This is a genomic window from Mycolicibacterium vinylchloridicum (assembly GCF_013404075.1).
GTDB lineage: Bacteria > Actinomycetota > Actinomycetes > Mycobacteriales > Mycobacteriaceae > Mycobacterium > Mycobacterium vinylchloridicum.
In genome coordinates, this window is record NZ_JACBJQ010000009.1 from 1 (window position 1) to 113,828 (window position 113,828).

Sequence of the window (113,828 nt, forward strand, 5' to 3'; positions counted from 1 at the left end):
TTCACGCATTGACCAACCAGCTCCTCATCTTGACCACCAGCAAACCGGGAGACAGCGTCAACACACGCGCACTCATACGCGAGGCAGTCAAACCTCCTACGCGCGCATCTTGACATGAGGCAACAGGACGAATCTGGGGATGAAACCCGAACTGTGGATAACCACAAAGGGATTCGGGATCTGGCGGCTCGAGGCGCCTAGGGCTTGAGCAGCCACGCCGGGTAGACGCGAATCGAGCAGAAAGACGAGAGCGGCTGCCGGCGCATGTCGCGCCGGCAGCCGCTGAATTCTTCGATCAGGGAGTGATCGTCGTCTTCTCGTCGATGATGCCGGTGGCGTCCATCAGCGGGCCTTCCTGGCCGTCCAATGCATCGGCGTTCATCTGCAGGACGTAGAGCCCGTCCTGACCGGGGATCACCACCGTCTTCTGCGCGATGATCCGCTTCTTGCCGTCCTTGACGTAGTTGCCACCGAGCTGCACGGCATCGAAGCCGCTCAGCGTGCTCGTGCTCGGATCGCCGAGCGCCTCCCACTGGGGCAGATTCGCCAACTCGCCGGGCGCGAACTCGAGGATCTTCTTCGGGTCGACGTTGCCGGTGAGCTTGGAGACGATCGCGATGATGCTTGGCGGGTCAGCCTTGTCCTCCGGGCTGTCGAAGACGATCGCCCCGTAGGCCCATTCCGGCGTTTGCGCGCCGGCATCCGACCAGCCGGGCGGCATCGCGAGATCGATATTCGGCGAACCGGGGTCGCCGCGGTGCACCGGCGCTTCCTGAATCTGGTTCTCCTTCAGGTAATCCTGAATCGTCTTGCTCTTGCCGGCGGCCTGCGTCGGGCTCGTTGACGTCTCAGTCGATTTCGACGTGGATGTCGTGGTCGACGTGGAGGTCGACGTGGAGGTCTTGTCCTCGGTCTTGCTGTCCGAACCACAGCCGACGAGCGCGAAACTCAACGAAACGGCGGTCAAGCCCGCCGTAGCTACCGCCGTCATCTTGTTCATCGAACGAGTTCTCCTTTTGTTGTGGCGCACCGCTGCCAGTGGCCAACCAAATCCGATTGAGCAGCTTAATGGGATTCACAGCGAATTTGAACGTTTGTGAACTTGCGCCGCACAACAGGAGCACGATTGCTCCTAGGTCGCGTAATTGCAATGGCGCAACGTGGTCGCGGCGGTGGATCGAGCGAAGCCATCAGTGGCGTTGCGCCCGGCGTGCGGGGGCGCAATGGGCACGAGTGCGCGGTTGCTGTGTGCGGCGATGCTGGGAGTCTTGTGCACCGCAGTCTTCGGATCCGCCGGACCGTTGACGGTCGGCGTTCAGCTGACCGTCACCACCGCGTTGGTCATGGGCGGAACCGGGCATCCGTTGGTCGGCGAGTCCGCGGATTTCGTCGGACAGTACGTCCGCGACGCACTCGATCTCTTCATCGCCCCCACCGGTGCACTGCGCGGGGACTCGATCGATCCCGGCGGCTACAACGTGGTTGCCGTGCAGACGCCCGAGCAGTTCTGGCCGGTCGTCGGGCCGGCCGTGTTCGATGCATCGGTGGCACAGGGGGTCGACAACCTCGGCAGCTGCCTGCAGGGTCAGACTTCTTGCAAGGCAGCCTATTTCGGTTCGACTGATTCGTCGACATCCGGCTACGTGGTCTTCGGCTACTCGCAGAGCGCCAGGATCGCGACCATCGTCAAGCGGAACCTGAGCGCGAGTTCGGCCGCCGTCGCACCGCAGGTCTCCTTCATCCTCGTGAGCAATCCGAACCGCCCGAACGGGGGCATTCTGGAACGCTTCGCGGGACTGCACATCCCGATTCTGGGGGTCACCTTCGACGGTGCCATGCCCACGGGCAGTTGCGATTCCGATGGCGCCAATTGCCGATTCCTCACCGCCGACATCACGTGGCAGTACGACGGGTACGCCGACTTCCCGCGCCGCCCGCTGAACCTGCTGGCGGATCTCAATGCGCTGGCCGGAATCGTCTACCTGCACCCGAACTACACCGAATCGGTGGCAGGCGCGATCTACCAGGGTCGCACCGGGGACACCAGCTACTACCTGTTGCCGGCCGAGCGGTTGCCGCTGTTGCTGCCACTCGCGCAGCTCGGCGTGCCGGCGCCGATCCTCGACGTGCTCGACGCGCCGCTGCGGGTGATCGTCGAATGGGGCTACGACCGTGGCGTCAATCCGGGGGACCCGGCCCCGGCGACGCTGGCCGCCTCGAGCGATCCGGTGACGAAGGTCCGTAATCTTCTTGCCGCGATCCCCGTCGGACTCGACGACGGACTGCAGGAGGCGGGCTTCGGACGGCCGCTCGGAACCCGGTCGGCGGGCACCTTCGGCGTCGGTGTGGCGCCGCCCCCCGCGTCGTCCCCGACACCGGCCCCGACAACGTCCTCGAGCTCGCCGGCTGTCCGGCAACTGTCGGCCAGGCCGCAGGGTGCGGCAGGCCTGAAACCTCGCACGCCGCCGCGATCAGGGTTACGCCGCCCGTCGCTCGGGTACGTTGGCGGCCATGGGCAAGTCGATCGTCGCAACATCGTTGGCCACAGCCGCAGCGGCCGTGGCCGGTAGCTTCGCCAGCCGTCAAGGTGTCGAGACCTGGTATCCCACACTGCGCAAGCCGCGCTACGTTCCGCCGAACGTGGTCTTCCCGGTGGCGTGGACCTCGTTGTACGCCGATATCGCCGTCACGTCGTCGGCGGCGATCGAGAAATTCCGCGCCGCGGGCAACGACGACAAAGCCCGCGCCTATGCCGGAGCGCTGGGCGTGAACCTGGTGCTCAACGCCGGCTGGAGTTGGCTTTTCTTCAAGATGCACCGGCTCGGACCGTCGGCAGTCGTGGCGGGAGCGCTGGCGGTCAGCAGCGCTGATCTCGCGCGCCGCGCCGCCGACGCCGACCCGAAGCTGGGCGCGGCACTGACGCCCTACCCGCTGTGGTGCTCGTTCGCGACGCTGATGTCCACCGACATCTGGCGGCTCAACCGCTAGAACGGCAGATCGTGCGGCACGAAGCGGTCGGTGACGTCGCCGACCAATGACTCGTCGTACGGGTTCACCGCGACCGGCGCGCCATCGAGCTTCAACCGGTCCATGTCGACCCAGATGACGTTGGGGCTGGTGGTCAGCTCGAAGAAGTACATCCGGTTTGTCAGGTCGGTCACGGTCCGGTATTCGGTGTTGTAGACGCCGAAATCGCCGTACGGCGCCCCGAACGGAACCGAGACGTTACGCATGATCGCCATCACGCTCGCGACGGCCTGCCGTTGCGAACCGGGTGCGGGCAGCAGCGCTGAATAATAGGCGGCCCGCTGAAAGCGATCGACCGGGTTGACGTTGCCGGGCAGTGGCATTTCCCGGCTGGGGTGTGAGAAGTCTTGCAGTGACAGCAATTTCAACTGCTCATCGTAGGTCGGATCATTGGTCATCAAGGTGAACTGACGGCCGTGGTGGACAACCGGGCGACCCTGGGCGAATTCGATGATCGCCGAGTCGCCGCCGATGTCCTCCAACGCCAGGTGCAGGTTGGCGTCGCGTCCGCGGGCCGAGACCTTGAGCACCTCGATGCCGTCCATCAGGCGAAGCGCCTCGGCGACGGTGTCCGCCTGGTCGAGTAGGTACTGCAACCACAGTCCGGCCTGCACAGCGGGTTTCGTGGCGTCGCGCGGACCGAAGTCGGTCGACTCCAGATACAGGGCATGCCCGGCCAGTCCCGCCTCGTTGAGACCGTCGACGGTTCCAAGACCGTAGATGGTCGTGACCAGGCTCGAGTACGTACTCGTCCACCGGAGGGGATTGGGATCGGAGACGACGCCGGCCGGGTGAGTGCCGTCGCGCTCACGTCCGCGGGCAAAACCGACGATCGACGGCTGGGTCGATTCCGGCCAATCCATCGAGCGACCGGTGAGAACGGCGAGGTCATTGGTGTTCCACAGCACGCGAGTACACATGGCTGACAGGCTAGCCCGCGAGGCGCGCGCACCAGGCAAACATTCAGTGGTATCAAGACCCCGTGCGGCAGCTCATCGTCTGCCTGATGGCGCTCTGGCTGGCCGCGTGTTCGGCGCAGCCCAGTACGGCACCGGCATCGCCGTCGGCGCCGCCGAGCGCGTCGCCCATTGCCGGTCCGGTCAATCCGGCCAACATCAAGCGGGTCCGGTCGGCATTGCCCGCGGGCTACGAGATCGCCGAGGTGTCCGGGCCGCTGAGCGCGGCGGGGTTGTGGGGCTTTGGATCCGGGTGGACGGCCGCCCCTGGCCAATGCGCGGCTCTGGCCGACCCGGCTCCCGACGATCGAGGCGCCCGCGGATACTCCGCATCGGGGTCCGGCGGAATCGTCTACGTCGTCGTCGCGGTGCCCGGCCAGGGTGTGCCCGACCACGGGCTCATCGGCGACTGCGCGAACTGGACGATGGCGTTCGCGCACACCACGGGAGATGTCATCCTCGCCCCGACGTCTGATGCGCCCCACGTCGACGGCGCCGACACCGTTGCGATGACGGTCACCACCCGCACCGTCGTCGAGTCCGGTACCGAGACCGACGGCCAGGCCCTGACCGCGCAGGCATACCTGGACGGCCACGTCGTGTTCGTCACCCTGGTCACCGAGCCCGGATCGCCGCACCCGCCGCTGGATTCGCGTGTCGTCGGTGACCTCCTGGTTGCGACGGTGTCCGCCCTGCGCGGCTGAACACCGGCGGGTTGGGTACATTGACCACGATGGTGAAACCCGGCGCGGCCGTCGCAGTCTTGTGTGCCGGATTGACAGTCGCGTGCGGCCAGGGCGGCTCGGCGGAGCCGAAGGCCGATATCGCGAAGGTGACGACGCTGAAGTCGAGTTTCGGCGCCGACTTCCAGGTGTCCGAGACCGCCAAGACCGGGATCGATCCGCAGCTGCTGGCCGGGCAGAAACTGCCGGACGGACTGACGTTCGATCCGCCCGCCTGCGCGAAATTCGCCGCCGGACAACTCGTGCCGACGGGAACCGAAGGCAATATGGCCGCCGTCTCCGCCCAGGGACAGGGCAACCGGTTCATCGTGATCGCCGTCGAAACCAATTCACCGATCCCGGTGACCGAGCCAGGGCCGGACTGCCAGAAGGTCACCTTCAACGGCTCCGGGATGCGCGGCCTCGTCGAGATCGTCGACACACCGAAGATCGACGGCACCGAGACGATCGGTGTGCACCGAGTCCTGCAGGCGACGGTCGCCAACCAGGTACGCACCGGCGAGACCTACAACTACTCGGCCCATTTCGGGGTCTATCAGGTGATCGTCAGCGCCAACCCGCTGGTCCTGCCCGACAAGGCGGTCGTGCCGGTGAACACCCAACGCGCCCGCGACCTACTGGTCGCCGGTGTCAACGCCGTTCGCAGCTGAGCTCAGCGCACGTCGCGCGGGCGGAACTGGATGCTGATCCGGGGTCCTTTGGGCCGCGCGGTCTTGGGAACCGCGTGCTCCCAGGTGCGTTGGCAGGAACCGCCCATCACCAGAAGGTCGCCGTGATGTTGAGGGAGCCGCAGTGAAGGCCCGCCGCCACGGGGCCGCAGGGCGAACACCCGGGTGGCGCCAAGGCTGACGATCGCGACCATAGGGTCCTCGGTGCTGCTGCGGCCGATCGTGTCGCCATGCCAGGCCACGCTGTCGTCGCCGTCACGGTAGAGGCACAGCCCGGCGGTGGTGAACTGCTCGCCGAGTTCACCGCCGTAAATGTCGTTGAGGCGGCGGCGCAGCTTGGTGACGACCGGGTGCGGCGGGGCTTCGGCGGTCAGATCGTGAAAGCTGACCAGCCGCGGGACGTCGAGGACGCGGTCGTACATCTGTCGTCGTTCTGCGCGCCAGGGGGTTCCGCCGAGCAGGCCGTCGAACAGCACATCGGCATCTTCGACCCACGCCGAGCGCAGCTCGATCCACGCTCCGGCGCCGAGGTCGCGGCGCTCACTGTGCTCGAACAGCGCGCCCTGAACCGACACAGACACAGAGCCGAGAATATCGCACATCTGTTCGAGCCTGGGCGATCTACAGCCGAGCCGCCCCAGGGCCGCGGCCGGCAAGCACATCGTCGGGGTTGGACAGCGCGCAGCTGCGCAGGCTCAGGCAGCCGCAGCCGATGCAGTCGGCGAGGTTGTCGCGCAGCCGCTGCAGATGCCCGATCCGCTCGTCGAGATCCTCCCGCCAGCCCGCCGACAGCTTCGCCCAATCCCTGCTGGTCGGGACTCGGTCGGTCGGCAACGTCGACAGCGCCTCGGCGACCCGGGCCAACGGGATGCCCAGCCGCTGGGACATCCGGATGAACGCCACCCGCCGCAGCGTGTCGCGCGGGTAGCGGCGTTGGTTGCCCGACGTTCGGCGGCTGCTGATCAGCCCCTCACGCTCGTAGAAGTGCAGTGCCGAGATCGCCACGCCGGCCCGCTGAGCGAGCTCGCCGGGCGTCAGTTCCTGCTCGGTCACACCTCAACGATAGTTGGGGTGCCTCCCCTGTTGTTACGGTGCTATTCGTGACTGCCACCGTGCTGGGCTCCAACTCCGAGGTCGGGACACTGCGGGTCGTCATATTGCACCGGCCCGGCGCCGAATTGCAGCGGCTCACACCACGTAACAACGACAAGCTGCTGTTCGACGGACTGCCGTGGGTGTCGCGGGCGCAGGAGGAGCACGACGCGTTCGCCGATCTGCTGCGCTCCCGCGGGGTGGAGGTGCTGCTGATGTCCGACCTGCTGACCGAGGCGCTGGGCAGCGGTGCCGCACGGATGCAGGGCATCGCCGCGGCTGTCGAGGCGCGGCGTCTGGGACTTCCTCTGGCGCAAGAGCTTTCGGCCTACTTGCGCAGCCTGGAGCCGGCGGACCTGGCGCACGTCCTGACGGCAGGCATGACCTTCACCGAACTGCCTGCCGGCACGAAAACCGACACGTCGCTGGTGCGCCGCATGCACCACGGCGGCGACTTCGTCATCGAGCCGTTGCCCAATCTGCTGTTCACCCGTGATTCGTCGTTCTGGATCGGGCCCCGGGTGGCTATCACGTCGCTGGCCCTGCCGGCCCGGATGCGCGAAACTTCTCTGACCGACCTGATCTATGCCCACCACCCCCGCTTTCTCGGGGTACGCCGCGCCTACGAGTCGCATACCGCGCCGGTCGAAGGTGGCGATGTGCTGCTGCTCTCACCCGGTGTGGTGGCCGTCGGGGTGGGGGAGCGCACCACGCCCGCTGGCGCAGAAGCGTTGGCGCGCAGCCTGTTCGACGACGGGCTTGCCCACACTGTGCTGGCCGTGCCGATCGCTCAGGAGCGGGCGCAGATGCACCTCGACACGGTCTGCACGATGGTCGACGTCGACGCCGTGGTGATGTACCCGGCCATCAGCGATTCGCTGTCGGCGTTCACGATCAAGCGGACTCCCGACGGGGTGAAGATCCTCGACGAGGCGCCGTTCGTGAAGGCAGCGGCCGCGGCGATGGACATCGAGCAGTTGCGCGTCATCGATACCGGCCTGGACCCGGTGACCGCCGAGCGTGAGCAGTGGGACGACGGCAACAACACCCTGGCGCTGGCACCCGGTGTCGTCGTCGCCTATGAACGCAATGCCGAAACCAATGCCCGCCTGCAAGATTCGGGTATCGAGGTGTTGCCGATCGCGGCGTCCGAGCTCGGCACGGGGCGTGGCGGTCCGCGGTGCATGTCCTGTCCGGTCGCGCGGGATCCGTTGTGACCGATCTGCTCATCGGCGGGCGGCTGGTCGCGGGTGGCTCCGGCACATTCGACACGATCAACCCGGCCACCGAAGAGCCGATCGGGTCGGCCGCCGACGGCGACTCCGCGGACATGGACACCGCGATCGCCGCGGCCCGTGCGGCATTCGACGACAGCGACTGGTCGCGGGACGTGGCCCTTCGGGTGCACTGCCTTCGCCAGTTGCGCTCGGCACTCAATGACGACATTGAGGCGCTGCGCGAGATCACCGTCGCCGAGGTGGGCGCCCCGGTCACCTTCACCCACGGCTCCCACCTGCAGGGCCCGGTCAATGACCTCGCCTTCCCGGCCGGCATCGCCGAAAACTATGAGTGGCAAACCGATCTCGGGGTGGCGTCGCCGATGGGGATCGCCTCGCGGCGCACCCTCGTGCGCGAGCCCTACGGCGTCGTCGGGGCGATCACCCCGTTCAACTTTCCGCACCAGATCAATCTGGCCAAGCTCGGTCCCGCGTTGGCCGCCGGAAACACCGTGGTCCTCAAACCGGCCCCCGAGACTCCGTGGTGTGCGGCCTACATCGGCCGAATCATCGTCGAGCACACCGACTTTCCACCAGGTGTCGTCAACATCGTGACCTCGAGCGATCCCCGTGTGGGTGCGCGCCTGGCGGAGGACCCCAGGGTGGACGTGGTGTCGTTCACCGGGTCGAGCGCCACCGGCGCGGCGGTGATGGCTTCTGCCGCGCAGACCATCACCAAGGTGTGCCTCGAACTTGGCGGCAAGTCGGCATCCGTGGTCCTCGACGACGCCGACCTGGCGCGGGCCTGCGGCGCCGCGGCGCTGGCCGTCTCGCGCCACGCCGGGCAGGGGTGCGCTTTCACCACCCGGTTGCTGGTGCCCCGCGACCGCTACCACGACGCCGTCGAGGCCGCCGCGGCGGCGATGGCCGAAGTCCCGGTGGGCGACCCGACCGATCCCGCCACTGTGTGTGGCCCGCTGATCTCGGCGCGCCAGCGGATGAGGGTGCAGGGCTACCTGGATCTGGCCGTGGCCGAAGGCGGTTCATTCGTGTGCGGCGGGGGCAGGCCCACCGGGCTGAGCCGGGGATACTTCATCGCGCCGACCGTGATCTGCGGACTGGACAACTCCGCGCGGGTTGCCCGCGAGGAGATCTTCGGGCCGGTGCTGGTGGTGCTGGCCCACGATGGTGACGACGATGCCGTCCGCATCGCCAACGACTCACCGTACGGACTGTCCGCCGCGGTATGGGGCGACCCAGACCGCGCGGCGCGGGTGGCGGCGCGGTTGCGGACCGGGACCGTCAGCGTCAATGGGGGAGTGTGGTACTCGGCCGACGTCCCCTTCGGCGGGTACAAACAGTCGGGCAACGGCCGCGAAATGGGGGTGGCCGGATTCGAGGAATACCTCGAGACCAAGGTCATCGCCAGCGCGGTGCACATATAGTTCCGTCAACGTGACCGACCTGCCCTTCGACCCCGACGCGCTGCGCGCCCGCTATGCCCGAGAGCGCGAGGTCCGGCTGCGCCCGGAAGGGATCGGCCAGTACGTCGAGGTGGCGGGCGAATTCGCGGGATTGGCGCATGACCCGTGGTCGGGAGAACCGGCGGAGCGGGAACCGCTGACCGACGAGGTAGACGTCGCGATCATCGGCGCCGGCTTCGGTGGGCTGCTGACCGGGGCGCGGCTGCGCGAACTCGGCGTCGACCGGATCCGGCTGATCGACAAGGCCGCCGACGTCGGCGGCACCTGGTACTGGAACCGGTACCCCGGCATCGCCTGCGACGTCGAGTCCTACGTCTACATGCCGCTGCTGGAAGAGACCGGCTACCTGCCGACCGAGAAGTACGCCAAGGGCCCGGAGATCTTCGTCCACTGCCAGCGCATCGCCGAACACTATGACCTTTATCGAGACGCCTGCCTGAACACCGAGGTTCGTCAGATCCGCTGGGACGGAAAGCTCTCACGCTGGATCGTGGAAACCGACCGGGGCGACGCGATCCGCGCCCGGTTCGTGTCGATGGCCAACGGCTATCTGCAGAAGCCGAAGCTGCCCGGCATCCCCGGCATCGGATCGTTTGGCGGGCACACATTCCACACCAGCCGGTGGGACTACGAATACACCGGCAAGGATCTGGAGCTGTTGGCCGACAAGCGAATCGGCATCATCGGCACCGGCGCGACCGCAGTACAGTGCGTACCGCACCTGGCCCGCGCGGCGGGGCACCTCTTGGTGTTCCAGCGCACGCCCTCGTCGGTCGACGTCCGCAACAACCGGCCGACCGATCCGCAGTGGGCCGCCGCCCTGACACCGGGCTGGCAGCGCCGCCGCATCGAGAACTTCCAGCAGCTCACGGCTGGCGGCGAGGCCGACGAGGACCTAGTGGCCGACGCCTGGACGTCGATAACCAAGACGCTGTTGGTGATGCGTGACGGCGAGCTTGCCGATTTCGCGAAGATGGAGGAGGTTCGGGCCAGGGTCGACGCCGTCGTCACCGATCCCGACACCGCCGAGGCGCTCAAACCGTGGTACGGCTACTTCTGCAAGCGGCCGTGCTTTCACGATGACTACCTGGCGACATTCAACCGCCCCAACGTGACGCTGGTCGACACCAAAGGCCATGGTGTGCAGCACATCACCGAACGCGGCCTGGTCGTCGACGGGATCGAGCACGAGATCGACTGCCTGATCTTCGCGACGGGTTTCGAGGTCGGCACCGAGTACGCGCGGCGGACCGGCTTCGAGATCCTCGGCCGCGACGGACAGACGCTCACCGGCAAGTGGCGCGACGGGGTACGCACATTGCACGGTCTGCTGGTCTCGGGATTTCCGAACCTGTTCGTGGAAAGCATTGCGCAATCCGGGTTCACGGTGAATTTTCCCTACCTGCTCGACGTCCAGGCTTCCCATGTCGCGTGGATCATCGCCCAGGCGCTCGCGCGTGATGTCGTCCGTGTCGAACCGACCATCGCCGCGGAGGACGACTGGGTCGACACCGTGGTCGGCAGATCGGCGGGCACGGCCGACCGGGCCCGGTCGTGTACGCCCGGGTATTACAACCGGGAGGGCCAGGCCAACGCCACGACGCGGCAGGGCAGCTTCTTCTACGGCACGCCAACCGAATACGCCGATATTCTGGCCGCCTGGCGAGACGACGGCACGTTCGATGGTCTCGACATCGCCGGCGCCGGATGAGACGGCGCTATGTGGCCGGCCGGCTGCGGGCGGCTATACGGCGGCGTCCCTCGCCGCGGGTGGCGATCATCGGCGCGGGGTTCGGCGGTCTGGCCGCGGCGGTGGCGTTGCGGCGCAGGGGCATCGACGACCTGCTGATCATCGAGCGGTGTGACGGTGTCGGCGGAACATGGCGGCTGAACACCTATCCCGGTGCGGCGTGCGATATCCAGAGCCATCTCTATTCGTTCTCGTTCGCGCCGAAGCGGAACTGGAGCCGAACCTACGCGCGGCAGCCCGAGATCCTGGCCTACCTGGAGTCGGTGGCCGACGACTTCGACCTGAGGCGTCACCTGCTGAGTGGCACGGCCGTACGCAGCGCACGCTGGAACGCCGAGGCCTCGCAGTGGGACCTCGACCTCGAAACACTCAGCACGGGAGGTAGTTTTACTTACTCCGCCGATGTGGTGGTCAGCGCGGTGGGCTTGTTCGGGGAGCCGAAGCTGCCCGATATCGACGGCGTCACCGACTTCGGCGGTTCGATCATGCACACCTCTCGGTGGGATGCGAACGTCGACCTCGCCGGCCGTCGGGTGGCGGTCATCGGCACGGGTGCCAGCGCCGTCCAAGTCGTTCCGGAGATCGCCAAGATCGCCACCGAGGTGACCGTCTTTCAGCGCACGCCACCCTGGATGGTGCCCAAGGATGATCGCGCGTTCACCGATGACCAGCTCGGTCGGTTCCGCCGCAACCCGTGGGCTGCACGCCGGGAGCGCTGGCGGTTGTGGAAGGAACAGCACGACAATACCGCGCTGCGCGCCGACGATCCGCTGGTTGCCGGTCGGCAAGGAATCGCCGAAGAATTCCTGCGCCGCACTGTCGCCGACGACGGGCTTCGCGCGGCGCTGACGCCCGACTACCCATTCCGCTGTAAGCGGGTGCTGCTCGGCGGCGACTATTACGCCGCGCTGCAGCAGGACAACGTGTCGTTGGTGACCGAGCCCATCGACAAGATCACCGAGGCGGGAGTGTGCACCGCGCAATCGGCGATCGACGTGGATGCCATCGTGCTGGCCACCGGATTCCAGACCAACCACTACCTGTCGGGTATCGAGGTGATCGGTACCGACGGCCAGTCCCTACATGAGCGGTGGGGTGAGGACCCGAGCGCCTACCTCGGCGTCGCGGTCAGTGGCTTCCCTAATTTCCTCATGTTGTACGGGCCCAACACCAACCAGGGTGGCAACTCGATCGTCTACATCCTGGAGGCCGGGGCCCGCATGGTCGCCGACGCCGTCGGCCGGCTCGGGCGCAGGGGCGGCACCCTGGAGGTGCGGCCCGAGGCCGAGCGACGGTTCAATGATGAGATCTCGGCCGAACTCGAGCAGACGGTATGGACGCAGTGCGGCAGCTATTTTCGGTCACCCGGAGGACGCATCGTCACGCAGTGGCCGTACAACGAACTCGAATACGCGCGACGCACCTGGCGCCTGCGGACCGGCGACTGGATCCACCGCACGGATCCTCAGAGGCCCAGCGGCCAGGTTCCGATGATCTTGCCGGCCTCCAGCCGAGCCAGGTCCTGATCCGTCAAACCCAATGATCCGCTGAGGATTTCGGTGTTGTCCTGCCCCAACAGCGGGGCGGGGCTGTTCACGAAGTGACCCGTGACCGGCGGCCGCGGGTAGGGCAGCGGACCACACAGCGGGTGGGTGACCGTCTGGAAGAAACCGCGAGCCTGCAGCGCGGCGTTGTCGATCACATCAGGGGGCTGTACGACCGGCGCGGCCGGGATGCCCGCGGCGAGCAGCGCGGTGACGGCCTCGTCGCGGGGCCGGTGTTTGCACCAGTCGGCCAGATGGGTGTCGATCTGGTCGGCGGATTCTGCGCCGTAGGTGATGTCGCGCGCCCATGCCGGTTGCCCGAGAACGCATTTGAGGGCAGTCCAGTCGGCGTCGTGACGGATGCTGACCGCGATCCATTGCTCCTCACCCGCGCAGGCGTAGACGTTCTGCACGGCGAACTCGTGCCCGCGATTGCCCCGGCGGGTCAGCAGTACCCCGGCGACGTCGCGCTCGATCACCTGTAGCGCGCTGGCGTTGAGCACCACGTCGATCATCGGCAGTTCGACAAGCTGTCCCGCTCCGGTGCGGCTGCGGTGTTCGAGCGCCGCAAGGGTCAGAAATGCGGCATGCACACCGGCCAGCGGATCACACGCGCCACGTGGCGCGGTGGGCAGACCATCGGGATATCCGGTGAGCCAGGCCAGTCCGGCCAGCTGCTCCATGGTCATCGCGAACCCGACCCGGTCGCGCCACGGTCCGTCGAGCCCGAACCCCGGCATGCGGACCTCGATGATCCGCTCGTTGAAGCCGCGCAGCTCCTCATAACTCAGCCCGAAGTTCTCCATCACCCGGGGGGTGAAGTTCTCCACCACCACGTCGGCCTCGGCGACCAGACGGCCGAGCAGCGTTCGGCCTTCGTCGGATGCGAGATCGAGGGTGATCGAGCGCTTGCCGGAGTTCACGCCGTGGAACACCCAGCTGTACTCCCACCACCGTTCGACGTCCTCGCGGAAGCCGCCGGCGAATCGCATCCCGTCGGGACGCTGCACCGATTCGATCTTGACCACATCGGCGCCGAGCATGCCCAGCAGATGGGTCGCTGTCGGTCCGGCCCAGAACGCGGTCAGGTCGACGATCCGGACACCTTCGAGAGGCAGGCCCGTACTTCGCGTGCGCGACTCGCTTGGCGGCCAGGGGTTCTCGGTGTCGCCGAGCCCGGGTGGCAGGGCCGGCGGCAGCGGGGGTGTGCTGGTCATCCGCCACGGTGCCCGGGGCGCGCGAAAACCGGAGGGATGGTCGAGGAAGGATTCCCGCTCGATGAAATGGTCCATTCCGGTGAGGGTTTCGCCGTTGCCGATGGCGGTCATCGGAATCCGGAACAGCGCGGCCAATTCCACGATCTCGTCGACCGTGTGGGTTTCGAAGAATTCCGCGGTGCGGGCCCGGATGAGATCTCGCTGTTCCCAACGCCCCACCTGGAAACGCAACTCGGGCACATCGGCAAGGTCGGGGCATTCGACCATGGCGCAGAAGTCCTGCCACTGCTGCCCGGTGGCCATCGAGATGCCGACGTAGCCGTCCTTGGCGCGTTCGACCGACGGCACTTCGGTGGAGCGTCCGAGCACCTCCAGCAGCATCAATTCCTTGCGGAGCCAGGAGAAAACCTGCATCGAGGTGGTCATGGCCTCCAGGACCGACATGTCGAACGGGCCACCGCCGCGATGGGCGGCGAGCGCGAAGAAGGCGGCGTAGCTGCCTGCGATGAACTCGCCGAGGTCGCCGCCGACGGCGATCGGCGGACGTTCGGGCTCGCCTCGCGAGCCGGTCGATCCGCACCAGCCCTGCAGGGTGAACTCGGTGGCGGGCAACTCGATCCAGGGTCCGGTCCAGCCGAAGTCGGACACGGTGACCACCGTTGTGCGGCGGGTGATTTCGTCGCGGTCCAGACCCATCTCGGTGGCTTGTCGCGGTGTCGCGCCGAGGACCACGACATCGGCGGAGTCCAGCAACTCGGGTGACACGGTCGGGCTTGTGATGCTGCGTTTGCCGCCGGCCAGGAACGCGAAGAACGGGCTGTCGCCTGCAGACGGGGGAACGCCGGCGGGTCGGTAGCGGCGCAGCCGGTGCCCGGCGGGCGGTTCGACCATCACCACGTCGGCACCGGCGTCGCGCAACAGCTTTCCGCAGTATGCGGTGGCGATCCGGTCGCCGATCTCGAGCACCCGGATACCCGACAGCGGAGAAGCCATGTGAGTCAGGCGATCCCGAAGTCGATCACACCACGGACCAGCTCACCGGCCAGCAGGTCGTCGAATGCGGTGTTGATGTCGTCGAGACGGTAGCGGCGGGTGATCATCTCATCGAGGCGCAGCTGCCCTGCGGTGTACATGCTTGCCAGCAACGGGATTTCGGCCCGTGGGTTGCATGAGCCGAACACCGTCCCGCACAGGTTCTTGTTCATCAGCACCAGATCTTGGACGTCGAGGTGCACAATCAGTCCACCGGCGGGCGCCATCCCGGTCAGCACGCAGGTGCCGCCCTTGCGGGTCAGCGCCAATGCGTCGCGCACGTCGTCCCCGGTGATGTCGGAGGGTGCGACGACCACGCAGTCGGCCATCACCCCGCACGTCAGGTCCCGGACCAGGTCGACGGCTTCGCCTGCCGACGCGGCCGTGTGCGTCGCGCCGAAATCGCGCGCCGACTTCCGTTTGCTTTCACGGGGATCCACGGCAACGATCGTCGTCGCGCCGTTTATCCGCGCCCCTTGGATGGCGGCCGTCCCGATCCCGCCTGCGCCGACCACGACCACGGTGTCGCCGCCGCGCACATTGCCGCGGTGGGCCGACGAGCCGTAGCCGGTCGGGATTGCGCATGCCAGCAGCGCGGCGGGCACCAGCGGGATGTCGGGGTCGATCTTCACCAGCGAATCAGCGGCGACCACAGTGTGTTCGGCGAAGGCGCCGATCTTGGAGGTGTGCCCGACGTCGTGGCCGTCGAGGGTGTGGTGGCGGAAGGTCCCGTCGGTCGGCATGCCGGGAATCAGCACCCCGGCACCCTTGTCGCACAAGTACTCCATGCCCGAGGCGCACCAGCGGCAGTGACCGCACACCGCGACGAACGAGGTCACCACGTGATCACCGGCGGCCAGCCCGCTGACGCCGGGGCCGACCTCGACCACCACCCCGGAACCCTCGTGGCCGCCGATCGTCGGCGGACGGGTCTTCGGCGCGCCGGGCGGCGACATGAAACCGTTGCGGATGTGGTCGTCGGAATGGCAGAGGCCGGCTGCGGCCATCTGGATCAGCACCTCACCTGCGCGCGGGGGATCGAGCTCGAACTCTTCGACCGACCAGGCGCCGCCCACCTCGCGGACGATGGCGGCGCGGCTCCTCATGGCCCAGACCTTACGGGGCAGAGTTATTCCTCAGTTCGCGGAGAGTGAAACGGGGCGCGCGCCCCGGTTATTCGGGCTTACGTTGAGCTCGTGGCAATCAAACTTGGACTTCAGATTCCGAACTTCTCCTACGGCACCGGCGTCGAGGAACTCTTTCCCACCGTGATCGCCCAGGCTCAAGAAGCTGAGGCGGCCGGCTTCGACTCGGTCTTCGTGATGGACCATTTCTACCAACTGCCCGGCCTCGGTGCGCCCGAGGAACCGATGCTGGAGGCCTACACCGCCCTGGGTGCGCTGGCCACCGCGACGCAGCGTGTGCAGCTGGGCACGCTGGTCACCGGCAACAGCTACCGCAACCCGACGTTGCTGGCCAAGGCGATCACCACCCTCGACGTGATCAGCCAGGGGCGGGCCATTCTCGGGATCGGCACCGGCTGGTTCGAGCTCGAGCACGACTCGCTGGGCTATGAGTTCGGCACGTTCACCGACCGCTTCAACAAGCTCGACGAAGCGCTGGAGATCATCCTGCCGATGCTCAAGGGCGAGCGTGTCAGCGTGGACGGCAAGTACTACCGCACCAATGAGGCATTTGCCAATCCCCGCTTCCGCGACCACATTCCGCTGATGATCGGTGGCAGTGGTGAGAAGAAGACAATTCCGCTGGCCGCCAAGTACTTCGACCATCTGAACATCATCGCCGGCTTCGACGAGCTGCCCCGCAAGGTGGCTGTGGTCAAGGAGGCGTGCGAGAAGGTCGGCCGCGACCCGGCCACGTTGGAAACCAGCGTGCTCGCCATCGCGCTGATCGACGAGAACGTCACCGCGGACATGATCCCGGATGACTTCAAGCAGCAGGCCGTCTTCGGCAGCCCGGAGCAGATCGCTGATCAGATCAAGACGAAGGTGTTCGACGCCGGCGTCGACGGTGTCATCCTGAGTTCGGCCACGATCAACGGATACAAGCCCGGCGGTGTCGCCGCCGTCGGCGAGCTACTCAAGCCGCTGCTGGGGCTCTGACGCCACACTCCGCCGAGCCTGAAATCACCGCCAGCTCGGCAGCCAGATCTCCATGTTCCACGTCGACTGCGAGATCGGGACGCCGGTCAGCACCGGATACAGCCAGGCGAAGTTCGTGATCACGACGGCGACATAGCAGCTCACGACGATCAGCCCCAACGTTCGTCGTTCGGCATTCTGGTTGGGCGCGTGCAGGAGATCGCCGAGGATCAGCGCGATTCCCATGACCAGGAACGGCGCCATCGGCACCGCATAGAAGAAGTACATCTGCCGGTCGATGTCGGCGAACCAGGGCAGGAAGCCGGCGCTGTAGCCGGTGAGCACGACCGCATACCGCCAGTCGCGACGGACGAACGCCCGCCAGAGCGCGTAGACGAGGACGGGCACCGCCAGCCACCACATCGCCGGTGTGCCGACGAGCATCACGGCCTTCACACACGATGCCGCCCCGCAGCCGGGCACGTTCTGGTTGTCGATCGCGTACAGCACGGGCCGCAGCGACATCGGCCACGTCCACGGCTTGGACTCCCACGGATGGTGGTTGCCGTTCGCGTTCGTCAGCGTCGAGTGGAAGTGATAGGCCTTGTACGTGTAGTGCCACAGCGACCGGATCGCGTCCGGTGGCTGATACCACTGCCGTTCGCCGATCGACTGCCCGACCTCGTAGCGGTTGACGGCCGTCTCCGAGGAGAACCACGGCGCATAGGACGCCAGATACACCGCGAACGGGATCAGCAGAAAGACGTAAGCCGTCGGCCCCAGATCCCGCCGGATCGCCCCGAACCACGGCCTCGGTACCCGGTAGGCCCGCCGCGCGGCGATGTCGAACGCCAGCGACATCGCGCCGAAGAACACGATGTAGTACAGCCCCGACCACTTGGTCGCGAACGCCAGGCCCAGCAGCACACCCGCGCCGAAACGCCACCACCGCACACCGAGCCGCGGGCCCCACGGCGTCTCGGCGATGCGCCCCTCGAGCAGGGCGTTGTGCATGCGTTCGCGCATCTGATCGCGGTCGACGATCAACGCCCCGAACGCCGCGACGACGAAGAAGGTCAGGAAGCCGTCGAGCAGTGAGGTCCGCGCCGCGACGAAGCTCACGCCGTCGGCGATCAGCAGCAGCCCGGCGATCGCACCGACCAGCGTCGAGCGGCTGATCCGCCGCACGATCCGCACGACCAGCAAGACCAGAGCGATCCCGAGGATCGCGCTGGTGAACCGCCAGCCCACGCCGTTGTAGCCGAAGATCGCCTCGCCGAACGCGATCAGCTGCTTGCCCATCGGCGGGTGCACGACCAGGCCGAAGCCGGGGTTGTCCTCGACGCCGTAGTTGTGCAGCATCTGCCAGGCCTGCGGCGCGTAGTGCTTCTCGTCGAAGATCGGGGTGCCCGCGTCGGTCGGCGACCCGAGGTTCATCAGCCGGGTCAGCGCGGCCAGGGCGGTGATGATCGCAGTAGCCACCCAGCCCTCGATGCGGTCCAGCGGGCCGAAATCGGCGACCGGCACCAGCGGGCCGGGGCTGATGACGGGCGCGTGGCGCTGATGCGCATCCAGGTCGTCGACGGTCGTGGTCATCGCTAGCGATCGTATTCTGTCCTGCATGACTGCCGGGAGACTGCTGCTCGGCGCCACACCATTGGGCCAGCCGGGCGACGCGTCGAAACGACTGGTCGACGCTCTGTCCACCGCCGATGTGGTCGCCGCCGAGGACACCCGGCGGGTGCGGACCCTGGCCCAGTCGCTCGGTGTGAAGATCCGCGGTCGCGTGGTCAGCCTGTTCGACCAGAACGAGGCCGCCCGGGTGCCCCAACTCGTCGACGACATCAAGGGCGGCGCGACTGTCTTGGTGGTCAGTGACGCCGGGATGCCTCTGATCAACGATCCCGGTTACCGCATGGTCGCAGCCTGCGTCGAAGAAGACCTGCCGGTGAGCTGTCTGCCCGGTCCGTCGGCCGTGACCACCGCGCTGGCCGTGTCCGGGCTGGCGTCGGACCGGTTCTGCTTCGAGGGGTTCGCGCCGCGTAAGCAGTCCGCGCGGCGGACGTGGCTGGCTGCGTTGGCCGCCGAGCAGCGCACCTGTGTGTTCTTCGAGTCACCACGGCGGCTGGCCGACTGCCTGCGCGACGCCGTCGACGAACTCGGCGGACAGCGTCGCGCGGTGGTCTGCCGCGAGCTGACGAAGGTGCACGAGGAGATCCGGCGCGGCACGCTGGCCGAGCTCGCGAAGTGGGCCGACGAGAAGGTGCTCGGCGAGATCACCGTGGTGCTGGCCGGCGCGCTGCCGACGACCGACTTGCCGACCCTGCTCGCCGAGGTCGACGCCCTGGTGGACGACGGGCTGCGCGTGAAGGACGCGTGCGCGCAGGTGATCGAGGCCCACCCGGGCGCACCGTCGCGGCGCGAGCTCTACGAGGCGGTGCTGCGCTCGCGCGAATCCTGACCGGCCTGAATCACCGGCGCGGCTTTGTGCAGGCATTCCTGCCACTCGGCTTTCGCGTCCGAATCGGCGGTGATGCCGCCGCCCACGCCGAGGACGGCCGTACCGTGCGCGTCGAACTCGACGGTGCGGATGGCGACGTTGAGTTCGGTGCCCGCGATCGGTGACGCCATGCCGACGGTGCCGCAGTACACCCCGCGCCGCCGCGGCTCCCACTGTGAAAGTAGTTCACGGGCACGGCCTTTCGGTGTTCCCGTGACAGACGCGGGAGGGAACGCGGCGGCCAACAATGCGGCGTTCGGGATCTCCGGCCGGACGGTCGCCGCGACCGTCGACACCAGATGCCACACTCCGGGTGCTGCTTGGACTCTGAGTAGTTCGGGCACCGTGACGGAGCCCGTTTCGGCGACCCGGCCCAGGTCGTTGCGCACCAGGTCGACGATCATGATGTTCTCGGCAACGTCCTTGGCCGACGCCAGCAGCTCCGCGGGCGCACAGTGCAGCGGCAGCGTGCCTTTGATCGGGCTGGATGTCACCTCGTCGCCGACCCGGCGGACGAACAACTCCGGTGACAGCGAGGCCACCGCACCCCAGTCCCCGGCCAGGTAGGCGGCCCGGGCCGGTGTGGTCCGGGTGACCGCATCGGCAAAGAACTCCAGCGGCGAACCGTGCAGGGTGCCGGTGAATTGCGTGCACACGCAAGCCTGGTAGACCTCGCCTGCTCCGATCGCCGCCAGGGCGGCCAGCACGCCTTCCTGGTGGCGTGCGAAATCTGGTTCTGCCCAGTCGATTTCATAGGTGTTGTGCGGAACCGGAGAGGACAGCGCCTCAGCCACCCACCCTTTGATCGTTGCGCCGGAGAGGCTTTCGTGCCACCAGCAGCCATCAACGTCGCGCCGCAGCACACTGTCGGTCCAGCCGCCGGCTGCCTCGGGAATCCGCGGCGGCGCGCCGTCGGACGCGGCGTCGGGATACGACAGATAACCGATCCACCCGCCGCCGACCGCCTCGCTGGGACCATCGGGCGCTACGGCGAACACCTCGGCGGGATCGATCGCCCGCGCCGACACGGTGGGGGCGATCACCGCGGAAGCACCGAACCATTCGCCGACGAGCGCGGCCGGCGGCGCCAGCCCGCGCCGCGCTGCGGCGCCGGCGAGCGAGCGCAGGACCTCGGCGGCGGTGCCGAGGTCTCCGAGCCGGTCGATGCGCATCGCCATAGCCTGACGGCTGCGGCCTACAGACGCAAAGGCGTCAGCGGCTGATCTCCCTGCGGACGGTCACCGCGGCGAGCTTCTCCGGGTTGCGCATCGCGTAGAAGTTGGTGATCGTCCCGTCGGTGATCTCGACCAGCATCACGGACTCGGCCCGATCCCCGCGATAGACGACGATCGCGGGGGCGCCGTTGTAGTTCGCGCCTTCGATGCGGTATTCGGGCGTGGCCTGGCGGAACAGTCCGATGATGAGCCTGGCGACCTTGGCCGGTCCCAGCACCGGGCGGCGGGCGGCGCTGACCTTGCCGTCGCTGTCGGAGGTGAACACGACGTCGGGTGCCAGCAGGCTCATCAGCCCCTCGAGGTCGCCGGTCGCGGCTGCCATCAGGAACTGCGCGGTGATCTGCTCGGACCGCTGCGGGTCGAGGGGCTCGAAGCGGCGCCGCCGCGAGTGCACGTGCTCGCGGGCCCGATGCGCCATCTGGCGCACCGCGACCGTGGATTTGCCTATCGCGTCGGCGATTTCGTCGTGGCTGAAGCCGAACACCTCGCGCAGCACGAACACCGCGCGCTCGTCGGGCGTCAGCGTCTCCAGCACCACCAGCATCGCCATCGACACCGATTCGGCAAGTACCACATCGGTTGCGGCATCGCGCTCGTCGAGCAGCAGCGGTTCGGGCAGCCACGGGCCGACGTAGTCCTCCCTGCGGCGGGCCTGCGTGCGCAGAGTGTTCAGTGCCTGGCGGGTCACCAGCTGAGCCAGATACGCCTTCGTGTCACGGACGGCATCCAAATCCACTGTCGCCCAACGTATGTAGCTTTCCTGTAAGACATCGTCGGCTTCGGTTGCCGAACCGAGGATCTCGTAAGCGATCGTGAACAGCAGCGGACGCAGCAGGGTGAACCGGTCGGCGTGTTCGTCGGTGGCGGTCACGGGGTGACCACCGACTCGGGTGCCGGGCGCTTGCCGCCGCCCTTGATCCAGAAATAGGACCCGGGCCTGCGGGCCTCGCGCCGCAGGAAGCTGATCGTGCCCTTGCAGACCGCCTCCTTGATCATCGCGGCGGTGCGCCCGCCGATGTACAGCGGCAGCGGGACGTCGTTGGTGCGGGCGATCTGGATGGTCCCACCTGCCCGGCCCAGGCTGATGCACTGCCCGGTGAATGCCTGGCTGATCACTGCGGGCCGGTCGCCGGCGATGCGGGCCAGCACGGTGTTGGCGGCCTGTGCGCCCAGCGGGATCGCGGCCTGGCAACTCATTCGCAACGGCTGGTCAGACGGTGCCGCGGCATCCCCGGCGGCCACGATGCGGTCGTCGTCGACGCTGGTCAGCGTCTCGTCGGTGAGAAGCCGGCCGATCGTGTCGGTGCGCAGCCCGGACCGGGCCGCCAGGTCGGGCACCCCGAATCCGGCGGTCCAGATCGTCACGTAGCTCGCCAGCCGGCGTCCGTCGCCCAGCGTCACCGCATCGGCGGCCACCGCGGTCACCATGGCCTGCGGCCCGTCGACGATCTCGACCCCGAGCTTGCGCAGCCGCCTGGCAACCGACCGGCGGCCCTGCGTGCTCAGGTAGGGGCCGAGGACCGCACCGCACACCAGCGTGACCGTGCGGCCCTGCTCGGCCAACTCGGCCGCGGTCTCGATCCCGGTCGGGCCTGCGCCGACCACGCAGACCGGAGCGCCGTAGTGCAGGTCGCCCAGTGCGGCGGTCAAGCGCCGGGCCTCTTCGAGATCGGCGATGGGATAAGCGAATTCATCCGCACCGGGGACGGCCGACCGGGCTGAGCCGCTTCCCACCGCGTAGATCAGGTAGTCATACGGCAGCGGCTGCCCACTGAACAGCTCCACCTGCCGCGCCTCGGTGTCGATACGGGTGGCCGCGTCGACCACCAGCGCGATGCCGTCGCCGAGGATGTCGGCGTAGGGATGCGTGGCGTCGTCGGAGCCGGTGACCAATTGGTGCAACCGGATCCGCTCGACGAAGTCGGGGCGCGGATTGACCAGGGTGATCTCCACATCGGGACGCAGCCGCAGGTGGTTGGCCGCGATCACGCCGGCGTAGCCGCCACCGATCACCACAACTCGGGCTCGTTGCTCGGTCATCACATCTCTCCTTTGAGGTCGCTTGAGCCTGTCGACCTCGAGACACCGTTGGTGCTGTGAATGTGACGCTACGTGATGCAGCTCACGGATTCACTCGGCCGGCTGGTACCTCGGGAACACCCCGACGGGGGCCGGCAGCGCGGTGCCGGGCGCGATGCGCACCGCAACCGCGCCGAAATCGCGCTCCGAGCCGGGCTGGCCCAACAGGTCGAGCAGCGTGGCCGCCGACGTCGGCATCACCGGCTGCACCAGCAGCGCCGCGATCCGGACGACCTCCAGCGTCACGTACAGAACCGTGCGGAACCGCTCCTGGTCGGCCGCCGACTCGGACTTGCGCAGCACCCACGGCTCCTGGGCGGAGAAGTAGCGGTTGGCGGCGCCGAGCATCGCCCAGATCGCCTCCAGCGCCAGATGCATGGCGGGTACGTCGAAGTGGGCGCGCACCCGCGGCAGCAGATCGTCGGCGAGCGCCAGCAGCTCGCGGTCGGCATCGCTGAACTCACCGGGCTCGGGCACCAGCGCGTCGAGGTTCTTGTTGACCATCGACAGCGAGCGCTGCGCCAGGTTGCCGAACTCGTTGGCGAGATCGGCGTTGATCCGGCCGATGATGGCGTCCTCGCTGTAGCTGCCGTCCTGGCCGAACGGGACCTCGCGCAGCAGGAAGTAGCGCACCTGGTCCAGGCCGAAGGCGTCGACGAGGGCGAACGGATCCACGACGTTGCCCACCGACTTGCTCATCTTCTCGCCGCTGTTGAGCAGGAAGCCGTGCACGAAAACCCTTCTCGGGAGCTCGATTCCGGCCGACATCAGGAACGCCGGCCAGTACACGGTGTGGAACCGGATGATGTCCTTGCCGATCATGTGCAGATCGGCCGGCCAGTACTTGCGGAACGACTCGGAGTCGGTGTCGGGGAAGCCCGCGCCGGTCAGGTAGTTGGTCAGCGCGTCCACCCACACGTACATGACGTGGTCGGGATGGTCGGGAACCGGCACACCCCAGTCGAAGGTGGTCCGCGAGATCGACAGATCGCGAAGGCCGCCCGAGACGAAGCTGACGACCTCGTTGCGGCGGACATCGGGCGCGATGAACTCCGGGTGCGCCTCGTAGTGGGCCAACAGCCGCTCGGCGTAAGCCGACAGCCGGAAGAAGTAGGTCTGTTCCTCGGTCCACGTCACCGGCGTACCGGTCTCCAGCGAGTACTTGTTGCCGTCGGGGCGCGTCTCGAGTTCGTCGGAGGTGAAGAAGCGTTCGTCGCGCACCGAATACCAACCGGCGTAGGAGTCGAGATAGATGTCGCCTGCGGCGTCCATCCGCTTCCAGATCTCGATCGATGCGTCGACGTGGTCGGCGTCGGTGGTGCGGATGAAGCGGTCGAAGGACGCGCCGAGCTTTTCCTGCATCGCCTGGAACGCATCGGAATTTCGCCGGGCCAGCTCGGCGGTCGGGATGCCCTCCGCGGCGGCCGTCTGCGCCATCTTCAGCCCGTGTTCATCGGTTCCGGTCAGATAGCGCACGTCGAAACCGTCGAGCCGTTTGAAGCGGGCGATCGCGTCGGTGGCGATGTATTCATAGGCGTGGCCGATGTGCGGCGCACCGTTGGGATACGCGATCGCTGTGGTGATGTAGTACGGCGGCTTACTCATTTGATTGTTCACCCTAAGGTGTTGGCGTGGGTTCTCAGGAAAAGAGGCGTGAGCCACCGCCGCTCCCAGAGCCGTTGACGCCGTTGATCGATGCGCACACCCACCTGGACGCGTGCGGCGCACGCGACGCTGACGACGTCCGCGCGATCCTGGACCGCGCGCAGGCCGCGGGCGTGGTGGCGGCGGTGACGATCGCCGACGACCTCGACGCCGCCCGCTGGGCCGCGCAGGCCGCCACCTGGGACCCGCGGGTCTACGCCGCGGTCGCATTGCACCCGACCCGCGCGGACGCGCTGGACGACGACGCCCGCGGCGAACTCGAAGCGCTGGCCTCCCACGGCCGGGTGGTCGCCGTCGGGGAGACCGGCATGGACCTCTACTGGCCGGGCAGGCTCGACGGGTGTGCCGGCCCTTCGGCTCAGCGGGAAGCGTTCGCCTGGCATATCGACCTGGCCAAGCGGACCGGCAAGCCGCTGATGATCCACAACCGCGACGCCGACGCCGAGGTACTCGACGTGCTGCGCGCCGAGGGCGCGCCGGAGACGGTCATCTTCCACTGTTTCTCCTCGGGTCCCGAGATGGCCCGCACGTGCGTCGAGGCCGGTTGGGTGCTCAGCCTGTCCGGCACGGTCAGCTTCCGCAACGCCCGTGACCTGCGGGAGGCGGCGACGCTGATCCCGCCGGAGCAGCTCCTGGTCGAGACCGATGCCCCGTTTCTGACCCCGCATCCCTACCGCGGGGCACCCAACGAGCCGTATTGCCTGCCCTACACCGTGCGGGCGCTGGCCGATGTCGTCGACCGGCCGGCGGAGTTGCTGGCAGAGCAGTCATCGGCGACCGCGCGGCGGGTCTACGGTCTCTAAGGGTCTGTTGAGAGCCGCGAGCCCGGGTTGCTCCGGTCCGGTCTGGTTCGTTACCGTCTTGTGATCAAAGGGGGCCACCGTTGGCCCCTTGTTGCATTTAGTACCTAGGCGGGACCGAACACTTGAATGCGTTGACCAAGCTCCACCAGTCGCCGTCACCGATCCTTCGCCTCGTCATCGCCGCAGTTCTGTTGACGCTGGCCGGTGCCGGGGCGTTCGCGGTGATCTCCGAGAAGACCGTGACACTGAACATCGACGGCACCCAGATGAGGGTCAGCACGATGAAGTCGCGGGTGATCGACGTCGTCGAGGAGAACGGCTACTCCGTCGGCGATCGTGACGACCTCTTCCCGGGCGCCAATCAGTCGGTCAACGATGCCGAGACGATCGTGTTGCGCCGCAGCCGGCCGCTGCAGATCTCGCTGGACGGGCAGGATTCCAAGCAGGTGTGGACCACCGCGTCGACCGTGGATGAGGCTCTGGCGCAGCTGCGGATGACCGACACCGCCCCGGCCGCGGCCTCGCGCGGCAGCCGCCTGCCCCTGGAGGGCATGGCCCTTCCGGTGGTCAGCGCCAAGACGGTGCAGATCAACGACGGCGGCGTGGTGAGCACGGTGCACCTGGCCGCTCCGAACGTTGCCGGTCTGCTCGCCGCCGCCGGCGCGCCGCTGGAGCAGGCCGACTCGGTCGTGCCCGCGGCGTCCTCCCCGGTGATCGCCGGGATGCAGATCCAGGTGACCCGGACCCGGGTCCAGAAGATCACCCAGCAGATGCCGCTGGCCCCGGTCGCCCAGCGGATCGAGGACCCGACCATGAACATGAGCCGGCAGGTGGTTCAAGATCCCGGAACGCCCGGACTGCAAGACGTGACTTTTGCTGTCGCGACAGTCAACGGTGTGGAAACGGGACGGCTACCCATTGCCAATACTGTGCTTGTCCCGGCGCGTGATTCGGTACTTCGGGTCGGTACCAAGCCGGGAACCGAGGTGCCTCCGGTGGAGAACGGGCCGATCTGGGATGCCATTTCCAGGTGCGAAGCCGGGGGAAACTGGGCGATCAATACCGGCAACGGTTACTACGGCGGTGTGCAATTTGATCAAAACACCTGGGAAAGAAACGGCGGACTGCGCTATGCTAGCCGTGCCGATCTGGCAACAAGAGAAGAACAAATCGCAATTGCTGAAGTAACGCGTTCGCGACAAGGCTGGGGAGCGTGGCCCGTGTGTGGTAGGGGTGCATCGTGACAATTCGTCTTCTCGGGCGCACTGAGATAAGAAATCTGGCCAAAGAACTCGACTTCAAGCCGCGTAAATCTTTGGGTCAGAATTTTGTACACGACGCAAATACTGTGCGTCGCATTGTCTCGGCGTCCGGCATTAACAAGCATGACCACGTCCTCGAGGTCGGGCCCGGCCTGGGCTCGCTGACGCTGGCGTTGCTGGATCGTGGTGCGACCGTGAGTGCCATCGAAATCGATCCGGTTCTGGCCCAGCGCCTGCCGAAGACGGTTGCTGAGCACTCGCACAGCGAAATTCATCGGCTGACCGTGCTCAACCGGGACATCCTCGGTATCGAGCGGTCAGACCTTCCCGAGCAGCCCACCGCCGTGGTCGCCAACCTGCCGTACAACATCGCGGTTCCCGCGCTGTTGCATCTGCTCGCCGAGTTCCCGTCGATCCGGACCGTCATGGTGATGGTCCAGGCCGAGGTGGCCGAGCGGCTCGCGGCTGAGCCCGGCGGCAAGGACTATGGCGTGCCGAGTGTGAAGGTGCGCTTCTTCGGCAAGGTCCGCCGTTACGGCATGGTGTCGCCGACGGTGTTCTGGCCCATCCCGCGGGTGTACTCGGGTCTGGTCCGCATCGACCGGTACGAGACGTCACCGTGGCCGGAGGACGACGGCTTCCGCCAGAAGGTGTTCGACCTGATCGACATCGCCTTCGCGCAGCGCCGCAAGACCGCCCGCAACGCGTTCCTGGAATGGGCCGGCACGGGCAACGAGTCCGCCGAGCGCCTGCTGGCCGCCAGCATCGATCCCGCCCGTCGCGGGGAGACGCTGACGGTGGCCGATTTCGTCCGGCTGCTGCAGCGCTCCGCCGACTTCCCCAGCGCGACCGACAACGCGGAAGGTCCGTCGCGGCCCGCTCAGGTGTTCTGAGCGCTTCGGCGCACGGTTTCGCGGAGCTGGTGCACCATCTCGGTGCATGACGGGTATCTCCGGTCCGGGTCTTTTGCGATGGCCCGTGCCAGGATCGTGTCGAATGACCTTGTCAGCCAAGAGATGTGCCGTGACATCTCCGGTGGCGGTAAATGCAGGTGTGCATCGATCAGCGTCACCGGATCGTCGGCGCTGAACGGCGGTGCACCAGTGAGTAATTCCAGTGCGGTGCAGGCGAGGGCGTATTCGTCGGTCGCGGCCTGCGGCAGGCGTCCCTGCAGGAGTTCGGGAGCCGCATAGGGCAGCGACGCCATCACCTGGGCGGGGCGATGCCAGACGTCCTCGGCGAGTACGTGCGCGACACCGAAGTCGATCAGCACCGCCCCGTGCTTCGAAAAGTCTTGATGGACAAGAATGTTCGCGGGCTTGACGTCGCTGTGTACGACGCCGTCGTGATGGGCGTGATCGAGTGCGGCGGCGATCTGACCGAGCGCATCGAGCTTGTCGTCCAGAGACGCAAGCCGGGTCGCATTGCCGCCGTCGACGTATTGCATCGTCATCCAGTGCTCGCCGTGGTCGTAGACGGTCACGATGTGGCGGTGCCGCAGCCGATCTGCGATGCGGTACTCCCGGGCCAGGCGGGCGGTGCCCGCGTGATCGCGGTGCTGCTCGTCGAGCACCTTCAGCGCGACGACCGGATGTCGCTGACCCGCACCGCGGGCGAGGTAGACCACCGCCTGGCCGCCACGGCCCAGCACGCTGTCGACCGCATAGCCCGCGAACGTCTGCCCGGGATGAACCACGCTTTGACCCTAGATTCGCTGACCCGCGACCGAGCGGGGAATCGCGCGAGGCGCGATAGTCTCGTCCGGTGCCCCCGTCCAACGGCTCCATCGCGTCCGAATGGGTGCCGACCGGGTCGGTGACCGTACGCGTGCCGGGAAAGGTGAACCTCTATCTGGAGGTCGGCGACCGCCGCGACGACGGCTACCACGAACTCGTCACCGTCTTCCACGCCGTGTCACTGGTGGACGAGGTGACGGTGCGCAACGCCGACGTCCTGTCCCTGCGGGTCGTGGGCGAGGGCGCCGACGATCTGCCCGTCGACGAGCGCAATATCGCCTGGCAGGCGGCCGAGCTGATGGCCGAGCACGTCGGGCGGGCGCCCGATGTGGAGATCACGATCGAGAAGTCCATCCCGGTGGCCGGTGGCATGGCCGGTGGCAGCGCCAACGCTGCGGCGGTCCTCGTCGCCATGAACAACCTCTGGGAACTGGGCGTGCCGCGCCGCGATCTGCACGCGCTGGCCGCGCAGCTGGGCAGCGACGTCCCCTTTGCGTTGCATGGCGGTACCGCGCTGGGTACCGGCCGGGGCGAGGAGCTGGCGACGGTCTTGGCCCGCAGCACGTTTCACTGGGTGCTGGCCTTCGGGCAGGGCGGCTTGTCGACGGCCGCCGTCTACGGCGAGATCGACCGGCTGCGCGAGAGCGGGGATCCGCCTCGGCTCAGCGATCCCGAGCCGCTTCTGGGTGCTCTAGCAAGCGGTAACCCCCGCGAGCTGGCGGCGTTGCTCGGCAACGATCTTCAGGCGGCCGCGTTGAGTCTCAACCCCGGGCTCCGTCGCACTCTGCGGGCCGGAGCCGAGGCGGGCGCGCTGGCAGGCATTGTGTCCGGATCGGGTCCGACCTGCGCGTTTCTGTGCGAATCGGCGGCCGCGGCGGTGGATGTCGGCACCGAATTGGCCGGGGCGGACGTGTGCCGCACGGTACGAGTGGCCAGCGGACCCGTGCACGGCGCGCGCATTGTTTCCAGCTGAGTCATCAGGTCTTCATGTGTGACGCGCTTCTCATTACCCTCGAAAACTTGGCAGTAACTTAAGGGAAGTTTAAGATGATCCGCGGTGATGACTAGCGGCCTGGCACTGCATATGTGCGAGTCGCCCACCCTGATAAGGGGCGGGCGGCAGTCCGGTGGAACCGGGGTTTGTTCCGCACCATCACCATTTCGAGACCGAACCGCTCCCCAGTCGTACCAGCGTGCCTTCTATGCACCGCGTTGCGGCAGGTGGAGCATGAATTCAACGTCGCTGATCACCCAGCTCCCGTTGCCGAGGAGGTCGTCGTGAGCCGCTTCACCGACAAGATGTTCCACAGTGCCTTGACCAGCAGTAAGGGCATGGTCACTGGGGAGCCGACTGAGCCGGTCCGGCACACGTGGTGGGAGGTGCACGAACGTGCACGTCGTATCGCGGGTGGCCTGGAGGCCGCGGGGATCGGCCTCGGCGACGCCGTCGGCGTCCTGGCCGGTGCGCCGGTGGAGATCGCGCCGACCGCGCAGGGACTGTGGATGCGCGGTGCCAGCCTGACGATGCTGCACCAGCCCACGCCCCGCACCGACCTGGAGCAGTGGGCCAAGGACACCGCCACCGTCATCGACATGATCGAGGCCAAGGCCGTCGTCGTCTCCGACCCGTTCCTGGTCGCCGTGCCGGTGCTCGAGGAGCGCGGCGTCAAGGTACTGACCGTCGAAGCGCTGCTGGCGGCAGACCCGATCGACCCGGTCGAGACCTCCGAGGACGATGTCGCGCTGATGCAGCTGACGTCCGGGTCGACCGGGTCTCCCAAGGCCGTGGTCATCACCCACCGCAACATCCACTCCAACGCCGAGGCGATGTTCATCGGCGCCAAGTACGACATCGAGAACGACGTCATGGTCAGCTGGCTGCCCTGTTTCCATGACATGGGCATGGTCGGCTTCCTGACGATCCCGATGTACTTCGGGGCCGAGCTGGTCAAGGTCACCCCGATGGACTTCCTGCGCGACACGCTGCTGTGGGCCAAGCTCATCGACAAGTACAAGGGCACCATGACCGCGGCGCCGAACTTCGCCTACGCGCTGTTCGCCAAGCGCCTGCGCCGCCAGGCCAAGCCCGGCGAGTTCGACCTGTCCACCCTGCGGTTCGCCCTCTCCGGGGCCGAGCCGGTGGAGCCCGCCGACGTCGAAGACCTGCTGGACGCCGGTAAGCCGTTCGGGTTGCGGGAATCGGCGATCCTGCCCGCCTACGGCATGGCCGAGACGACGCTGGCGGTGTCCTTCTCCGAATGCGACGCCGGCCTGGTGGTCGACGAGGTCGACGCCGACCTGCTGGCCGCGCTGCGCCGCGCGGTGCCCGCATCCAAGGGCAACACCCGTCGCCTGGCCACGCTGGGACCGCTGCTGACCGACCTTCAGGCGCGCATCGTCGACGAGGACGGCAACGTGCTGCCGGCTCGCGGGGTGGGCATCATCGAGCTGCGCGGTGAGTCGCTGACCCCGGGCTACATCACCATGGGTGGCTTCGTGCCCGCCCAGGACGAAAACGGTTGGTACGACACCGGTGATCTCGGCTACCTGCTGGAGAACGGCCACGTCGTGGTGTGTGGTCGCGTGAAGGACGTCATCATCATGGCCGGGCGCAACATCTACCCGACCGACATCGAGCGGGCGGCCAGCCGTGTCGAAGGGGTTCGCCCCGGATGCGCGGTTGCGGTACGGCTCGACGCCGGCCACTCCCGCGAGACCTTCGCGGTGGCTGTCGAATCCAACGCCTGGCAGGACCCGGCCGCAGTACGTCGCATCGAGCACGAGGTCGCCCACGAGGTGGTCGCCGAGGTCGATGTGCGCCCGCGCAATGTCGTGGTCCTCGGGCCCGGCACGATTCCGAAGACCCCGTCGGGCAAGCTGCGCCGCGCGAACTCGGTGGCGCTGGTCACCTAGTCCGGCGGGCTGGAGCGAAGCGACTCGGGGAATCGAGCTAGCCGAGTCTCAGGCCCGGCAGCTGATCTCCATGGCATCGGAGTTTCGGACTGGGAAGCTCACGCCCACATAGCCGTTCGCCGGATCGCGGATGTACTCCACGTACGGCTGCGCGTCGGCCAGGCCGGTGTTGTCGGCGATGACGAGCGCTCCCGGGCTCAGTTTCGGCCCCAGCAGCTCGAGCACCGGGACGTACAGATCCTTCCAGCCGTCGAGCAGCACAAAGTTCACCGGCTCCTCGATGCCGGCCAGCGTCTCGGTGGCGTCGCCCTCCAGGACGGTGATCAGATCGTCGAGGCCGACCTCGGCGAAGCTGGCTTTGGCGGAGACGACCTTGGCTGCACTGAGCTCGGTCGTGACAACACGCCCGACGCCGTTGTCGCGTACCGCACTGGCCAGATGAATTGCCGAGAGCCCCAACGACATTCCGAATTCCACAACCAGGGCGGGCCGGGTCGCGCGCACCAGCGTGTAGAGCAGTAGCCCGGACTCCGGGGTCACCGGCAGATAGAAGTCGCTGAAGGCGTCAGCCCGTTCCTGTGCGGTCTTCGCCGCCCGAATCTGGTCGCCGCGTTCGTGAAGCCGGGCCATCTGCTCGGTTGCCTCGGCGTACATGCGGTCGATGACCGCGGCGACTTTCGGGTCGCGCAGCGTGTTCATGGCGCCGAGGGTACCCGCGCAAGCTGGCGAGAAGCTGGTGTCGCCGTCGAGGAGGCGTCCAGCGACTGGGGGACGAGCAGGACCGGAATGTCGGTGTGCGCCACGACCGCCGCAGCGACGCTGCCGTGAAGGTGACCGAGCAAGCCGTTGCGACGATGCGGTCCGAGGACGATGATGCCGGCCCGGTGTTCGGATGCGGCTTCGACGATTCCCTGCCAGGTCGGTGATGCCTCGATCGCCAGACTGCACGATCGGAATCCCGCCGCGTCGGCAAGCGCCGCGCCGTGGGCAGCCGTCCGCTCGGCGGCCAGCCGCACCTGGCTGGCCCGGTCGGCGTCGAACGGCTCGCCGTCATGTGGTGTGAAGCCGACGTCGACGGGCTGCCAGACACAGACCACGACGGCGTCACGCGGCGAAAGTTGTTCAGCGGCTTGGGCTATCGCATGGTCGGCCAGCTCCGAACCGTCGTAGGCGAACAGCACGGGACCGGTCGGCGCAGCCGGGTGGTGATGCGGCGCCGGCGCCGTCCGGCTCGCTATCCGCACTGGGGTCGGCGACGGCACGGCTGAGCGCAGCCGCGCCAGCAGTGGTGGTGAATACCACGCGGGGGAGTCGCCGTCGAGGAACTCGTCGAGGTCCGGCTTCTGCGGACGTGCACCGCTGAGTGCGTAGACCGCGACCCCGAACACCGCACCACCGATCGCCAGCGCGAACCCGATCCACAGCGCGACACCGGTGCCTTCCAGCAGATCGCCGGAGTATCGGGTGGCCAGGTGGGCGAAGATCGGCGCCACCATGAAGGCGGCGACCGCACGCAGCAGCTCGATGATCGCGAACACCCGCTGCAGGCTGTTGGACTGCAGGGAGAATCCGGCGACAAACAAAGCCGGCGCGACCGTCGCGCCGAGCGCCAAACCCGTCAACGCCGAACCAAGAAGTGCCAGTGGAACATTCGCGGGAAGCGACGCCCGGAAGACGGCGATCCCGGCCGCCAGTAGAAACATCCCGACGAGGGGCAGGAAGTGCATCGCGCGCCGGGAGATGACGATGCCGAACACCACCGCCATCACCAGGGCGCCACCCAGTTCGGGCAGGTACAGAAGGCCGACCTGGACGGGGCTGAAATGCTGCATGAAGACCGACGCGGTCAGTGCGGTGGCCGCCACCGAAGCGGCTGCGGCGAACAGGGCCACACCGACACCCGCGACCGGGATCGCGCTCGTCATCATCGTGCGGATCGTCAGCAGCGGCCGGCGTGCGCGGAATTGGTACACGATCAGCACCACGATCAGGGCCAGCCCGCCGAACATCGGCCCCGTCACCGCGAGGTCGGAGAACTCGTGAGTGGTCAGCAGCGCGGCGCCCACGAACGCGGCCGTACATCCCACGGTGGCCAGGGCAATCGCCGTGAGGTCGAGCGGCGCGCTCGGATCGGCGGGCGGTGCATCGTCGAATGTCAAGGCCGCCAGCACAAGAGCCGATAGCGCGATCACCGCGACGATCCAGAACAAGGGCCGCCAGGCGTGTGCCTCGGCCTGCACGCCGCCGACGAACGGTCCGAGGGCGACAGCCCCGAAGACGCACATGTTCATGATCACCGCGGTAGTGCGCAGCTTGTCGCGGGGAAACCCGATCGTGAGTGGCGGCGCGGCGGCGATCAGAAGCATGCTCGTGGCCAGGCCCTGCAGGACGTGGCCGGTGATGAATGCCGTTGCATTCGGCGCGGCCGCCGCAACGACCGAGCCGACGACGAGCACGACCGCATAGACGAGCAGCATGCGCCGCTGCGGAAGATGCTGTGCGAATTGCACGGCCAGCACCGTGCCCACCGCGTAGGCGGCGTTGCCCAGCCCCGAGCTCAGCGCCATCGTCTGGGTCGTCATGTGCAGTTGTTCGGAGATGATGGGGACGAGCGGGTCCAGGGCGGCCGAAAGGGCGAGGTAGGGGATCAGTGCGAGGGTGACCATCGCAGCCACCGCCGGATACCGCCCCGCCAGCGGGCCCTGGCGCATCAGCGTCGTCCCCCGGTCTGCGCGGGGTGTGCTGTCGGGGGCAATGGCACGGGCGCGGCGAGACAGAACATGGATTCAAACAACTTTACATAGGTAACCAATATTCCGCTGACCGGCGTGGTGCTGGTCACGCCGTCGAGTGCGCAGCCAGCTGAGTATGGTGTACTGTACTCAGATATGAACCTGCCGCCCCGTCTGGCCGAACATCCCACCGTGCGGGCTGTGCGTGGCCGCCGGCGTCCCGAACCGGCCGGCGTGATCGATGCCGACTGGCTGCGCGAGCTGTGCCTGGCCGCGGGTGCCGATGACGTGGCCTTCGCCAGCGTCGACAACCCCGACCTGGCCGGTGAGCGCGAGCACGTCGAGGCCGCACTGCCCGGCACGCGGAGCTACATCAGCCTGGTGGTCCGGATGAACCGCGACAACGTGCGCTCGGTCGCGCGCAGCGTGGCCAACCAGGAATTCCATCGCACCGGTGAGCTGATCAACGAGGCCGCCCACCGGATCACCCGTGCGTTGCAGGACGCCGGCCACCGCGTACTCAACCCGTCGGCCACGTTTCCGATGGAGATGGATCGCTACCCGGGCCGGATCTGGGTGGTCGCGCACAAGCCCGTCGCGGTGGCGTCCGGGCTTGGCGTGATGGGTATCCACCGCAATGTCATTCATCCCAAGTTCGGCAACTTCATCCTGCTTGCCACCATTCTCGTCGACGCGCCGGTGAGCAGTTACGGTGTGCCGCTGGACTATTCACCATGTCTGGAATGCAAGCTCTGTGTTGCGGCCTGCCCGGTGGGCGCGATCAAGAAGGACGGCGAATTCGACTTCCTCGCCTGCTCGGTGCACAACTATCGCGAGTTCATGGGCGGGTTCACCGACTGGGCGCAGACGATCGCCGACAGTGAGGACGCCGCCGACTTTCGGTCGCGGGTGACCGATTCGGAGAACGCATCGATGTGGCAGAGCCTGTCGTTCAAGGCGAACTACAAGGCCGCGTACTGCCTGGCGGTCTGTCCGGCGGGCGAGGATGTCATCGAGCCCTACCTCGAAGATCGCAAGGGATTCATGGACCTCGTCCTGCGGCCGTTGCAGGAGAAGTCCGAAACCCTTTACGTGCTGCCGAATTCGGCGGCCAAGTCGCACGCCGAGAAGCGCTTCCCGCACAAGCCGGTCAAAGTCGTCGATAGCGGGGTCCGGGGGCGCGCGTAGGCTGGGCCGATGGCACGCGCGCTCGGCTGGGTCGGTGTGTTCGGTGCTGCACTGGCGATGGTCCTGGTGCTCGGCCTCGATGTCACGCTCGGCGGCCGGGCGCACCGTCGAGGCGGTGAGCTCCGCGGGGCCACGATCTCCGAATATGTTTACACCCCGGGCAGTTGGGCTTTCGTCGTCGCGGTGCTGATGCTGGCCGGTACGTCGGCAGCCCTGTTGTACGGCCTGATCCGGGCCGGACGAGTGCGCTCGCTGTCGGCCGGTTCGGTGTTGATGACATTGTGGATCGTGGGCCTCGTCGCCGTCGTGGCGTTTCCCAAGCACAACTGGGTCACCGGGCCGAGTCTTTCCGGCACCGTGCACCGGTACGCCACTCTGGTCGCTTTCGTTGCGCTACCGATCGCGGTGTTGCTGATCGCCAATGGCCGCGACGCCGCCGCGCGGGCGGCACGATGGCTTGCCCTCATTGGAATCGGTTGGCTGACAGTGTTGTTCGGGGCCATTGCGGTCGGCATCGTGACCGGTCAACGATGGTGGATGTTGATTCCGCTCGGATTGGTGGAACGGGGGATCGCGGGTTTCGAGGTGGCCGCCCTGATCGCGCTGGGGGTGTGGCTGGCACGCAGCGAAGGTGCTGTGCTCGCCATCCCGTCGAGAGCGTCGTAGACCTGCCACCACCGCGCCTCGTGCTGCGATGCGGAGATCCGGCCCTCGTCCAGGTCGAGGTCGGCGTGATCCAGGGTGCGCGCCATCACCGGCAGCATCGCGTAGCGGCGGTCGGCATCGTCATTGCGGTAGCCGGCCATCGTGACGGCGCACAGTGTGCGCACCCGCATCCGCGTCTCGCCGGCCAGCGCGAACGTCAACGTGCCCACGGCGATGTAGATCATCGAGCCGGCGATCAGCGCTGTCTCGGGCATGCCGGACAGCTCGCCGCCGATCTGTAGGCCCAGCCACAACGCCGCGCCCCACAGCGGCCAGCCCCGCCACAGTCGCAGCATCCGCCGTTCGCCGACGGTCATACCCGGCGGGAACACCACCAGCCGGTAGCGGGCAACCCCATAACGCGCCGGGTAGGCGGCGAAAGAACCCCAAACACGGGAAATACTCACGCATTCAGGTCTACGTCAGTGCTTCCGCACGGGCTGCGATCTCTACGGAATCCTGACACCGCGGGGGCGAATCCTTACGACGTCTTCACCAGGCGTGTACCTGATTCTGGGCGGTCTCCAGGCCGACCTCGATCAGCAGTTCGGTCGCGTCGGCCGCCTGCTCGCAGATCGCGGGCACCTCCGGGCGTTCGGCGGCGCTGAAAGTCTCCAGCACATACGCCGCCGGATCCTTACGTCCCGGTGGGCGCCCGACCCCGATCCGAACCCGCTGAAAGTTCTTGGTACCCAGCGAACTGGCCACCGAACGCAGTCCGTTGTGGCCACCCTCGCCGCCACCGAGCTTCAGCCGGATGCGGCCGAAGTCGATGTCGAGCTCGTCATGGATGACGATCAGGTCGGTCGGCATCACCGAGTAGAACTTCGCCAACGGACCGACCTGTCGCCCGGACTCGTTCATGTAGGTGCGCGGTTTGGCCAGCACGACGGGGCGATGGCCGAGCCGTCCGGTCACGATCTCCGCGCCGGAACGCTTGTGCACCTTGAACTGTCCGCCCATGCGGGCGGCCAGCACGTCGGCCACCATGAAACCGAGGTTGTGCCGGGTCTTGGCGTATTGCGGACCCGGGTTGCCGAGGCCGACAACCAGCAGGGGTTCGGCCACTGCGGCTTACTCGGCCTCGGCCGACTCGCCCTCGCCCGCGGCGCTCTGGGCCGCTTCGGCCGCGTCGGCGGCCTGCTCCGCGATCGACTCGCCGCCGCCCTCGGACTCCAGGTCCTCGGCAGACGGGGCGGTGACGATGTTGACGATCAGCATGTCGGGATCGCTGACCAGCGTGACGCCCTTGGGCAGCTCGACCTGGCCGGCGGTGATCTGGGTGCCTTCCTCGGCGCCTTCGATCGACACGGTCAGGTGCTCCGGGATCGACATGGCTTCGGCCTCGATCTCGATGACGTTGGCGTCCTGGGTGACCAGGGTGCCGGAGGCGGCATCGCCCTCGAGGGTGATGTGAACCTCGACGGTCACCTTCTCGCCGCGACGGACGACCAGCAGGTCGGCGTGCTGGATGTTGCGGCGGATCGGATGCACGGAGAGGGCCTTGGTCAGGGCCAGCTGCTCTTTGCCGTTGATGTCGAGGACCAGCACCGCGTTGGCGCCGGAGTGACGCAGGACGGCGGCGTAGTCGCGAGCGTTGAGTTCGAGGTGCTGCGGCTCGGCGCCGTGACCGTAGAGGACGACGGGAACCTTGCCGTCGCGGCGGGCCTGGCGCGATGCGCCCTTGCCGGTCTTCTCCCGCACGCTCGCGACGAGATTGTTGGTGCTGCCCTTTGTGGCCATGATTCGGTGCTCCTGAGTTATGAGTGGTCTTCCGCACGGGGAAGGCAGGCACCGATCGATAAGGTTGCCTCGTCGATAACGGTGGCTGGACCACCCTCGCCGTGACGCGGCCACCAGGGTAGCCGACGAGTGTCTCAGAGTGGAAATTCGATGGCGGTGAGCTGCTCCGATAGCCTCCACAGCGCTTTCGCGGTGCTCTGGTTGCTGGCCAGCGGACTGCGCGGTGACTGCCCGGTCGGACCGCGCATGGCGAATTTGGGGCCGATGAAGCTGTTGCCCGGCAGGTCCTGGCTGGCCGCATACAGCGTCTGGCGGGCGCCGAAATCGGCGCTGGTGGCGAAGATCGCGTTGCCGGCGTCCCAGATCTTGGTGCCCATCCGGTTGCCGGTCTGGCCCTGCAGGTTGGTGGCCGAGTAGCCGGGGTGCGCGGCGTGCGACCTGATCGTCGAGCCGGCGGCGTCGAGCCGCTTCTGCAATTCACTGGTGAACAGCAGGTTGGCCAGCTTGGACTGCCCGTAGGCCAGCCACGCCGAGTACGGCCGGGCCTTCCAGTTGAGGTCCTTGAGGCTGATCTTGCCCAGCAGGTGCATGAACGAGGACACCGTGACCACCCGGTCGGTCACCTTGGGCAGCAGCAGGTTGGTCAGCGCGAAGTGGCCGAGGTGGTTGGTGCCGATCTGGCTCTCGAAACCGTCCTTGGTGACGGCGTAGGGGACGGCCATGATGCCGGCGTTGTTGATCAGCACGTCGACGCTGCCCACACCGGAGGCGAACTCTGTGATCGAGGCCAGGTCCTGCAGATCGAGGCTGCGCACCTCGACGTCTCCGGTCATGGTCGCGGCGGCTTCGGCGCCCTTGGTCTCGTTGCGGCACGCCAGGATGACGTGCCCGCCGACGCGGGCGAGCTCGCGCGCGGTGACCAGACCCAATCCGCTGTTGGCTCCGGTCACGATCACGGTACGTCCGGCGAACGACGGCAACTCCGCAGCGGTCCAACTCATGGCGACCACTCTAGGGGGCTGACGATGCGGCGCAGCGAAGCGAGCCGCTGAGGAGGCCGCCAAATCGGGTCTGAGTTCTACTTCAGCTTGACCGAGAAGCTCTTGATGATCGCCTCGACATCACCGGCTTCGGTGACGGTCTGGTCAGCCGCCGTCGTCACCGAGAACAGCACCAGATAGCGCTGGAAGTCCGGGGTCACCGGGATCACCACGCGGCGGTAGGTGTGCAGCCGTTTGCTGTCGGTGTCGTAGCTGCCCTCGATCATTGAAGACGGGAATCCGTCGAAGTCGGCGGTGGAGGCGTTGAGTTTGGTGAAGTTCTTCGACTTTTCGGCGTCGACGTTGGCGTGCCCGAGCGCCTCGCCGACGTCGAAGTTGCCGGACAGCTTCAACACCACCACCGTCGCCATCGAGTCGGTGCCCGCTTTCGCGATGACTTCGGTGCCGGGGGAGAAGTTCGTCTTGGCGGGCCGGATCCAGCCCGGCGGCGCCACGAGCGTCACGGTGATCCCGGTGAGCTTGTCGAGTGGAACCTGCTCGCCGACGACCTGGTGGCCGTAGAGGAATTCGACGATCGGCTGCGGAGCGTCGGTAGAAGAGGGCGCCGCCGTCGCGGATGACGAGGTCGTGGCCGGCGTTGACCACACCGATGAGTAGTCCGGCGGCTTCGATCCGCACGCCGCCGCGGTCATGGCCAGCGTGAGGAGAAGGGCTGCGCTAGGCGCTTTCACAGAATTTCGTGTACCGATTCGATCGGCCGGGCCAGGCGGGTGCCTTTCGGTGTCACCACGAACGGCCGCTCGATGAGGATCGGATTGGCCGCCATGGCGTCGAGCAGTTCGTCGTCGCCGGCGTCGGCAAGGTTGAGCTCGGAGTAAAGCGATTCCCGCTTGCGGACGGCCGTGCGAACATCGATACCGGCGTCGGCGATGAGTTTGGCGATCTCGGCGCGTGACGGCGGCGTCTTCAGGTACTCGACGACCTTCGGCTCAATACCGTTGTCGCGCAACAAGTCCAGAGTCTTGCGGGAGGTGCTGCAGCGGGGGTTGTGATAGATCGTGCTGGACAACTACGCGTCCCCGTCGAAAAGGCCTGTCACCGAACCGTTTTCGAAGACGGCGCGGATCGTGCTGGCCAGCAGCGGGGCGATGGACAGCACCGTCAGTTGCGGGAACCGCTTGGACTCGTCGATCGGCAGCGTGTTGGTGACGATCACCTCGCGCGCGCCGCTGTCGGCGAGGCGCTCGCGCGCCGGATCGGACAGCACGCCGTGGGTGGCGGCGATGATGACGTCCTTGGCGCCGTCGTCGTGCAGCAGCTTGACCGCGCCGGCGATGGTGCCGCCGGTGTCGATCATGTCGTCGGTCAGCACGCAGGTCTTGCCCGCGACGTCACCGACGACCCGGTTGGACTTCACCTGGTTGGGGACCTTCGGGTCGCGGGTCTTGTGGATGAACGCCAGTGGCGTGCCGCCCAGTGCATCGGCCCACTTCTCGGCGACGCGCACCCGGCCGGAGTCTGGCGAGACCACCACGACGTTCTCGCAGTTGTAGTTGTCCCTGATGTAGCCGGTCAGCAGGGGCTGAGCTCGCATGTGGTCGACCGGCCCGTCGAAGAAGCCCTGGATCTGATCGGTGTGCAGGTCGACGGTGACGATGCGGTCGGCGCCCGCGGTCTTGTAGAGGTCGGCGACCAGGCGCGCCGAGATGGGCTCGCGGCCGCGGTGCTTCTTGTCCTGTCGGGCATAGGGATAGAAGGGCAGGATCGCGGTGATCCGCTTGGCGCTGCCGCGCTTGAGCGCATCGATCATGATCAGCTGTTCCATCAGCCACTTGTTCAGCGGCGCGGGATGGGACTGCAGGACGAAAGCGTCGCAGCCACGCACCGATTCATCGAAGCGGACGAAGATCTCGCCGTTGGCGAAGTCTCGTGCGGTCTGCGCGGTGACCTGGACGTCGAGCTCTTTGGCGACCTGATCGGCCAGCTCCGGGTGCGCGCGACCCGAGAAGAGCATCAGATTTTTGCGGTTGTCGGTCCAGTCCGTGCCCACTGTGTGCTGCCCTTGCCGGTCGGAGGTCGATACGGGGCAATCGTACGGTGCTACGTCCCCGGGTTACCAAAAAGGCAACATCTGGCGACGTCCATCACTGCGCGGCGCCGTCCGATTCGCCGCGCTTGGCCTTGGCGGCGGCCTGCGCCGCGGCACTGCCGGGCCGCTTGCGCTGCACCCAGTCCTCGATATTGCGTTGCGGTCCGGCCGACACGGCGAGCGCACCGGGCGGCACATCGTCGCGCAACACCGTGCCGGCGCCCGTGTAGGCGCCGTCGCCGACGGTGACCGGGGCGACGAACATGGTGTCGGAGCCGGTGCGCACGTGCGAGCCGATGGTGGTGCGGCTCTTGTTCTCGCCGTCGTAGTTGACGAACACACTGGACGCACCGATGTTGCTGTGCTCGCCGATATCGGCGTCGCCCACGTACGTCAGGTGCGGAACCTTGGTGCCGGCCCCGATCACGGCGTTCTTGGTCTCGACGAACGTCCCCAGCTTGCCGGCCACCCCCAGTTCGGTGCCGGGCCGCAGGAACGTGAACGGCCCGACCGTCGCCCGATCGCCGATCACCGATTGGCTGCCGTGGGTGCGGATCACCGAGGCTTCGTCGCCGACGCTGACATCGGTGAGCGTGGTGTCCGGCCCGATCTCGCAGCGGGCGCCGATCGCGGTGGCGCCCAGCAGCTGGGTGCCGGGCCGGATGACGGTGTCGCGGCCGACGGTGACGTCGACGTCGATCCAGGTGCTCGTCGGGTCGATGACGGTGACGCCCGCGCGCTGGTGGGCGGCGACCACCCGACGGTTGAGTTCGCGGGCGAGGTCGGACAGCTGCACCCGGTCGTTGACCCCGGCGACCAGCGCCGCGTCGTCGACGTGCTTGGCGTGCACCACCCGATGGGCCTCGCGCAGGATCGAGATGACGTCGGTCAGGTAGAGCTCGTGCTGGGCGTTGTCGGAGGACAGCCGGCTCAGGGCCGAGCGCAGCTCGGCGATGTCGAAGGCGTAGACGCCGGCGTTGACCTCGCGGATGGCGCGCTGCTGCGGGGTGGCGTCGGTCTCCTCGACGATCGCGATGACCTCGCCGTCCTGGGTGCGCAGCACCCGGCCGTAGCCGGTCGAGTTGGGCAGCGTCGTGGTCACGATGGTCGCCGCCGCGTGCTGGCCGCGATGGATGGCGATCAGCTCGGCCAGCGTCTCGGCGTCCAGCAGGGGTACGTCACCCGACGTCACGACGACGGTGCCGGCGAAATCGTCGGGCAGCCCGGACAGGCCGCACAGCACCGCGTGACCGGTCCCCAGCTGCTCGTCCTGGATCGCGACCTCGATGGTGCGGCCCAGTTTCTCGGCCAGTCCGGCCACCACCGGCGCAATGCGCTCGCGATCCTTGCCGAGGACCGCGACCAGATGCTGGGGAGCGACCTTGGCCACCGCGTGCAGAGCGTGGGAGAGCATGCTGCGCCCGCCGAGGGTGTGCAGCACCTTGGGGGTGTCCGAACGCATGCGGGTCCCGGCACCTGCGGCGAGAACCAATACAGCCGCGTCGGTATGAGTGGTCACCTGGACCTCCATCAATATGCTCCGTCGCCAGGACTCGAACCTGAACTATCTGAACCAAAATCAGAGGTGCTGCCGATTACACCACGACGGACTGGCCGAAATGTCCGCCTGAGACTCTAGTGCAAACGGCTACGCTCAACCCCGTGGCAGCACCGGAGAAGGAGCCGAAGGCACCGCGCGCGCGGATGACCGGCACCGAGCGCCGCCGCCAGCTGATCGACGTGGCCCGCACGCTGTTCGCCGAACGCGGTTACGAAGGCACCTCGATCGAGGAGATCGCCCAGCGCGCCAACGTCTCCAAACCCGTCGTCTACGAGCATTTCGGCGGCAAAGAAGGCCTCTACGCCGTGGTCGTCGACCGCGAGATGTCGGCCCTGCTCGACGGCATCACGTCGTCGCTGACCAACAACCGATCCCGGGTGCGGGTCGAGCGCGTGGCATTGGCCCTGCTGACCTACGTCGAGGAACGTACCGACGGCTTCCGCATCCTGATCCGCGACTCACCCGCTGCGATCAGCACCGGCACCTACTCGAGCCTGCTCAACGACGCGGTCGGCCAGGTGTCCTCCATCCTGGCCGGTGACTTCGCCCGCCGCGGACTCGACCCCGGGCTGGCGCCGCTGTATGCCCAGGCCCTGGTCGGTTCGGTGTCGATGACCGCGCAATGGTGGCTGGACACCCGAGAGCCCAAGAAGGAGATGGTCGCCGCCCATCTGGTGAACCTGATGTGGAACGGGCTGACCCATCTGGAGGCCGATCCGCAGTTGGAGGGCGAATAGCAGCGCACACCTGCGATAATGCTGTGAAACGTCGCACAAGACTGTCGGGGGCTGACAGTGAGGAGACGACGCGGTGGTCGGCGGTGGCGAGATTTTCGACCAGATCAGTGCTCGGCTGACGGCCGCCGAGCACCTCGAGGACGTGCAGCAGGTGGTCAAGGTTGCCGCGCGCGAGCTCGCCGGTGCGCATGGCGCGACCTTCGTGCTGCTGGACCACGATATGTGTTACTACGCGGACGAGGATTCGATGAGCCCGCTGTGGAAGGGGCAGCGTTTCCCGGTGTCGGACTGCATCAGCGGTTGGGCGATGATCCACCGGACGGCGGTGTCGATCGCCGACACCCGGCGCGATGAACGCATCCCGCAGGAGGCCTATCGGCCGACCTTCGTGCGCAGCCTGGTCATGGTGCCCATGCTCGGGCCCGATCCGCTGGGGGCGATCGGGGTGTATTGGGCGCGGCCGGGCCAGCCGGACGCAGGCGTCGTTGCGGCGCTTGCGCGTCTGGCGGGCCTCGCGGTGGCGGCGCTGCACCGGTTCCCTGAAGGCATTCCGGACCCCGGCTTCACGGTCGCCGCCCTCGGGGCCGCCGGCGGCGACTGAACCGGCCGCGACCTGCGTCACAGCGGACGGACGAATCGCGGCCCGCCGCAACGCCTTCGGTGGTCTTGCCTAGGATGGGGGGATCATGACCGCACCGGGGCACCCGCATGTCCAGACCCCGCTGGCGGGGCTGGTCGATTTGGCGCTCACGGCGCCGGCTTTCGTCGAACTCGCCCAGCGCGCCGTGGAGCGTCCCGAAGAACTCACCCTGGTCGGGCCGTCCAGCGCGCAGTTGTACACCGCCTGCGCGCTGGCCCGCGGCGGCCCGCTGCTGGTGGTGACCGCCACCGGCCGGGAGTCCGACGACCTGACCGCCGAACTACGCGGCGTCTTCGGCGACGCGGCCGTGATGTTTCCGTCCTGGGAAACGTTGCCGCACGAACGGCTCTCACCCGGTGTGGACACCGTGGGCGCGCGACTGATGGTGCTGTACCGGCTCGCTCACCCCGACGACGCCCGGCTGGGGCCGCCGTTGCGGGTGGTGGTGACGACCGCGCGTTCGCTGCTGCAGCCGATGGCGCCGGACCTGGCCGATATCGAGCCGGTGACGCTGCAGGTCGGCGCGGAGTTCGACTTCGAGGCGCTGGTCGCGCGGCTGGTCGAGCTGGCCTATACCCGCGTCGACATGGTCGGCAAGCGCGGTGAGTTCGCCGTCCGCGGCGGCATCCTCGATGTCTTTCCGCCGACCGCAGAGCATCCGGTCCGGGTGGAGTTCTGGGGGGACGAGGTCAGCGAAATCCGGATGTTCGCAGTCGCCGACCAGCGCTCGATCCCGGAGATCGATGTCGAGACCGTGGTCGCGGTGCCGTGCCGTGAACTGCTGCTCACCGACGAGGTGCGGGCCCGCGCCGCCAAGCTCATCGAGACGCGCCCGCCAGACGACGACCACATCACCGGCAGCGTCGGGGAAATGTTGGTCAAGATCGCCGAAGGTATCCCGGTCGACGGGATGGAGGCGCTGCAGCCGGTGCTGCGGCCCGATGACCTCGCACTGCTGATCGATCACCTGCCCGCCGGCACGCCGCTGTTGGTGTGCGACCCGGAGAAGGTGCGCACCCGCGCGGCCGACCTGATCAAGACCGGGCGAGAGTTCCTCGAGGCATCGTGGTCGGTCGCCGCGATCGGCGGTGACGCCCCGATCGACGTCGAGCAACTCGGCGGGTCCGGGTTCCGCGAGCTCGATGACGTCCGCGATGCGGCCCGGGCGAGCAACCGGCCGTGGTGGACGTTGAGCCAGCTCGCCGCGGAGAATGCCGTCGAACTCGACGTGCGCAGCGCGCCGTCGGCGCGCGGGCAGCAGAGCACGGTCGACGAGATCTTCGCGATGCTGCGTGCCCACGTACTCACCGGTGGACACGCCGCGGTTGTCGCGCCGGGCACCGGCACCGCGCACCGGGTCGTCGAGCAGCTCGGCGAACGGGACACCCCCGCGGCCATGCTCGAACCCGGCCAGGCCCCCAAACCAGGCGTGGTCGGGGTGCTCAGGGGCCCACTGCACGACGGCATCATCGTGCCGGGCGCCAACCTCGTGGTCATCACCGAAACGGACCTGACGGGTAACCGGGCCGCCGCGCCCGAAGGCAAGCGGCTGGCCGCCAAGCGCCGCAACACCGTCGACCCGCTGGCACTGACCGCCGGCGATCTGGTGGTGCATGACCAGCACGGGATCGGGCGGTTCGTCGAGATGGTCGAACGCACCATCGGCGGCGCGCGCCGCGAATACCTGGTCTTGGAGTATGCCTCCAGTAAGCGCGGGCAGGGCGCCGACAAGCTCTTCGTGCCGATGGACTCCCTGGACCAGCTGTCGCGCTACGTCGGCGGCCAGGAACCCAGCCTGAGCCGGCTCGGCGGCAGCGACTGGACCAACACAAAGACCAAGGCGCGCAAGGCGGTTCGCGAGATCGCCAGCGAACTGGTGTCGCTTTATGCCAAGCGGCAGGCCGCACCGGGGCACGCCTTCGGCCCGGACACCCCGTGGCAGGCGGAGATGGAAGATGCGTTCGGGTTCACCGAAACCGTCGACCAGCTGACCGCCATCCAAGAGGTCAAGGCCGATATGGAGAAGCCGATGCCGATGGACCGGGTGATCTGCGGTGACGTCGGCTACGGCAAGACCGAAATCGCGGTGCGGGCCGCGTTCAAGGCCGTCCAGGATGGCAAGCAGGTGGCGGTGCTGGTGCCCACCACGCTGCTGGCCGATCAGCACCTGCAGACCTTCACCGCACGGATGGCCGGCTTCCCGGTGACCGTGAAAGGCCTGTCGCGGTTCACCGATCCCGCCGAGTCGCGCGCCGTGCTCGAGGGGATGGCCGACGGCAGCGTCGACATCGTGATCGGCACCCACCGGCTGCTGCAGACCGCCGTCCGCTGGAAAGATCTCGGGCTGGTGGTCGTCGACGAGGAACAGCGCTTCGGTGTCGAGCACAAGGAACACATCAAGAGCCTGCGCACCCACGTCGACGTGCTGACCATGAGCGCCACGCCGATCCCGCGAACCCTGGAGATGAGTCTGGCCGGTATCCGGGAAATGTCGACCATCCTCACCCCGCCCGAGGAGCGCTATCCGGTGCTGACCTACGTCGGCGGGCACGACGACAAGCAGGTCGCCGCCGCACTGCGCCGCGAGTTGTTGCGTGACGGGCAGGTGTTCTACATCCACAACCGGGTCAGCAGCATCGACGCCGCCGCCGCCCGGATCCGGCAGTTGGTGCCCGAGGCGCGGGTGGTGGTCGCGCACGGCCAGATGCCCGAAGAGTTGTTGGAGCGCACCGTCGAAGGCTTCTGGAACCGCGAGTACGACATCCTGGTCTGCACCACGATCGTCGAGACCGGACTGGACATCTCGAACGCCAACACCCTCATCGTCGAACGCGCCGACACCTTCGGCCTGTCCCAGCTGCACCAGTTGCGCGGGCGGGTGGGCCGTAGCCGCGAGCGCGGCTACGCCTATTTCCTGTATCCGAAGGAGATGCCGCTCACCGAGACCGCCTACGACCGGTTGGCCACCATAGCGCAGAACAACGAACTCGGCGCTGGTATGGCAGTGGCGTTGAAGGACTTGGAGATTCGCGGTGCCGGCAACGTGCTCGGTGTCGAGCAGTCCGGTCACGTTGCCGGGGTCGGATTCGACCTGTATGTCCGGCTGGTGGGTGAGGCGGTCGAGGCGTACCGGGCGGCTGCCGACGGCAAGATGGTGACGACGGTCGAGGAACCCAAGGATGTCCGCATCGATCTTCCGGTCGATGCCCACCTGCCGCCGGAGTACATCGCCAGCGACCGGCTGCGTCTGGAGGCCTACCGGCGGCTGGCCGCCGCTTCCGACGATGCGGGTATCGCCTCGGTGGTGGAGGAACTGACCGACCGCTACGGGCCGCTGCCCGAACCGGCTCAGCGCCTCCTGGCGGTGGCGCGGCTGCGCCTGCTGTGTCGCCGCTACGGGGTGACCGAGGTTTCCGCTACCGGAAGTGGTTCTGCCACAACGATTCGCGTGGCACCGCTCACGTTGCCCGATTCTGCGCAGCTGCGTCTGAAGCGGGTGTATCCCGGCGGTAGCTATCGGGCGACGACATCGACGGTGACGGTGCCGATCCCACGGACGGGCGGCGGGGTCGGCGCCCCGCGGATCCGGGACCTGGAACTGGTGCAGATGGTCGCCGATCTGCTTCTCGCACTTGACGGACAACCGCACGGCGAGCTTGATATAACGACCTTCACAGCCCCCGGCGCGCAGACGGGAGAGCGGTGACAGTCATCCTGGTCGACCCGCGCCGTCCCTCGCTGGTGCCCGTCGAGGCGGTTGAACTGTTGACCGGCGACGTGCAGTACACCGAGGAGATGCCGGTCAAGGTGCCGTGGTCGTTGCCGTCGGCGCGGCCGGTGTCCACCGGTGAGGATGCTGCGGTGCTGTTGTCCTCTGATCGGCAACACCCCGCGGTGCAGGCCCGGCTGATCGCAGGTGAGCGGCTGCTCGCCGCGCCCGAACCCCAGCCCGGTGAGCGGCTGGTCGACGCGGTGGCGATCATGGACAGACTGCGCACCGCCGGCCCGTGGGAGAGCGAACAGACCCACGACTCGCTGCGTCGTTACCTGCTGGAGGAAACCTACGAGCTCTTCGACGCGGTGCGCGGCGGCGATCTTCACGAGCTGCGCGACGAGCTCGGAGATGTGTTGTTGCAGGTGCTGTTTCACGCGCGGATCGCCGAGGAGGCATCGCACCGATCATTCAGTATCGATGACGTGGCCGACGCGCTGGTGCGCAAGCTCGGCAACCGGGTGCCCGCGGTGCTGGCCGGTGAGTCGATCTCGCTGGAAGACCAGCTGGCGCAGTGGGAAGAGCGCAAGGCTCTCGAGACCAGTAAGCGGGTGTCCTGCGTCGACGAGGTGCCGACCGGTCAGCCGGCACTGGCGTTGGCGCAGAAGGTGATTGCCCGGGTCCTGAACGCCGGCCTGCCGGTGGAGTTCATCCCCGCCTCGATGGTGACCGTCACCGTGGCGGCCGACAAAGACGCCGAAAACGAGCTGCGTACGTCAACTCTGGAGTTCATGGATACCGTGCGCGCCGTCGAAGGTGCGATCGCGGCGAACCGCCGCGATGCCGATCTGCCCAGCCAGCTCGATGTCGCCGCACCGCTGGGTGCGGTCAGCGCCGACGAGTGGCGCAGGCATTGGCCGGCCCAAATCGATGAGCCGGCCGCCGAACCCCTGGAATTGCCGCTGGTGCCCGAGGTGGTGTCGTCCGACGACGATCTGCTCGATGACGTCGACACCGTGCAGATAGATTCCGACGACGAGGAATTCGACGTTCCGGAGCTTGCTGTCGAGGGCGTCGACCTCATCGGGCCGCAGCCCGATCAGCCGAGCAGCGTCGAGCCCCAGTAGTCGCCGTCGCGCAGTCCCGGCGGGATCGCGAAGATCGCGCTGCCGTTGTGGGTGATGTATTCGTTGAGCGCATCGCGGCGGGCGAGTTCCATCTGCATCGGGATGAACTGGGTCACCGGGTTGCGCACGAACGCGATGAAGAACAAGCCGGCGTCCAGGTGCCCGAACCCGTCGGAACCGTCGGTGAAGTTGTAGCCGCGGCGCAGGATCCGGATCCCGTTGAGGTGCTGGTGGGACGCCAGCCGCACGTGGGCGTCGACGTCGATCAGCGGGGTTTCCTTGTTGTCGACGAGGTCGAGGTTGAGCTCCTCGAACTCCTGCTTCAACCCGTTCGGTGCGCCGCTGCCCTTCTGCCGGCCGATCACCCGCTCCTGCTCGAGAAGCGTTGTGCGGTCCCAGGATTCGATGCGCATCCGGATCCGGCGGCTGATCATGTAGCTGCCGCCGGTCATCCAGTCCGGGCCGTCGCCCTTGGCCACCCACACCTGCTGGGCGAGGGTGTCGGTGTCCTCGGCCTTGATGTTATTGGTTCCGTCCTTGAACCCGAACAGGTTTCGCGGTGTGGCCTGCTCGCGCGTGGTCGACGACGTGCGGCCGAAGCCCAGCTGGGAGTAGCGCACCGCCACCGTGCCGAAGCCGACCCGGGCCAGGTTGCGAATGGCGTGCACCGCCACCTGGGGGTCGTTGGCGCAGGCCTGTACGACGATGTCGCCGCCGCACTTCGCCGGGTCCATCGTCTCGTTCGGGAACTTCGGCAAGTTCTCCAGCAGCGACGGCTTCTGCCCGGCGAGCCCGAAGCGATCCTTGCCGTCCTTGACGAAGAACGACGGACCGAACCCGATCGTCAGCGTCAGCTGCGAGGCCGGCAGTCCCAGTGCCTCACCGGTATCCGATGGCGGCGCATAGGGATTGAGCCCGACAGCCCCGTCATGGACCGTCTCGCGGCCCTCGGTCATCCGCTCGGCCATGCCCGTCCACTCTTTGAGCATGGCGACGAGGTCGGCCTTGGATTCGGTGGTGACGTCGAACGTCGCGAAGTGCATCCGGTCTTGGGCCGGGGTGACGATCCCGGCCTGGTGCTCACCACGGAACGGCACCGGCTTGTCCAGGCCGCCCAGGTGCGAGTCGGCCGCCGACGCCCGCCCGGCCAGCGCCCCGGCGCCGGCTGCGCCGACCACGGCCGCCGTCACACCGGCGGCACCGAAGAGCTTGCGTCGCGACATACCGGGCGACGCCGGCTGGGCCGGCGTCGCCTCGTCGGGATTACTGGGGAGCGATGACACCCTGCACCTGGCTCACGTTCTTGCTCAGCGCGTCGATCGCGCGTGAGAGTTCTTGGCGCTGAGGCTCGGTCACCGTGTCGTACAACACGAACCCGTCGCCCTTGCGGTACTTGGCCAGCAGCGCCTCGACGTCGGCGAAGCCCTTGTCGACCTGCTTGCCCAACTCGGCGTTACGGCTGTCGAGGATCGGGCGGACGGATGCCACCGCGGTCTGGCTGCCCTGGACGTTGGCGTTGAAGTCCCAGAGGTCGGTGTGGCTGAAGATGTCCTCTTCGCCGCTGATCTTGCTGGCTGCGATCTCGTCGAGCAGACCCTGTGCGCCACCGGCGATCTGGGTGGAGTCGATGGTCCAGTCCGGTGCCTTGACGCCGTCGTTGAGCTCCTTGACGTCGGCCATCAGCTGGTCGGCCAGCGCGTTGGCGTCGGGCTGCAGGCCGGTCACCCACAGCTGCTTCTCCAACGCGTGGAAGCCGGTCCACTTCTGGCCGGGCTCGACGTCGGCCTCACGGAGGTCGATGCGTGGGTCGAGATCGTTGGGGAACGACTCGGCCACCGGCTCGATGCGCTCGTAGTAGGTGCGCGCGATCGGATACTGCGCCTTGGCCGCCGCCACGTCACCCTTCTTGACGGCGTCGACGAACAGCTGGGTGGCCGGGATCAGGGCGTCGGTCTGGCTGTTCACATAGCGCTTGTAGCTCTCGGCGGCTTCCTTGAACTCGCCCTTCTCGTCGACCGCTACGGCGTTGCCGGTCACGGTGAAGTCGCTGCGGATGCCGTCGCCGATCATGCCCGGCTTGCACGCGGTCTGGTACTTGCCCGGCTCGCCGAGCTGCACGATCAGCTTGCGCTGCAGTCCGGGGGAGATGTTCTCGACCTCGCCCATCACCCGCTCACCCTCGCCGTACACGTAGAACTCGGTGACCTTGGTGCCGTTGTTGGTGATCACGAAGGTGCTCGGCCCGGTCGCAGCCTGGGTGCCCGAGAGCTTGCACTCGGTGTCGGAGGCGTCGACGGTGATCTCCGAGGCCGCCTTGGTGCTCGAGTCGGCGGACTTGGTCTCTTTGGCCGTGCAGGCGGCCATGGATACACCGGCCAGGAGAGCCGCGGCAGCGGCAGTACCGGTCTTGATGCCATGGGTGAGCGTCACTGAGTGGACCTTTCGGAGAGGGTGGTGTGCGCCGAATCTGGCGCACCACTGTCGTTGCGGTTGGAAATCTCACCGCCGGTGGAAACTTCGGTGGCCGGCGTCGGCGCGGTCCGGGTGGGCCGCAGGAACAGGGCCAGCACGATGACCAGGTAGGTCAGCCAGCAGATCAGCTGCAGCACCGTTGGCGTCGGGGTGACGTTGAAGACGCCCTGGATGATCTCGCCGTACCAGGCCGACCAGTTGAACCCCGCGCTGATGTCGAAGGCCTTGGAACCAAGGCCCGGCAGCCAGCCGACGGTCTGCATCGCCCCGATGCCATAGGACAGGACGCCCGCGGCGACGAAGATCAGGAACACGCCGGTGTAGGAGAAGAACTTGGCCAGGTTGATCCGCACGGCGCCGGCGTACATACCCCACGCGATAGCGGCGGCAGCCAGCACGCCGATCAGCAGGCCCAGCAGCGGCCACGCGGTCTCCGCTTCGGCAAAACCGACCATGAACAGCGCGGTCTCCACGCCCTCCCGGCCCACGGCCAGGAACGCCAGCGCGAAGACGGCAGTCGCGCCGGTTTCGAGTGCCTTCGACATCCCGGCGCGCAGTTCGCCGGACATACTGGCCGCGGCTTTGCGCATCCACAGCACCATCGAGGTGACGATCGCGACGGCCAGCAGCGACGCCACCCCGGCGATCGCCTCGGCGGCCAGGCCGGTCACCGTGTAGGTGCCGTACTGGATCGTGAGAAAGACGGCGACCGTCATCAGGACCGCGGCCCCGACACCGAGCCACACCCATTTGAGAGCGTCCCGACGGTCGGATTTCACCAGGAAGGCGATCAGGATCATGACGATGATCCCGGCTTCCAGCCCCTCGCGCAGGCCGATCAATCCGCTACCGAAAAGCTGGGCGCTGACGTTGGGGGCGGCCGCGCTGAAAGTGGTGTGGATCCCCGTCGGAAGTGCCCCTGCGATGTCCGCCACGAGGGTCATTGGCGAGTCCTAACTAACTTCGGATAATCCCTGGTAAGCAAGGCTTACCAAACCAAGGTTCGGCTCACCTTAACAGAGTGGAGGTAACGACGTTATCGGCCCTTGGCATCGTCGGTGGGGACTAATGACACCGATCCCGTGGGACGATGAACACGGTTGAATGGGTTCGAGGAGTGTCGTGTTGTCAACGCGTTGGCTGCGGGCTGTCGGCGTCATTGCGGCGGCGGGCATGCTGCTGGCCGCGAGCTGTTCGTGGCAGCTCGGGACGCCTATTCCCGACGGTGTGCCACCGCCGCCGGGTGACGCGGTGCCCGCTGTCGACACCCACGCCCCGGGCCGGCCGGCCGACCAGTTGCACGACTGGGCGGCGCAGCGGGCCCCCGCGCTCGGCATCCCGATCACCGCACTCGAGGCCTACGCCTACGCCGCGCGCGTGGCGGAGGTGGAGAACCCCAATTGCCATCTGGCCTGGACCACGCTGGCCGGGATCGGCATGGTCGAAAGTCACCACGGCACCTACCGGGACGCCGTCGTCGCGCCCAACGGGGACGTCAGTCCGCCGATCCGCGGGGTGCACCTCGACGGCACCAACGGCAACCTCGAGATCATCGACGTCGACCAGACGGTGGTCGACGCCGAGCCGGTCTATGCCCGGGCGATGGGTCCCATGCAGTTCATCCCGGAAACCTGGCGGCTCTACGGCGTCGACGCCAACAACGACGGCGTGATCAGTCCGGACAACATCGACGATGCCGCGCTCTCGGCGGCGGGCTACCTGTGCTTCCGCGGCAAGGACCTCGCGTCCCCGCGCGGCTGGATGAACGCGCTGCACGCCTACAACCACTCCGACCAGTACGCCCGCACCGTGCGGGACTGGGCGACGGCCTACGCCCAAGGGCACGCGCTCTAACAGCGCTCCGGCTCAGGCGCATTCTGGAGCGCTGCCGCGCTCCGGACCATCTAGGCTATTCGTCGCACACCCCGACGCGAAGGAGACAGCCAAGTGCCCATCATCGAGCAGGTTGCGGCCCGCGAGATTCTCGACTCCCGCGGCAATCCGACCGTCGAGGTGGAGGTGGCCCTGATCGACGGCACCTTCGCTCGTGCCGCGGTCCCGTCGGGTGCGTCGACCGGCGAACACGAGGCGGTCGAGCTGCGCGACGGCGCAGCGCGCTACGGCGGCAAAGGCGTGGAGAAGGCCGTCGAGGCGGTCCTCGACGAGATCGCCCCGGCCGTCATCGGCCTGTCCGCCGACGATCAGCGGCTGATCGACCAGGCGCTACTGGACCTCGACGGCACCCCCGACAAGTCGCGGCTGGGCGCCAACGCCATCCTCGGCGTCTCACTGGCGGTGGCCAAGGCTGCCGCGGATTCCGCCGGGCTGCCGCTGTTCCGCTACCTGGGCGGCCCGAACGCCCACATTCTGCCGGTGCCGATGATGAACATCATCAACGGTGGCGCGCACGCTGACACCGGCGTCGATGTCCAGGAGTTCATGATCGCCCCGATCGGCGCACCCAGCTTCAAGGAGGCGCTGCGCTGGGGTGCGGAGGTCTACCACTCGCTGAAGTCGGTGCTCAAGAAGCAGGGCCTGTCCACCGGGCTGGGTGACGAGGGCGGTTTCGCCCCTGACCTGCCGGGCACCAAGGCCGCCCTGGACCTGATCGGCACCGCCATCGAGGGCGCCGGCCTCACGCTCGGCACCGATGTCGCGCTCGCTCTCGACGTCGCAGCTACCGAGTTCTACACGCAGGGAACGGGTTACGCTTTCGAGAAGGAGACCCGCACGGCCGCCCAGATGGCGGAGTTCTACGCCGGTCTGCTGGACTCCTACGCGCTGGTGTCCATCGAGGACCCGTTGTCCGAGGACGACTGGGACGGCTGGGTCGAGCTGACCACGGCGATCGGCGATCGGGTACAGCTGGTCGGCGACGACCTGTTCGTCACCAACCCGGAACGGCTCGAGGAAGGTATCGAGCGTGGAGCGGCCAACGCACTTCTGGTGAAGGTCAACCAGATCGGCACGCTGACCGAGACGCTCGACGCCGTCGCGCTGGCCCACAACAGTGGTTACCGCACGATGATGAGCCACCGAAGCGGCGAGACCGAGGACACCACCATCGCCGATCTGGCGGTGGCGGTCGGCAGCGGTCAGATCAAGACCGGTGCGCCGGCCCGCAGTGAGCGGGTGGCCAAGTACAACCAGTTGCTGCGCATTGAAGAGGCGCTCGGCGACGCCGCGCGTTACGCGGGCGACCTGGCCTTCCCGCGGTTCGCGGTCGGCGAGTAAGACCCCCGAGGGACCCTGAAAGAGACTGTGGCGGAAAGCAAGCGGCCCGACTCGAAGCGACGCACCCCGGCCTCCCGGCCGGGGGGTTCGGGTCGGGTCCGCTCGCGCTCGGCGCCGGTGGCCAAGCCGCGCCCTGCGGAGGCGCGCGCGGCCGCGGAGCCGGTGAACGTCACCGAGCCGATCCGGCGCGCGATCGCGGCGTCGGTCGAGCACCAGAGTGAGCAGCGGTTGGGTTTCACCGCGCGTCGCGCGGCGATTCTGGCTGCGCTGGTCTGCGTGCTGACGCTGACCATCGCCGGACCGGTGCGCACCTATTTCGCCCAGCGCACCGAGATGAAACAACTCGCCGCGTCGGAAGCGGCGCTGCGCAAGCAGATCGCCGATCTCGAGTCGCAAAAGGCCAAGCTCGACGACCCGGTGTACATCGCCGCGCAGGCCCGCGAACGGCTGGGGTTCGTGATGCCCGGCGACATTCCCTACCAGGTGCAACTCCCGCCAGGGGCCGCCGTCACCACCGATACCGGCCCGCAGGCCGCGCCGGTGCACAACAGCGACCCGTGGTACACGTCGTTGTGGCACACCATCGCCGATACACCTCATGGTCCGCCGCCGGTCCCGGCCGGCGATCCGGCGGACCCGACGTTGCCGTTGCCGCCGCCGCCCGAACCCGTTGCTCCTCCGCCGGCGCCCGGTGGTTGACCCCGCCGATCTCGACGCGGTGGCGCGGCAGTTGGGGCGTGAGCCGCGCGGCGTACTGGAGATCGCATATCGCTGCCCCAATGGTGAACCGGCGGTGGTCAAGACCGCACCCCGGCTGCCCGACGGCACTCCGTTCCCGACCCTGTATTACCTGACGCACCCGGTGCTGACGGCCGCGGCGAGCCGGCTCGAGTCGGACGGGCTGATGCGGGAGATGAGTGAACGGCTGCAACAGGATTCCGAGGTCGCCGAGGCCTACCGTCGGGCCCACGAGTCCTATCTGGCCGAGCGGGACGCCATCGAGTCGCTGGGTACCACGTTCTCCGGCGGAGGCATGCCGGACCGGATCAAGTGCCTGCACGTGCTGATCGCGCACTCGTTGGCAAAAGGCCACGGTGTCAACCCGTTTGGTGACGAGGCGCTGGCGGTGCTGGCCGTCGAACCGGGGATGGCGGGAATTCTGGACAAGGGGGAGTGGACATCAACATAGAGGCCAATCGGGTGGCGGCCATCGACTGCGGCACGAACTCCATCCGGCTGCTGATCGCCGACATGGCCGGTGGGCGCCTGCACGATGTCCACCGCGAGATGCGGATCGTGCGACTCGGTCAAGGTGTCGACGCCACAGGACAATTCGCGCCCGACGCGCTGGCCCGCACCCGCGCCGCCCTGGTTGACTACGCCGCGCTGATGAAGCGCTTCGAGGTCGGCACGGTGCGCATGGTGGCGACGTCGGCGACCCGCGACGCGTCCAACCGCGACGTGTTCTTCTCGATGACCGCCGAGGTGCTGGACCCCGTCGTCCCCGGTGCGATCGCCGAGGTGATCACCGGCGCAGAAGAGGCCGAGCTGTCATTCAATGGCGCGGTCGGTGAACTCGACAGTGCCGCAGCACCTTTTGTGGTGGTTGATCTCGGTGGCGGCTCGACCGAGGTGGTACTGGGTGACGGCACCGGGGTTCAGGCCAGCTACTCGGCCGACATCGGGTGCGTGCGCCTCACCGAGCGCTGCCTGCATTCGGATCCACCGACCGCAGCCGAAGTGGCGGCCGCGCGTGATGTGGTGCGGGAGCGTCTCGGCGAGGCGCTGCGAGTGGTGCCGGTGGACCAGGCCAGGACGTGGGTGGGCGTGGCGGGAACCTTCACCACCCTTGCGGCCCTGGCTCAGCACATGACCACCTACGACGCCAACGCGATCCACCTGTCCCGGGTCGGCTTCGGGGACCTGTTGGGGGTGTGTGACCAGCTCATCGGGATGACCCGCAAGCAGCGCGCCGCCCTGGGTCCGATGCATGAGGGTCGCGTCGACGTCATCGGCGGCGGCTCGATCGTCGTCGAAGAGCTGGCGTATGCACTCGGGCAGCGAGCCGGCATCGACGAGCTGGTGGTCAGCGAGCACGACATCCTCGACGGCATCGCGCTCTCCATCGCCTGAATGTCAGTCCTCCGGGTCGATCAACGGTTCGCCGTCGGCGCCGGTGGGGACTCGGCTACCGGCCAGCGTGACACCGAGCAGCGTCATCACCACGCCGATCGAGAAGTGCAGCCAGTTGTCGGCATTGTTGAGTGGCAGGATGTTTCGCACCCCGGACGGATCGAAGAACAACCCGTAAACCCATAGTCCGAGATAGATCAGACCACCGCCGATGAGGTAGGCGCGCGCTCTGGCGAAGGTCGTCGCGAGCAGGAACCCGGCGACTCCGAAGGCCAGATGCGCCACGTTGTGCAGCACCGACACCTCGAACACGCCGAACAGCTCGGACCGGGTGGTCAGGCCGGGGATGACACCGGCGATGGCCAGGAGGGAGAATGCCGCGGCGACGATTACCGCGGCACCCTGTACTGCCAGCAGGCCGACCCGGGGTCGGTGGAGCCTGCCGGGATGGGCGGCGTCCATGCCGACTGGCATACCCGTCAATACCGGGGGCCAATCTTGGGGAGCCGGCCCAGATATGAAGAGCTAGGGCTTTACCTTGCAGCCGCTGCCGATGTTGTGACAGTGATGGCCGCCGTCGCAGGCGTTGCAGCGACAGGTACAGCCACCGGTGTGCTTGGGCTCTGAAACGTTCATGTCAGGTCATCTCCTTCGCCCGGATGATCCCACGATAGCCATCCGCGGGGCCGAACGTGAGCGGTCGATCAAAACCGGATGAGGCCGCGCAGATTAACCCCTGAGTGCATGTCGGCATAGCCTTGGTTGATCTCGTCAAGGGTGTATTCGCGGGTGACCAATTCGTCGAGCTTCAGTTGCCCGGCGCTGTACAACTCCAGCAGCCGGGGAATGTCGTGTCGGGGGTTTGACGAGCCGAAAAGTGACCCGCGGACCTGCTTTTCGTACAGCGTCAGGTCGAACAGCGACATGTCGACCTGTGTGTCCGTCGGATGCGGGATCGCCGTCATCACCACGCGGCCGCGTTTGCCGACCAGGCTCAGTGCCTGTGCGACGTAGCTGCCCTCGGCAACGTCGGTGCTGACCACGCACACGTCGGCCATCGCGCCGCGTGTGACGTCGGCAATCAGCGCCTGCGCCTCTTCGACGGTGGCGGCGGTGTGGGTGGCGCCGAAGTCCAGGGACCGGGTGCGCTTGTAGGCGACCGGGTCGAGCGCCACGATCATCCGGGCACCGGCGATCCGCGCGCCCTGTACCGCATTGATGCCTATCCCACCGACACCCATGACCACGACGGCGTCACCATCGCGGGTCTCGCCCGTACGGACGGCGCTGCCATAGCCGGTGGTGACACCACAGCCGACGAGTGCGGCGGTGTCCAGGGCGACCGACGGATCGACCTTGACCACCGACGACACCGGGACCACCGTGTACTCGGAAAATGTTCCCAGCACGCACATCTGGCCCAGTCCCTGGCCTTTGGCGTGGAAGCGGAAGGTCCCGTCGAGTTGCGGTCCGGCGATTATCGCGGCACCCAGCACGCACAGGTTGCTCATCCCGCGTGCGCACGGCTCGCACCGCCCGCAGGCCGGAATGAAGCTGAGCACCACCGGGTCGCCCTCGGCGACATCCTTGACGCCAGGCCCGACTTCGAGCACCACGCCGGCACCTTCGTGGCCGCCGACCACCGGAAGCTGCATCGGCATGTCACCGGTGACCAGGTGGTCGTCGGAGTGACACAGCCCGCTGGCGGTGAGCCGGACCAGGACCTCGTCCTGCTTGGGCCCGTCGAGTTCGACCTCCTCGACCTCCCATTTCTGGTGCAGGCCCCACAACACTGCGGCCTTCGTCTTCATGTAGATGATCTCCTTGTGTGTCAGGGCTTTTCGGGTGTCCAGGTGGCGGGCAAGCTGTTGATGCCGTTGATGAAGTTGGCGATCTGGAACTCGGGGTTCGGTGCCGAGATGTCGGGAATGCGGGTGTACACCTCGGTCAGCAGCGATCGCAACATCGTCCGGGCCAGTGCCGCGCCCAGGCAGAAGTGTGGCCCGCCACCGCCGAAAGCGATGTGCGGGTTGGGGTTCCGCAGGATGTCGAACGTGAACGGGTCGGTGAAGACGGCCTCGTCCCGGTTGCCCGAGATGTACCAGAGGACGACCTTGTCGCCGGACCTGATCTCGGAGCCGTTCACGGTGACGTCTTGGGTGGCGGTGCGGCGCATGTGCAGCAGCGGCGATGCCCAGCGCAGCACCTCCTCGACGGCGGTGTCGATCCGGCCTTCGATGTCCTCGACGAGCAGCGCCTTCTGCTCCGGGAACCTGGAGAAGGTGTATATGGCGTGGGCGGAGGCATGCCGGGTGGTGTCGTTGGCGGCGACGGCCAGCAGCACGAAGAAGGCCCGCAGTTCGTCGTCCGTCATCTTCTTGCCGTCGAACTCGGCCTGCACCATCCAGGTGAGCAGATCCTCGCCGGGGTTGGCCCGGCGTTGCGGGATCAACTCGCTGGCCACCGCGTGCAGGTCCATGACCGCACCCATGAACAGCTCCAGTTCACTTTGGTCGCCACGCACTCGCGGGTCGGTCCAGCCCAGCAGCCGCTGCGCGGCGTTGGTCGCCTTGTCGCACGTCTCGCCCGCCGGGAGGCCGAAGAAGCTGCCGAAGATCCGCGCCGGCAACTTCACCGACACCAGTTCGACGAAGTCGCCCTCGCCGAGATGGGCCATCTCGGTGACCAGATCGCGCGCATGCCCGCGGATCCAGCCCTCCAGCCGGCGCATGTTCTTGGGCTTGAACGCGTCCATCGTGATGCCGCGCAGCTGGGCGTGCCGGGGGGCGTCCATGGCGATGAACGACTGGGCAACCTCCCTGGCTTCGGGAGCGAAGTCCTCCATGGTGATGCCCTCAGCGGAGGAGAAGATCTCCGGATGGCGGCTGGCCATCCGGATGTCCTCCTGGGTGGTCAGCGACCAGAACCCCTTGGTGTTGAGTTCCGGAGGGAGCAGGTCGGACTCGGCCGGCCGGCTCCACGGCACCGGGTTCTCCTTGCGCAGGACGGCGAAGGCCCGATCCCTTTCGTCGGGGTGCAGTGCCCAGAAGGACCGGGAGCTCAGGTCGATGTCACCGTGAGTGGTGTCGGGCAAGGCTGTTGTCATGGCTGTCCTCTCCAAGCCGCGCCGGGACAGCACTGAACTGTGGTGCGCGTCACTGCGGCGTTCAGACCCATGGTGTTCGTCGACGACCGCGCGCGGCACCGGCGTGCGTGCCAATCACTGGCCTGTGCGGGCCAGCATCAGGACAACGCGGTCACCCGATGGGTGCGCGGAAAGTGGCCACCAGACCACCGCCGTCGCGCGCCGCGAAGTCGACCCGCCCGCCCATCGCCTCGACGATCTGGTGCACGATCCACAGGCCGAGGCCGGCGGTGCCGCGTTGGCCGCCGGCACTGACGTACTTCGCGGTCAATTCACCGAGGCTCTCGGCGGGAATGCCCGGGCCCCGGTCCAGTACCGCGATGACGAGTTCGTCGCCGTCGCGGGCACAGACGACGTCGACCGGCTCGCCCCGGCCGTGCCGGGATGCGTTCTCCATCAGATTCGTCAGCACGCGGCGCAGCCCCTGCGCGTTGACCAGTACCGCGCCCACATCGCCGTTCACCGTGAGCCGCAGCCGCGGTGGTGCCAGACCCACCGCATCGGCGGTCGCACCGATCAGATCGGCGACGTCGATGCGGCGCACGCGCCCGTCGGAGAACGTGGGGCGACGGCTCAATGCGACGTCGGACAGCGCGTCGAGCATGTCGCGCAAGTGGTGCACATGGCGGTCCGCCAATTGCAGGCTGACCTCCTGGTCGGACTGTGACATCGGGCGTCCCGATGCCAGTGCCGCCGTCAGGGCTTCCAAAGAGGCGATGGGAGTGCGGAATTCGTGGACCAGCACCTGCAGCCCGTCCTGCTGCGATTCATAGGACCGCAGCAACCGGGCCCTCAGATCACGTTCCTCCTCGGCGGCCGCGTGCTCGGCTTCGGCTTCCACCAGCGCGCTTATACGAGAGCGATGTTCGCGTTCGGCCAGCGCCGAGAGTCCTGCGGTGATGATCGCCACGAACACCAGGAACAGAGCCGACCAGCCGGCCTGCAGCGCCGGAGAGATGCTGACCGGCGGCGGCGGGGACAGCAGCAGCGCCACCGGAACGAGTGCCGCTCCGAGCAACACCGCCACCACCAGCGTCTCGGTGAACGACAGCCGGGCCGCCGACGCGACGATGACCAGCACGAGGACCGACACGACCGGGCTGTACACACCCCCGGTCAGGCCGATGATCGCGAGGGTGAAGACCGCATCGAAGACCGTGACCAGCCACCCGTACCGGGTGCGCCGCACCTCAAGCCGCGGGTTGGCCAGCATCACGGCGGCATAGAGCATGGCACCGGTCAGCACCACGGCGGTGACCGGCGCATGGTGGCGGGCCCAACTCGGCCCGACGAGCAGAACGACGCCGATGGACAGCACCACCACTATCCGCACCGCGACGACGATCCGGGCCAGGCCATAGTCGTCCCGGTCGGCCGTACTTGCGCGATCGAGCGGTCTCACCCGGCTGACCATAGATTTGGCACTAGCATCGCGGCAATGAGCGCCACCGCCGGCGGTAGGAAGATCGTCGTCGTGATCGTCGACGACCACGAGCTTTTCTCGCAGGGTCTGGCGTTGCTGCTCACCCGCGAGTGGGGCGAATCGTTCACCGTCGGCGGCCAGACCACGTATGTCGAGGAGGCCGCTGACCTGGTGGCCAGCTGCAATGCCGACGTCGCGATCATCGACCTGTCGATGCCGCCACTGGGCGGGGTGGCCGCGATCCGCCACGTCAAGGCCCGCAACCCCAAAACCCGCATCCTGGCCTTGTCCGGCACCGAGGATCTCGGGCTGGCCGAGGAGGCGCTGCGCGCCGGCGCCGACGGTTTCCTGCCCAAAACCGCCCGGCCCGAGGCCCTGGCCGGCCCGCTGTGGACCATAGCCGAAGGCGTGTGCGTCGTGGACCGCGCGCTGCTCGACGGGTTGCTGAGCAACACCCGCAAGCCGTCGTCAGTACTGCTGGACAGCCTCAACGCGCAGGACCTTCGGCTGTGGACGCTGCTGGCGACCGGGATGGAGACGGCCGACATCGCCGCGCGGATGTTGGTGTCGGAGCGTACGGCCAAACGCATGGTCGCTGCGTTGCTGCACAAACTCGGTGTGACCAACCGGATCGCCGCGGCGGCGATGGCGGGCCGTTTCGGCCTGCTCGACGACCTGGCCGACGCCGACGGGCTCAGTTGACCTTGATCGCCAACGCGGGACACATCGCGGCCGCTCGGAGCGCCCGCTCCCGCTCGGACTCGGGCGGATCGGGATCGAGCACGACGACCTGCTCGGCACCGTCGGGCAGGTCGAAGAGCTCGGGTGCGGCCATCAGGCACTGCCCGTGTCCCTCACACAGGTCGTAGTCGACGGTGATGTGCATGGCGTCAGTATCGGCCGCGATTGCGCCGCGGTGGACGGGCCGCGAGAGCCAGGTGTGGCCTGCGAGGGCCACGGCTCACAACTCGAAGCGATAGCCCATACCCGCTTCGGTCAGCAGATGGCGCGGATGTGACGGGTCGTCCTCGAGCTTGCGGCGCAGCTGCGCCAAGTACACCCGCAGATAGTGGGTCTCCTTGGCGTAGGCCGGGCCCCACACCTCTTTGAGCAATTCCTCGCGGCCGACCAGCTTGCCCCGGTTGCGCACCAGCATCTCGAGCATGCCCCACTCGGTGGGTGTCAGGTGCACTTCGGCGCCGTTCTTGATGACCCTCTTCGAGGCCAGATCGACTGTGAACGCATCGGTTTCGACTACCGGCTCGTCGGTCTCCGAAGCCGCCGCGGCACGGCGCACGGCAGCGCGCAGGCGGGCCAGGAACTCGTCCATCCCGAACGGCTTGGTCACGTAGTCGTCGGCGCCGGCATCGAGTGCGTCGACCTTCTCGGCCGAGTCGGTGCGGGCCGACAGGACGATCACCGGTGCGGTGAGCCAGCCGCGCAGGCCACCGAGCACTTCGATGCCGTCCATATCAGGCAGGCCGAGATCCAGGACGACCACGTCCGGGCGATGCTCGGCGGCCGCCTTCAACGCGCCCGCGCCGGTCGCGGAGGTGATCACCTCGTAGCCGCGCACGCTCAGATTGATCCGCAACGCCCGCAGGATCTGCGGCTCGTCGTCGATCACCAGCACCTTGATCTTGCTCACTTACCGGCCCCCCGGCGGCGCGGCGAGGTCGACGATCACGGTGAGGCCACCGCCGGGGGTGTCGGTGGCCGAGATCGTCCCGCCCATCGCCTCGACAAAGCCGCGGGCCACCGAAAGGCCCAGTCCGACACCGTATTTGTTGTTCCGGTCGCCGAGGCGCTGGAATGGTTCGAACAGCTGCTCCTCGGTGCCGCGTGGCACGCCGGGACCTTCGTCGACCACGTTGATGAGCATCCGATCGCCGACCCTGCCCGCGTTGATCCGCACGATGGATTCCGGCGCGTAGCGAAGCGCATTGTCGACCAGGTTGGCCAGCACCCGCTCCAGCAGGCCGGCATCGGCCAGCGTCACCGCGTCGCCGACGTCCACTTTCACCCGGCCGAGTCCTTTGGCGCCGAACCCGGTCGACCCCCGACCGATGCTCAGCAGCGCGCGTTGGACCACCTCTTCGAGGTACACCCGCTTCAGTTCGGGGCGCACGACCCCGGCGGCGAGCCGCGACGAGTCCAGCAGGTTGTCCACCAGCGCGGTGAGCTGGTCGACGGATTCCTCGACGGTGGCAAGCAGTTCGGCGGTGTCCTCCTCGGAGAAGTCGATGTCCTCAGAACGCAGGCTCGACACCGCTGCCTTGGCCGCGGCCAACGGGGTGCGCAAGTCGTGACTGACCGCCGAGAGCAATGAGCGGCGCAATTCGTCGGCCTTCTCGATGGCTTCGGCCTTGCTGGCGCCCTGCACCTGTTTCTTCTTGGTGCCGGCGTCGTAACGGGCTTCAACTGCGGTGACAGTCATGGTCAGTGAATTCCTTCAGCAAGGGGCCCGAGCGCGAGCATGGGCAGGAAGGTCAGCGCCACCAAGATGAGCGTGACGCCTGCGACCATGCCGACGAACTGGGGACGGTGGGTGGGCAGGGTGCCGATCGACTCGGGAGTGTGGCCCTGCTTGGCCAGTGCGCCCGCGAGTCCGAGAACCAGCACGATGGGCAGGAACCGGCCGAACACCATCGCCAATCCCAGTGCGGTGTTGTACCACTCGGTGTTGACGGTGATGCCCGCGAACGCCGATCCGTTGTTATTGGCCGCGGACGTGAAGGCATACAACACTTCCGACAAGCCATGGGGTCCGCTGTTGAGCATGCCTGCCCGCTGACCCGGCATCGCCATCGCGATCGCCGTTCCGGTGAGCACCAACAGCGGAGTCACCAGGAAATAGCTTGCCGCCAGCTTGATTTCGCGCGGGGTGATCTTCTTGCCCAGGTATTCCGGGGTGCGCCCGACCATAAGCCCGGCGACGAACACCGTGATGACGGCCAAGACCAGCATGCCGTAGAGGCCGGAGCCGACGCCGCCGGGCGCGACTTCGCCGAGCTGCATGTTGAACAGCAGCATCAGACCGCCGAGGCTGGTGTAGGAATCGTGGAAGGAGTCCACCGAACCGGTGGACGTCAGAGTGGTCGAGGCGGCGAAGACCGCCGAGTTGGCCACCCCGAAGCGCTGTTCGACACCTTCCATCGCCGAGCCGACGGCGGTGGGCACCGTGCCGTGAGCCTGCAACTGCATCCACATCGTTGCCGACCAGCTGATGAGGGCGAGGATCGACATGACCGCGGCGATCGCGAATCCTTGCTTCTTGCTGTCGACCATGCGGCCGAAGGTGCGGGGTAGCGAGAAACTGATGACCAGCAGCAGGAAGATCTCGATCCAGTTGGTCCATGTCGTCGGATTCTCGAACGGATGGGCGGAGTTCACGTTGTAGAAGCCGCCACCGTTGGTGCCGAGGTCCTTGATGGCCTCCTGGCTGGCCACCGGTCCGCCGGGCAGGGTCTGCTGGGCGCCGGCCAGTGTGTTGACCACTTGGTCGTAGTTTGAGAAGTTCTGCACCGCTCCACCGATGATCAGGATGATTGCGGCGACGACACTGATCGGCAGCAGGATGCGCAGTGTGCCGCGCACCAGGTCGACCCAGAAGTTGCCCAGTTCACTGGTGTGCCGGCGGGCAAACCCGCGGACCACGGCGATCGCCACGGCCATGCCCACCGCGGCAGACACGAAGTTCTGCACGGCCAGGCCGGCCATCTGCACGAGATGGCTCATGGTGGACTCGCCGGAATAGGCCTGCCAGTTGGTATTCGTGACGAAGCTGACCGCGGTGTTCCACGCCAGCGCAGGGGTCATCGGGGTGGCCGGGTCGTTGAGGTGCAGTGGCAACTTGCCCGACAGCAGCAGGAAGACGAACAGAAAAAGGATGCTGATCGCCGAGAAGGCCAGCACGCTGCGGGCATAAGCGCCCCAGGTCTGCTCCGAGCGCGGATCGGCGCCGATCAGCCGGTAGATGACCCGTTCGACGCGATTGTTCTTCTCGCTGGAGTACACCCGGTACATGTAGTCGCCCAGCGGCACGTGCACGGCCGCCAGCGCGAGGATGAGTAGGACGAGGAACAGCACGGGGCACACGATCTCCGATGTAGTCACTAAAACCTCTCCGGAAACAGCAGTGCGGCGGCGACGAACAGGGCCAGTAGGACGGCCAAGATCAGGCCGACGATGTTCTCGTAGCTCACAGTCGCTCGACCAACTTCTGCACCAGGCCGAGCAGGGCGAAGATCGCCACTGTCAGCACGATGTATATGACGACACCCATGTCTCTCCGTTCACGACAAATCGATGAGGTCCTTGCCGCGATGGCCCGGGCAGCACTGCCGGGCCCTCGGCATCGAGGACCATGACGAAGCTAGATCGCAGACTCGACCACCCAGCACCCGTTGACGGTTTCTTTACGCCGAACTGTGGTGCCTTTACGAAGTTCCCTCGCCTCCCCTCAACGCCGGCGGTCGACTGAAGCGATGCAGCGAATTCTCGTGCTGCCCGCATCACTACGTCAACGACTGTTCGGATACCGGGACACTGGCGCCGGCAGCACGGCCAGATCCACGCCCTTACATGATTTTTGCGGCTGTGTCGGCGTCAAGGTTCGACCGCGCACCGTCAAGAGATCGCAAGGATTGCTGACTTCCGGTCGGATCCGCGAGACGGTGGGATGGGTCGCCATTGGCAGGAGGCCAAGGCGGTGGCGAAGAGGGTTTCGGTGACACTGTCGACCAGATTTCGGTCAATTGTTCGGGGACGTCAACGTCCGCCTGTCGATCACGCGGAGATACGCCGGCTGAACGGCTATCGGGACTCGTGCGCGCCCGCCGAGGTGTCGTTCCCGGCGTCCGTTCTGCACGATGCCGGCGTTGCGCGATGGATGCGCGAACACCGGCTGGCGATCGATGTACGCACCATGCCGGAGTTGTATTCGGCGATCTCGGTCGGCGTCCATCCGGCTCTGATGACCGTTCACGCTGACCAACTGGACACTTCCGACATGCGCCGTCTGGCCGCAGTCGGGGTGGGCCGGGTGGTGCTGAGCAGCGATGAACACATCATGTCGCTAGGCGCCGCTGCCGGTGGGCGGACGCAGAACGTGTTGTTGCGCATGACTGATGCGGCGACAACCGACCGCACGTGGCGGCAGTTTGTTTTCGATTCCAACGACGCCGATTCCGCGGTGGACGCGGTGATCGGGTGCCGATCGCTCAACTTGATCGGCTTGCATTGCGAGGTCGGCACGGCTGTCGATGATTTCGTGAGCTATCCGGCCGCCATTGGCAACATGATTGGGCAAATGGACCACATCCGCCGACGCCATGCTGTCCTGCTGACCCGGCTCGGACTCGGTGGCGGCAAGATCATCAATTCCGCCGATGAGTCGATCATCCGCCGTGACCTCGTCGAAGAGATCGATGAATCGGTCGACGACGCCTGCGCCACAGTGCGATTCCCACGGCCGGTGGTTGTGATTTCTGCCGGTGAGCACGTGATCGAACGGCGTGCGGCATGACCGCTTCGATTCCCGGCAGCGTCTGGTCATTGCGCTGCGCCGGTGCGCGCAGTACCGCAAGGCATTCCGCTGCGCCGCGGTGAGCTACCCCGCTGACATACTGGGTCTGCAGGCGCCGACCGATTGGATCAGACGTCACGGCGTCGCTGTCGATGTGGTTGACGCCGATGGATTCGCTCGTGCACTGACGGCGGGCATTCTGCCACAACGGATCATCATGCACCGGCCTGCGACGGCGGGCACCGCCGAGGCTGGCGCCGGCCGCTTCGTCGTGGACTCCCGACAGCAGGTGGACGGGCTGGCAACGACGGCACGACAGCGTCGCCGTGTGTTGGTCGACATCACCGACCAGGACGCCGATGACCTGGTCGCCGCGGTCATCGCCGGTGCGGGGCTGGACCTGATCGGCGTGCACCGCCGTCTGCACAGTCGGGAGAGCGGCAGCGCTGCGGTGCGAGCAATGGTCACCGCAATGCGCGGTTTTGCCCGGCGATACAACGTCATCCCGGCGCGGCTGAGCCTTGGTGATATCGATGCGGCCGAATGGGGTTGCCGGCGTGATGATCTCGTGGCGATCGCCGCGGCCGTCGACGATGCCGTCGAGGACGGCTGCGTTGCCAGCCGTTTCCCCCGTCCCGCGGTCAACATCGCACCGTCGCGTTCCGCGTTGATCCGGTAGGACTAGACCGCGGCGAAAAGCCCGGTCACTGACCGCGTTCGGCGTAGCCCGCCTCGACCCGGTCCTTGAGCGGACCCCACCACCACTCGTTCTCCCGGTACCAGGCGATGGTGGCGGCCAGACCCTCGGCCAGATCGGTGTGCTTTGGCGCCCAGTCGAGTTCGGCGCACAGGGCGCTCGAGTCGATCGCGTAGCGCAAATCGTGACCGGCGCGATCGACGACATGGTCGAAGTCGTCGGGATCGCGGCCCATCAACTGCAGGATCAGTCGCAGCACCGAGAGGTTGTCGCGCTCACCGTCGGCGCCGATGAGATACGTGGATCCACTTGTCCCGTTTTCTACGATGCGCCACACCGCGCTGTTGTGGTCCTCGACGTGGATCCAGTCGCGCACATTCGCCCCGGCACCGTAGAGCTTGGGCCGGCGCCCGGTCAGGATGTTCGTGATCTGGCGCGGGATGAACTTCTCGATATGTTGATAGGGCCCATAGTTGTTGGAGCAGTTCGAGATTGTCGCGCGCAGCCCGTAAGACCGAACCCACGCCCGCACGAGCAGGTCGGATGACGCCTTGGTCGCCGAGTACGGGCTGGACGGGTTGAACGGAGTGTCCGCGGTGAACCGGACATTGCGGTCCAGTGGCAGGTCGCCGTACACCTCGTCGGTGGAGATGTGATGCAGCCGCACCCCGTGCCGGCGAACGGCTTCCAGCACCGCGAACGTGCCGATCACGTTGCTGCGCACGAACACCGCGGGATCCGCCAGCGCGTTGTCGACATGGGTTTCGGCGGCGAAATGCACGACGGCGTCGGACTCGGCGACGAGCTGGTCGACCAGCGGTTCGTCGGTCACGTCACCCTCGACCAGCCGGATGCGGTCCTCGACCTGGCGCAGTGATTCGCGGCTCCCGGCATACGTCAGTGCGTCCAGCACCGTCACCGAAACGCCGGGCCGTTCGCGCACGGTGCTGTGGACGAAATTGGCGCCGATGAATCCGGCGCCGCCCGTGACCAACAGCCGCATGGGTGCCACCCTAACGGGCAGCGCGCGTGGTCACCCGGCCGCGGTCAGCCCCAGCGGCCCGGCCAGTTCGGTCAGCGTCGGCAGTAATGTGTCCGAACCGCCCAGCACCTGGATCGTCACGTGGTCGGCACCGGCATCGAGGTGCTCGTTCAGCCGTGCCGCGATCGCCTCGGGGGTGCCGTACGCGATCATCGCGTCGATCAGCTTGTCGCTACCCGGCTGCTCGACGTCGGCGTCGCTGAATCCCAGCCGCTTCCAGTTGTTGACGTAGTTGCTCAACCCCAGATAGAAGCCGACGCTGTCGCGGCCGAGCCCGCGCGCTTCATCGACGTCGGTGGTGAGCACGACCTTGTGTTCGGGGGCCAGGTACACCGATGCGCCCACCAGGTCGCGGGCCTGCGCCGTGTGCTCGGGGGTGGTCAGGTACGGATGTGCACCGGCGCTGCGATGCGCGGCGAGCTGCAGCACCTTGGGCCCGAGCGCGGCGACCACCCGGCGGCTGGTCGGCACACACTTGTCGTCGAGCTTGTCGAGGTAGCTCACCAGCGCGTCGTACGGCTTCTGGTACTCCTGTGTGCGCTCGGGATGGCCAACGCCGACACCCAGCAAAAACCTTCCGGGATAGGCATTTTCGATCCGCTCGTAGGAGGCGGCGACCTCTTCGGCCGGCGCGTTCCAGATATTGACGATCCCGGTGGCCACCGTCAGGCGCTCGGTGCGCTCGAGGATCGGCTCGACGAAGGCCAGCTCGGCGGCGGGCGACGCGCCCACCCACACCGCGCCGTAGCCGAGGCGCTCGATCTCTTTCGCCTGCTCCGGTGACACCGGGCCGCCGGTCCACACTCCGTAACGGCCGAGATCCGGTTTGAGCAGCGACGGGTTGGTCACGAGTTACCTCTCGTTACGGTTGTTTGAGTCCCAGGGGGCCGGCCAGCGCGGCCAGCGCATCCACCAGCTTGTCAGACGACGTCAGCACCTGGACGGGTACGTGGTCGGCTCCGGCGTCGAGGTGCTCGGTGAGTCGAGCCGCGATCTGCTCGGGGGTGCCGTAGGCCACGACTGCGTCGACAAGCCGGTCACTGCCGGGCCGCGCCACGTCTTCGTCGGTGAACCCCAACCGTTTCCAGCTGTTGAGGTAGTTCTGCAGGTTGAGGTAGATGTCCAGGGCGCGCCTGCCGACCTCACGCGCCTCATCGGCGTTGGTGGTGAGGATCGCCTTGTGCTCGGGTGCCAGAAACGCCTCGGGGCCGAGCAGTTCGCGCGCCTCTGCGGTGTGCTCGGGGGTGGTGAGGTAGGGGTGTGCGCCGGCGCTGCGCGCCGCCGACAGCTTGAGCACCTGCGGTCCGAGTGCGGCGACCACGCGGCGGTTCTTGGGCACCCCGTACTCGTCGAGCTTGTCGAGGTAACTGCGCAGCGCGTCGATCGGCTTCTGATATTCCTGGTGTGCCTCGGGATGGCCGACGCCGATGCCGAGGATGAACCGGCCGGGATAGGCGTTCTCGATGCGGTGGAACGACTCGGCCACCGGGCCTGCCGCGGCCGTCCAGATGTTGACGATTCCGGTGGCCACCTTCAGCGTGGTGGTGTTGGCCAGAATCGGCTCCACCCAATCCAATTCGGCGGGCGGCGAGCCGCCTACCCAGACCGCTCCGTAGCCCAGCGCCTCGATTTCCTTGGCCTGCTGCGGGGTGACTCCACGTCCGAACGAGCCGAAGCGGCCCAGATCTGGTTTGGCGTCCGTCATCGAACTTCCTTTCACATCAGCCCAGTCCGAGCGGACCGGCGAGATCGGCCAGGGTGGGGATGACCTTGGCCGGTGAGGTCAACAGCTGGATCGGGACGTGGTCGGCGCCGGCCTCGAGGTGCTCGTTGAGCCGTGCCGCGATCGTGTCGGGCGTGCCGTACACGATCAACGAATCCACGAGCCGGTCGCTTCCGGGGCGGGTGATGTCTTCTTCCACGAATCCCAGCCGCTTCCAGTTGTTGAGGTAATTGCTCAGGCCGAGATAAAGCTCGAGGGTCTTGCGGCCGACAGCTCGGGCGTGCTCGACGTCGGTGGTCGGGACGACGGGGACCGCGGGAGCAAGGAACGCGTCCGGGCCGATCAGCCGTCTCGCTTCTGCAGTGTGCTCGGGGGTGACGAGGACAGGATGGGCGCCGGCGCTGCGCTGTGCCGACAGTTTCAGCACCTGCGGACCGAGCGCGGCCAGAACGCGGCGCTCTCGCGGTACGCCCTGTTTGTCCAGCACGTCGAGGTAGGCGTTGAGCGCGGTGATCGGCTTGGCGAATTGCGCATCGGCCTCGGGATGGCCGACACCGACGCCCAACAGAAAGCGGCCAGGGTGCGCGGTCTCGATGCGATGGAACGAGGCGGCGACCGTCTCGGGCCGGGCGGTCCAGATGTTGACGATGCCGGTGGCCAGTTTCAAGGTGCGGGTCTGCTCGAGCGTCCGGTCCACCCAGTCCAGCTCTGCCGGCGGCGATCCGGCGACCCACACGGCGCCGTAGCCGAGCGCTTCGATTGCCGAGGCTTCCTCACCGGTGATGCCCATGCCGAAGGAGGCGAATCTGCCGAGATCGGGCTTGGCACTCATGGCGGCTACAACCCGAGGGCGGCAGTCGGCTATTCCGCAGCGGCAGAGAGTTCACCGGGAGTTGCAGCCGGGGCGGGCGCCACCAGCGGCAAAAGGATGATGAAGCGGGTGTTGCCGGGTTGGGATTCGACCCGGATGTCGCCCTGGTGCTTCTCGACGATGATGCGGCGCGCGAGATCCAGGCCCAAGCCGTCGCCCTCACCGAATGGCTTGGTGGTGAAGAACGCGGTGAAGATCCGGTCGATGATCTCGTCGGGGATGCCTGGGCCGTTGTCGCCGATCTCGACGCGGATCCGGTCGTCGCCCTGGCGTGCGGTTCGGATCGTCAGCGTGCCCTTGCCCTTCATGGCCTGGATGGCGTTGTTGATGATGACGTCCCACACCTCATTCAAACCACCTGGGTAGCAAGCGATTTCAGGAAGCGTCTTGTCCCATTCCTTGACCAGCTTGATCGGCTTGTCGGGGCCGACCTTGTCGCCGAAGAGCGTCTTGAGCGTGCTGTGCAGCAACTCGTGGACGTTGGCGACCTGGTATTCGGCCCGGTCCATCTGGGAGTACTTCTTGGCGCCGGCCAGCAGACCGGAGATGCGCTCGCTGGCGTCGGCGATCTCGTTCATCCGCAGCTCGGTGTCGATGGTGTATTTCAGCCAGCCGATCGCGCTCTGCATGGTCGCAGAGCAGTCGACCGCGTCGATCGATGCCTCGATGCGTTCCAGCCAATCGGTGTCCAGGCCGGCTTCGACGAACGTCGGGGCGTAGTCCCAGGCGCTGGCGATGCCGTGGTCTTCGAGCCAGTCGCCGACCTGGTCTTCGCGATCGGAGGTCTCCAGCGCGGACAACTCCTGCGCTTTGGATTTGGCGACCTGCTCGGCTACTTCGTCCTGGATGCGGACCAGCACCCGCAGTGCTTCGGGGCTGAACTTGCCGTCGGCCAGCATCGAGAGCTTGTAGCGCATCTTGCCGACACCCTCACGCAGATCGGCCACCGCGCGGGCGGTCGCCGCCGCCGGGTTGTTGAGTTGATGGGTGAGCCCGGCGGTGATGGTGCCCAGCGCCAGCAGCTTCTGGCGCTGGCCGAGGATCTGGCTCTGCCGCCGGCCGCCGACCATGTGGCCCTCGAGCAGGTGTACCGCCATCGGGAATTCCGACTTCATGAATTGCGAGAAGGCGTCGGCGTCGAGGACGAAGAACCGCGAGGGCTTGGTGACCCGCACCGAGGCTTGGTACACCTGTTCTTCGTTGGGGATGTAGGCCGACCAGGCACCGCAGTAGACGCCGCGTTGTGACGTGCGCGTGGTCTCGACGTCCACCCCGCCGGAGCGCTTGGACATCACCAGCTCACCGTCGAGCAGCACATAGAAGCAGGTGGCGGGCTCGCCCTCGGTGACGACCGGACCGGGCTCGAATGTCGCGATGTGCCCGTTCTGGCACAGCGTCTCCAGCTGCTGGTCGGACAGCTTCTCGAACAGGAACAGGGTTCGCAGTTCGGTGGGCAGACATTTCTCACCCATGGTCTTCTCCTTGCTGGTTACGCCTCGGCCAGGTAGCGGTGCACCAACATCACCGCCATCGACCCTTCGCCGACAGCGGCCGCCACCCGTTTGGCGGACTCGGCGCGCACGTCTCCTGCAACAAACACACCCGGCACACTTGTTTCCAGGTGGTGCGGCGGCCGGTCCAGGCCCCAGCCGGCGACGTTGGCCAGGTCGGGTCCGGCGAGGACGAAGCCGTGGTCGTCGACGGCGACGACCTCTTTGAGCCAGTCGGTGCGGGGCTCGGCGCCGATGAAACAGCACATCCGGGTCGACGCGACGGTTTCCTGCTGGCCGGTCTGGCGGTTGGCCAGGATCAGGCCGGTCAGGTGGTCGTCGTCGCCGATGGTGTCCACCACCTCGGTGCAGGTGCGCACGGAGATGTTCGGGTTCTTTTCGATCTGCTGGATCAGGTAGTGCGACATCGACGCTTCCAGCGACGGGCCGCGGACCAGCATGGTCACCGAGTTCGCCTCGCGGGACATGAACATCGCGGCCTGGCCGGCCGAATTGGCCCCGCCCACGATGTAGACGTCCTCGCCCTTGCATTCGGAGGCGTCGGACACCGAGGCGCCGTAGTAGACGCCACGTCCGACGTAGTTACAGGCGGGATCCTCGGGGTTGTCCCAGCATCCGGTGACCTGCAGCTGGCGGTAGGACACACCGGTGGCCAGGATGACCGCCCGGGCGGCGATCCTGCCGCCGTCCTCGAAGATGATGGTGCGGGCGGTCCCCGCCTCGCCGGCGTCGAGCTTGACCGCCTTACGGGTGGTGATGACCTCGGCTCCGAACCGTTCGGCCTGCCTGCGTGCCGAGGTCGTCAGCTCGGCCCCGGAGACACCGGTGGGGAAGCCGAGGTAATTCTCGATCCGGGAGCTGCGCCCGGCCTGGCCGCCGGTCGTCGTCTCCTCGATCAGGACGGTCCGCAGCCCCTCGGACGCGCCGTACACCGCTGCCGCCAGGCCGGCCGGCCCGCCGCCGATGACGGCGAGGTCGTACATCTCCAGCGACGGATTGGTGGACAACCCCAGCATCGTGGCGAGTTCGGCGTTGGTCGGGTCGACCAGGATCTCGCCCTTCTCGCTGATGACGACCGGCAGCTGCATGCCGTCCAGGCCGGCGGCGTCGAGCAGCTGTTTGCCCTTGGGCTCGTCGGCGTTGAAGGCGCGGAACGTGTGCTGGTTGCGGGCCAGGAACTGGCGGACCTCCCAGGACCGTTCGCTCCATCGGTGTCCGACGACCTTGGTGTGCGGGATGGCCCGGTCGCCGGTGGCATGCCAGGCCTCCAGCAGGGCGTCGATCACCGGATAGAGCTTTTCCTCCGGCGGATCCCACGGCTTGAGCAGGTAGTGGTCGAGGTCGACGACGTTGATCGCGTCGATCGCGGCGTGGGTGTCGGCGTACGCCGTCAGCAGAACGCGCCGCGCCATCGGGTAGACGTCCATCGCTTCTTCGAGGAACTGGATGCCGCTCATCTGTGGCATCCGGTAGTCGGCGACGAAGACCGCGACGGTCTCGCCGCGCAGCTTGAGTTCGTTGATCGTGTCCAGCGCGTCAGGCCCGGATTCTGCACGGACGATCCGGTATCGCTCGCCGTAGTGGCGGCGGAGATCGCGAGCGACGGCGCGCGAAACGGCCGGGTCGTCGTCAACGGTGAGAATGACGGGTTTGCGGGGCTGGGGGGCGGGTCCAGTCATCACGTTCCAGTATGCGCCGGATGTCCAGTCGTTATTAGGGTGGGCTTGCTCTTCTCGCCGTCCCATTACGTTGAGGTCAGGGCGGCTCCACGGCGTTTTGGAGTACTGCGCGCAAGCGGGTATCGTAGACCGGCGGTGCGGCATCCGCGCCGACTCTTGCGTGCCTCGTCCTGGAATTTCGGAATTTCCTGATTTCGGCTCACGTTTTGAAGTCGGGGCAAATGCTGCCCCAAACCAACAAGCAGGATCGAAGAGGACATTGGCCAAGAAAGACGGTGCCATCGAGGTCGAGGGCCGCGTGGTCGAGCCCCTGCCCAATGCGATGTTTCGCATTGAGCTGGAGAACGGACACAAGGTGCTCGCTCACATCAGCGGCAAGATGCGGCAGCACTACATCCGCATCCTTCCCGAGGACCGGGTGGTGGTGGAGTTGTCTCCCTACGACCTGACCCGGGGTCGCATTGTGTACCGGTACAAGTAAGCCTTACCGACCGCGAACCAGCGCACGAACCGAAAACCGACGACAGAACTAGAAGGATCGAACAGCCGTGAAGGTGAACCCGAGCGTCAAGCCGATCTGCGACAAGTGCAGGGTGATCCGCCGGCATGGGCGGGTCATGGTGATCTGCTCTGATCCGCGCCACAAGCAGCGTCAGGGCTAACCCCCGCGCCCTTCGGCGAGAGCACTACCCACAACTGAATGCAGACCTCCCAGTAACCACTGAGGTGCCGGCATCTTGAGAGATGGAGCGCCTCATCCACGTCCGGCACGGAGGCCGGGCCCCGACGCCGTCGGGAACGGACTGGGATCAGACCTCCGCATAGAGAAAGAAATACTGCCTGATGGCACGTCTCATGGGCGTCGACCTCCCGCGCGATAAGCGCATGGAGATCGCGCTGACCTATATCTACGGCATTGGCCGTACCCGCTCGCAGGAAATCCTCGCCGCGACCGGTATCGACCGGGATCTGCGCAGCAAGGACCTGTCCGATGATCAACTGACCCAGCTGCGCGACTACATCGAGGGCAACGATCTCAAGGTCGAGGGTGACCTGCGCCGCGAGGTGCAGGCCGATATCCGGCGCAAGATCGAAATCGGCTGCTACCAGGGTCTGCGGCACCGCCGTGGCCTGCCGGTGCGTGGCCAGCGGACCAAGACCAATGCGCGTACCCGCAAGGGCCCGAAGCGCACCATCGCCGGCAAGAAGAAGGCCAGGTAACCCCGGATGGCACAAGCAAAGAAGGGCGGCGCTGCACCCAAGAAGGGGCAGAAGACCCGTCGCCGGGAAAAGAAGAACGTCCCGCACGGCGCCGCTCACATCAAGAGCACGTTCAACAACACGATCGTCTCGATCACCGATCCCCAGGGCAACGTCATCGCCTGGGCATCGTCGGGTCACGTCGGCTTCAAGGGCTCGCGTAAGTCGACCCCGTTCGCCGCGCAGCTGGCCGCCGAGAACGCAGCCCGCAAGGCGCAGGAGCACGGCGTCAAGAAGGTCGACGTGTTCGTCAAGGGCCCGGGCTCGGGCCGCGAGACCGCGATCCGTTCGCTGCAGGCTGCCGGCCTCGAGGTCGGCGCCATTTCTGACGTCACGCCGCAGCCGCACAACGGTTGCCGTCCGCCCAAGCGGCGCCGGGTCTAGGGAGAAGAAAGAAAATGGCTCGTTATACCGGACCCGCAACCCGCAAGTCGCGCCGCCTCGGCGTCGACCTGGTCGGCGGCGATCAGTCGTTCGAGAAGCGCCCCTACCCGCCCGGCCAGCACGGCCGCGCGCGGATCAAGGAAAGCGAATACCGCCAGCAGCTGCAGGAGAAGCAGAAGGCCCGCTTCACCTACGGCGTCCTGGAGAAGCAGTTCCGCAAGTACTACGAAGAGGCGAACCGTTCCTCGGGCAAGACCGGCGAGAACCTGCTGCAGATCCTGGAGACCCGCCTGGACAACGTCGTGTACCGCGCCGGCCTGGCGCGTACCCGCCGGATGGCTCGCCAGCTCGTCAGCCACGGCCACTTCACCGTCAACGGTGTCAAGGTGAACATCCCGAGCTACCGGGTGTCGCAGTACGACATCATCGACATCAAAGAGAAGTCGCTGAACACCCTGCCGTTCGAGGTCTCCCGCCAGACCGCCGGTGAGCGCCCGATCCCGGGCTGGCTGCAGGTTGTCGGCGAGCGTCAGCGGATCCTCGTGCACCAGCTGCCCACTCGTGAGCAGATCCAGGTGCCGCTGGCCGAGCAGCTCATCGTCGAGTTCTACTCGAAGTAAGAAGACGTCCGCGGGGCAACCGTTCCGCGGATCACTTAACGGCATCAAATAGCGGGTGCCGAGAAGGAGATACGAAAAACCATGCTGATTTCTCAGCGCCCCACACTCAGCGAAGAGGTCATCGCCGAGAACCGCTCCCAGTTCGTCATCGAGCCGCTGGAGCCGGGATTCGGTTACACCCTTGGCAATTCGCTGCGGCGTACGCTGTTGTCGTCGATCCCCGGCGCGGCCGTGACGAGCATCCGCATCGACGGTGTGCTGCACGAGTTCACCACCGTGCCCGGTGTGAAGGAAGACGTCACCGACATCATCCTGAACCTCAAGGGCCTGGTCGTCTCGTCCGAGGAGGACGAGCCCGTCACCATGTACCTGCGCAAGCAGGGCCCCGGTGAGGTGACCGCCGGTGACATCGTTCCGCCTGCCGGCGTGACGGTGCACAACCCCGACATGCACATCGCGACGCTGAACGACAAGGGCAAGCTCGAGGTCGAGCTCGTCGTCGAGCGTGGCCGTGGTTACGTGCCTGCCGTGCAGAACAAGGCGTCGGGCGCCGAAATCGGCCGTATCCCGGTCGATTCCATCTACTCGCCGGTGCTGAAGGTCACCTACAAGGTGGAGGCCACCCGCGTCGAGCAGCGCACCGACTTCGACAAGCTGATCCTGGACGTCGAGACCAAGAACTCGATCAGCCCGCGTGACGCCCTGGCGTCGGCCGGCAAGACCCTGGTCGAATTGTTCGGTCTGGCGCGGGAACTCAACGTCGAGGCCGAGGGCATCGAGATCGGCCCGTCGCCGGCCGAGGCCGATCACATCGCGGCCTTCGCGTTGCCAATCGACGACCTGGACCTGACGGTGCGCTCGTACAACTGCCTCAAGCGCGAGGGTGTGCACACCGTCGGCGAGCTGGTCGCTCGCACGGAGTCCGATCTGCTGGACATCCGTAACTTCGGCCAGAAGTCGATCGACGAGGTCAAGATCAAGCTGCACCAGCTGGGTCTGTCGCTCAAGGACTCACCCGCCAGCTTCGATCCGTCCGAGGTCGCCGGCTACGACGTGGCCACCGGCACGTGGAACAGCGACGCCGGCTACGACCTGGACGCCGACCAGGACTTCACCGAAACCGAAGAGCTCTAAGTACACCCCCGTCCCGGCCCTACCTGATACGGGGGCCGGCCCCATTGAGGAGAAGTCGCAATGCCCAAACCCACCAAGGGTCCCCGTCTCGGCGGGTCGTCGTCCCACCAGAAGGCGATTCTGGCCAACCTGGCTACGTCACTGTTCGAGCATGGCCGGATCAAGACGACCGAGCCCAAGGCGCGGGCTTTGCGGCCCTACGCCGAGAAGCTCATCACCCACGCCAAGAAGGGCGCGCTGCACAACCGGCGTGAGGTGATGAAGAAGATCCGCGACAAGGACATCGTGCATGTCTTGTTCGCGGAGATCGGCCCGTTCTTCGCTGACCGCGACGGCGGCTACACCCGCATCATCAAGGTCGAGCCGCGCAAGGGCGACAATGCCCCGATGGCGGTCATCGAGCTGGTGCGGGAGAAGACCGTGACGTCTGAGGCCAACCGTGCTCGCAAGAGCTCGGCTGCCAAGGCCGCTGCGCCCGCGCCCGCCGCGGTCGAAGAGGCCCCGGCCGAAGAAGAGACTGTCGAAGCCGTCGAGGCCGAGGATGCCGGTATCGCCGACGCTCAGACCGCCGAGGCTGCCGACGAGGTCGCCGAGGAGCAGGCTGAGGAATCCGCCGAGGATTCGGACGCTGACAAGTCCTGACGCTGTGAGCACGAACGAGCCCGTCACCGATAACGGTGGCGGGTTCGTTCGTCTTCGGCTCGATATCGCTTACGACGGCACCGAATTCACCGGCTGGGCGGCCCATGAAGGATTCCGCACCGTCGCGGGTGTTCTCGACGAGTCGTTGTCCACGGTGTTCCGGACACCGATTCGGGTGTTCGGCGCCGGCCGCACCGACACCGGTGTGCACGCCACCGGCCAGGTGGCCCATCTCGACGTGCCTGCCGACGCGCTGGGCCACGCCTACCCGCGACATGCTCGTCCGAATGAGCCCGAATTCCGGCCGCTGGTGCGCCGATTGGCCCGCTTCCTGCCCGAGGATGTGCGGGTGCGTGGAATCGTCCGGGCGCCGGCCGGATTCGACGCCCGTTTCTCGGCGCTGCGACGCCACTACGCGTATCGGCTGTCACTGGCGCCCTACGGTGCCGAGCCACAGCTCGCCCGCTACGTGACGCCGTGGACCAAGCCGCTGGATATCGCCGCCATGACGCAGGCATCCCGGCATCTACTGGGGTTGAACGACTTTGCCGCATTTTGCCGGCACCGCCCCGGTGCCACGACCATCCGCGACCTTCAGCGTCTGGACTGGGAACGCGAGGGTGACCTGTTGACCGCCTATGTCAGTGCGGACGCGTTCTGTTGGTCGATGGTGCGTTCGCTGGTCGGCGCCCTGCTGGCCGTGGGGGAGGGCCGCCGCGAACCATCTTGGTGCGCAACGCTGTTGAGCGCGCAGTCCCGCTCCAGCGATTTCGCGGCCGCACCGGCGCGCGGCCTGACCCTCACCGGGGTGGACTATCCGCCCGACGACCAACTGGCCGCCCGCATCGATGTCACCCGCGACGTGCGGACGCTGCCGAAGCCTTAGAGCTTGCTCGCCACGAAATCGGCGGCCTGATCGATCATCCCGGCCTTCTGGTAGGCGGCGGCGAGGTGATCGGGCCAGTTGGCCTCCCAGGTATCGGGGTCGGCCGGGTTGCAGATCGGGTCGGCGCCATGGCAGAGCTCGATGGTCCGGTCCCGGTACTCCGGGCTGAAGTTCGTGATCGGGCCCAACCACTGGGTTCCGTTGCCGAACAGGGCGACTGCCGCGATATGGCTGCCGGCGTCCGGGGGCAGGAGGGTCTTGAAGCCCATGATTGTGATGGGAAGCGCCAGAACCATATCCGTGGCTGCGGCGCCCAGCGAGTAGCCGCCGAGGACCAGACGGGTGTTGGGGCAATTGTTGATGTTGTAGATGATGCGCTGGCTGATGTCGTTGGCGCCGATGTCGACCTGGTTGTCAGCGGGGTACTTCACCGCGTAGACGCCGACGTTCTGGCGGACCCTCGATCGCAGTGCGCTGACGAAGGCATTGCCGATGACGCCGGCGCCGGGCGATTCGAGACGGCCACGCGCGAAGATCACCTCGACAGCGGGACATGCTGCGGCGGTGGCCACCGGCGTCGACGCCCACGTTCCGCCGGGCAGTGCCGCCGGGCCGGCCAACATTGTCGCGGCCGCGACGATTGTCGCGACCGCACTCCCGAGTATCCGTCGCATTCCCACGCTAGAGCCTGTCTGCCGTGAATTGAGCGGCTTGATCGACCAAGCCGGAATCGATGTAGGCGTCCTGTAGATGCGAGGACCAGTTGCCGACCAAGGTATTGGGATCGATGCCGTTGCAGATCGGGTCGTCCACATTGCACTGGTCGATGGTTTTGGCGCCGTAGAGCGGGCTGTTCGCCGCGGAGACCGGGCCGAAGATGCTGCGGGTGCCGTTGCCGAAGACGGCCACCGCCGCGACGTGCGGAGCGACCGACGGGGGTAGCGGATTGTTGAAGCCGAACTGGGACTCGGTCGCCCCCACCACGACGTCGACCACTGCCGCGCCCAGTGAGTACCCGCCGGGCACCTGGCGGGTGTTCGGGCAGTTGGTCGCCATGTACTGCATGTGCCGGCTCATATCGTTGGCGCCGGGCACGATGTCCCAGTCGGCGATGTAGTTGACCCCGTACACACCCACGCTCTTCGGCGTCTTGCTGCGGAGTGCCCCGACGAACGCATCGCCGATGCGGCCGATGCCGGGCGGTTCGAAGCGCCCGCGGGCGAAGATGACCTCGACATCGGGGCAGTCCGCGGCCGTCGCCACGGCGGTGGGCAATATCGATGCGGCAGCGCACATTAACGTTGCTGCCCCGCTCAGCACCGCTTTGACGCGCATGCCAGCCACTGTACCGAGGCTGGGAGAGTGCTGGCAGTTAATGAGTTCGCGGGCTACACCACGAGCAGGCCCGCGATGAACCCGGCGGCTTGAGCGGGTCCCGGACCTTTTTCGTAATCGGTGTGGGCGAACGGGTTGCGGCCACGCGAGCAGATCGGGTCGCCGTCGTTGCAGAGATCGATGCCCTTACCGGCGAACGCGCCGCCCGCCGACGTGATCGGAATGCTGAACTTGGTGGACGGATTGCCGAAAACCGCCAACCCGGCGACCCGGTTGGCCAGGCTTCCCGGCAGCGGCGGGGCCGAGCCGACGTCGCCCACCTTGTTGCCCAGCGGCGGGATGCCGACCAGCATGTCGACGATCGCGGCACCCTGCGAGTAGCCGCCGAGCACGAACTTGGTCGCGGGGCAGGCCGCGGCCCTGTTCGCGATGTAATTGGCCGCGTCGGCAGCGCCGTCGGCAGCGCCCAGGAAGTCGTAGGTCGCGGGGTAATTCACCGCATAGGCGCTCACCGAGCGTCCGCCCAGCTGGCCCTGCAGGTTGTCGACGAAGGCTTGCCCGACCCGGCCGATGCCGGCCGGCTCGCTGGTGCCACGGGCGAAGACGACGTCGACGTCGGGGCAGGGGTCGGCGTGCGCGGCCGGGGCGACGGTGGCCGGAGTGAGCAGCGTGAGGGCCGCGGTGACGACGGCTGTCGAGGCAATCCCGAAAATGCGGGCTGGTGTCATGGTCGGCGTGGCCATGGTGATTTCAGACCCCCTTGGTCGCGAACATCCGGCTAATAGTCACACACCACGTCGGGGCGGCCCAAACGCTCCGTCTACAGCAGGCTCGCGACGAACGCGGCGGCCTGGACTGCCGACCCGTCGCTGCCGTAGGCGCGGTGGGCAGGCACGTCGTCTCCGCTGGTGCAGATCGGGTCGCCCGTATTGCACAGGTCGATGGCCCGGCCGCCGTAGACGGGGCTGCTGGTCAGCGGCAGGCCGACCTTGGCGGTGGGGTTACCGAACACCGCGATGGCCGCGATGTGATCGGGCGCATTGGGCGGCAGCGGGTTGTTGAAGCCGATCGCGGGGAAGGGGACCGCGGTGATGATGTCCATGATCGCGGCACCTTGCGAGTAACCGCCGAGCACGAGCCTGGTGTTGGGGCAGTCGTTCATCACGCCCTGAATGAAGGCACTGGCGTCGTTGGCGCCGTCGGCGGCGGCCAGGAAGTCGTAGCTGGCCGGGTAGTTCACCGCGTACACGCCCATCGAGCGGCCGCCGAGCTTGGGGCGCAATGCGTTGACGAACGCCTGCCCGACGCGGCCGATACCCGGCGGCTCGTCGGTGCCTCGGGCGAACACCACCTGGACGGCATTGCAGTCGGCCGCTGCGGTGGGCAGCGCGGCCGGGCTGATCAGTGAGGCCAGCGCCATCAGGACGACGGCCGGGAGGGTCAGCAGGAGGCGCTTTGGTGCCGCGGGAGATGTCACATCTGGATGTTACCGATGGGAGCCGTGTTTCATTCCCGACGTTTGCTCCGCGTGGCGCGTTCTAGGCCCGTGCCGGGGTGTTCGACTCCTCGATCGGCCCGGCGTCGGGCCATGCCGCGGCCGTGACGGCGGCGCTGCGGTCGCCCTGGCGGGCCAGAGCCAGACCGAGCAGGACCACCACGCCGCCGACCGCCTGAGTGGCGGTGACCGCTTCGCCGAGCAGCACCCACGCCGAGAGCACCGCGAAGAGCACTTCGCCGAGGCCGACCAGGGACGCGAAGCTCGGCCGCAGCCGTGCCACACCGCTGATGCCCAGTGTGTAGGCGATCGCGGTGGCGACCACGGCCAGCATCAGCACCGGACCCCACCAGGGCACGGTCAGCCCGGCGACGTCGGCGTTGTCGGCGGTGAAGGTCAGCGGCATCACGCCGGTCAGACCGAGCAGCGCGACGGCGACGGCACCGACCACGAGACCGCCCGCGGCCAGCGTGATCGAGTTCAGGCCGCTGCCGTCGGCGGTGACTTCGTCGGACATCATGAAGTAGCAGGCTGCGCAGATCGCCGCCGCCAAACCCCAGGCGATACCCGTGGCATTGATGTGCGCCTCACCCGAGAAAACGTTGAGTACCAACATGATTCCGGCGACGGCAAGTGCCACGCCGGCCAGCGTCATGGTGCGCGGACGGCGCCGGGTGGTGCCCCAGATCCAGCCGACGACCAGGATGGGGGCGGTGTATTCCAGCAGCAGAGCGACGCCGACCGACAGGTGCGAGACCGCGTTGTAGTAGCAGAGCTGGGCGCCGGCGATCGGGACGAGCCCGTAGGCCACGACGGTGCGGGCGTGCGCACGGGCTTCGCGAATCCAGTCGGGCTTGACGATGGTGGCGAAAATCGCCATGACCAGCGCGCCGCCGGCCAACCGGGCGGTCACGGCGGCAGTCGGCGACCACCCGGCCTCCATCAGCGACTTGGCGAAAGGGCCCGACATGCCGAATGTGAACGCCGATCCGATGGCGAACAGCAGACCGAGCCGAAAATGGTCTTGGTCACGAACCGTCGTCGACATGAGGGCACCCCCTTGAATGCAATGAGTACTCGTATGTAATGAGTAAAATGATCGTTGGTCATGACACTATGTCCCGAGGGAGTCATGAGTCAAATGCTTTTCAGTCATGACACGGAGCTCACTTTGCGGGCCGCGTGTGCACTGGTTAACAGCGATCGCGTCGACGGCGATCAGCTGGCAGATCTGCCTGCCCTGGATGCGTACCTGAACAGCTACGGCTGGACCGGCCGGCGCGACCACGACGACGCCGAGGTGGCGTCGGTGCACACGCTGCGCGGACGGTTGGGCCGAATCTGGGCCGCCGCCGACGACGAGGCCCGCGCCGTCGGGCAGATCAACGCGCTGCTGTCCGACACCCGGGCGTCGCCGTGGCTGACCCGCCACCCGGAGATGCCCGAGTGGCATCTACACCTGGCCTCCATCCATGACCCGCTAGCCCAGCGGATGGGCGCCGAGATGGCGATGTCGCTGGCCGACCTGGTCCGCTCCGGCGAGCTGCGCCGGCTCAAGGTCTGCGCGGCACCGGACTGCGATGCGGTGCTGATCGATCTGTCCCGCAACCGGTCGCGGATGTTCTGCGACACCGGTAACTGCGGCAACCGCCAGCATGTCGCCGCTTATCGCGAGCGTCGGTCCAAAGAGGCGTAGCGTCACCTGTCATGCGCGCACGGGGGCGTGACATCGACATCATGGTCTTCGGGGCCACCGGCTACGTAGGCAAACTCACCGCCGGATATCTCGCCAGATCCGGCTCGGGGTTACAGATCGCGCTTGCCGGACGGTCGCAAACCCGCCTCGAGGCGGTGCGAAATGGTCTCGGCGGCAGGGCGAAGAACTGGCCACTGGTCGTTGCCGACGTGGACCAGCCGAGTTCGCTGGACGCGATGGCATCCCGAAGCCGGTTGGTGCTCAACGCGGTTGGTCCCTACACCAGATACGGCCTGCCGGTCGTCGCGGCCTGCGCGGGGGCGGGTACCGATTACATCGACCTCACCGGCGAGGTTCCGTTCGTGCGGCGCAGCATCGACCAGAGCCACCGGCTGGCGAAAAAGAGCGGCGCGCGCATCGTGCACTCGTGCGGATTCGATTCGATCCCTTCGGATCTCACCGTGTACGCGCTGAGTCGCCGGGCCGCCGCCGACGGTGCCGGTGAGCTCGCGGACACCACGCTGGTGCTGCGGGACTATTCCGGTGGCTATGCCGGCGGTTCGGTAGCCACGATGGTCGACCTGATGCGCCTGACATCGTCGGATCCCGTCGTGCGCCAGATGCTCGACGATCCGTACAGCCTCAGTCCCGACCGTGCTGCCGAGCCGGATCTCGGCCGCCAGGTCGACCTGCCGTTGTTACCAGGTCACGAGGTCGCCCCCGAATTGGCGGGGTTGTGGACCAGTGGCTACGTGATGGCGCTGTACAACACCCGCTGCGTGCGCCGGTCCAATGCGCTGATGAAGTGGGCCTACGGGCGCAGCTTCCGCTACACCGAGACGCTCATCATGGGATCGTTCCCCGGTGCGGCCCTGGCCGGTGCGATGTTCAACGCCGGCATCGCCACGGCATCCCGCTTCGGCGGCAACTACTTACGCATGCTCCCAACGGGTTTGGTGGACCGGATGACACCCGCGGCGGGCACCGGCAATGACATGGGTTCGCGGGGGCACTATCGGGTCGAGACCTATGCCACGACGACGACCGGCCGCCGCTATCGGGCCACGATCGCCCAGCCCGCCGACCCGGGTTATTCGGCGACAGCGCTGCTGGCCGGTGAGAGCGCGCTTGCCCTGTTGCTGGACCGCGACCGCCTGCCGGACCGGCACGGGGTGCTGACGCCGGCCTCGGCGATGGGGGATGTGCTGCTCGACCGGCTGCCGGCGGCCGGCGTGACGTTGGAGACAGTGAGCCTGCCCTAAGGCATGTAGAAACCCCGGATGTGGTGGTGGCGGCCGTATCCCAGCAGGGCGTTGGCCGCCTGCAGCCCCGAGACGACAGCGGCTTCGATGCAGCCCGCGTTGATGCCGCAGTCGGTCCAGTCGCCGGCGAGCACCAGGTTGTCGTAGCCGCTTTCGTCGGGCCGCAGGCGGTATTTGTCCGATCCGGGAACCGACAGCACGTAGCGGTCGGACGGGTCGATGTTGACGCTGACGTGCTGGGTCTTTAGTGCGGCGACGCCTTTTGCGTCCCCGGCGCCGGAGAGCAACCCCCAGTTGAACCCGCCTTCGGACACTGCCCCGGGCAGGTACATCCCGACGTGGCGGTTCAGATAGTCCACGGCGTTGGCCAGTACCCGCTTGCGCTGGCCTGCGACGTATGCGGCGGGGTCTTCGGTGGTCGGCCACGGGGCATCCAAGGCGCCGCAGAAGTAGGCCACGGTATGCGGCTCCTCGGAGGCGGGCCAGTCCTCGGCCCAGAGCGTCTGCCCCATCGACGCCCACGTGTCGAACGGCGAGACGTAGCCACTGGTGGTCACCCCCGGACGATGCCAGCCCAGTGCGGATTCGGTTGGCCGCAACCAGAGTTGGAATGACTGGGTGGCGACCGTCCGGACGTGGGTGGTCATCTCGTTCCACTCCGGCCGGTCGGCGATGAGTTCTCCGGCCACGAGTTCGACCATGCCCAGCGACGCCGCCAGCACCACCTGATCGAAGTCTGCTCCGCGGCGCAGGATGCGGGTCTGCGCGTCGGCGCGTTTGCCGAAATGGGATTCGAGATCGCCCAAATCGGTTGTGGCCTTGAGTTGTTCGTAGCGGGGGCGGGCGGGGAACACCGGCAGTCCGTCGGCCGGGACCAGCGGGTCGTAGGTGTCGAGGCCGTCGGCGAGATCGACCTGACGGCCCATCGTGATCGCCTCGATGCCGTGCCGGTGAGCGTCCAGGTGTAGCGCGTCGAGGCGGTGGAAGAACTCGAACCGAACTCCGCGCCGGCGTAGCGCCTGATAGATCGGCGCGATGATGACATCGCCCATGCCCGCGGTCATCTTCCAGAAGAACGCACCCTTGTATTGGAAGAGCGCTATGCCGGTGAGCAACACCGCCACACCGGCGCCGAAGGTCGGCCTGGAGAAATCGCCCTCCTCGTAGCCGAACACCATGTCGTACATGCCTCGGATCAGCGGGAAGTCGAGAACGTCGGGGTCGGCGCCGTGGCGCAGGATCCAGGCGCTGTACTCCTCGTCGTTGATGGCACGGAAGCCGCTCGGGTCGGTGATCAGCCGGTCGGCGATCAAGCCGCGGGCGGTGGCCGCCAACAACGACATCAACAGCCACAGGCGTTTGTGATCTGGGCGACGCTCGTAGTCCAGCGCTTCGCGCACGGCGTCGAGTGCTTCTTTGAGGAACCCCGCCGCGGAACCTTCCGCGGTACGGGGCTCGATGAGGGCGGCCAGCGTGGCCAGTGCTGCCCGCCGCACCGCCGCGATCCAATCGGCTGACTCAGGCTGAGGGCTGACGGACAGGGTGAGGTCCTTGCCTGTTGCCGCGCTGAGTGATTCGGCGAAATCGAGAAGCAGTCGCAGGGTCCTGGCGGCGAACTCGACCACCGTCAGTTCGCGTCCGGTCGCACCCGGTTCGCCGGGCAGTTCCGGGGTGCGGCTGAACTTGCCGGACCAGATCAGCCAGTCGTCGCCGAATCGGTCGGCCATCCCGAGTTCTTCGGCGGGCGTCAGGGCCTGATCCCAGGTCTTCACCGGGCAGCCGGGATCGGTGTTCTCCCGGTCCAATTCGGCGTAGCACTCCCGCAATAGGGCAAAGGCGTTCTCGTAGGAGCCCAGCCAGATGTGCAGGCCGTGCTCCTCGATGCGGTTGTGCTCGCCGCGACTGGAAGCGCCCTTGCCGCCGAGGCGCCAGCCGCGCTGATAGACGGTGATCGACTCGAAGCGGTCTTGCCACCGGCCCCCAGAGAGCCGCCACGCGGCACTGAGCCCGGCCATGCCCCCACCCAGGATGGCGATCCGGCTGCGTCGTCTCACCCGAGCAACGCCCGGGCGCGGGCCAGTTCGGGCCAGTCCTGGTCGGCGCCGATGCGGCTGAGGGCGGCTTCCAGTGCCGGCCGCGCCCGCTCGCCGGCGAGTTCGAATGCATCAGCAGCACAGCGCAATTCGTAGACCACGGCATCCTGTTCGCGGGCCACCTCGATGGCCGTCTGCAGACCGGCGTACTGCGCGTCGACATCGTCGTAGGTGTGCGCGAGTGCGCGGAGCAGTTCGGTCTTATGAGTGGCGATGCCGGCCTCCTCTACCATCTTCAGCGCGCGGACGGCGCACTCGCGGGCAGCGACGACGTCACCTGCCGCAGTATGAAGCCGAATGAGCTGTCCCTCGAATATGGCCAGATACGCCATCAGTTCCGCGGCCCGCCAGGTATCGACCACTGCGGTCATGTTCTGGATATGTGGCTGCAGAGCGTCAGAGTCGAGATTGTCGGCCAGCGCTCGGCGCGCGGCCAAGGACAGCCGGTTGGTGGCTGCCACCATTGTCCACTCGGCCAGGCCGAGCTCTTCGGCGCGTGTCGCAACCTCCTCGATGAGCTCGGCTGACCGGTCGAAATCACCAGCCTCAACCCGCATGGCAACTTCGCGCAGCTGACCGTAGATCAGGCTGACAGCATTGGCGGGAAACGGGAGTGTCTCGCTCCTGCTACGGATTCGGGCATACGACTGTTCCGCACCGGTCAGGTCACCCTGGACGAATCGAATGAACCCAAGCTCTGTGTAGAGGCCGCAGATTCGATCGGCGGGCGTGTACCACGACTGTTCGATGGGTGGTATGCCCGTGCTCTCGATCCTCGCCAAGGCTTCCTCGAGCGCAGTGCGTGCCGCACCGAACTGGCCGCGGAACATCGCAAAGAAGCCGACTGCCATTTGATACGACGCCTTGCCCCATTCCGATGCGCCTTCGAGTTGCCGAAGTGCTTCCTCGAGTTTTTCGACGCGATCGAGTTGGCCGCGGGCTGTGTAGTGGCCCCACAGGGCCGTCAGGATCCCGTACATCCCCAGAGTTGGCTCGTCACTCACGAGCTGTAGGCAGCGTTCGAACTGCTCCGAGGCCTCGGGGCTGCTGTAGCCACTGGCGGCGGTGGCAAGGAAGCCCCGCTCCAGACGGATGCTCACCTCTCGGCGATCGCGGTCCAGGGACGCCGGCACCTTGTCGATGTTGTCCAACGCCCTGTCGAGATGGTTGCCTGCCTCGATCAGCGCGCCCCGTTCACGCGCCTGCGACGACGCCCGCTGATAGGCATCGGCGGCCTCCTCGAAGCGTTCCGCGTTCTCGAAGTGGTGTGCCACCAAGGGCCATTCGGGGGTTCCGCCCGCGGCCGGGTCGGCGAGGACGTCGGCGATGCGGTGATGGACGCGCCGCCGGACGCTGGGTGGGGACAGCTCGGCGGCCACCTCGCGGAGAAGCTCGTGCTGGAAGCTCCATTGGCGCTTGCCCACCTGGCGAAGCACCCGGGCCCGGGTGAGATCGTCGAGCAGGGAATCGATCTTGCGCCAGCCCATCCCGGTGACCGACGACAACAGGTCTCGGTCGAAGCGGCTCCCGATCAGTGCGGCGGTCTCCACGATGAGCAGCGAACCGGTACTTGATCTCAGCCGGGCGACCAGTGTTTCGTAGAGGGAGTCCGGCACCTGTGTCTGCTCGTCGAGGTCCTCGCTCTCATACTTCAGCTTGGCCACGACCTCTTCGATGAACAGGGGAACACCGTCGCAGCGTTCCTGCACCGCTTTCCGGGCCTCTGCGGCCATGTCGGGGTGCAGCGCCCGAATGAGTGCGTCGGAGTCCTCGGCCGCCAGCGGTTTGAGGTCCAGTTCTTCGATGAAGCCCCGTAACGGGGGAACGCTGCGTCCGGTGACGATCACCATCAGTCGATTGTTATCAACCCGCAGAAGGGAATTGACAATGCTGATGGTGTCTTCGTCGTACCAGTGGATGTCCTCGGCCAGGATCAGTGCCGGGCCGCTGCTGACGCACGCCAGCAGGTAGTCCTTGACTGCGGAGGTGATTTGGTCGAACCGCGCGCCGGCGTTGGCGGTCGCGGGTTGGTATCCCGCTTCTGGGGTGATGCCGAGCACCGGGGCCAGCAGAGGAACGACGGTCGCGGTGTCCATCGAGCGACTCTCGACTTCGGCCTCCAGCAGGCGCAGGCTGTCAACCGCATCGGAGTCGCGCTGGATCTGGCTGTGCCGCTCGATCAGCCGGCGGACCGGCCGGAGCCCGACGTCGGTGTGAAACGGAGAGCCGAACAGCTCGAGAACCGCGGCGCCGGCATCACGGGCCATTGCGACGGCGGCGCTGGCCAGTCGGCTCTTGCCGATACCGCCGTCTCCGCGCAGGAGGACCCCGCGGGTGGCCAGAGTTCCCGCGCTGGCCTGGTCCCACATGTCGCGCAGCGTGTCGAGTTCGCGTTCGCGCCCGACGATCTGTCCGTAGGTCTTGGCGTCGAGATCCCGCTCGGCGATAACCCGATAGTGGACGAGCGGGGCATCCATGCCCTTGACGCGTTGTGGCGGGCACGGCTCCATCTCGAAGCTTTCCCCGACGCGTCGCTCGACGGCCGCAGACACCGAGACGGTGCCGGGCTGTGCCAGGCTGCAGATCCGGGCGGCGAGGTTGGCGCCGAGCCCGTAGACGTCGTCCTGGTCGATGTCGAGGAACACCACACCTCGGTGGATACCGACGCGGACGTCGATGTCGAAACCGAATCGGCGGTGGGCGCGGGTGCTGAGGTCGGCGACCATGCGGACGATGTCGAGCCCGGCCAGCACCGAGCGATACGTGTCGTCTTCGTGTGCCTTCGGATGGCCGAACACCGCGAGCAACCCGTCGCCCTTGATCGATCCGATGTGCCCCTCGTAGCGGGCGATGACATTGCGGACTTCGTCGCGGTAGCGGCCGACGACTGTGCGATACACCTCGGGCTCGATGCGCATCGAGAGTGCGGTCGAGTCCACCAGGTCGGCGAACAGCACGGTGAGACGGCGAATCTCGCCGCTGCCGACCGGCGCGGCGAGCAGCTCCTCGGCATCGGCGTTGGTGCGGTCGACGGACAGCACCTGCCCGGCGAGTTCGTCGGCGGTGGCACGATCGCCTTCGTTGATCGCCCGGACTGCGCGTTCGAGAAGATCGTCGATGGCCGGGTTGGCAGTCACGCGAGCCTACAGACCGATGGTGACTTTCACCGGCAGGGAGTCCTGGCCGGCGCCGTCCGCCCGGCGCAGGCGAAGGGTCCCGGTGTAGTTGGCACCGGTGAATCGGTCATCGGTCAGCGTGATCTGAACCGTCGTCTGTCCGGGACTGAGGATGTTCGGTTGGAAGGTCAATGCCTGCACCGGAATTCGGACATCTGGGCGGCCGACCCGGGTGAACGGCTCGGAAACAGACACTGTACACACGTAGGGCTGCTTCGGTACCTCGATGGGATCGGGCGGTATCGGCTTCGTCGAGACCGGAGTCAACCACCACGATGGGCCGGCAAGTGCGACCTGGACGGCGCCGGCATAGGTCCGCATGTTCAGATCGAGCAGATTGTGGATCAGACGGACCCAGCCGTCGATTCCCCACTTGCCGTCGTCGTCTTCTCTGGCTGCGTCCTGTGCGATCGCGTTGAGTTGGTTGAGGTAGCCGTTGGAGGCACCGGCCGCGCGTTGCAGATCAGGCCGTGGCAGGGTCATCGTGCACCTCCTGGCCGGCCCGGTGATCGAGGAGTCGTCATGGCCTGCAAGTACTTCCACGGCGAGCTGACCAACTCACCGCTGACGCGCGCGGTGTAGTCGGCGACGTCGTTGAGGGTGAGGCTGCCGGACAACCATTTCTGGGCTACGTCGAAGTACCCGTTGGTGAGATCCTGGGCGCACTCGGTCCACGCGTCGACGGCGGCCGGGACGAAGTGGGTCGTCGCGGTTGCTCGAGGGACGACGGTGGACGGCTCTTCGGCAGGCGCTGCCGGTTTCTCGGTCGGGTCGGGCTGACCCGTCTTTGTCGGGTAGTCGAACTCCGCAGGGGTGGCCGGCGGATTGGCAGCCGAGCCGAGCAGGAAGTCTGCCGACGCGGTGCCGTATCCGCCGATGCATACCAGCCGGGCTTGCGCGAAGGCTGAGATGCCCTCGATGTGAACGACTTTCCGGGTGACCACTCGGACACCGCCCTGGCTGGGGTTTTTGGCCGGGTTTGTCACCGTGACATTGATGAACCCGCGATCGACCCGCACCTGTCTGTCGCCGGCCTCGAAGTTCGACATGTCGAGGTCGTAGTTCATCTCCAACTCGGTGGGGCTCGCCATGTACGGGAAGAACTTCAACGGTGTCCGCAGTGTCGTGTCGCCGATCAGACGCACGGTTTCAAGCACCTGGCGCCAGTTGTCGGGCAGGATTCCAGGTGTCTGTTCTTGCATGTCGACGAACAGCTTGCTGTAGTCCTCGTCCCAGTTGAAAGGATTGACAATGGCTTTCAGCTGATTGAGTGAGATGTCGGCCGAATTGAACTTGGTATCGACAATCACCGATTGGTAGCCGTCGACCGTCACCACTGCCGTCTGGCACAGCGGCGCAGTCATCTTCTCTCCGCCGCGGATGGGCGACGCCACAGCTGCCGGTCGCACCACCCTGTCGAAGTCAGATGCTCGCACGAACGCACTCGCGACGTCCTGCAGAAGTCCGTCGTCTCTGGCTGCCCTGGCGTTGCCCTGGCGATCTCCCGCGGATGGGGATTCGTACGGCGCAAGCGCCGCGAGCGATCCGACAAGCGCCTCACCGAAATCTGCGCCGGAATTGTCCAACGCAGGCAACGAATTGGAGGCGACCGCCCGGAGCCGCTCTGCTGCCGAGATGCCGTACCACAGCCGGGCTTTCTGAGCCGGCGTCAGTCGTCCCGTGTTCTCGTCGGCGTCCCAGGTGGCGATTCCGGTCAGCGCGCGATCGAGGTTCGGTTCTGTGCGAACGTCAGCGGGGAAGTACTTGCGCTCGAGTTCCCCGTACCAGTCGGGGTTGGCTGCCGACAACCCCGGCATGAGTTTCTCTGCCGCCGCCAATACGTCTGCGTCGTCTGATTCACGAGCGGCGCGGTCTATCGCGCCGAAAACTTCGAGAATGTCGCGAACCGGATTCGCGCGAACTGGTTCTACTGATGCCATTGGCCGCCCCCAACCATGTTTGCGCAGCTAGCATAACGTGATTGCGCGTCAATACGCGAGAGATTTCTGACGGGGGGTCAGGGTGGACAGCGCGAACAACGGCGAGATGCACGATGTGCCTTGGGCGTCGATCTTCGATCCCGCGGCGAACGTAAGAGCTCTTACGGCCGTTCAGGCAGAAGGCTTTCGGGCCGCCAGCGAACTCGTCGACCGTTTCGTGCACATGGTGGCAACTCGGCCCGACGGCAGTGCGGCCTCAGTCCGGGCCTCGGCGCCGTTATCCAACGAGCAACGAGCAGATCTGTTGGGTGCCACCGATCTAGAACCGCTGATCAGATCGTGGTGGGCGATGGCCGGTCAGTTCCTCATGGGTGGGGCGCCGCAAACTCCGGCTGCCACCGCGGGGATCTCGCCCGCGTTGGACTTCACCGGCACCACGGCCTCGGGCAGAGTGGAGTTCGAAACTGAGGCTGGTGATCCAGCAACGGCGGAGGTGTGGTTGCACAACGCCGCTGATCATGATTTGGGACGGATTCGCCTGCGGTGCAGCGAGTTGATGGCGGCTGACGGATCGGTGATCTCCTCGCAGGCTTGTCGGATCAATCCGAAGGCCGTCCCGGTGCCGGGTCGGTCGAGTCGCGGCGTGGGCATCACCGTCAAAGTCGCGAAGAAGACCAAGGCCGGGTTGTATCGCGGCTCGATCTTGGTCGAGGGCCGCCCGGAACTGTGGTTGCCGGTGGCATTGACCGTCCGCGCGGCCGGCGAATGACCAGCATCGCCGACCGCTCGGATCTGACCGAGGCCGTCGAGTCCAAGCTCCGCGAGGTCGGTAAGGCGGTGCGCCGCGCGATGCTGGACGCGATGCCCGACGGTGAACCTGTGCAGTGGCTGTACGGTCCGATGCGGGAATACCCGTCGCGGGTGGGCAAGGCGCTGCGCCCTGCACTGTGTCTGTCGGCCGGCCGGGCCTTCGGGGCCGACCAGAAGGACCTTATCGGTATCGCCGTCGCAATCGAATTGCTGCACAACGCATTTCTGGTCCACGACGATATCGCCGACGGCAGCGAGATGCGCCGTGGCCGGCCCACCCTGATCGCCCGGCACGGGATGGCTGGTGCACTCAACGCCGGTGATGGCCTGGCCATCGTCGCCAGCCAGGTGCTGCGGCGGGCGACCCGCCGGCTCGACCGCGACATCGCCGACCAGGTGATGGAGGAGTTCGACATCATGGCGATGCGGACTCTGGAGGGTCAGGCCACCGAGCTCGGCTGGCAGCTCGACTGCGTCGAAGACCTGCGGCCCGCGGACTACCTCGACCTCATCATGCACAAGACCTGTTGGTACACCACGATTTATCCGCTGCGGGTCGGCGCCATCGTCGGATCCGGCGGAACTGCGGATCTGTCGCACATGATCCGGTTCGGCTTCCACTTCGGTGCGGCCTTCCAGATCCGGGACGATTTGCTGAATCTGGTCGGCGACGAAAAGGACTACGGCAAGGAGATCCTCGGCGACATCTTCGAGGGCAAGCGCACGCTGACGCTGGTGCATCTGATGGCCAGCGCCCGGGGAGCCGATCGTGATGTGGTCCGAGACTATTTGCGGCGCAGTCGCGCCGAGCGGTCCGAAGAGCTGGTGCGGACCATTCGCTCGCTGATGGACGACTACGGCAGCATCGAGTTCACCAGCGAATACGCCGAGGGAATTCTGCTGGTTGCGGAGGAGTATTTCGAGCAGGCCTTCTGCGATGCCCAGCAGGGTCCGGACTTGGATTTCCTGCGCTCACTGGTGCCCTACGTCTGGGAACGGTCGCGGTAGCCGTCGACGATCAAGAGCTACGGCTGTTGATGAACGGATTCGGCGCGTAGGCAACTGTTCTAGCGTCACGGGGTGGCCGGACGCCCGTCGCTTCGCACCGAGATGAGTGCGCATCGTTTCTTGCTGCGTCGGCTGGAGTACGCGGTTCTGGGGCGTCAGATGCCCAGCCGGCGCGACCCTCTTCGCGCGCAGAAGCTCTCGCTGCTGGCCGGCTGTGGGGTGGCGACCGGGATGCTGATTCTCGACGTGATCCTGGGGTTGTCCCGGCACGACCGGCTCCCCGACGACGCCGCCTTGGTGATGTCGCGGCAATCCGGAACGCTCTTCGTCCGGGTCGACGGCGTGCTGCGTCCGGTGGCGAACCTGACATCGGCTCGATTGATCCTCGGCTCGCCGGCGACCCCACGTCTGGTCGACGACGCCGCGCTCAGGAGTGTGGCCGACGGTCCGACGCTGGGCATCCCGGGGGCACCGCGGAGGCTGGGGGAGGTGACTTCACCGCCGGATCTGCTGTGGGCGGTCTGCGACAGTTCCGACGGACTGACGACGGTTGCGGTCGGTGCCGACGCGGGGCCGGTTGCGCTGGACAGCCATGCGGCCGTCGTCGTCATCGTCGCGCACGGCGACGGGGCCATCTACCTGCTCTATGACGGCAAACGCGCGGTCATCGACCCTGCCGACCCGGCCACCGCACGCGCGCTGCACCTCGACGGCGCTGTTGTCAGGACGGTGTCGGCGACTCTTCTCAACGCGATCCCCGAAGTGCCGGCGATCGGCCCGCCCCCTGTTGCCGGGATGGGACAGCCGTCGGGGATTGCCGGCCTGCCCATCGGCGCCGTGGTAAGGGTCAACAGAACCGATGCTGTCGAGTACTTCGTCGTCCTTGCGGGCGGGCTGCAACGGGTCGGCCGGCTGGCCGCGGACCTCCTCCGCTTCGCCGACCCCGCCGCCACCGAGATCGCCGACGTGGCGCCAGAGCTGATCGCACACAGCCCGCTGCTCGACGCCCTTCCGGTTGCCACCTACCCCGACGAACCGCCACCTCTCGTCCAGACCGGCGACGAGCTTTGCGCGACATGGCAGTCCGGCGTGAGCGGCATTGCCGCCGGCCCGCCGGTGGCAGCCGCACCGTCCATCACCCTGGCCGGATCCGACGGCGACGGGCCCGGCGTCGACACCGTGCGGATGACGCCGGGCCGCACTCTGGACGTCACCGAGGCCGGCGCGGCGGTCCGCTACCTCGTCACGGATGCGGGAGTGCGCTTCCCTGTGGATGATTCGGCCGTGACGGCATTGGGGCTGACCGGTTCGGCCGCTGCACCGCCAGCGATCGTCGGCGCCTTGCCCGCGGGTCCCGAGCTGGCTCATGATGCTGCGTCAGTCGGCTGGGATGTTCTCGGGTCGGCGCCGTAATCGGACGGACGCGGCGGCGATCACACCAGCCAGGCACAGCGCCGCACCGGTCGCGGCGACCGCATAGGGACGCTGCGGACTCCGACCACCGGCCGCGGGCGCGGCTGGTGGATGTGTCCGGGACGGGGCTGGGGTCGCGGTCTGGTCGCTCAGCGCGGCAACGGGATCGATGACGCCGCTGCCGACGGCTGCGGTCCACCCGCCGGCGGGGTGGTGTGCGGTGGTCTCGATGCGGGTCATCACCTGGCGTGCCGACAGCCGGGGGAATCGCGACCGGACGAGGGCCACCAGACCGCTGACCAGGGGTGCGGCGTAGCTGGTTCCCGAAATCGAGGCCTTGCCTGCTGGTGTGGGCATCGTGTCGATCACGCCGTCGCCGGCTGGATCCAGGGAGATGATGCGTTCCCCGGGCGCCGCGACGTCGACCCACGGACCGTGCAGGCTGAACTCCGAGGGGGTGCCGTCCGATGCCACCGAGGCGACCGTCAGGACGTAGTCGTCGTACCACGCCGGGCTGGCGATCGTGGTGGGCGCCGCCGCGGTGTTCTGGCTCGGGCATTGACCGTCCCCGCCGACATTGCCCGCCGCGGTCACCACAACCGCGTCTTTCACGTCGACCGCGTACGACAGCGCGGCACCGAGCGCCCTGTCGTCCAGCGTGGACTCCGCGCAGGCCACCGAGGAGATGTTCAGCACCGAAGCGCCCATATCGGCCGCGGTGCGAACCGCCATGGCCAAGGTGCTGACATCGCCGAACCCGTGGGCCGCCGGTTCTGACAACGGGCCGAATTTGTTGCTGGACTGCCGGATTGCGATCAACGTGGACTCGGGGGCGAGACCGGTGAATCCGGTCGGATCGGTCCGGTCGGGTGCCGCCGCGATGATGCCGGCGACCACCGTTCCGTGCCCGTCGCAGTCCTCGTTGCCGCCGCCGCCCGACACGTAATCCCCGCCGGGGATGACGTGAGACAAGCGACGATGCGCGGCGACCCCGGTATCGATGACCGCCACCCGTTGTCCCGCGCCGCGCGTCAGCCGCCAGATCGCGGGCATGTCGAAACCCGCCAGCTGCGTTGCCGCTGCGCCGGAACCGCTGACCGGCATCGGCACGGCGCACGTTTCGCGCTGCTCGGTCGGCTGCGGTGGGGCCGGAGGTGCCGGCGGCGGCAGAAGTGAGTTGTCGATGGCCGGTGGGCTGACCGCGAACGCCGGTGGCGTGCACTGCGTGGAGACGATCAGAACCACCGCAGTCGCCGCCGCCAGTCGGACGCCTCGGACGGTCACTGACCGAACCCGGGCAACGTCGTGAATGCGCCGGCCGCAGCGGCCGCCGAGGGGACGACGGCCACGGCGACCGCGAGGTCGAGTATCGCGGTCGCGCGTCGCACAATCCGGGGCAATGACCACCGGCGGACCGTGCGGCATGCCCGCAACACCAGCGCTGAGAAGGTGACTGCGACGAAGACGCCTGCAGCGAGTGGGCGGATTGTGGTGGCTGCGGTGACGGCGGCGCCCAGGACCGCTCCCTCGTTGGCCGTCACGACGAGCATCGTCAGCCGCTGTCGAGCGGTCCTGGTTCGCGCTTCGATGTCGGCATCGGGCAGGGTTGGTGTCGACAATCCGGAACTGCGGACCGACAAGCGTGCTGACAGCGCGAGTAGAGCCAGCGAGCTCAGTCCCAGAATCGGGCCTGCGGCGGTCATGGACCACCAGCCCGCGACCGCACCAACTGCTGCCGCCGAAGCCGTCATCGTCACTGCGGCGAGTGGAAGGAAAACCATTGGGGCACAGTCCAACAAGCGCCACACGAACAGCGACGTCGCGGACATGGCCGACATCGCGAGCAGGAAGCCAGGCGCACCGAGGTCACCCGGAGCGGCCAGCGCGGCTGCCAGACCCGCTAATGCGACCGACAACACACCGATCGTGGCGGCCGCCCGCTCGCGGGGCTCCGGCACCGTGGGGGTCGATGATGCCACGACATCGATGACCGCGGTACTCGCGTCGAATCGGGGTATCGGCTCCGGCCGCGCCACCGATGTCAGAAGCAGGAGGTCACCGTCACGAATCGCGCACTGCGCGAGGGTCATCGCCGGGTCGAGAACCTCCCCGGACACCCGGGTGAGGTGCGGATCGTAGTCGACCACCTCGTCACCGCCGACGAGTTCCACCATCTCACCTACCAGCTCCGCGACCGGCAGATGGGCAGGTAGCACGACGTCCACCTCGCGGTCGGCGGCGCGGATCGACAACCGGCGCAGCTCATCGATAGCAGTCATCACCCCGCACGCTATCCAGCCCGCGGCGCCGCCGAACTCGGTTGTCCACAGGTGAATTGCCGAGCAGGGTCGGCGCTGTCTACCGTCCCTGCATGAATCGGCCCGCCCGGGTGGCGCCGCAGTTCTCGACCGAGGATCTGCTCGTCACCGCGCTGCCGGTCAACCCGTCCCATGGCGGCGTGTTGCGATTCGTGCCGGTGTTGGGTCTTGGCGCGATGGTGGCTGTCGGCGCACTCATGTGGGGATCAGGGATGGTCTCGCGCGGGCCGACGGCCGTGATGCTCCCGGCGATGATGCTCGTATCGGCGGTGGGTATGGCGATCCACGTGGGTTCGCGACGGTCGGGCGGCAGCATCGACCGGCAGCGAAAGCGCTATCTGGCCGTGCTGGAACGGCTCAGCGGGCAGTTGTCCGACACCGCGCGACGCCAGCGTGCCGCTCTGCTGTGGACGCACCCGGCGCCGTCGTCGTTGTGGACCTTGATCGGTGGGCAGCGCATGTGGGAGCGCGGCGCCACGGACTCGGACTTCTGCCATGTACGCGTCGGGCTCGGCAGGCAGAAGCTGGCCCGCCGCATCGTCGTTCCGGCCGTTGTGCCCCTCGACGAGCTAGACCCGGTGACCGCAGATGCGTTGCGCCGCATGGTGCACTGCCATGCCACGATCGGCGAGGTGCCGATCGCGGTCGCCCTGCGCGGGGTGGGGGTGCTGCTGGTCGACGGCGACACGGACGGCGCACGTGCCTTCGTCCGTGCGGTCCTCTGCCAGCTCGCTGTGTTGCACGGCCCCGATGTGGTGGGTATCGCCGCGATCGTCGGCGGCGGGCGACGGCCTCAGTGGGACTGGCTGAAATGGCTGCCGCACAACGCTTGTCCGCAGCGAGGGGAACCGATGGTGTACGAGTCGGCAGCCAGCGTTGCGGCGCAGCGGCGCCATGTGGTGGTGATCGTCGACGGCGCCGACCATCGGCTCGCGGCGGGTGCGGGAGTGACAGTCATCGGTGTCGGGCACCGGGCAGCTGACCCCCGCGCACTGCGGCTGCACGTCGATGCTGGCCGGCTCGGGGTCCGCAGCGGCCAGCACACCGAAGAGTTCGCGACCGCAGACGCCCTGACGATGGTGCAGGCGCGGATGTGCGCGCGTCGGCTCGCGCGGTATCGGCGCCACGCCTGCACGCCGGACGAGCTGCAGCGTTGGCGGACGGCACTGACCGCGAATCGGTATGCCCCGCTGCAGGTTCCGTTGGGAACCGCGGCAGACGGTGACATCGTCGAACTCGATATCAAGGAGGCCGCCGACGGCGGGAATGGACCACACGGCTTGTGCGTCGGCACAACCGGATCGGGGAAGTCGGAGCTGTTGCGCACGGTGGTGGCGGGGATGATCGCCCGCCATTCGCCGAACGACCTCAACCTGGTGCTGATCGATTTCAAGGGCGGGGCAACATTCCTCGGGCTGGAGCGGGTCAACCACGTCGCCGCCGTGATCACCAATCTTGCCGACGAAGCACACCTTGTGGAGCGCGCGAAAGAAGCGCTCGGTGGCGAGATCCACCGTCGTCAAACGCTGTTCCGCCGGGCGGGCAATGCCGTCAACCTCGCGTCCTATCGGCGACATCGGGAGGGTGATCCCGCACTTCCCGCCTTGCCGACGCTGTTCATCGTCGTCGACGAGTTCGCCGAGCTGTTGGCTCACCAGCCGGATTTCGCGGAACTGTTCACCATGATCGGACGTGTCGGCCGCTCTCTCGGCGTGCATCTGCTACTGGCCAGCCAGCGGCTTGATGAGGGACGGCTGCGTGGCTTGGAGTCGCACCTGTCGTACCGCATCTGCTTGAAGACGGCGACGGCCGCCGAGTCCCGGGCTGTCCTTGGTGTCCCGGACGCCGCCGAGCTGCCCGCGACGCCGGGGTCGGCGCTGCTTCGCACCGCCGACGGACGGCTGGTTCACTTTCACGGCGCCTACCTCGGTGCTCGCACGCGGGATGCGGCCACGCCCACGCCGGCGAATCCCGCTGTGCGACTGTTCACGTCGGTGCCCGCTGCGCCGCCGGTTACCGGTGCCGACACGGGGCCGACGGCACTCGACGTGATCGTCGCACAGGCCCGCGGCCGGGGGAGCCCAGCTCATCAGGTGTGGTTGCCACCACTGGTGGCATCCCCGAGTCTCTCGGAGCTGGACCCCGGTGGGGGAGGAGAGCTGAGTGCGGCGGTCGGGCTGGTCGATCGGCCGTTCGAGCAGCGGTGGGCGCCGCTGGTGGTCGAGCTCGGCGGCGCGGGCGGCAACGCCGCGATCGTGGGTGCGCCGCAGAGCGGGAAGTCAACCGCTGTGCGCACGGTCATCACCGCACTGGCCAGCCGCCATGCCTCACGCCGGATCCAGTTCTACTGCCTGGATTTCGGCGGCGGCACCCTCGACGGGTTGCGCGCAATGCCGCACGTCGGGTCGGTGGCGAGCCGGCAGCAGCGGGAATTGGTGCGGCGAATCGTCAATCACGTCGGCGCGATCCTGTCCGGTCGGGAATCGCGGTGTGATGCTGACGAATACGGCGATGTGGTTCTGGTGGTGGACGGTTGGTCGACGCTGCGTGAAGAGTTTCCCGATCTCGAGGCGACGATCACCGGCCACGCTGCCCGGGGCTTGTCCTTCGGTGTTCACGTAATCATCACCGCGGGACGGTGGGCCGATATCCGGCCGAGCCTCAAGGATCAGATCGGCACCAGAATCGAACTGCGCCTGGGGGATCCGGTCGACTCGGATATCGACCGCAAGCAGGCCTCGATGGTCCCGATCGGCCGCCCCGGACGGGGCATCACCCGCGACGGCAACCATTTCCTGATCGCCACGCCGGGCGGCGTCGAGGTGGCTCGCGCGGGTGCGTGGCAGGCGCCACCGGTTCGGTTGTTGCCCGGGCTGATCGAGCATCCGGCTGTCGTCAACCAAGCCCGCGACGGCGCCGCGCGGATCCTGCTCGGCCTCGGCGAGGACCGACTCGAACCGGTCGGCGTCGACTTCGACCGACAGCCGCACCTGGTGATCCTGGGTGACGGCGAGTGCGGGAAGACCGCGACGCTGCGGACATTGTGCAGCGACATCGTGCGGCGTACGCCGACTCGGCCGGCCTCGTTGTTCGTGATCGACTACCGCCGCAGCCTGCTCGGCCTCGCCGAATCGCAGCACGTGCTGGGCTATGCGTTCTCGGGACGCAGCCTCGCCGATCTGCTACCCGGGCTGATTGCGCTGGTGCAGAGCAGGTTGCCCGCCGCGGGTACCTCGGTCGAGCAGCTCAGGGCCAGATCGTGGTGGGCGGGTCCCGAGGTGTTCGTCGTGGTCGACGATTACGACGTTGTCGTGGCCACAACGCCGGAGGCACTGACGCCGTTGCTCGCGCTGCTGCCGCACGCCACGGACATCGGGCTGCACCTCGTGGTGGCACGGCGGTGCGCCGGCGCGGCGCGGGCGATGTACGAGCCGCTGCTGGCATACCTGCGGGACAACGGGTGTGCCGGCCTGTTGCTGAGCGGAAGCCCCGAGGAGGGTGGGCTGATCGGCCAGCACCGGGCGTCCGCGCAGCCGCCCGGACGCGGACTGCTGGTCACCCGTACCACGGCACAACTGGTTCAGGTCGGCTGGTGCCCACCGTGAGCGGCGCAGTGCTGGAAGTCGGGCCGGCCACCGTTCGGATCCGCCCAAACCGACATTCGGACGGGAAAAGTCGAGTGCCGGCCTGCACAACGTCGATTTCGGCGGACCTGATCGCGGCCGCACTGGCCGGGATCGACGACACGACAGTATTGCTCGACGAACGGCCGGTCGCGGTGGCTGATCTGTGGCGGCGAGTGATCTCGGCGAGCGTCGAGCCGCACTGCCGGGCGCTGACGATCGTGCATCCGTCGTGGTGGCCTCCGCATCGGGTGAAGCGCATCGTTGATACGGCTGCCTCGGTCGTCGGCGACGTCCGCGCGCTGCCTCGATCGGCAGCGGTCGCAGACGGCGAGTCAGCGACCGTCGTCGAGATCGCGGACGACGTCATCGCCGTCAGCGGTCCCGGCCGATCACCGTTGGTGCTGGCCCGTACGGACGATCCTCAGGATGTGGCCCGAACCATCGGGAATGACTCCGGCAGAAGCGTTCTCATCGACGCAGCACCGGGAGTCGCCGGTGGCGCCGAATACGCTCGCGACCTGATGACGGCCCTACGCCGGCGCGGTGTGGCGGCCAGGCCGGCCGGGCTCAGCGACGTGTCGGCGCCGACTGTCGAGGCGCTGCCGGTGCCAGCGCCGCGACGCTGGTGCGGACCGGTGGTCGTGGCCGCCTCGGCGGCCCTGACAGTCTGCGCACTCGGAGTGGCCGTCGGCCGTCCCCATACTCCGGCGCCGGCCCTCGACGTCATCGACATCGTCGAAGGTCGTATCACTGTGCGGATTCCGGCCCGATGGCCGATCACCAGGATCACCGCCGGGCCGGGATCGCGGCGCATCCAGGCCAGCGCACCGGATGCGCCGAACGTCGCTGTGCATGTCACCCAATCGTATTCTCCCGGTGAGGTATTGGACCGGACCGCAGATGTGCTGCGACAGGCGGTCACCGAACAACCGCGCGGTGTGTTCGTCGACTTCAATCCGGCAGACCGACGCGGCGGGCGCCCCGCCGTCACCTATCGCGAAGTTCGGGTCGGCCGCGACATCCGGTGGACCGTCGTGCTTGACGGCGCGACGCGAATCAGCATCGGATGCCAAAGCGCGCCCGGCCGCGAGGACGCCGTTGCCGAGGCGTGCGAGAGGGCAATCGAGTCGGCTCACGAATTGGCGGGAACCAACGGGTCCGCATGAACGTCTAATCCTTTGTCAGCGTGTACAACTCAACTCCTAAGGACGACTCGTGACGACACTGAGTACCGACTTCGAGCTCATGCGCAGTGCCGCGGCGGCCGCCGACACGCGCAATGACGAGATCCGGGTTCTGCTGCAGGGCTTCATCACCCGAATGGAATCGGTCCCGCCGACGGTGTGGGGTGGGCTGGCGGCCGCGCGTTTCAAGACCGTGGTCGCACACTGGAACTCCGAGTCCACCAGGCTGTCCCACGCGCTGGCCGGGATCGCCGACACGATCCGGAACAACGAACACGAGCTGCGTGAGGCCGCGCAGCTGCATGCGCAGCGCATCGCCGATGTGACTGCAGGTCTTTAGCGAAGGAATACGACCGTGGACCCCATCCTTTCCTACAATTTCGCCGAGATCGACGCGGCGGTGCTCGCGGATATCCAGGGCACGTCGACCCGGCTCGGCGCGGCGCTCGATGATCTCAGCCGGCAGATCGCACCGCTGCAACACGTGTGGACGCGGGATGCCGCGGCCGCCTATCACGCTGAGCAAGCGCATTGGCAGCAGGCCGCGTCCGCGCTGCACGACATTCTCGTGCGATTGGGTACCGCCGTGCGCGACGGTGCGGCCGACGTCGCCGATGCCGATCGTCGGGCCGCCGGTATGTGGGGCTGAGCTCCCGCTGAACTCTGTGCGGCCCCCGCGGAGGAGAGCCAACGGGGCCGCACAGTCACTGTTCCCGAGGCCTGCGAACAGACACAGAATCGCACTTTTGACCCCCAGATCGTGCGATTCTGTGTCTGCTCGGGGGCTTCGGCGAAAAAGGCGTATCGTGACCGCACGCGCGTCGGTCGACGTCACCGCGCGAGGAGTGTGATCGCCGATGGGCACATCCAGAACACCGCGAACCGGGGCCGGCGGCCCTCGGCCTTCTGCGGTGCTGCGCGCGGTCCACGAGCTCTTCGTCGCCGGCGAAGTCGACGCCTCGTATCTGGAATCCAGTTCGCTGCGACCGATCGTCGCCAAGAGCTGGCAACGCAGCCTCGCCAAGGGCGTCGACCCCGACGGCGCCGCACAGCCCTCGCCGGTCGGGGAAGAACTGGCCCGGCTGCGCGAGACCCATCCGCTCGCACCGGCCCTTCCCGTGATCCGGCGACTGCTCGTCGATGATGCGGCCGGCACCGGCGTCGTGGTCGCGGTGACCGGCGCCGACGGCACTCTGCTGTGGGTGGAAGGCGACCGCAGCGCCTGCCGACGGGCGGAGGCGATGAACTTCGTCCCGGGCGCGGATTGGAGCGAGCGCGGTGCCGGCACAAACGCGCCCGGCACCGCCCTGGCCGTGGATGCTGAGCTGCAGATTCTCGGCTCCGAGCACTTCTCCCGGGTGGTCCAGCCGTGGAGTTGCACGGCGGTCCCGGTACACGACCCGAGTACCGGCGCTCTGCTCGGCGCCCTGGACCTGACCGGCGGATCACGGGTGGCCAGCCCGCAGGCACTGGCCCTGGTCCGCGCCACCGTCGTCGCCGTGGAGAGCCACCTGGCGCTGCTGCGGCTGACCGGATCGGCGATCGAGACCGCACCGCGGCTGCCGCGGCTGGCAGTGCTGGGATCCGAACGGCCGCGCTGGCTGGTCACCGACGAGTTCGGGCACCTGCGGGCGACCACGTTGACCGGCCGGCACGCTGACATCCTGGTGCTGCTCAGCCGCCACCCCGAAGGATTGAGCGCCGATCACCTGGCGATGCTGCTCGACGACAAAGACCTCGACGTGGTGACCGTGCGCGCCGAGATGTCACGGCTGCGCAAGGTCGTCGGCGCCGAGATCATCGAGTCGCGGCCCTACCGGTTGCTGGTCCCCATCACCACCGACATCGGCGAGGTGTACGAGGCGCTGGACACCGGTGACGTCACCGCGGCGCTCGATCGCTATCCGGGACCGCTTCTGCCGCAATCGATCTCACCGGCAGTCGGGCGACTGCGCACCGAGCTGACGATGACATTGCGGGGGGCGGTGCTGTCCACCGGCGATCCCGTGGTGCTGCGCCGCTGGCTGGACAGCCCCGACGGGCGCGACGACCGCGACGGCTGGCGCGCGTTGCACGACGGCACCCTGCCCGGCTCGGTGCAGCAGGCGCAGGCCCGCGGCAAGCTGGCCGGACTGGACTTCGATCTGGCCTGATTCCGGGTCTGCAACGTTGCCCGATCGCGTGCAACCGTGCTGCAACCCCGCACTGCCTAGTTTCAGTGACGACCGACACATTTCGTCGTCTCGAACAGGCAGGAGAACGCCATGACCGTATACGCGAGGCCCGGTGCGGAGGGCGCCGCGATGTCCTTTGCGGCCCGCTACGACAACTTCATCGGCGGTGAGTGGATCGCGCCGGTGGGTGGGCAGTACTTCGAGAACCGGACGCCGGTGACCGGCGAGGTGTTCTGTGAGGCGGCCCGCTCGACCGCGGCGGACATCGACCTGGCGCTGGATGCCGCGCATGCCGCGGCACCGGCGTGGGGTAAGACCTCGGCCGGTGAACGAGCGTTGATCCTGAACAGGATCGCCGATCGCATCGAAGCCAATCTGGAGGCGATCGCGCTGGCCGAATCCTGGGACAACGGCAAGCCGATCCGCGAAACCCTCAACGCCGATATTCCGTTGGCAGTCGACCACTTCCGGTACTACGCCGGAGCGATCCGCGCCCAGGAAGGCTCGCTGTCACAGATCGACGAGGACACCGTCGCCTACCACTTCCACGAGCCCCTCGGTGTGGTCGGCCAGATCATCCCGTGGAACTTCCCGATCCTGATGGCGGTGTGGAAGCTGGCACCCGCCCTGGCCGCCGGAAACGCCGTGGTGCTCAAGCCCGCCGAGCAAACGCCCGTCTCGGTGTTGTACCTGATGTCGCTCATCGGTGACCTCCTCCCGCCCGGAGTCATCAATGTGGTCAACGGGTTTGGTGTGGAGGCCGGTAAGCCGCTCGCGTCGAGCGACCGGATCGCCAAGATCGCGTTCACCGGCGAGACCACCACCGGCCGGCTGATCATGCAGTACGCCTCCCAGAACCTGATCCCGGTCACCCTCGAGCTCGGCGGTAAGAGCCCCAACATCTTCTTCTCCGATGTCCTCGCCGCCAACGACGACTACCAGGACAAAGCCCTGGAGGGCTTTACGATGTTCGCCCTCAACCAGGGTGAAGTCTGCACCTGCCCGTCACGGTCACTGATCCAGGCCGACATCTACGACGAGTTCCTGGCGATGGCCGCCATCCGCACCAAGGCCGTCCGCCAGGGCGATCCGCTCGACACCGACACCATGATCGGGGCGCAGGCCTCCAACGATCAGCTGGAGAAGATCCTGTCCTATATCGAGATCGGGAAAAGCGAAGGCGCTCAAGTCATCACCGGTGGTGAGCGCGCCCAGCTCGGCGGTGACCTCAACGGCGGCTACTACGTGCAGCCGACGATCTTCACCGGCGACAACGCGATGCGGATCTTCCAGGAAGAGATCTTCGGACCCGTCGTCGCCGTCACGTCGTTCACCGATTACGACGACGCCATCGACATCGCCAACGACACCCTCTACGGCTTGGGTGCCGGGGTGTGGAGCCGCAATGGCAACACCGCCTACCGCGCCGGACGGGACATCAAGGCCGGCCGGGTGTGGACCAACTGCTATCACCAGTACCCCGCGCACGCCGCGTTCGGCGGCTACAAGCAGTCCGGCATCGGGCGGGAGAACCACCTGATGATGCTCGATCACTACCAACAGACCAAGAACCTGCTCGTCTCCTACTCCAACAAGGCTCAGGGCTTCTTCTGATCGCTTGCGCGAAGAACCGAAGTCACCGTTGAAGCTCGACAACCACTTTCCCGAAAGGAAACACCATCATGACTCAGACACTTGGCGCACCCGCCACATCCACCGACACCGACACCATGCGCGCTGCTGTCGTCACCGAGTTCGGTGCACCCTTGCAGGTCGCCGACCTCGATCTACCGACCCCTGGCCCCGGCGAAGCCTTGGTCAAGCTGGAGACCTCCGGGGTCTGCCACACCGATCTGCATGCCGCCCATGGGGATTGGCCGGTCAAACCGGCGCCGCCGTTCATCCCGGGCCACGAGGGCTACGGCACCGTCGTCGCCCTCGGCGAGGGCGTCACCGACCTGAAGGTCGGCGACAAGGTCGGCAACGCCTGGCTGTGGTCGGCGTGCGGCAGCTGTGAATACTGCCGCACCGGCTGGGAGACGTTGTGCGAGAGCCAGCAGAACGGCGGCTACAGCGTCAACGGCAGCTTCGGCACCTACATGCTGGTGAATGCGGCCTACGCGGCGCGGATTCCGGACGGCATCGACCCACTAGAGGTCGCACCGATCCTGTGCGCCGGCGTCACTGTCTACAAAGGGCTGAAGGTCACCGACACCCGGCCCGGCCAGTGGGTGGCGATCTCCGGCATCGGCGGCCTCGGCCACATCGCCGTGCAGTACGCCCGCGCGATGGGCCTGCGCGTGGTGGCCGTCGACATCGACGACGCCAAACTCGCACTGGCTGCCCGGCTCGGCGCGGAGGTCACCGTCAACGCCAAGACCTCAGACGTCGTCGAGGAAGTGCAGAAGGCCACCGGCGGTGTGCACGGGGTGCTCGTGACCGCGGTGCACCCGCAGGCGTTCGGGCAGGCGATCGGCCTGACCCGGCGCGGCGGAACCATCGTGTTCAACGGCCTGCCACCCGGCGACTTCCCGGCACCGATCTTCGATATCGTGTTGAAGGGCTTGACGATTCGCGGTTCGATCGTCGGCACCCGCCAGGACATGGCCGAGGCGCTGGACTTCTACGTCCGCGGTCTGATCCATCCCACCGTGGAAGCCGCCAAGCTCGACGACATCAACGAGGTGTTCGGCCGCATGGAGCGCGGTCAGATCGACGGCCGCGTGGTGATCGACTACCGCTGAGTCCCCAGCAGCTCGCGCACGGGCTCGATGCCGACCAGACGGATGTCGTCGCGGCGGATCGTGGCCCACCGCCCCGGCGTCATGGTGAATCCCACCATGGTGTCGGGGCGGTCGCGTCGGTTCTCGACCGTCCTCACCACCTCGGTGTAGGGCAACGAGCGCGTCACCGCCAGCGACGCGGCGTTGTCATGCCAGGCCCGGGTGACAGCGCGGTCAGCGTCGAACCCCGCGAAGATCAGGTGCAGCGCGGCTTGGCGGAGCTCCCTGCCCAGGCCCCGGCCCTGGTGTGCGAGTCCCAGCCACGACCCGGTGGTCAGACTCCGGTTCTGCGGAAACTGTTCGGCGTGAACCGAACACATGCCGACCACCGACTCGTCGACCAGGACGGCGAGGTCCAGATTCCAGCGCTCGACCGACGTCTCGGCACGGTTGCGCCAGTAGTACTGCAGACTGTTGCGCTCGAGTTCCGGCGACGGCACATCCGTCCACGGTTCACTGAACGGCATGGTCGCCGGATGGTGAATACCCCTGGCCGCCAACGTCGCCAGCTGTGCACCCAGCTCATCGCTGACATAGCGCAGCACCACCCGCGGTGTCACCACCTGCAGGTCGAACAGCGGCCAGATGTCGTGCGGCATACCTGCCATCGGATCACAACCGATGAGGTCTTCGAAAGCGAATTAGCTCGGGTGGTGGCGATGGTAGTGGCGAGCCACCCGCGTCCGGTTGGCGCAGATGTTCTGGGTGCAGAACTTCCGCCGGGCATCCAGGGCGACGAAAAGCATGCTGCAGGAAGGATTCTCGCACCGCCGGAGACGAGCCGCGGCTGGACCGACGAGCAGATCGATGAGGCTGTCAGTGACCGCCCCAAGCGCGATGTCGTAACGGCGGCTGGCGGGCGCGTGATATCTGGTGACCGCGGACCAGCCGCTGTGCGTGCGCTCCAGCCGCCGGGTGGCGGTCGCCCTGGCGGCAACGTCGTTGACGTAGCCGACGGCAGCCGAATCGGGCACCGTTGCCGCCACCTGCGCGTCGAGGAGCGCACGTACCGCACGCCGGAGTTCGACGGTGAGGCCCAGCGGTGGAGTGGTTGCCTCCTCGGGCAGCCGGTCCTGTTGCAGGCCCCACCACATCCGGCAGGTCGCTTCGTCGGGAAGTAAGTCGGTAGCCGGGTCGGTCGTGGTGATGATCGTGTCGGCCAAGTCCACCGCCAGGGGCTCGCCCGCGACGATCAAGCCGGCCGCCTGCGCCTTGTCCATCCGGAGCCTGGCATCCATCTTGCTAATGCTATCAGCGCGTTGACAGCGTTAGTTCGAGTCCGGTAAGAAGACTAACGGCAATGAATAAACATAAACGTTAGAGATGGAAGGTTCGCTCGATGGATCCGCTGGAACTACTGAAACGCGCAGATGCCCGCCTCGTCGGTCTCACGACCGGCCTCGGCGGGGATGACCTGGATCTGCCCAGCCCGTGCTCGCAGTGGAATGTGCGGTCGCTGCTCAGTCACACCGTCGCGTCGATCGACGCATTCGCCGCCGCCGTGGACGGTGGCAGCGGTCCGACCGAGCAGGAACTGTTCAGCGGGACCGACATCCTCGGCGCTGATCCACTGGCGGTCGTCGAACGCGCCGTGGCGCGCTCACAACGCGCATGGGCGACGATCACTGATTGGCAGGCGCCCGTCGCGAGCGTCCTCGGTGTTATGCCGGCCGGCCAGGCCATGGCGATTGTCACCTACTCCACGCTGCTGCACAGCTGGGATCTTGCGGTCGCGCTGAACCGTCCGCTCGAATTCGACGACGCCGAAGCCGAACTGGCCGAAGCGGTCGGAACGCAGCTGGTTCCCCCGCTGCGCCAGCAACAGCTCTTCGGTGCGGAGGTCCGCCCGGCAAGCGGCGCCACTCCGACCCAGCGGGTCGTCGCCTTCTCCGGGCGCAGCCCGATATAACCGCAAGCCCCGGATCGGCAAACCGAGACCTGGGCCGGGCGGAGCCACCGGCCATCTGTAAAGATCCCGGTTGATGAGCACACCTAACGGACCGCAGTCGGTCTTCTGTGTCGGCTTCACCCGGGTCAGCGAGGCCGGCATCTCGCTGGATCAGCACGTGACGCAGACGCTGGTCGACCACCGCGGTCTGGTGGAGATGCCTGCCTACGCGGTGATGGCCGAATCGGTGACCAGTGGCGCCTACTGGTACACCTTCGCCGAGCCCGTCGCCACCGTGCAGTCGTGGCTGGCACTCACCGCCGGCGCCCGGCCCACGGTGGGCGACCGGCTGCACGCGGTCTCGGCGATGGCCCATCGCGACGATGCCAACGGCACCGCCACGATGACCATCACTACCGGATCGCGCGCCGTCGTCTGCTCGGGGATTGCCCGCGCCGTCCGCGTCGGTCGCAGTAGCGAGGCGCTTCGGGCCCTGGACAAGGACGCCATCGCCGAACCCGTCGAGACCCTGCCCACCCCACCCGCCGTCGACACCACCATTTCGACCATCGACCCGGACTGGGACGGCCGGCGCATCCTGACCGCGATCAGCCGACGCGAGATCGCTCGCGGACCGCTGTGCGAACTGCTTGCCATGACCGTCGACCTGTTAGACGAACCCGTCGTGACCGTCGAACCTCAGCAGTGGATGGCCAACCCGCTCGGCGCCATCCAGGGCGGGGTCATCGCCTCGCTCATCGGCCAGGCCTGCTCGCTGGCCGGCCAGGCCCACACCGGCCCGGGGGACCGCTATACCCTGGCTGACCTCAGTGTTCACTACTTCCGCTCGCCCCCGGTCGACGGGCGGCCGCTCACCGTGGCCACCACCACAGAACGTATGGGGCGCCGGATGGGGACCGTCGCAGCCACCATGACCGACGCCGCTGGCACCGCCTACGTCCGTGCCGTCGCCAACATCGCCTACGAGCGGGCATCGGCGTTTTGACCTGCCCGGATCGTCGCAGGTAAGCTGCCACGTTGGCGTGCGGTACGCCGCGGATTCAGCATCGCGGGGTAAGCCGGGTTCTCGGGTCAGTGTTGGTCGCCGAGAAATCAACCCCACCGTCGCGTCCCGACCGGCACCCGGGTCACACCGGGAATCACCCGAGAAGAGAAGAAGGTAGCGCTGTGCCTACGTACACGCCGAAGGCAGGTGACACCACGCGTTCGTGGTACGTCATCGATGCCACCGACGTGGTACTCGGCCGGCTCGCCGTCGCGGCAGCAAATCTGTTGCGCGGCAAGCACAAGCCGACGTTCACGCCGAATGTCGATGGTGGCGATTTCGTCATCGTCATCAACGCCGACAAGATCGCCGTCAGTGGCGACAAACTCCAGACCAAGATGGCCTACCGTCACTCGGGTTACCCCGGTGGTCTGCGTGCCCGCACCCTCGGTGACGAGATGGCCAAGCACGCCGACCGCGTCGTCGAGAACGCCATCGTCGGGATGCTGCCGCACAACAAGCTGAGCCGGCAGATCCAGAAGAAGCTCAAGGTGTACGCCGGCCCGGATCATCCGCACGCCGCGCAGCAGCCGATTCCGTTCGAAATCAAGCAGGTGGCGCAGTGAGCGAAACGACAGAAGACGTGACCGAGGTCGTAGAGACCGAAGTGGCTGAGGCCTTGGACGCCCCTGAGGTCGTCGAGGTCGTCGAGGTCGTCGAGGTCGAGTCAGCGCCGCGTGCGCCGATCATCATCGACCGCCCCATCCAGACCGTCGGCCGCCGCAAGGAGGCCGTGGTGCGCGTCCGGCTGGTGCCGGGCACCGGCCAGTTCAACCTGGACGGCCGCACCCTGGAGGCGTACTTCCCGAACAAGGTGCACCAGCAGCTGATCAAGGCCCCGCTGGTGACCGTCGACCGGGTGGACAGCTTCGACATCTACGCCCACCTCGACGGCGGCGGCCCCTCGGGTCAGGCCGGTGCGCTTCGCCTGGCGATCGCCCGCGCGCTGATCCTGGTGCAGCCCGAGGACCGGCCGGCCCTGAAGAAGGCCGGCTTCCTCACCCGTGACCCGCGTGCCATCGAGCGCAAGAAGTACGGCCTCAAGAAGGCTCGCAAGGCGCCGCAGTACAGCAAGCGCTGACCTGCCGCGTTCGCATACGCAACGGTTCGCCGGGTGTCGTCCAGTTTCGGCTGGAGGCACCCGGCGTTTCGTATTGTGGCTCGTCTCACCCGGTGAACATCCTGGTAGCGCCCGTTTTCTCGACGAGTTGGTGAGTTTCGGTTTGAGTCCGGTGGCGTTCGGCAACGCTTCGTGGAGCCGGCGGCGACGTCGGCTGCCCGAGGTAGGAGGCGGGATCCTTTGGGGGGTCGGTGTCCTTTGCTTCGGGGCTGTGAGGCGTAGTTCCCGCAGCTCTGACTCCCTGCCAACCACAGGAAGGAATAGAGCACATGAACACGATGACGAAGATGGCCGCAGGTACGGTTCTCGGCGGATCGCTGCTCGTCGCGGGTGGCTTTGGCCTCGCAAGCGCGGCGCCTGAGGCTCCGCAGCCGCCCCAGGCGCCTCAGCCGGTGAGCGGGGAGAGCCTGAATGTCGGCCTCACCGTCGACGGCCAGCAGCTCGGCACCATTCAGAATGTGTCGCTGAGCAACGCGCAGACCCTGGCGACGGGCGTGTGCCCGAGCGACGACCTGTCGTCCAAGCTGCCGCAGCTGGCCAGCGGCCAGATCGACAGTGTCCCGGTGTGCGCAAACAGCACCACCGGCGTGAGCTACACGTTCACCCAGGCCGGACCCGGTAACGCGGAGTTGGCACCGGGCCAGATGCAGGGCCATGGCGCGTCGGGAATCGGCTCGACCGCGACGTCCACGGCGCCTGCGGAGGCGCCGATGACCGGTAGCCGCTAACCGCCTGGCAGCGCACTGCCCCGCACCTAGACCTGGTGCGGGGCAGTGTGTGCTTTCCAGGTGTTTCGGCGACGTGTCGGTTTGGCGGCGACACGGTGATTAACCTCATCGGTTGTGTCTTGAGCCGGTAGTTATGAGAGGTTTGTCGCCATGGGTCGACTGTTCGGGACCGATGGTGTCCGAGGTGTCGCCAACCGAGAACTGACCGCTGAGCTGGGTCTGGCGCTGGGGTCGGCGGCCGCACGCCGGCTGGCTGTGACGACGAGCTCGGGGCGACGGGTGGCGGTCATCGGCCGTGATCCACGCGCCAGCGGCGAGATGCTCGAGGCGGCGGTGATCGCCGGCGTCACCAGTGAAGGCGTGGATGCGCTGCGGGTGGGGGTATTGCCCACCCCGGCGGTGGCCCATCTGACGGCCGCCTACGGTGCCGACTTCGGCGTGATGATCTCCGCCTCCCACAACCCGATGCCCGACAACGGCATCAAGATCTTCGGCCCCGGTGGACACAAGCTCGACGACGACACCGAGGACCGCATCGAAGAACTCGTGGCCGAAGGTCCCGGTCTACGTCCGGTCGGTGCCGGGATCGGCCGCGTCGTCGATGCCAGCGACGCCTTGGAGCGCTACCTGCACCACGTCCGCGCCGCGGCTCCGGTCCGCCTCGACGGGCTGACGGTCGTCGTCGATTGTGCCCATGGCGCCGCGTTCCTGGCCGCACCGCGGGCCTACCACGCGGCGGGCGCGCGGGTCATCGCGATCAACGCCGAACCCAACGGCCTGAACATCAACGACGGCTGCGGTTCGACGCATCTGGAGCAGGTGCAGGCCGCGGTGCTCGCTCACCGCGCAGACCTCGGCCTGGCGCACGACGGCGACGCCGACCGCTGCCTGGCCGTCGATGCCACCGGCCGGGTGATCGACGGCGACGCCATCATGGTGATCCTGGCGCTTGCGATGCGCGACGCCGGAGAGCTGGCATCGGAGACTCTGGTGGCCACCGTCATGAGCAACCTCGGTCTGCACATCGCGATGCGTGAGGCCGGAATTGCCGTGCGCACCACCGGTGTTGGTGACCGCTATGTCCTGGAGGAGCTGCGCGCGGGCGAGTACACGCTGGGCGGCGAACAGTCCGGTCACATCGTGATGCCCGCGCTGGGCACCACCGGCGACGGCATCGCGACCGGCCTGCGGCTGATGGCGCGGATGGCGCAGACCGGATTGTCGCTGGCCGAGCTTGCCGCGCCGATGCAGACCATGCCGCAGGTCCTCATCAACGTCGAGGTCGCCGACAAGGCGACCGTCGCCGAGGCGCCGGCCGTGCAGAGCGCGGTGCGTGAGGCCGAGGCCGAGCTCGGGGATACCGGGCGAATTCTGTTGCGCCCGTCGGGAACCGAGCAGATGGTTCGCGTCATGGTGGAAGCTGCCGACGAGGACACCGCTCGGCAGCTGGCGATCCGCATCGCGGAATCGGTCAGCGCCGAGGGCTGATTTCAGAGATACCGGAACCATCCGCGGTGTTGGTGCGTCATACCCGGGTATGGGCAACACACGCGTGGACACCGCGGCGGTGCGCGCCGCCGCGCAACGCTTCGACACCGCCGCTGACGCACTCGGCAGGTCGCTGAGCCGATTTCAGTTCGACGGGAGCGTGGCCGGCCGGGTGCACGCCGCGCACGGTGATGCGATGCGCGCGGCATTGGACCGCCTCGCGACAGCGGTGGCCCAATGGTCGCGCGGCGCAGAGGAAGTGGCCGCCGGCCTGCGAGTCTCCGCCGATCGTTACGGCGACGCCGAGCTTCGTGCGGCGGGGCGATGACGGTAGACGTCGCCGCCCGGCTGGCGGAGGGCCGGCCGTCGGTGTCCGATACGCAGGTCTATGTGTCGGCCTGTCATGCCGTCGGCTACCAGCACCCGGACCTGACCGCGCACGGGTCGCAGGTTGTCGAATGGTATTGCAGCGAAGATGGTTTGGATCTGCGCGCACTCGACGCCGACTGCGCCGCGTTGCGTACCGCTGCAGCAACCGCCGACGAGGCGGTGCGCCTCGGGCATGACGGGCAGGCCATGCTG

General features: G+C 67.2%; 108 protein-coding genes, 1 tRNA gene and 2 pseudogenes (1 of these 111 running past the window's edge). 57 read left to right on the forward strand and 54 right to left on the reverse strand.

All coding sequences use genetic code 11. From position 1 onward, the window contains the following. Window positions 1-295: 295 nt before the first annotated feature. Window positions 296-1,000: an envelope biogenesis lipoprotein LpqN gene (gene lpqN, locus HPC46_RS09795; protein WP_179469230.1), complete on the reverse strand. Its 705-nt coding sequence runs from the start codon at window positions 998-1,000 to the stop codon at window positions 296-298. A 223-nt stretch (window positions 1,001-1,223) separates the two neighbouring features. Here lpqN and HPC46_RS09800 point away from each other — a divergent pair, with 223 nt between their 5' ends. Beyond that, window positions 1,224-2,570: a PE-PPE domain-containing protein gene (locus tag HPC46_RS09800; protein ID WP_179469232.1), complete on the forward strand. Its 1,347-nt coding sequence runs from the start codon at window positions 1,224-1,226 to the stop codon at window positions 2,568-2,570. Continuing rightward, complete coding sequence (locus HPC46_RS09805) at window positions 2,512-2,988, forward strand: TspO/MBR family protein (RefSeq protein ID WP_179469234.1); 477 nt, start codon at window positions 2,512-2,514, stop codon at window positions 2,986-2,988. The genes HPC46_RS09800 and HPC46_RS09805 overlap by 59 nt, the downstream gene beginning before the upstream one ends. Here the strand turns inward: HPC46_RS09805 and HPC46_RS09810 are convergent. Then, complete coding sequence (locus HPC46_RS09810) at window positions 2,985-3,947, reverse strand: bile salt hydrolase (protein WP_179469236.1); 963 nt, start codon at window positions 3,945-3,947, stop codon at window positions 2,985-2,987. The genes HPC46_RS09805 and HPC46_RS09810 overlap by 4 nt on opposite strands. Window positions 3,948-4,009: 62 nt before the next feature. On the opposite strand from HPC46_RS09810, the gene HPC46_RS09815 reads away from it, so the two are divergent. Continuing rightward, window positions 4,010-4,687: a DUF5642 family protein gene (locus HPC46_RS09815; RefSeq protein ID WP_325096612.1), complete on the forward strand. Its 678-nt coding sequence runs from the start codon at window positions 4,010-4,012 to the stop codon at window positions 4,685-4,687. Window positions 4,688-4,716: 29 nt separating this feature from the next. Next, window positions 4,717-5,376, forward strand: a complete 660-nt coding sequence (locus tag HPC46_RS09820) for a DUF5642 family protein (protein WP_179469238.1) — start codon at window positions 4,717-4,719, stop codon at window positions 5,374-5,376. 2 nt (window positions 5,377-5,378) lie between these two features. Here the strand turns inward: HPC46_RS09820 and HPC46_RS09825 are convergent, their stop codons facing one another. Then, on the reverse strand, window positions 5,379-5,975 hold the full coding sequence (locus HPC46_RS09825) for an alpha-ketoglutarate-dependent dioxygenase AlkB (RefSeq protein ID WP_179469240.1): 597 nt from the start codon (window positions 5,973-5,975) through the stop codon (window positions 5,379-5,381). A 40-nt stretch (window positions 5,976-6,015) separates the two neighbouring features. Next, window positions 6,016-6,447 carry a redox-sensitive transcriptional activator SoxR gene (soxR, locus tag HPC46_RS09830; protein WP_179469241.1) on the reverse strand — a complete coding sequence of 144 codons (432 nt, stop codon included), beginning with the start codon at window positions 6,445-6,447 and terminating at the stop codon, window positions 6,016-6,018. A 59-nt stretch (window positions 6,448-6,506) separates the two neighbouring features. Between soxR and arcA the strand changes: the two genes are divergently transcribed. The 4 genes from arcA to HPC46_RS09850 are packed head-to-tail and all read left to right on the forward strand — an operon-like array spanning window position 6,507 to window position 12,463. Continuing rightward, complete coding sequence (arcA, locus tag HPC46_RS09835; protein ID WP_036421255.1) at window positions 6,507-7,703, forward strand: arginine deiminase; 1,197 nt, start codon at window positions 6,507-6,509, stop codon at window positions 7,701-7,703. Then, on the forward strand, window positions 7,700-9,148 hold the full coding sequence (locus tag HPC46_RS09840) for an aldehyde dehydrogenase (RefSeq protein ID WP_407665488.1): 1,449 nt from the start codon (window positions 7,700-7,702) through the stop codon (window positions 9,146-9,148). Before arcA ends, HPC46_RS09840 begins: the two co-directional genes overlap by 4 nt. A gap of 10 nt (window positions 9,149-9,158) precedes the next feature. Next, window positions 9,159-10,898, forward strand: a complete 1,740-nt coding sequence (locus HPC46_RS09845) for a flavin-containing monooxygenase (RefSeq protein ID WP_179469243.1) — start codon at window positions 9,159-9,161, stop codon at window positions 10,896-10,898. Continuing rightward, on the forward strand, window positions 10,895-12,463 hold the full coding sequence (locus HPC46_RS09850; protein ID WP_179469245.1) for a flavin-containing monooxygenase: 1,569 nt from the start codon (window positions 10,895-10,897) through the stop codon (window positions 12,461-12,463). Before HPC46_RS09845 ends, HPC46_RS09850 begins: the two co-directional genes overlap by 4 nt. On the opposite strand, the gene HPC46_RS09855 is transcribed toward HPC46_RS09850, so the two are convergent. Next, window positions 12,403-14,691 (reverse strand): CaiB/BaiF CoA-transferase family protein, encoded by a 2,289-nt coding sequence (locus HPC46_RS09855; RefSeq protein WP_179469247.1) that lies wholly within the window; start codon window positions 14,689-14,691, stop codon window positions 12,403-12,405. The genes HPC46_RS09850 and HPC46_RS09855 overlap by 61 nt on opposite strands. Window positions 14,692-14,696: 5 nt before the next feature. Beyond that, window positions 14,697-15,836, reverse strand: a complete 1,140-nt coding sequence (locus HPC46_RS09860; RefSeq protein ID WP_179469249.1) for an NDMA-dependent alcohol dehydrogenase — start codon at window positions 15,834-15,836, stop codon at window positions 14,697-14,699. A 90-nt stretch (window positions 15,837-15,926) separates the two neighbouring features. Between HPC46_RS09860 and HPC46_RS09865 the strand changes: the two genes are divergently transcribed. Next, window positions 15,927-16,853, forward strand: a complete 927-nt coding sequence (locus HPC46_RS09865; protein WP_179469251.1) for an LLM class F420-dependent oxidoreductase — start codon at window positions 15,927-15,929, stop codon at window positions 16,851-16,853. A gap of 24 nt (window positions 16,854-16,877) precedes the next feature. Here the strand turns inward: HPC46_RS09865 and HPC46_RS09870 are convergent, their stop codons facing one another. Beyond that, the gene (locus HPC46_RS09870) at window positions 16,878-18,428 is read right to left on the reverse strand and encodes a dolichyl-phosphate-mannose--protein mannosyltransferase (RefSeq protein ID WP_179469253.1); all 1,551 of its coding nucleotides are present in this window, start codon (window positions 18,426-18,428) and stop codon (window positions 16,878-16,880) included. Window positions 18,429-18,453: 25 nt separating this feature from the next. On the opposite strand from HPC46_RS09870, the gene rsmI reads away from it, so the two are divergent. Further along, entirely contained in the window at window positions 18,454-19,293 is an 840-nt protein-coding gene (rsmI, locus tag HPC46_RS09875) for a 16S rRNA (cytidine(1402)-2'-O)-methyltransferase (RefSeq protein ID WP_179469255.1), read from the forward strand. Here rsmI and HPC46_RS09880 read toward each other — a convergent pair. The 4 genes from HPC46_RS09880 to metG all read right to left on the reverse strand — a co-directional run bounded on the left by HPC46_RS09880 (window position 19,260) and on the right by metG (window position 24,251). After that, window positions 19,260-20,504, reverse strand: coding sequence for an aminodeoxychorismate synthase component I (locus tag HPC46_RS09880; protein ID WP_179469257.1), 1,245 nt, complete (start codon window positions 20,502-20,504; stop codon window positions 19,260-19,262). The two genes, rsmI and HPC46_RS09880, sit on opposite strands and share 34 nt — an antisense overlap. Before the next feature lie 40 nt (window positions 20,505-20,544). Beyond that, on the reverse strand, window positions 20,545-21,438 hold the full coding sequence (locus HPC46_RS09885; protein WP_179469259.1) for an RNA polymerase sigma-70 factor: 894 nt from the start codon (window positions 21,436-21,438) through the stop codon (window positions 20,545-20,547). After that, window positions 21,435-22,607 (reverse strand): NAD(P)/FAD-dependent oxidoreductase, encoded by a 1,173-nt coding sequence (locus HPC46_RS09890; RefSeq protein ID WP_179469261.1) that lies wholly within the window; start codon window positions 22,605-22,607, stop codon window positions 21,435-21,437. The genes HPC46_RS09885 and HPC46_RS09890 overlap by 4 nt, the downstream gene beginning before the upstream one ends. A 90-nt stretch (window positions 22,608-22,697) precedes the next feature. Then, window positions 22,698-24,251, reverse strand: a complete 1,554-nt coding sequence (gene metG / locus HPC46_RS09895) for a methionine--tRNA ligase (protein WP_179469263.1) — start codon at window positions 24,249-24,251, stop codon at window positions 22,698-22,700. 26 nt (window positions 24,252-24,277) lie between these two features. On the opposite strand from metG, the gene HPC46_RS09900 reads away from it, so the two are divergent. From HPC46_RS09900 to rsmA, 3 genes are all read left to right on the forward strand, one after another. Beyond that, window positions 24,278-25,114 carry a TatD family hydrolase gene (locus HPC46_RS09900; RefSeq protein ID WP_179469265.1) on the forward strand — a complete coding sequence of 279 codons (837 nt, stop codon included), beginning with the start codon at window positions 24,278-24,280 and terminating at the stop codon, window positions 25,112-25,114. 122 nt (window positions 25,115-25,236) lie between these two features. After that, window positions 25,237-26,358, forward strand: coding sequence for a resuscitation-promoting factor (locus HPC46_RS09905; RefSeq protein WP_218893967.1), 1,122 nt, complete (start codon window positions 25,237-25,239; stop codon window positions 26,356-26,358). Then, entirely contained in the window at window positions 26,355-27,269 is a 915-nt protein-coding gene (gene rsmA / locus HPC46_RS09910) for a 16S rRNA (adenine(1518)-N(6)/adenine(1519)-N(6))-dimethyltransferase RsmA (RefSeq protein ID WP_179469267.1), read from the forward strand. Before HPC46_RS09905 ends, rsmA begins: the two co-directional genes overlap by 4 nt. Here the strand turns inward: rsmA and HPC46_RS09915 are convergent. Continuing rightward, a complete protein-coding gene (locus HPC46_RS09915; RefSeq protein WP_179469269.1) occupies window positions 27,257-28,072 on the reverse strand; it encodes a serine/threonine-protein kinase in 816 nt (271 codons plus the stop codon). The genes rsmA and HPC46_RS09915 overlap by 13 nt on opposite strands. Window positions 28,073-28,140: 68 nt before the next feature. On the opposite strand from HPC46_RS09915, the gene HPC46_RS09920 reads away from it, so the two are divergent. Further along, entirely contained in the window at window positions 28,141-29,085 is a 945-nt protein-coding gene (locus tag HPC46_RS09920) for a 4-(cytidine 5'-diphospho)-2-C-methyl-D-erythritol kinase (RefSeq protein WP_179469271.1), read from the forward strand. A gap of 305 nt (window positions 29,086-29,390) precedes the next feature. Further along, window positions 29,391-31,025 carry a fatty acyl-AMP ligase gene (locus tag HPC46_RS09925; RefSeq protein WP_179469273.1) on the forward strand — a complete coding sequence of 545 codons (1,635 nt, stop codon included), beginning with the start codon at window positions 29,391-29,393 and terminating at the stop codon, window positions 31,023-31,025. A gap of 48 nt (window positions 31,026-31,073) precedes the next feature. On the opposite strand, the gene HPC46_RS09930 is transcribed toward HPC46_RS09925, so the two are convergent. Together HPC46_RS09930 and HPC46_RS09935 are read right to left on the reverse strand one after the other, a co-directional pair. Next, window positions 31,074-31,724, reverse strand: coding sequence for an O-methyltransferase (locus HPC46_RS09930; RefSeq protein WP_233716339.1), 651 nt, complete (start codon window positions 31,722-31,724; stop codon window positions 31,074-31,076). Beyond that, entirely contained in the window at window positions 31,721-33,736 is a 2,016-nt protein-coding gene (locus tag HPC46_RS09935) for an MFS transporter (protein WP_179469275.1), read from the reverse strand. The genes HPC46_RS09930 and HPC46_RS09935 overlap by 4 nt, the downstream gene beginning before the upstream one ends. A 177-nt stretch (window positions 33,737-33,913) precedes the next feature. Here HPC46_RS09935 and HPC46_RS09940 point away from each other — a divergent pair, with 177 nt between their 5' ends. After that, window positions 33,914-34,945, forward strand: coding sequence for an epoxyqueuosine reductase (locus tag HPC46_RS09940; RefSeq protein ID WP_179469277.1), 1,032 nt, complete (start codon window positions 33,914-33,916; stop codon window positions 34,943-34,945). Between the two features lie 9 nt (window positions 34,946-34,954). Continuing rightward, window positions 34,955-35,611 carry a DUF998 domain-containing protein gene (locus HPC46_RS09945; protein ID WP_179469279.1) on the forward strand — a complete coding sequence of 219 codons (657 nt, stop codon included), beginning with the start codon at window positions 34,955-34,957 and terminating at the stop codon, window positions 35,609-35,611. Window positions 35,612-35,652: 41 nt separating this feature from the next. Here HPC46_RS09945 and HPC46_RS35745 read toward each other — a convergent pair. The 9 genes and pseudogenes from HPC46_RS35745 to HPC46_RS09985 form a co-directional block, all read right to left on the reverse strand. Next, window positions 35,653-36,057 (reverse strand): annotated as a pseudogene (locus HPC46_RS35745) (DUF6611 family protein); the annotation flags it as partial. 85 nt (window positions 36,058-36,142) lie between these two features. Beyond that, window positions 36,143-36,718, reverse strand: coding sequence for an aminoacyl-tRNA hydrolase (gene pth / locus HPC46_RS09950; RefSeq protein WP_005139922.1), 576 nt, complete (start codon window positions 36,716-36,718; stop codon window positions 36,143-36,145). 6 nt (window positions 36,719-36,724) lie between these two features. After that, window positions 36,725-37,393: a 50S ribosomal protein L25/general stress protein Ctc gene (locus tag HPC46_RS09955; RefSeq protein ID WP_179469281.1), complete on the reverse strand. Its 669-nt coding sequence runs from the start codon at window positions 37,391-37,393 to the stop codon at window positions 36,725-36,727. A 134-nt stretch (window positions 37,394-37,527) separates the two neighbouring features. Next, window positions 37,528-38,394 carry an oxidoreductase gene (locus tag HPC46_RS09960; protein ID WP_179469283.1) on the reverse strand — a complete coding sequence of 289 codons (867 nt, stop codon included), beginning with the start codon at window positions 38,392-38,394 and terminating at the stop codon, window positions 37,528-37,530. Window positions 38,395-38,471: 77 nt separating this feature from the next. Next, window positions 38,472-39,125 (reverse strand): LpqN/LpqT family lipoprotein, encoded by a 654-nt coding sequence (locus HPC46_RS09965; protein WP_325096613.1) that lies wholly within the window; start codon window positions 39,123-39,125, stop codon window positions 38,472-38,474. After that, complete coding sequence (arsC, locus tag HPC46_RS09970; protein ID WP_179469285.1) at window positions 39,122-39,463, reverse strand: arsenate reductase (glutaredoxin); 342 nt, start codon at window positions 39,461-39,463, stop codon at window positions 39,122-39,124. The genes HPC46_RS09965 and arsC overlap by 4 nt, the downstream gene beginning before the upstream one ends. After that, a complete protein-coding gene (locus HPC46_RS09975) occupies window positions 39,464-40,444 on the reverse strand; it encodes a ribose-phosphate diphosphokinase (RefSeq protein WP_083121645.1) in 981 nt (326 codons plus the stop codon). A 94-nt stretch (window positions 40,445-40,538) separates the two neighbouring features. Then, the gene (gene glmU / locus HPC46_RS09980) at window positions 40,539-42,014 is read right to left on the reverse strand and encodes a bifunctional UDP-N-acetylglucosamine diphosphorylase/glucosamine-1-phosphate N-acetyltransferase GlmU (RefSeq protein ID WP_179469287.1); all 1,476 of its coding nucleotides are present in this window, start codon (window positions 42,012-42,014) and stop codon (window positions 40,539-40,541) included. A 7-nt stretch (window positions 42,015-42,021) separates the two neighbouring features. Beyond that, window positions 42,022-42,093 (reverse strand) — tRNA-Gln (locus HPC46_RS09985). Between the two features lie 94 nt (window positions 42,094-42,187). Here HPC46_RS09985 and HPC46_RS09990 point away from each other — a divergent pair. The 4 genes from HPC46_RS09990 to HPC46_RS10005 all read left to right on the forward strand — a co-directional run bounded on the left by HPC46_RS09990 (window position 42,188) and on the right by HPC46_RS10005 (window position 48,260). Further along, window positions 42,188-42,781, forward strand: a complete 594-nt coding sequence (locus HPC46_RS09990; RefSeq protein ID WP_036420722.1) for a TetR/AcrR family transcriptional regulator — start codon at window positions 42,188-42,190, stop codon at window positions 42,779-42,781. 73 nt (window positions 42,782-42,854) lie between these two features. Continuing rightward, on the forward strand, window positions 42,855-43,382 hold the full coding sequence (locus HPC46_RS09995; protein WP_179469289.1) for a GAF domain-containing protein: 528 nt from the start codon (window positions 42,855-42,857) through the stop codon (window positions 43,380-43,382). Window positions 43,383-43,467: 85 nt separating this feature from the next. Beyond that, entirely contained in the window at window positions 43,468-47,127 is a 3,660-nt protein-coding gene (mfd, locus tag HPC46_RS10000; protein WP_179469291.1) for a transcription-repair coupling factor, read from the forward strand. Beyond that, window positions 47,124-48,260: a nucleoside triphosphate pyrophosphohydrolase gene (locus tag HPC46_RS10005; protein WP_179469293.1), complete on the forward strand. Its 1,137-nt coding sequence runs from the start codon at window positions 47,124-47,126 to the stop codon at window positions 48,258-48,260. The genes mfd and HPC46_RS10005 overlap by 4 nt, the downstream gene beginning before the upstream one ends. Here HPC46_RS10005 and efeB read toward each other — a convergent pair. The 3 genes from efeB to efeU all read right to left on the reverse strand — a co-directional run bounded on the left by efeB (window position 48,233) and on the right by efeU (window position 51,676). Further along, window positions 48,233-49,483: an iron uptake transporter deferrochelatase/peroxidase subunit gene (gene efeB, locus HPC46_RS10010; protein ID WP_179469485.1), complete on the reverse strand. Its 1,251-nt coding sequence runs from the start codon at window positions 49,481-49,483 to the stop codon at window positions 48,233-48,235. The genes HPC46_RS10005 and efeB overlap by 28 nt on opposite strands. A gap of 40 nt (window positions 49,484-49,523) precedes the next feature. Further along, the gene (efeO, locus tag HPC46_RS10015) at window positions 49,524-50,624 is read right to left on the reverse strand and encodes an iron uptake system protein EfeO (protein WP_233716347.1); all 1,101 of its coding nucleotides are present in this window, start codon (window positions 50,622-50,624) and stop codon (window positions 49,524-49,526) included. 62 nt (window positions 50,625-50,686) lie between these two features. Further along, window positions 50,687-51,676, reverse strand: a complete 990-nt coding sequence (gene efeU, locus HPC46_RS10020; protein ID WP_218893968.1) for an iron uptake transporter permease EfeU — start codon at window positions 51,674-51,676, stop codon at window positions 50,687-50,689. 160 nt (window positions 51,677-51,836) lie between these two features. On the opposite strand from efeU, the gene HPC46_RS10025 reads away from it, so the two are divergent. The 5 genes from HPC46_RS10025 to HPC46_RS10045 all read left to right on the forward strand — a co-directional run bounded on the left by HPC46_RS10025 (window position 51,837) and on the right by HPC46_RS10045 (window position 56,099). Then, complete coding sequence (locus HPC46_RS10025) at window positions 51,837-52,586, forward strand: lytic transglycosylase domain-containing protein (protein ID WP_218893969.1); 750 nt, start codon at window positions 51,837-51,839, stop codon at window positions 52,584-52,586. A gap of 93 nt (window positions 52,587-52,679) precedes the next feature. After that, window positions 52,680-53,966 carry a phosphopyruvate hydratase gene (gene eno, locus HPC46_RS10030; protein ID WP_179469299.1) on the forward strand — a complete coding sequence of 429 codons (1,287 nt, stop codon included), beginning with the start codon at window positions 52,680-52,682 and terminating at the stop codon, window positions 53,964-53,966. A 27-nt stretch (window positions 53,967-53,993) separates the two neighbouring features. Then, window positions 53,994-54,665, forward strand: a complete 672-nt coding sequence (locus tag HPC46_RS10035; RefSeq protein WP_179469301.1) for an FtsB family cell division protein — start codon at window positions 53,994-53,996, stop codon at window positions 54,663-54,665. After that, the gene (locus HPC46_RS10040; RefSeq protein ID WP_179469303.1) at window positions 54,658-55,155 is read left to right on the forward strand and encodes a DUF501 domain-containing protein; all 498 of its coding nucleotides are present in this window, start codon (window positions 54,658-54,660) and stop codon (window positions 55,153-55,155) included. The genes HPC46_RS10035 and HPC46_RS10040 overlap by 8 nt, the downstream gene beginning before the upstream one ends. A gap of 62 nt (window positions 55,156-55,217) precedes the next feature. Then, window positions 55,218-56,099: a Ppx/GppA phosphatase family protein gene (locus HPC46_RS10045; RefSeq protein WP_233716348.1), complete on the forward strand. Its 882-nt coding sequence runs from the start codon at window positions 55,218-55,220 to the stop codon at window positions 56,097-56,099. A 3-nt stretch (window positions 56,100-56,102) separates the two neighbouring features. Here the strand turns inward: HPC46_RS10045 and HPC46_RS10050 are convergent, their stop codons facing one another. The 4 genes from HPC46_RS10050 to HPC46_RS10065 form a co-directional block, all read right to left on the reverse strand. Further along, window positions 56,103-56,561 carry a DUF4383 domain-containing protein gene (locus tag HPC46_RS10050; RefSeq protein WP_233716340.1) on the reverse strand — a complete coding sequence of 153 codons (459 nt, stop codon included), beginning with the start codon at window positions 56,559-56,561 and terminating at the stop codon, window positions 56,103-56,105. 242 nt (window positions 56,562-56,803) lie between these two features. Then, the gene (locus HPC46_RS10055; RefSeq protein ID WP_179469305.1) at window positions 56,804-57,910 is read right to left on the reverse strand and encodes an NDMA-dependent alcohol dehydrogenase; all 1,107 of its coding nucleotides are present in this window, start codon (window positions 57,908-57,910) and stop codon (window positions 56,804-56,806) included. 20 nt (window positions 57,911-57,930) lie between these two features. Continuing rightward, window positions 57,931-59,205, reverse strand: coding sequence for a cytochrome P450 (locus HPC46_RS10060; protein ID WP_179469307.1), 1,275 nt, complete (start codon window positions 59,203-59,205; stop codon window positions 57,931-57,933). Window positions 59,206-59,356: 151 nt separating this feature from the next. Beyond that, window positions 59,357-60,646 carry a sensor histidine kinase gene (locus HPC46_RS10065; protein WP_325096615.1) on the reverse strand — a complete coding sequence of 430 codons (1,290 nt, stop codon included), beginning with the start codon at window positions 60,644-60,646 and terminating at the stop codon, window positions 59,357-59,359. A gap of 36 nt (window positions 60,647-60,682) precedes the next feature. Here HPC46_RS10065 and HPC46_RS10070 point away from each other — a divergent pair, with 36 nt between their 5' ends. Further along, a complete protein-coding gene (locus tag HPC46_RS10070; protein WP_179469311.1) occupies window positions 60,683-61,369 on the forward strand; it encodes a response regulator transcription factor in 687 nt (228 codons plus the stop codon). On the opposite strand, the gene HPC46_RS10075 is transcribed toward HPC46_RS10070, so the two are convergent. From HPC46_RS10075 to HPC46_RS10095, 5 genes and pseudogenes are all read right to left on the reverse strand, one after another. Next, a complete protein-coding gene (locus HPC46_RS10075) occupies window positions 61,362-61,625 on the reverse strand; it encodes a ferredoxin (protein ID WP_407665489.1) in 264 nt (87 codons plus the stop codon). The genes HPC46_RS10070 and HPC46_RS10075 overlap by 8 nt on opposite strands. A 3-nt stretch (window positions 61,626-61,628) precedes the next feature. After that, window positions 61,629-62,306: a response regulator gene (locus HPC46_RS10080; RefSeq protein WP_179469496.1), complete on the reverse strand. Its 678-nt coding sequence runs from the start codon at window positions 62,304-62,306 to the stop codon at window positions 61,629-61,631. Window positions 62,307-62,315: 9 nt separating this feature from the next. Next, window positions 62,316-63,119, reverse strand: a pseudogene (locus HPC46_RS10085) (sensor histidine kinase); the annotation flags it as partial. Continuing rightward, window positions 63,107-64,765, reverse strand: coding sequence for a potassium-transporting ATPase subunit KdpA (kdpA, locus tag HPC46_RS10090; protein WP_325096620.1), 1,659 nt, complete (start codon window positions 64,763-64,765; stop codon window positions 63,107-63,109). The pseudogene HPC46_RS10085 and the gene kdpA, both read right to left, overlap by 13 nt. A 17-nt stretch (window positions 64,766-64,782) precedes the next feature. Beyond that, a complete protein-coding gene (locus HPC46_RS10095; protein ID WP_174397102.1) occupies window positions 64,783-64,872 on the reverse strand; it encodes a potassium-transporting ATPase subunit F in 90 nt (29 codons plus the stop codon). A 476-nt stretch (window positions 64,873-65,348) separates the two neighbouring features. Between HPC46_RS10095 and HPC46_RS10100 the strand changes: the two genes are divergently transcribed. Together HPC46_RS10100 and HPC46_RS10105 are read left to right on the forward strand one after the other, a co-directional pair. After that, window positions 65,349-66,194 (forward strand): type III PLP-dependent enzyme domain-containing protein, encoded by an 846-nt coding sequence (locus HPC46_RS10100; RefSeq protein WP_233716341.1) that lies wholly within the window; start codon window positions 65,349-65,351, stop codon window positions 66,192-66,194. Continuing rightward, the gene (locus HPC46_RS10105) at window positions 66,184-66,873 is read left to right on the forward strand and encodes a type III PLP-dependent enzyme domain-containing protein (protein ID WP_179469315.1); all 690 of its coding nucleotides are present in this window, start codon (window positions 66,184-66,186) and stop codon (window positions 66,871-66,873) included. The genes HPC46_RS10100 and HPC46_RS10105 overlap by 11 nt, the downstream gene beginning before the upstream one ends. 25 nt (window positions 66,874-66,898) lie before the next feature. On the opposite strand, the gene rfbB is transcribed toward HPC46_RS10105, so the two are convergent. The 6 genes from rfbB to HPC46_RS10135 are packed head-to-tail and all read right to left on the reverse strand — an operon-like array spanning window position 66,899 to window position 73,717. Next, window positions 66,899-67,894 carry a dTDP-glucose 4,6-dehydratase gene (gene rfbB, locus HPC46_RS10110; RefSeq protein ID WP_179469317.1) on the reverse strand — a complete coding sequence of 332 codons (996 nt, stop codon included), beginning with the start codon at window positions 67,892-67,894 and terminating at the stop codon, window positions 66,899-66,901. A 30-nt stretch (window positions 67,895-67,924) separates the two neighbouring features. Beyond that, the gene (locus HPC46_RS10115) at window positions 67,925-68,782 is read right to left on the reverse strand and encodes an LLM class F420-dependent oxidoreductase (RefSeq protein WP_179469319.1); all 858 of its coding nucleotides are present in this window, start codon (window positions 68,780-68,782) and stop codon (window positions 67,925-67,927) included. Between the two features lie 13 nt (window positions 68,783-68,795). Continuing rightward, window positions 68,796-69,638: an LLM class F420-dependent oxidoreductase gene (locus HPC46_RS10120; RefSeq protein ID WP_179469321.1), complete on the reverse strand. Its 843-nt coding sequence runs from the start codon at window positions 69,636-69,638 to the stop codon at window positions 68,796-68,798. 16 nt (window positions 69,639-69,654) lie between these two features. Continuing rightward, entirely contained in the window at window positions 69,655-70,488 is an 834-nt protein-coding gene (locus HPC46_RS10125; protein ID WP_179469323.1) for an LLM class F420-dependent oxidoreductase, read from the reverse strand. 29 nt (window positions 70,489-70,517) lie between these two features. Next, window positions 70,518-71,999 (reverse strand): ATP-binding protein, encoded by a 1,482-nt coding sequence (locus tag HPC46_RS10130; RefSeq protein WP_179469325.1) that lies wholly within the window; start codon window positions 71,997-71,999, stop codon window positions 70,518-70,520. A 17-nt stretch (window positions 72,000-72,016) separates the two neighbouring features. Further along, window positions 72,017-73,717 (reverse strand): NAD(P)/FAD-dependent oxidoreductase, encoded by a 1,701-nt coding sequence (locus HPC46_RS10135; protein WP_179469327.1) that lies wholly within the window; start codon window positions 73,715-73,717, stop codon window positions 72,017-72,019. A 259-nt stretch (window positions 73,718-73,976) separates the two neighbouring features. On the opposite strand from HPC46_RS10135, the gene infA reads away from it, so the two are divergent. The 8 genes from infA (at window position 73,977) to truA (ending at window position 78,643) form a co-directional block, all read left to right on the forward strand. Then, window positions 73,977-74,198, forward strand: coding sequence for a translation initiation factor IF-1 (infA, locus tag HPC46_RS10140; RefSeq protein WP_005140011.1), 222 nt, complete (start codon window positions 73,977-73,979; stop codon window positions 74,196-74,198). A gap of 67 nt (window positions 74,199-74,265) precedes the next feature. Then, window positions 74,266-74,379 (forward strand): 50S ribosomal protein L36, encoded by a 114-nt coding sequence (gene rpmJ / locus HPC46_RS10145; protein WP_003879483.1) that lies wholly within the window; start codon window positions 74,266-74,268, stop codon window positions 74,377-74,379. Window positions 74,380-74,560: 181 nt separating this feature from the next. Next, window positions 74,561-74,938: a 30S ribosomal protein S13 gene (gene rpsM / locus HPC46_RS10150; protein WP_005140012.1), complete on the forward strand. Its 378-nt coding sequence runs from the start codon at window positions 74,561-74,563 to the stop codon at window positions 74,936-74,938. 6 nt (window positions 74,939-74,944) lie between these two features. Further along, window positions 74,945-75,361, forward strand: a complete 417-nt coding sequence (rpsK, locus tag HPC46_RS10155) for a 30S ribosomal protein S11 (RefSeq protein ID WP_005140014.1) — start codon at window positions 74,945-74,947, stop codon at window positions 75,359-75,361. A 14-nt stretch (window positions 75,362-75,375) separates the two neighbouring features. Then, a complete protein-coding gene (rpsD, locus tag HPC46_RS10160) occupies window positions 75,376-75,981 on the forward strand; it encodes a 30S ribosomal protein S4 (RefSeq protein ID WP_005140015.1) in 606 nt (201 codons plus the stop codon). A gap of 81 nt (window positions 75,982-76,062) precedes the next feature. After that, window positions 76,063-77,115, forward strand: a complete 1,053-nt coding sequence (locus HPC46_RS10165) for a DNA-directed RNA polymerase subunit alpha (protein ID WP_108057467.1) — start codon at window positions 76,063-76,065, stop codon at window positions 77,113-77,115. Between the two features lie 60 nt (window positions 77,116-77,175). After that, entirely contained in the window at window positions 77,176-77,757 is a 582-nt protein-coding gene (rplQ, locus tag HPC46_RS10170; RefSeq protein WP_179469329.1) for a 50S ribosomal protein L17, read from the forward strand. Next, window positions 77,657-78,643, forward strand: coding sequence for a tRNA pseudouridine(38-40) synthase TruA (truA, locus tag HPC46_RS10175; protein WP_233716342.1), 987 nt, complete (start codon window positions 77,657-77,659; stop codon window positions 78,641-78,643). Before rplQ ends, truA begins: the two co-directional genes overlap by 101 nt. Here truA and HPC46_RS10180 read toward each other — a convergent pair. The 5 genes from HPC46_RS10180 to HPC46_RS10200 form a co-directional block, all read right to left on the reverse strand. Then, window positions 78,640-79,317 (reverse strand): cutinase family protein, encoded by a 678-nt coding sequence (locus tag HPC46_RS10180; RefSeq protein WP_179469333.1) that lies wholly within the window; start codon window positions 79,315-79,317, stop codon window positions 78,640-78,642. The two genes, truA and HPC46_RS10180, sit on opposite strands and share 4 nt — an antisense overlap. A 7-nt stretch (window positions 79,318-79,324) precedes the next feature. Then, window positions 79,325-79,978: a cutinase family protein gene (locus HPC46_RS10185; RefSeq protein ID WP_179469335.1), complete on the reverse strand. Its 654-nt coding sequence runs from the start codon at window positions 79,976-79,978 to the stop codon at window positions 79,325-79,327. Window positions 79,979-80,031: 53 nt separating this feature from the next. Further along, window positions 80,032-80,721, reverse strand: a complete 690-nt coding sequence (locus HPC46_RS10190; protein WP_179469337.1) for a cutinase family protein — start codon at window positions 80,719-80,721, stop codon at window positions 80,032-80,034. A 77-nt stretch (window positions 80,722-80,798) separates the two neighbouring features. After that, window positions 80,799-81,398, reverse strand: a complete 600-nt coding sequence (locus HPC46_RS10195) for a cutinase family protein (protein ID WP_179469500.1) — start codon at window positions 81,396-81,398, stop codon at window positions 80,799-80,801. Window positions 81,399-81,516: 118 nt separating this feature from the next. Then, window positions 81,517-82,521, reverse strand: a complete 1,005-nt coding sequence (locus tag HPC46_RS10200) for an EamA family transporter (RefSeq protein ID WP_179469339.1) — start codon at window positions 82,519-82,521, stop codon at window positions 81,517-81,519. Between the two features lie 93 nt (window positions 82,522-82,614). Here HPC46_RS10200 and HPC46_RS10205 point away from each other — a divergent pair, with 93 nt between their 5' ends. Both HPC46_RS10205 and HPC46_RS10210 read left to right on the forward strand, forming a co-directional pair. Further along, window positions 82,615-83,169 carry a CGNR zinc finger domain-containing protein gene (locus tag HPC46_RS10205; protein ID WP_179469502.1) on the forward strand — a complete coding sequence of 185 codons (555 nt, stop codon included), beginning with the start codon at window positions 82,615-82,617 and terminating at the stop codon, window positions 83,167-83,169. An 11-nt stretch (window positions 83,170-83,180) separates the two neighbouring features. Next, complete coding sequence (locus tag HPC46_RS10210; RefSeq protein ID WP_179469341.1) at window positions 83,181-84,431, forward strand: saccharopine dehydrogenase family protein; 1,251 nt, start codon at window positions 83,181-83,183, stop codon at window positions 84,429-84,431. Here HPC46_RS10210 and HPC46_RS10215 read toward each other — a convergent pair. The 4 genes from HPC46_RS10215 to HPC46_RS10230 are packed head-to-tail and all read right to left on the reverse strand — an operon-like array spanning window position 84,428 to window position 91,640. Continuing rightward, window positions 84,428-86,446, reverse strand: a complete 2,019-nt coding sequence (locus HPC46_RS10215; protein ID WP_179469504.1) for an NAD(P)-binding protein — start codon at window positions 86,444-86,446, stop codon at window positions 84,428-84,430. The two genes, HPC46_RS10210 and HPC46_RS10215, sit on opposite strands and share 4 nt — an antisense overlap. A 35-nt stretch (window positions 86,447-86,481) precedes the next feature. Beyond that, a complete protein-coding gene (locus tag HPC46_RS10220; protein ID WP_179469343.1) occupies window positions 86,482-89,661 on the reverse strand; it encodes an ATP-binding protein in 3,180 nt (1,059 codons plus the stop codon). Window positions 89,662-89,667: 6 nt separating this feature from the next. Then, on the reverse strand, window positions 89,668-90,183 hold the full coding sequence (locus tag HPC46_RS10225) for a hypothetical protein (RefSeq protein ID WP_179469345.1): 516 nt from the start codon (window positions 90,181-90,183) through the stop codon (window positions 89,668-89,670). Continuing rightward, on the reverse strand, window positions 90,180-91,640 hold the full coding sequence (locus HPC46_RS10230) for a hypothetical protein (protein ID WP_179469347.1): 1,461 nt from the start codon (window positions 91,638-91,640) through the stop codon (window positions 90,180-90,182). Before HPC46_RS10230 ends, HPC46_RS10225 begins: the two co-directional genes overlap by 4 nt. Before the next feature lie 82 nt (window positions 91,641-91,722). Between HPC46_RS10230 and HPC46_RS10235 the strand changes: the two genes are divergently transcribed. The 3 genes from HPC46_RS10235 to eccB all read left to right on the forward strand — a co-directional run bounded on the left by HPC46_RS10235 (window position 91,723) and on the right by eccB (window position 94,871). Next, window positions 91,723-92,409: a hypothetical protein gene (locus HPC46_RS10235; RefSeq protein WP_179469349.1), complete on the forward strand. Its 687-nt coding sequence runs from the start codon at window positions 91,723-91,725 to the stop codon at window positions 92,407-92,409. Beyond that, window positions 92,406-93,458: a polyprenyl synthetase family protein gene (locus HPC46_RS10240; RefSeq protein ID WP_179469351.1), complete on the forward strand. Its 1,053-nt coding sequence runs from the start codon at window positions 92,406-92,408 to the stop codon at window positions 93,456-93,458. Before HPC46_RS10235 ends, HPC46_RS10240 begins: the two co-directional genes overlap by 4 nt. A gap of 72 nt (window positions 93,459-93,530) precedes the next feature. After that, the gene (gene eccB, locus HPC46_RS10245) at window positions 93,531-94,871 is read left to right on the forward strand and encodes a type VII secretion protein EccB (RefSeq protein WP_179469353.1); all 1,341 of its coding nucleotides are present in this window, start codon (window positions 93,531-93,533) and stop codon (window positions 94,869-94,871) included. On the opposite strand, the gene mycP is transcribed toward eccB, so the two are convergent. Together mycP and HPC46_RS10255 are read right to left on the reverse strand one after the other, a co-directional pair. Beyond that, window positions 94,836-96,155 (reverse strand): type VII secretion-associated serine protease mycosin, encoded by a 1,320-nt coding sequence (gene mycP, locus HPC46_RS10250; RefSeq protein ID WP_179469355.1) that lies wholly within the window; start codon window positions 96,153-96,155, stop codon window positions 94,836-94,838. The two genes, eccB and mycP, sit on opposite strands and share 36 nt — an antisense overlap. Further along, window positions 96,152-97,150 carry an EsaB/YukD family protein gene (locus HPC46_RS10255; protein WP_179469357.1) on the reverse strand — a complete coding sequence of 333 codons (999 nt, stop codon included), beginning with the start codon at window positions 97,148-97,150 and terminating at the stop codon, window positions 96,152-96,154. Before HPC46_RS10255 ends, mycP begins: the two co-directional genes overlap by 4 nt. A gap of 92 nt (window positions 97,151-97,242) precedes the next feature. Between HPC46_RS10255 and eccCa the strand changes: the two genes are divergently transcribed. The 7 genes from eccCa (at window position 97,243) to adhP (ending at window position 106,917) form a co-directional block, all read left to right on the forward strand. Further along, complete coding sequence (eccCa, locus tag HPC46_RS10260) at window positions 97,243-100,794, forward strand: type VII secretion protein EccCa (protein WP_179469359.1); 3,552 nt, start codon at window positions 97,243-97,245, stop codon at window positions 100,792-100,794. Then, window positions 100,782-101,981 (forward strand): type VII secretion-associated protein, encoded by a 1,200-nt coding sequence (locus tag HPC46_RS35750; RefSeq protein ID WP_179469361.1) that lies wholly within the window; start codon window positions 100,782-100,784, stop codon window positions 101,979-101,981. Before eccCa ends, HPC46_RS35750 begins: the two co-directional genes overlap by 13 nt. Before the next feature lie 49 nt (window positions 101,982-102,030). Then, window positions 102,031-102,339, forward strand: coding sequence for a WXG100 family type VII secretion target (locus tag HPC46_RS10270; RefSeq protein WP_407665490.1), 309 nt, complete (start codon window positions 102,031-102,033; stop codon window positions 102,337-102,339). A gap of 15 nt (window positions 102,340-102,354) precedes the next feature. Beyond that, the gene (locus tag HPC46_RS10275) at window positions 102,355-102,648 is read left to right on the forward strand and encodes a WXG100 family type VII secretion target (protein ID WP_179469363.1); all 294 of its coding nucleotides are present in this window, start codon (window positions 102,355-102,357) and stop codon (window positions 102,646-102,648) included. A 208-nt stretch (window positions 102,649-102,856) separates the two neighbouring features. Beyond that, window positions 102,857-104,152 carry a GAF domain-containing protein gene (locus HPC46_RS10280; RefSeq protein ID WP_179469365.1) on the forward strand — a complete coding sequence of 432 codons (1,296 nt, stop codon included), beginning with the start codon at window positions 102,857-102,859 and terminating at the stop codon, window positions 104,150-104,152. Window positions 104,153-104,263: 111 nt separating this feature from the next. Then, entirely contained in the window at window positions 104,264-105,787 is a 1,524-nt protein-coding gene (gene adh / locus HPC46_RS10285) for an aldehyde dehydrogenase (protein ID WP_179469367.1), read from the forward strand. A gap of 68 nt (window positions 105,788-105,855) precedes the next feature. Next, entirely contained in the window at window positions 105,856-106,917 is a 1,062-nt protein-coding gene (gene adhP / locus HPC46_RS10290) for an alcohol dehydrogenase AdhP (RefSeq protein WP_179469369.1), read from the forward strand. Here the strand turns inward: adhP and HPC46_RS10295 are convergent. Continuing rightward, the gene (locus HPC46_RS10295) at window positions 106,908-107,555 is read right to left on the reverse strand and encodes a GNAT family N-acetyltransferase (RefSeq protein WP_179469371.1); all 648 of its coding nucleotides are present in this window, start codon (window positions 107,553-107,555) and stop codon (window positions 106,908-106,910) included. The genes adhP and HPC46_RS10295 overlap by 10 nt on opposite strands. 42 nt (window positions 107,556-107,597) lie before the next feature. Beyond that, a complete protein-coding gene (locus tag HPC46_RS10300) occupies window positions 107,598-108,194 on the reverse strand; it encodes a CGNR zinc finger domain-containing protein (RefSeq protein ID WP_179469373.1) in 597 nt (198 codons plus the stop codon). 101 nt (window positions 108,195-108,295) lie between these two features. Between HPC46_RS10300 and HPC46_RS10305 the strand changes: the two genes are divergently transcribed. The 8 genes from HPC46_RS10305 to HPC46_RS10340 form a co-directional block, all read left to right on the forward strand. Continuing rightward, the gene (locus HPC46_RS10305; RefSeq protein WP_179469375.1) at window positions 108,296-108,865 is read left to right on the forward strand and encodes a TIGR03086 family metal-binding protein; all 570 of its coding nucleotides are present in this window, start codon (window positions 108,296-108,298) and stop codon (window positions 108,863-108,865) included. 73 nt (window positions 108,866-108,938) lie between these two features. Further along, window positions 108,939-109,850, forward strand: coding sequence for a PaaI family thioesterase (locus HPC46_RS10310; protein ID WP_179469377.1), 912 nt, complete (start codon window positions 108,939-108,941; stop codon window positions 109,848-109,850). Window positions 109,851-110,032: 182 nt separating this feature from the next. Further along, the gene (gene rplM / locus HPC46_RS10315; RefSeq protein ID WP_133690761.1) at window positions 110,033-110,476 is read left to right on the forward strand and encodes a 50S ribosomal protein L13; all 444 of its coding nucleotides are present in this window, start codon (window positions 110,033-110,035) and stop codon (window positions 110,474-110,476) included. Between the two features lie 53 nt (window positions 110,477-110,529). Then, window positions 110,530-110,991, forward strand: coding sequence for a 30S ribosomal protein S9 (gene rpsI / locus HPC46_RS10320; protein ID WP_179469508.1), 462 nt, complete (start codon window positions 110,530-110,532; stop codon window positions 110,989-110,991). Between the two features lie 308 nt (window positions 110,992-111,299). Then, window positions 111,300-111,758 carry a hypothetical protein gene (locus HPC46_RS10325; RefSeq protein ID WP_179469379.1) on the forward strand — a complete coding sequence of 153 codons (459 nt, stop codon included), beginning with the start codon at window positions 111,300-111,302 and terminating at the stop codon, window positions 111,756-111,758. Window positions 111,759-111,908: 150 nt separating this feature from the next. Further along, on the forward strand, window positions 111,909-113,246 hold the full coding sequence (gene glmM, locus HPC46_RS10330) for a phosphoglucosamine mutase (protein WP_179469381.1): 1,338 nt from the start codon (window positions 111,909-111,911) through the stop codon (window positions 113,244-113,246). 49 nt (window positions 113,247-113,295) lie between these two features. Further along, the gene (locus HPC46_RS10335) at window positions 113,296-113,574 is read left to right on the forward strand and encodes a type VII secretion target (RefSeq protein WP_179469383.1); all 279 of its coding nucleotides are present in this window, start codon (window positions 113,296-113,298) and stop codon (window positions 113,572-113,574) included. After that, window positions 113,571-113,828 carry the beginning of a hypothetical protein gene (locus tag HPC46_RS10340; protein ID WP_179469385.1) on the forward strand. Its footprint extends 1,044 nt past the window's final position, so only the first 258 of its 1,302 coding nucleotides appear in the window; it begins with the start codon at window positions 113,571-113,573; its stop codon lies beyond the right edge, outside the window. Before HPC46_RS10335 ends, HPC46_RS10340 begins: the two co-directional genes overlap by 4 nt.

What these genes read in the sequence shown, in the direction of transcription:
- lpqN (WP_179469230.1), bottom strand. Translation starts at nt 1,000, where the DNA reads ATGAACAAGATGACGGCGGTAGCTACGGCGGGCTTGACCGCCGTTTCG.
- HPC46_RS09800 (WP_179469232.1), top strand. Translation starts at nt 1,224, where the DNA reads ATGGGCACGAGTGCGCGGTTGCTGTGTGCGGCGATGCTGGGAGTCTTG.
- HPC46_RS09805 (WP_179469234.1), top strand. Translation starts at nt 2,512, where the DNA reads ATGGGCAAGTCGATCGTCGCAACATCGTTGGCCACAGCCGCAGCGGCC.
- HPC46_RS09810 (WP_179469236.1), bottom strand. Translation starts at nt 3,947, where the DNA reads ATGTGTACTCGCGTGCTGTGGAACACCAATGACCTCGCCGTTCTCACC.
- HPC46_RS09820 (WP_179469238.1), top strand. Translation starts at nt 4,717, where the DNA reads ATGGTGAAACCCGGCGCGGCCGTCGCAGTCTTGTGTGCCGGATTGACA.
- HPC46_RS09850 (WP_179469245.1), top strand. Translation starts at nt 10,895, where the DNA reads ATGAGACGGCGCTATGTGGCCGGCCGGCTGCGGGCGGCTATACGGCGG.
- HPC46_RS09855 (WP_179469247.1), bottom strand. Translation starts at nt 14,691, where the DNA reads ATGGCTTCTCCGCTGTCGGGTATCCGGGTGCTCGAGATCGGCGACCGG.
- HPC46_RS09860 (WP_179469249.1), bottom strand. Translation starts at nt 15,836, where the DNA reads ATGAGGAGCCGCGCCGCCATCGTCCGCGAGGTGGGCGGCGCCTGGTCG.
- HPC46_RS09870 (WP_179469253.1), bottom strand. Translation starts at nt 18,428, where the DNA reads ATGACCACGACCGTCGACGACCTGGATGCGCATCAGCGCCACGCGCCC.
- rsmI (WP_179469255.1), top strand. Translation starts at nt 18,454, where the DNA reads ATGACTGCCGGGAGACTGCTGCTCGGCGCCACACCATTGGGCCAGCCG.
- HPC46_RS09880 (WP_179469257.1), bottom strand. Translation starts at nt 20,504, where the DNA reads ATGCGCATCGACCGGCTCGGAGACCTCGGCACCGCCGCCGAGGTCCTG.
- HPC46_RS09890 (WP_179469261.1), bottom strand. Translation starts at nt 22,607, where the DNA reads ATGACCGAGCAACGAGCCCGAGTTGTGGTGATCGGTGGCGGCTACGCC.
- metG (WP_179469263.1), bottom strand. Translation starts at nt 24,251, where the DNA reads ATGAGTAAGCCGCCGTACTACATCACCACAGCGATCGCGTATCCCAAC.
- HPC46_RS09930 (WP_233716339.1), bottom strand. Translation starts at nt 31,724, where the DNA reads ATGAACACGCTGCGCGACCCGAAAGTCGCCGCGGTCATCGACCGCATG.
- HPC46_RS09935 (WP_179469275.1), bottom strand. Translation starts at nt 33,736, where the DNA reads ATGCGCCAGGGCCCGCTGGCGGGGCGGTATCCGGCGGTGGCTGCGATG.
- HPC46_RS09940 (WP_179469277.1), top strand. Translation starts at nt 33,914, where the DNA reads ATGAACCTGCCGCCCCGTCTGGCCGAACATCCCACCGTGCGGGCTGTG.
- HPC46_RS09945 (WP_179469279.1), top strand. Translation starts at nt 34,955, where the DNA reads ATGGCACGCGCGCTCGGCTGGGTCGGTGTGTTCGGTGCTGCACTGGCG.
- HPC46_RS09955 (WP_179469281.1), bottom strand. Translation starts at nt 37,393, where the DNA reads ATGGCCACAAAGGGCAGCACCAACAATCTCGTCGCGAGCGTGCGGGAG.
- HPC46_RS09960 (WP_179469283.1), bottom strand. Translation starts at nt 38,394, where the DNA reads ATGAGTTGGACCGCTGCGGAGTTGCCGTCGTTCGCCGGACGTACCGTG.
- glmU (WP_179469287.1), bottom strand. Translation starts at nt 42,014, where the DNA reads ATGGAGGTCCAGGTGACCACTCATACCGACGCGGCTGTATTGGTTCTC.
- HPC46_RS09990 (WP_036420722.1), top strand. Translation starts at nt 42,188, where the DNA reads ATGACCGGCACCGAGCGCCGCCGCCAGCTGATCGACGTGGCCCGCACG.
- mfd (WP_179469291.1), top strand. Translation starts at nt 43,468, where the DNA reads ATGACCGCACCGGGGCACCCGCATGTCCAGACCCCGCTGGCGGGGCTG.
- efeB (WP_179469485.1), bottom strand. Translation starts at nt 49,483, where the DNA reads ATGTCGCGACGCAAGCTCTTCGGTGCCGCCGGTGTGACGGCGGCCGTG.
- efeO (WP_233716347.1), bottom strand. Translation starts at nt 50,624, where the DNA reads ATGGCCGCCTGCACGGCCAAAGAGACCAAGTCCGCCGACTCGAGCACC.
- efeU (WP_218893968.1), bottom strand. Translation starts at nt 51,676, where the DNA reads ATGACCCTCGTGGCGGACATCGCAGGGGCACTTCCGACGGGGATCCAC.
- HPC46_RS10025 (WP_218893969.1), top strand. Translation starts at nt 51,837, where the DNA reads ATGGGTTCGAGGAGTGTCGTGTTGTCAACGCGTTGGCTGCGGGCTGTC.
- HPC46_RS10045 (WP_233716348.1), top strand. Translation starts at nt 55,218, where the DNA reads ATGGCCGGTGGGCGCCTGCACGATGTCCACCGCGAGATGCGGATCGTG.
- HPC46_RS10050 (WP_233716340.1), bottom strand. Translation starts at nt 56,561, where the DNA reads ATGGACGCCGCCCATCCCGGCAGGCTCCACCGACCCCGGGTCGGCCTG.
- HPC46_RS10055 (WP_179469305.1), bottom strand. Translation starts at nt 57,910, where the DNA reads ATGAAGACGAAGGCCGCAGTGTTGTGGGGCCTGCACCAGAAATGGGAG.
- HPC46_RS10060 (WP_179469307.1), bottom strand. Translation starts at nt 59,205, where the DNA reads ATGACAACAGCCTTGCCCGACACCACTCACGGTGACATCGACCTGAGC.
- HPC46_RS10070 (WP_179469311.1), top strand. Translation starts at nt 60,683, where the DNA reads ATGAGCGCCACCGCCGGCGGTAGGAAGATCGTCGTCGTGATCGTCGAC.
- HPC46_RS10100 (WP_233716341.1), top strand. Translation starts at nt 65,349, where the DNA reads ATGGGTCGCCATTGGCAGGAGGCCAAGGCGGTGGCGAAGAGGGTTTCG.
- rfbB (WP_179469317.1), bottom strand. Translation starts at nt 67,894, where the DNA reads ATGCGGCTGTTGGTCACGGGCGGCGCCGGATTCATCGGCGCCAATTTC.
- HPC46_RS10120 (WP_179469321.1), bottom strand. Translation starts at nt 69,638, where the DNA reads ATGACGGACGCCAAACCAGATCTGGGCCGCTTCGGCTCGTTCGGACGT.
- HPC46_RS10125 (WP_179469323.1), bottom strand. Translation starts at nt 70,488, where the DNA reads ATGAGTGCCAAGCCCGATCTCGGCAGATTCGCCTCCTTCGGCATGGGC.
- HPC46_RS10130 (WP_179469325.1), bottom strand. Translation starts at nt 71,999, where the DNA reads ATGGGTGAGAAATGTCTGCCCACCGAACTGCGAACCCTGTTCCTGTTC.
- HPC46_RS10135 (WP_179469327.1), bottom strand. Translation starts at nt 73,717, where the DNA reads ATGACTGGACCCGCCCCCCAGCCCCGCAAACCCGTCATTCTCACCGTT.
- rpsM (WP_005140012.1), top strand. Translation starts at nt 74,561, where the DNA reads ATGGCACGTCTCATGGGCGTCGACCTCCCGCGCGATAAGCGCATGGAG.
- rpsK (WP_005140014.1), top strand. Translation starts at nt 74,945, where the DNA reads ATGGCACAAGCAAAGAAGGGCGGCGCTGCACCCAAGAAGGGGCAGAAG.
- rpsD (WP_005140015.1), top strand. Translation starts at nt 75,376, where the DNA reads ATGGCTCGTTATACCGGACCCGCAACCCGCAAGTCGCGCCGCCTCGGC.
- HPC46_RS10165 (WP_108057467.1), top strand. Translation starts at nt 76,063, where the DNA reads ATGCTGATTTCTCAGCGCCCCACACTCAGCGAAGAGGTCATCGCCGAG.
- rplQ (WP_179469329.1), top strand. Translation starts at nt 77,176, where the DNA reads ATGCCCAAACCCACCAAGGGTCCCCGTCTCGGCGGGTCGTCGTCCCAC.
- truA (WP_233716342.1), top strand. Translation starts at nt 77,657, where the DNA reads ATGCCGGTATCGCCGACGCTCAGACCGCCGAGGCTGCCGACGAGGTCG.
- HPC46_RS10180 (WP_179469333.1), bottom strand. Translation starts at nt 79,317, where the DNA reads ATGCGACGGATACTCGGGAGTGCGGTCGCGACAATCGTCGCGGCCGCG.
- HPC46_RS10185 (WP_179469335.1), bottom strand. Translation starts at nt 79,978, where the DNA reads ATGCGCGTCAAAGCGGTGCTGAGCGGGGCAGCAACGTTAATGTGCGCT.
- HPC46_RS10190 (WP_179469337.1), bottom strand. Translation starts at nt 80,721, where the DNA reads ATGGCCACGCCGACCATGACACCAGCCCGCATTTTCGGGATTGCCTCG.
- HPC46_RS10195 (WP_179469500.1), bottom strand. Translation starts at nt 81,398, where the DNA reads ATGGCGCTGGCCTCACTGATCAGCCCGGCCGCGCTGCCCACCGCAGCG.
- HPC46_RS10200 (WP_179469339.1), bottom strand. Translation starts at nt 82,521, where the DNA reads ATGTCGACGACGGTTCGTGACCAAGACCATTTTCGGCTCGGTCTGCTG.
- HPC46_RS10205 (WP_179469502.1), top strand. Translation starts at nt 82,615, where the DNA reads ATGCTTTTCAGTCATGACACGGAGCTCACTTTGCGGGCCGCGTGTGCA.
- HPC46_RS10210 (WP_179469341.1), top strand. Translation starts at nt 83,181, where the DNA reads ATGCGCGCACGGGGGCGTGACATCGACATCATGGTCTTCGGGGCCACC.
- HPC46_RS10215 (WP_179469504.1), bottom strand. Translation starts at nt 86,446, where the DNA reads ATGGCCGGGCTCAGTGCCGCGTGGCGGCTCTCTGGGGGCCGGTGGCAA.
- HPC46_RS10225 (WP_179469345.1), bottom strand. Translation starts at nt 90,183, where the DNA reads ATGACCCTGCCACGGCCTGATCTGCAACGCGCGGCCGGTGCCTCCAAC.
- HPC46_RS10230 (WP_179469347.1), bottom strand. Translation starts at nt 91,640, where the DNA reads ATGGCATCAGTAGAACCAGTTCGCGCGAATCCGGTTCGCGACATTCTC.
- HPC46_RS10240 (WP_179469351.1), top strand. Translation starts at nt 92,406, where the DNA reads ATGACCAGCATCGCCGACCGCTCGGATCTGACCGAGGCCGTCGAGTCC.
- HPC46_RS10255 (WP_179469357.1), bottom strand. Translation starts at nt 97,150, where the DNA reads ATGACTGCTATCGATGAGCTGCGCCGGTTGTCGATCCGCGCCGCCGAC.
- eccCa (WP_179469359.1), top strand. Translation starts at nt 97,243, where the DNA reads ATGAATCGGCCCGCCCGGGTGGCGCCGCAGTTCTCGACCGAGGATCTG.
- HPC46_RS10280 (WP_179469365.1), top strand. Translation starts at nt 102,857, where the DNA reads ATGGGCACATCCAGAACACCGCGAACCGGGGCCGGCGGCCCTCGGCCT.
- adh (WP_179469367.1), top strand. Translation starts at nt 104,264, where the DNA reads ATGACCGTATACGCGAGGCCCGGTGCGGAGGGCGCCGCGATGTCCTTT.
- adhP (WP_179469369.1), top strand. Translation starts at nt 105,856, where the DNA reads ATGACTCAGACACTTGGCGCACCCGCCACATCCACCGACACCGACACC.
- HPC46_RS10295 (WP_179469371.1), bottom strand. Translation starts at nt 107,555, where the DNA reads ATGCCGCACGACATCTGGCCGCTGTTCGACCTGCAGGTGGTGACACCG.
- HPC46_RS10300 (WP_179469373.1), bottom strand. Translation starts at nt 108,194, where the DNA reads ATGGATGCCAGGCTCCGGATGGACAAGGCGCAGGCGGCCGGCTTGATC.
- HPC46_RS10305 (WP_179469375.1), top strand. Translation starts at nt 108,296, where the DNA reads ATGGATCCGCTGGAACTACTGAAACGCGCAGATGCCCGCCTCGTCGGT.
- HPC46_RS10310 (WP_179469377.1), top strand. Translation starts at nt 108,939, where the DNA reads ATGAGCACACCTAACGGACCGCAGTCGGTCTTCTGTGTCGGCTTCACC.
- HPC46_RS10325 (WP_179469379.1), top strand. Translation starts at nt 111,300, where the DNA reads ATGAACACGATGACGAAGATGGCCGCAGGTACGGTTCTCGGCGGATCG.
- glmM (WP_179469381.1), top strand. Translation starts at nt 111,909, where the DNA reads ATGGGTCGACTGTTCGGGACCGATGGTGTCCGAGGTGTCGCCAACCGA.
- HPC46_RS10335 (WP_179469383.1), top strand. Translation starts at nt 113,296, where the DNA reads ATGGGCAACACACGCGTGGACACCGCGGCGGTGCGCGCCGCCGCGCAA.